This window comes from Polaribacter sp. YIW18, from assembly GCF_057219325.1.
This window is the reverse complement of record NZ_JBXVVE010000003.1, coordinates 230,687-326,601: the sequence shown is the minus strand read 5'-3', so window position 1 is coordinate 326,601 and position 95,915 is coordinate 230,687. Positions and strand designations below refer to the sequence as shown.

The 95,915-nt window shown below is 29.6% G+C and carries 96 protein-coding genes; 52 read left to right on the top strand and 44 right to left on the bottom strand.

Going from position 1 to position 95,915, the window contains the following annotated elements; all coding sequences use genetic code 11:
* Positions 1-225: 225 nt before the first annotated feature.
* The 5 genes from AC2D6T_RS05415 (at position 226) to AC2D6T_RS05395 (ending at position 5,631) form a co-directional block, all read left to right on the top strand.
* Positions 226-1,026: a pentapeptide repeat-containing protein gene (locus AC2D6T_RS05415; RefSeq protein WP_484680733.1), complete on the top strand. Its 801-nt coding sequence runs from the start codon at positions 226-228 to the stop codon at positions 1,024-1,026.
* 292 nt (positions 1,027-1,318) lie between these two features.
* Complete coding sequence (locus tag AC2D6T_RS05410) at positions 1,319-3,094, top strand: AMP-dependent synthetase/ligase (protein ID WP_298946872.1); 1,776 nt, start codon at positions 1,319-1,321, stop codon at positions 3,092-3,094.
* A 203-nt stretch (positions 3,095-3,297) separates the two neighbouring features.
* Positions 3,298-4,125 (top strand): ion transporter, encoded by an 828-nt coding sequence (locus tag AC2D6T_RS05405; protein WP_484680732.1) that lies wholly within the window; start codon positions 3,298-3,300, stop codon positions 4,123-4,125.
* Position 4,126: 1 nt separating this feature from the next.
* Positions 4,127-5,044 carry a tRNA (adenosine(37)-N6)-dimethylallyltransferase MiaA gene (gene miaA / locus AC2D6T_RS05400; protein WP_484680731.1) on the top strand — a complete coding sequence of 306 codons (918 nt, stop codon included), beginning with the start codon at positions 4,127-4,129 and terminating at the stop codon, positions 5,042-5,044.
* A gap of 68 nt (positions 5,045-5,112) precedes the next feature.
* Complete coding sequence (locus AC2D6T_RS05395; protein WP_484680730.1) at positions 5,113-5,631, top strand: OmpH/Skp family outer membrane protein; 519 nt, start codon at positions 5,113-5,115, stop codon at positions 5,629-5,631.
* A 52-nt stretch (positions 5,632-5,683) separates the two neighbouring features.
* Here AC2D6T_RS05395 and AC2D6T_RS05390 read toward each other — a convergent pair whose 3' ends face one another.
* The gene (locus AC2D6T_RS05390; RefSeq protein WP_484680729.1) at positions 5,684-5,908 is read right to left on the bottom strand and encodes a hypothetical protein; all 225 of its coding nucleotides are present in this window, start codon (positions 5,906-5,908) and stop codon (positions 5,684-5,686) included.
* 19 nt (positions 5,909-5,927) lie between these two features.
* Positions 5,928-7,322: an MATE family efflux transporter gene (locus AC2D6T_RS05385; RefSeq protein WP_484680739.1), complete on the bottom strand. Its 1,395-nt coding sequence runs from the start codon at positions 7,320-7,322 to the stop codon at positions 5,928-5,930.
* Positions 7,323-7,451: 129 nt separating this feature from the next.
* On the opposite strand from AC2D6T_RS05385, the gene tpx reads away from it, so the two are divergent.
* Genes tpx through ribB form a run of 6 tightly spaced genes read left to right on the top strand, consistent with a single transcriptional unit; the run spans position 7,452 to position 14,150 of the window.
* On the top strand, positions 7,452-7,949 hold the full coding sequence (tpx, locus tag AC2D6T_RS05380; protein WP_484680728.1) for a thiol peroxidase: 498 nt from the start codon (positions 7,452-7,454) through the stop codon (positions 7,947-7,949).
* Positions 7,950-7,953: 4 nt separating this feature from the next.
* Positions 7,954-8,334, top strand: a complete 381-nt coding sequence (locus AC2D6T_RS05375) for a diacylglycerol kinase family protein (protein ID WP_484680727.1) — start codon at positions 7,954-7,956, stop codon at positions 8,332-8,334.
* 30 nt (positions 8,335-8,364) lie between these two features.
* Positions 8,365-10,833 carry an FtsK/SpoIIIE family DNA translocase gene (locus AC2D6T_RS05370; RefSeq protein ID WP_484680726.1) on the top strand — a complete coding sequence of 823 codons (2,469 nt, stop codon included), beginning with the start codon at positions 8,365-8,367 and terminating at the stop codon, positions 10,831-10,833.
* Between the two features lies 1 nt (position 10,834).
* A complete protein-coding gene (gene lolA1 / locus AC2D6T_RS05365) occupies positions 10,835-11,491 on the top strand; it encodes an outer membrane lipoprotein periplasmic chaperone LolA1 (protein ID WP_484680725.1) in 657 nt (218 codons plus the stop codon).
* Positions 11,492-11,551: 60 nt separating this feature from the next.
* Positions 11,552-13,000 carry an LptF/LptG family permease gene (locus AC2D6T_RS05360; protein WP_484680724.1) on the top strand — a complete coding sequence of 483 codons (1,449 nt, stop codon included), beginning with the start codon at positions 11,552-11,554 and terminating at the stop codon, positions 12,998-13,000.
* A gap of 4 nt (positions 13,001-13,004) precedes the next feature.
* Positions 13,005-14,150: a 3,4-dihydroxy-2-butanone-4-phosphate synthase gene (ribB, locus tag AC2D6T_RS05355; protein WP_484680723.1), complete on the top strand. Its 1,146-nt coding sequence runs from the start codon at positions 13,005-13,007 to the stop codon at positions 14,148-14,150.
* A gap of 94 nt (positions 14,151-14,244) precedes the next feature.
* On the opposite strand, the gene pepE is transcribed toward ribB, so the two are convergent.
* Positions 14,245-14,946, bottom strand: a complete 702-nt coding sequence (pepE, locus tag AC2D6T_RS05350) for a dipeptidase PepE (protein WP_484680722.1) — start codon at positions 14,944-14,946, stop codon at positions 14,245-14,247.
* Positions 14,947-15,016: 70 nt separating this feature from the next.
* Here pepE and AC2D6T_RS05345 point away from each other — a divergent pair, with 70 nt between their 5' ends.
* The 4 genes from AC2D6T_RS05345 to AC2D6T_RS05330 all read left to right on the top strand — a co-directional run bounded on the left by AC2D6T_RS05345 (position 15,017) and on the right by AC2D6T_RS05330 (position 20,886).
* Complete coding sequence (locus AC2D6T_RS05345) at positions 15,017-15,847, top strand: peptidase associated/transthyretin-like domain-containing protein (RefSeq protein WP_484680721.1); 831 nt, start codon at positions 15,017-15,019, stop codon at positions 15,845-15,847.
* A 30-nt stretch (positions 15,848-15,877) separates the two neighbouring features.
* A complete protein-coding gene (locus tag AC2D6T_RS05340) occupies positions 15,878-16,375 on the top strand; it encodes a DUF6702 family protein (RefSeq protein WP_484680720.1) in 498 nt (165 codons plus the stop codon).
* 24 nt (positions 16,376-16,399) lie between these two features.
* Entirely contained in the window at positions 16,400-18,529 is a 2,130-nt protein-coding gene (locus AC2D6T_RS05335) for a M1 family metallopeptidase (RefSeq protein WP_484680719.1), read from the top strand.
* Between the two features lie 152 nt (positions 18,530-18,681).
* Positions 18,682-20,886: a M1 family metallopeptidase gene (locus tag AC2D6T_RS05330; RefSeq protein WP_484680718.1), complete on the top strand. Its 2,205-nt coding sequence runs from the start codon at positions 18,682-18,684 to the stop codon at positions 20,884-20,886.
* Between the two features lie 76 nt (positions 20,887-20,962).
* Here the strand turns inward: AC2D6T_RS05330 and AC2D6T_RS05325 are convergent, their stop codons facing one another.
* Both AC2D6T_RS05325 and idi read right to left on the bottom strand, forming a co-directional pair.
* Complete coding sequence (locus tag AC2D6T_RS05325; RefSeq protein ID WP_298946909.1) at positions 20,963-21,376, bottom strand: 6-pyruvoyl trahydropterin synthase family protein; 414 nt, start codon at positions 21,374-21,376, stop codon at positions 20,963-20,965.
* A complete protein-coding gene (idi, locus tag AC2D6T_RS05320) occupies positions 21,369-21,887 on the bottom strand; it encodes an isopentenyl-diphosphate Delta-isomerase (RefSeq protein WP_484680717.1) in 519 nt (172 codons plus the stop codon). The genes AC2D6T_RS05325 and idi overlap by 8 nt, the downstream gene beginning before the upstream one ends.
* Before the next feature lie 116 nt (positions 21,888-22,003).
* On the opposite strand from idi, the gene AC2D6T_RS05315 reads away from it, so the two are divergent.
* From AC2D6T_RS05315 to AC2D6T_RS05300, 4 genes are read left to right on the top strand one after another with little or no spacing between them, the layout of a single operon-like run.
* Positions 22,004-22,708 carry a peptidylprolyl isomerase gene (locus AC2D6T_RS05315; RefSeq protein ID WP_298946913.1) on the top strand — a complete coding sequence of 235 codons (705 nt, stop codon included), beginning with the start codon at positions 22,004-22,006 and terminating at the stop codon, positions 22,706-22,708.
* Between the two features lie 44 nt (positions 22,709-22,752).
* Positions 22,753-24,345 (top strand): peptide chain release factor 3, encoded by a 1,593-nt coding sequence (locus AC2D6T_RS05310; protein ID WP_484680716.1) that lies wholly within the window; start codon positions 22,753-22,755, stop codon positions 24,343-24,345.
* A gap of 4 nt (positions 24,346-24,349) precedes the next feature.
* Positions 24,350-25,918: a hypothetical protein gene (locus AC2D6T_RS05305; RefSeq protein WP_484680715.1), complete on the top strand. Its 1,569-nt coding sequence runs from the start codon at positions 24,350-24,352 to the stop codon at positions 25,916-25,918.
* A gap of 16 nt (positions 25,919-25,934) precedes the next feature.
* Positions 25,935-26,864 (top strand): peptidylprolyl isomerase, encoded by a 930-nt coding sequence (locus AC2D6T_RS05300; protein ID WP_484680714.1) that lies wholly within the window; start codon positions 25,935-25,937, stop codon positions 26,862-26,864.
* Between the two features lie 76 nt (positions 26,865-26,940).
* Here AC2D6T_RS05300 and capB read toward each other — a convergent pair whose 3' ends face one another.
* The 3 genes from capB to AC2D6T_RS05285 all read right to left on the bottom strand — a co-directional run bounded on the left by capB (position 26,941) and on the right by AC2D6T_RS05285 (position 31,482).
* The gene (gene capB / locus AC2D6T_RS05295; RefSeq protein WP_298946921.1) at positions 26,941-28,188 is read right to left on the bottom strand and encodes a cysteate-C-fatty acyltransferase; all 1,248 of its coding nucleotides are present in this window, start codon (positions 28,186-28,188) and stop codon (positions 26,941-26,943) included.
* A gap of 83 nt (positions 28,189-28,271) precedes the next feature.
* On the bottom strand, positions 28,272-29,270 hold the full coding sequence (gene capA / locus AC2D6T_RS05290) for a cysteate synthase (RefSeq protein ID WP_298946923.1): 999 nt from the start codon (positions 29,268-29,270) through the stop codon (positions 28,272-28,274).
* A gap of 97 nt (positions 29,271-29,367) precedes the next feature.
* Entirely contained in the window at positions 29,368-31,482 is a 2,115-nt protein-coding gene (locus tag AC2D6T_RS05285; protein ID WP_484680713.1) for a S9 family peptidase, read from the bottom strand.
* A gap of 141 nt (positions 31,483-31,623) precedes the next feature.
* Here AC2D6T_RS05285 and AC2D6T_RS05280 point away from each other — a divergent pair, with 141 nt between their 5' ends.
* Positions 31,624-31,947 carry a YbaB/EbfC family nucleoid-associated protein gene (locus tag AC2D6T_RS05280; RefSeq protein ID WP_484680712.1) on the top strand — a complete coding sequence of 108 codons (324 nt, stop codon included), beginning with the start codon at positions 31,624-31,626 and terminating at the stop codon, positions 31,945-31,947.
* 29 nt (positions 31,948-31,976) lie between these two features.
* On the opposite strand, the gene AC2D6T_RS05275 is transcribed toward AC2D6T_RS05280, so the two are convergent.
* The 4 genes from AC2D6T_RS05275 to AC2D6T_RS05260 all read right to left on the bottom strand — a co-directional run bounded on the left by AC2D6T_RS05275 (position 31,977) and on the right by AC2D6T_RS05260 (position 36,088).
* On the bottom strand, positions 31,977-32,423 hold the full coding sequence (locus tag AC2D6T_RS05275; RefSeq protein ID WP_484680711.1) for a DUF5362 family protein: 447 nt from the start codon (positions 32,421-32,423) through the stop codon (positions 31,977-31,979).
* Positions 32,424-32,526: 103 nt separating this feature from the next.
* Entirely contained in the window at positions 32,527-33,807 is a 1,281-nt protein-coding gene (gene rocD / locus AC2D6T_RS05270; protein ID WP_484680710.1) for an ornithine--oxo-acid transaminase, read from the bottom strand.
* A 431-nt stretch (positions 33,808-34,238) separates the two neighbouring features.
* Positions 34,239-34,460, bottom strand: coding sequence for a VF530 family protein (locus AC2D6T_RS05265; RefSeq protein WP_438988481.1), 222 nt, complete (start codon positions 34,458-34,460; stop codon positions 34,239-34,241).
* A complete protein-coding gene (locus AC2D6T_RS05260; protein ID WP_484680709.1) occupies positions 34,460-36,088 on the bottom strand; it encodes an aminopeptidase P N-terminal domain-containing protein in 1,629 nt (542 codons plus the stop codon). The genes AC2D6T_RS05265 and AC2D6T_RS05260 overlap by 1 nt, the downstream gene beginning before the upstream one ends.
* Before the next feature lie 129 nt (positions 36,089-36,217).
* Here AC2D6T_RS05260 and gcvT point away from each other — a divergent pair, with 129 nt between their 5' ends.
* Complete coding sequence (gcvT, locus tag AC2D6T_RS05255; protein WP_484680708.1) at positions 36,218-37,303, top strand: glycine cleavage system aminomethyltransferase GcvT; 1,086 nt, start codon at positions 36,218-36,220, stop codon at positions 37,301-37,303.
* A 99-nt stretch (positions 37,304-37,402) separates the two neighbouring features.
* Entirely contained in the window at positions 37,403-38,521 is a 1,119-nt protein-coding gene (locus tag AC2D6T_RS05250) for an SDR family oxidoreductase (RefSeq protein WP_484680707.1), read from the top strand.
* A gap of 205 nt (positions 38,522-38,726) precedes the next feature.
* On the opposite strand, the gene ychF is transcribed toward AC2D6T_RS05250, so the two are convergent.
* Together ychF and AC2D6T_RS05240 are read right to left on the bottom strand one after the other, a co-directional pair.
* The gene (ychF, locus tag AC2D6T_RS05245; RefSeq protein ID WP_484680706.1) at positions 38,727-39,818 is read right to left on the bottom strand and encodes a redox-regulated ATPase YchF; all 1,092 of its coding nucleotides are present in this window, start codon (positions 39,816-39,818) and stop codon (positions 38,727-38,729) included.
* 145 nt (positions 39,819-39,963) lie between these two features.
* A complete protein-coding gene (locus AC2D6T_RS05240) occupies positions 39,964-40,314 on the bottom strand; it encodes a 4Fe-4S dicluster domain-containing protein (protein ID WP_159947252.1) in 351 nt (116 codons plus the stop codon).
* A 69-nt stretch (positions 40,315-40,383) separates the two neighbouring features.
* On the opposite strand from AC2D6T_RS05240, the gene AC2D6T_RS05235 reads away from it, so the two are divergent.
* From AC2D6T_RS05235 to AC2D6T_RS05215, 5 genes are all read left to right on the top strand, one after another.
* Complete coding sequence (locus AC2D6T_RS05235; RefSeq protein ID WP_298946944.1) at positions 40,384-41,445, top strand: acyl-CoA reductase; 1,062 nt, start codon at positions 40,384-40,386, stop codon at positions 41,443-41,445.
* Between the two features lie 82 nt (positions 41,446-41,527).
* Entirely contained in the window at positions 41,528-42,592 is a 1,065-nt protein-coding gene (serC, locus tag AC2D6T_RS05230) for a 3-phosphoserine/phosphohydroxythreonine transaminase (RefSeq protein ID WP_298946945.1), read from the top strand.
* Between the two features lie 65 nt (positions 42,593-42,657).
* Positions 42,658-43,611 carry a D-2-hydroxyacid dehydrogenase gene (locus AC2D6T_RS05225; RefSeq protein ID WP_298946947.1) on the top strand — a complete coding sequence of 318 codons (954 nt, stop codon included), beginning with the start codon at positions 42,658-42,660 and terminating at the stop codon, positions 43,609-43,611.
* 96 nt (positions 43,612-43,707) lie between these two features.
* The gene (locus AC2D6T_RS05220; RefSeq protein WP_484680705.1) at positions 43,708-44,370 is read left to right on the top strand and encodes a YggS family pyridoxal phosphate-dependent enzyme; all 663 of its coding nucleotides are present in this window, start codon (positions 43,708-43,710) and stop codon (positions 44,368-44,370) included.
* A 29-nt stretch (positions 44,371-44,399) separates the two neighbouring features.
* Complete coding sequence (locus AC2D6T_RS05215) at positions 44,400-45,479, top strand: 3'-5' exonuclease (RefSeq protein WP_484680704.1); 1,080 nt, start codon at positions 44,400-44,402, stop codon at positions 45,477-45,479.
* 88 nt (positions 45,480-45,567) lie between these two features.
* On the opposite strand, the gene AC2D6T_RS05210 is transcribed toward AC2D6T_RS05215, so the two are convergent.
* The 8 genes from AC2D6T_RS05210 to AC2D6T_RS05175 all read right to left on the bottom strand — a co-directional run bounded on the left by AC2D6T_RS05210 (position 45,568) and on the right by AC2D6T_RS05175 (position 54,022).
* Positions 45,568-46,182 (bottom strand): LysE family translocator, encoded by a 615-nt coding sequence (locus AC2D6T_RS05210; RefSeq protein ID WP_484680703.1) that lies wholly within the window; start codon positions 46,180-46,182, stop codon positions 45,568-45,570.
* 47 nt (positions 46,183-46,229) lie between these two features.
* On the bottom strand, positions 46,230-47,264 hold the full coding sequence (locus AC2D6T_RS05205) for a quinone-dependent dihydroorotate dehydrogenase (protein WP_484680702.1): 1,035 nt from the start codon (positions 47,262-47,264) through the stop codon (positions 46,230-46,232).
* An 81-nt stretch (positions 47,265-47,345) separates the two neighbouring features.
* Complete coding sequence (gene pheT, locus AC2D6T_RS05200; protein WP_484680701.1) at positions 47,346-49,772, bottom strand: phenylalanine--tRNA ligase subunit beta; 2,427 nt, start codon at positions 49,770-49,772, stop codon at positions 47,346-47,348.
* Between the two features lie 239 nt (positions 49,773-50,011).
* Positions 50,012-50,575 (bottom strand): phosphatase PAP2 family protein, encoded by a 564-nt coding sequence (locus AC2D6T_RS05195; protein WP_484680700.1) that lies wholly within the window; start codon positions 50,573-50,575, stop codon positions 50,012-50,014.
* Position 50,576: 1 nt separating this feature from the next.
* A complete protein-coding gene (locus AC2D6T_RS05190; protein ID WP_484680699.1) occupies positions 50,577-51,731 on the bottom strand; it encodes a peptidylprolyl isomerase in 1,155 nt (384 codons plus the stop codon).
* Entirely contained in the window at positions 51,731-52,459 is a 729-nt protein-coding gene (locus AC2D6T_RS05185; RefSeq protein WP_484680698.1) for an FKBP-type peptidyl-prolyl cis-trans isomerase, read from the bottom strand. The genes AC2D6T_RS05190 and AC2D6T_RS05185 overlap by 1 nt, the downstream gene beginning before the upstream one ends.
* Positions 52,460-52,461: 2 nt before the next feature.
* Positions 52,462-53,004, bottom strand: a complete 543-nt coding sequence (gene gldI / locus AC2D6T_RS05180) for a gliding motility-associated peptidyl-prolyl isomerase GldI (RefSeq protein ID WP_484680697.1) — start codon at positions 53,002-53,004, stop codon at positions 52,462-52,464.
* Positions 52,994-54,022, bottom strand: coding sequence for a DHH family phosphoesterase (locus AC2D6T_RS05175; protein WP_484680696.1), 1,029 nt, complete (start codon positions 54,020-54,022; stop codon positions 52,994-52,996). The genes gldI and AC2D6T_RS05175 overlap by 11 nt, the downstream gene beginning before the upstream one ends.
* A gap of 101 nt (positions 54,023-54,123) precedes the next feature.
* Here AC2D6T_RS05175 and AC2D6T_RS05170 point away from each other — a divergent pair, with 101 nt between their 5' ends.
* Complete coding sequence (locus AC2D6T_RS05170; protein WP_484680695.1) at positions 54,124-54,543, top strand: nucleoside-diphosphate kinase; 420 nt, start codon at positions 54,124-54,126, stop codon at positions 54,541-54,543.
* Positions 54,544-54,705: 162 nt separating this feature from the next.
* Entirely contained in the window at positions 54,706-55,092 is a 387-nt protein-coding gene (locus tag AC2D6T_RS05165) for a VOC family protein (protein WP_484680694.1), read from the top strand.
* 12 nt (positions 55,093-55,104) lie between these two features.
* On the opposite strand, the gene AC2D6T_RS05160 is transcribed toward AC2D6T_RS05165, so the two are convergent.
* Together AC2D6T_RS05160 and recF are read right to left on the bottom strand one after the other, a co-directional pair.
* The gene (locus AC2D6T_RS05160; protein WP_484680693.1) at positions 55,105-55,401 is read right to left on the bottom strand and encodes a DciA family protein; all 297 of its coding nucleotides are present in this window, start codon (positions 55,399-55,401) and stop codon (positions 55,105-55,107) included.
* 46 nt (positions 55,402-55,447) lie between these two features.
* The gene (gene recF / locus AC2D6T_RS05155) at positions 55,448-56,527 is read right to left on the bottom strand and encodes a DNA replication/repair protein RecF (RefSeq protein ID WP_484680692.1); all 1,080 of its coding nucleotides are present in this window, start codon (positions 56,525-56,527) and stop codon (positions 55,448-55,450) included.
* Positions 56,528-56,641: 114 nt separating this feature from the next.
* Here recF and AC2D6T_RS05150 point away from each other — a divergent pair, with 114 nt between their 5' ends.
* From AC2D6T_RS05150 to AC2D6T_RS05105, 10 genes are all read left to right on the top strand, one after another.
* Positions 56,642-57,412 (top strand): tetratricopeptide repeat protein, encoded by a 771-nt coding sequence (locus AC2D6T_RS05150; RefSeq protein WP_484680691.1) that lies wholly within the window; start codon positions 56,642-56,644, stop codon positions 57,410-57,412.
* Between the two features lie 78 nt (positions 57,413-57,490).
* Positions 57,491-57,997 (top strand): 6,7-dimethyl-8-ribityllumazine synthase, encoded by a 507-nt coding sequence (ribH, locus tag AC2D6T_RS05145; protein ID WP_484680690.1) that lies wholly within the window; start codon positions 57,491-57,493, stop codon positions 57,995-57,997.
* Between the two features lie 178 nt (positions 57,998-58,175).
* On the top strand, positions 58,176-58,448 hold the full coding sequence (locus tag AC2D6T_RS05140; protein WP_298946975.1) for a riboflavin synthase subunit beta: 273 nt from the start codon (positions 58,176-58,178) through the stop codon (positions 58,446-58,448).
* 3 nt (positions 58,449-58,451) lie between these two features.
* Positions 58,452-60,263, top strand: coding sequence for a DNA mismatch repair endonuclease MutL (mutL, locus tag AC2D6T_RS05135; RefSeq protein ID WP_484680689.1), 1,812 nt, complete (start codon positions 58,452-58,454; stop codon positions 60,261-60,263).
* A gap of 4 nt (positions 60,264-60,267) precedes the next feature.
* Positions 60,268-60,999, top strand: coding sequence for a rhomboid family intramembrane serine protease (locus tag AC2D6T_RS05130; RefSeq protein WP_298946978.1), 732 nt, complete (start codon positions 60,268-60,270; stop codon positions 60,997-60,999).
* Positions 60,999-61,850: a rhomboid family intramembrane serine protease gene (locus AC2D6T_RS05125; RefSeq protein ID WP_347186610.1), complete on the top strand. Its 852-nt coding sequence runs from the start codon at positions 60,999-61,001 to the stop codon at positions 61,848-61,850. Before AC2D6T_RS05130 ends, AC2D6T_RS05125 begins: the two co-directional genes overlap by 1 nt.
* A gap of 243 nt (positions 61,851-62,093) precedes the next feature.
* Positions 62,094-62,858 (top strand): endonuclease/exonuclease/phosphatase family protein, encoded by a 765-nt coding sequence (locus AC2D6T_RS05120; protein WP_484680688.1) that lies wholly within the window; start codon positions 62,094-62,096, stop codon positions 62,856-62,858.
* Positions 62,859-63,071: 213 nt separating this feature from the next.
* A complete protein-coding gene (mtaB, locus tag AC2D6T_RS05115; protein ID WP_484680687.1) occupies positions 63,072-64,406 on the top strand; it encodes a tRNA (N(6)-L-threonylcarbamoyladenosine(37)-C(2))-methylthiotransferase MtaB in 1,335 nt (444 codons plus the stop codon).
* 57 nt (positions 64,407-64,463) lie between these two features.
* Entirely contained in the window at positions 64,464-65,123 is a 660-nt protein-coding gene (locus tag AC2D6T_RS05110; RefSeq protein WP_484680686.1) for an alpha/beta hydrolase family protein, read from the top strand.
* Positions 65,124-65,167: 44 nt separating this feature from the next.
* Complete coding sequence (locus AC2D6T_RS05105; RefSeq protein ID WP_484680685.1) at positions 65,168-66,094, top strand: lytic transglycosylase domain-containing protein; 927 nt, start codon at positions 65,168-65,170, stop codon at positions 66,092-66,094.
* A 3-nt stretch (positions 66,095-66,097) separates the two neighbouring features.
* Here AC2D6T_RS05105 and AC2D6T_RS05100 read toward each other — a convergent pair whose 3' ends face one another.
* From AC2D6T_RS05100 to AC2D6T_RS05075, 6 genes are all read right to left on the bottom strand, one after another.
* On the bottom strand, positions 66,098-66,295 hold the full coding sequence (locus AC2D6T_RS05100) for a YwbE family protein (protein ID WP_484680684.1): 198 nt from the start codon (positions 66,293-66,295) through the stop codon (positions 66,098-66,100).
* Positions 66,296-66,376: 81 nt separating this feature from the next.
* Complete coding sequence (locus AC2D6T_RS05095) at positions 66,377-66,568, bottom strand: cold-shock protein (RefSeq protein ID WP_298946988.1); 192 nt, start codon at positions 66,566-66,568, stop codon at positions 66,377-66,379.
* A 115-nt stretch (positions 66,569-66,683) separates the two neighbouring features.
* Positions 66,684-67,625 (bottom strand): NAD(P)H-dependent flavin oxidoreductase, encoded by a 942-nt coding sequence (locus AC2D6T_RS05090; protein WP_484680683.1) that lies wholly within the window; start codon positions 67,623-67,625, stop codon positions 66,684-66,686.
* Complete coding sequence (locus tag AC2D6T_RS05085) at positions 67,625-69,292, bottom strand: S8 family serine peptidase (protein ID WP_484680682.1); 1,668 nt, start codon at positions 69,290-69,292, stop codon at positions 67,625-67,627. Before AC2D6T_RS05085 ends, AC2D6T_RS05090 begins: the two co-directional genes overlap by 1 nt.
* 53 nt (positions 69,293-69,345) lie before the next feature.
* Positions 69,346-70,533 (bottom strand): tRNA 2-thiouridine(34) synthase MnmA, encoded by a 1,188-nt coding sequence (gene mnmA, locus AC2D6T_RS05080; protein ID WP_484680681.1) that lies wholly within the window; start codon positions 70,531-70,533, stop codon positions 69,346-69,348.
* A 148-nt stretch (positions 70,534-70,681) separates the two neighbouring features.
* Positions 70,682-71,398, bottom strand: coding sequence for a toxin-antitoxin system YwqK family antitoxin (locus tag AC2D6T_RS05075; protein ID WP_484680680.1), 717 nt, complete (start codon positions 71,396-71,398; stop codon positions 70,682-70,684).
* A 34-nt stretch (positions 71,399-71,432) separates the two neighbouring features.
* Here AC2D6T_RS05075 and AC2D6T_RS05070 point away from each other — a divergent pair, with 34 nt between their 5' ends.
* The 8 genes from AC2D6T_RS05070 (at position 71,433) to AC2D6T_RS05035 (ending at position 79,005) form a co-directional block, all read left to right on the top strand.
* Positions 71,433-72,026, top strand: a complete 594-nt coding sequence (locus AC2D6T_RS05070; RefSeq protein ID WP_484680679.1) for an adenylosuccinate lyase — start codon at positions 71,433-71,435, stop codon at positions 72,024-72,026.
* 46 nt (positions 72,027-72,072) lie between these two features.
* Positions 72,073-73,416: an adenylosuccinate lyase gene (gene purB, locus AC2D6T_RS05065; protein ID WP_298946999.1), complete on the top strand. Its 1,344-nt coding sequence runs from the start codon at positions 72,073-72,075 to the stop codon at positions 73,414-73,416.
* A gap of 37 nt (positions 73,417-73,453) precedes the next feature.
* Positions 73,454-73,942: a hypothetical protein gene (locus AC2D6T_RS05060; protein ID WP_484680678.1), complete on the top strand. Its 489-nt coding sequence runs from the start codon at positions 73,454-73,456 to the stop codon at positions 73,940-73,942.
* Between the two features lies 1 nt (position 73,943).
* Positions 73,944-74,708, top strand: coding sequence for a TerC family protein (locus tag AC2D6T_RS05055; RefSeq protein WP_438988512.1), 765 nt, complete (start codon positions 73,944-73,946; stop codon positions 74,706-74,708).
* Between the two features lie 43 nt (positions 74,709-74,751).
* Positions 74,752-75,027, top strand: a complete 276-nt coding sequence (locus AC2D6T_RS05050) for a hypothetical protein (RefSeq protein WP_438988513.1) — start codon at positions 74,752-74,754, stop codon at positions 75,025-75,027.
* Positions 75,028-75,064: 37 nt separating this feature from the next.
* A complete protein-coding gene (locus AC2D6T_RS05045; RefSeq protein ID WP_484680677.1) occupies positions 75,065-77,467 on the top strand; it encodes a TonB-dependent receptor in 2,403 nt (800 codons plus the stop codon).
* A 10-nt stretch (positions 77,468-77,477) separates the two neighbouring features.
* Positions 77,478-78,038 (top strand): type 1 periplasmic binding fold superfamily protein, encoded by a 561-nt coding sequence (locus tag AC2D6T_RS05040; RefSeq protein WP_438988515.1) that lies wholly within the window; start codon positions 77,478-77,480, stop codon positions 78,036-78,038.
* Positions 78,039-78,240: 202 nt separating this feature from the next.
* Positions 78,241-79,005 (top strand): CDP-alcohol phosphatidyltransferase family protein, encoded by a 765-nt coding sequence (locus AC2D6T_RS05035; protein WP_484680676.1) that lies wholly within the window; start codon positions 78,241-78,243, stop codon positions 79,003-79,005.
* Here the strand turns inward: AC2D6T_RS05035 and AC2D6T_RS05030 are convergent.
* Positions 79,002-80,378 carry an MFS transporter gene (locus AC2D6T_RS05030; RefSeq protein WP_484680675.1) on the bottom strand — a complete coding sequence of 459 codons (1,377 nt, stop codon included), beginning with the start codon at positions 80,376-80,378 and terminating at the stop codon, positions 79,002-79,004. The two genes, AC2D6T_RS05035 and AC2D6T_RS05030, sit on opposite strands and share 4 nt — an antisense overlap.
* Positions 80,379-80,452: 74 nt before the next feature.
* Positions 80,453-81,268: a M48 family metallopeptidase gene (locus AC2D6T_RS05025; RefSeq protein WP_484680674.1), complete on the bottom strand. Its 816-nt coding sequence runs from the start codon at positions 81,266-81,268 to the stop codon at positions 80,453-80,455.
* Positions 81,269-81,479: 211 nt separating this feature from the next.
* Between AC2D6T_RS05025 and msrB the strand changes: the two genes are divergently transcribed.
* From msrB to AC2D6T_RS05000, 5 genes are all read left to right on the top strand, one after another.
* Complete coding sequence (msrB, locus tag AC2D6T_RS05020; RefSeq protein WP_484680673.1) at positions 81,480-81,962, top strand: peptide-methionine (R)-S-oxide reductase MsrB; 483 nt, start codon at positions 81,480-81,482, stop codon at positions 81,960-81,962.
* A gap of 150 nt (positions 81,963-82,112) precedes the next feature.
* Positions 82,113-83,441 carry a signal recognition particle protein gene (ffh, locus tag AC2D6T_RS05015; protein WP_484680672.1) on the top strand — a complete coding sequence of 443 codons (1,329 nt, stop codon included), beginning with the start codon at positions 82,113-82,115 and terminating at the stop codon, positions 83,439-83,441.
* Positions 83,442-83,478: 37 nt separating this feature from the next.
* A complete protein-coding gene (locus AC2D6T_RS05010; RefSeq protein ID WP_484680671.1) occupies positions 83,479-84,909 on the top strand; it encodes a hypothetical protein in 1,431 nt (476 codons plus the stop codon).
* Positions 84,906-85,802, top strand: coding sequence for a bifunctional methylenetetrahydrofolate dehydrogenase/methenyltetrahydrofolate cyclohydrolase FolD (gene folD, locus AC2D6T_RS05005; RefSeq protein WP_484680670.1), 897 nt, complete (start codon positions 84,906-84,908; stop codon positions 85,800-85,802). Before AC2D6T_RS05010 ends, folD begins: the two co-directional genes overlap by 4 nt.
* Before the next feature lie 313 nt (positions 85,803-86,115).
* A complete protein-coding gene (locus AC2D6T_RS05000; RefSeq protein ID WP_484680669.1) occupies positions 86,116-86,817 on the top strand; it encodes a YwaF family protein in 702 nt (233 codons plus the stop codon).
* Here AC2D6T_RS05000 and AC2D6T_RS04995 read toward each other — a convergent pair.
* The 12 genes from AC2D6T_RS04995 to AC2D6T_RS04940 all read right to left on the bottom strand — a co-directional run bounded on the left by AC2D6T_RS04995 (position 86,814) and on the right by AC2D6T_RS04940 (position 95,341).
* On the bottom strand, positions 86,814-87,164 hold the full coding sequence (locus AC2D6T_RS04995) for a cupin domain-containing protein (RefSeq protein WP_484680738.1): 351 nt from the start codon (positions 87,162-87,164) through the stop codon (positions 86,814-86,816). The genes AC2D6T_RS05000 and AC2D6T_RS04995 overlap by 4 nt on opposite strands.
* A 194-nt stretch (positions 87,165-87,358) precedes the next feature.
* On the bottom strand, positions 87,359-87,925 hold the full coding sequence (locus AC2D6T_RS04990; RefSeq protein WP_298948277.1) for a hypothetical protein: 567 nt from the start codon (positions 87,923-87,925) through the stop codon (positions 87,359-87,361).
* Between the two features lie 156 nt (positions 87,926-88,081).
* Positions 88,082-88,585: a sterol desaturase family protein gene (locus tag AC2D6T_RS04985; protein ID WP_484680668.1), complete on the bottom strand. Its 504-nt coding sequence runs from the start codon at positions 88,583-88,585 to the stop codon at positions 88,082-88,084.
* A complete protein-coding gene (locus tag AC2D6T_RS04980; RefSeq protein ID WP_484680667.1) occupies positions 88,582-89,277 on the bottom strand; it encodes a carotenoid biosynthesis protein in 696 nt (231 codons plus the stop codon). The genes AC2D6T_RS04985 and AC2D6T_RS04980 overlap by 4 nt, the downstream gene beginning before the upstream one ends.
* Entirely contained in the window at positions 89,264-90,721 is a 1,458-nt protein-coding gene (crtD, locus tag AC2D6T_RS04975; protein ID WP_484680666.1) for a 1-hydroxycarotenoid 3,4-desaturase CrtD, read from the bottom strand. The genes AC2D6T_RS04980 and crtD overlap by 14 nt, the downstream gene beginning before the upstream one ends.
* A 151-nt stretch (positions 90,722-90,872) precedes the next feature.
* Positions 90,873-91,535, bottom strand: coding sequence for a spheroidene monooxygenase (locus AC2D6T_RS04970; RefSeq protein ID WP_484680665.1), 663 nt, complete (start codon positions 91,533-91,535; stop codon positions 90,873-90,875).
* A gap of 149 nt (positions 91,536-91,684) precedes the next feature.
* Positions 91,685-92,440 carry a LytR/AlgR family response regulator transcription factor gene (locus AC2D6T_RS04965; protein ID WP_484680664.1) on the bottom strand — a complete coding sequence of 252 codons (756 nt, stop codon included), beginning with the start codon at positions 92,438-92,440 and terminating at the stop codon, positions 91,685-91,687.
* Between the two features lie 117 nt (positions 92,441-92,557).
* Complete coding sequence (locus AC2D6T_RS04960; protein ID WP_298948272.1) at positions 92,558-92,881, bottom strand: 2TM domain-containing protein; 324 nt, start codon at positions 92,879-92,881, stop codon at positions 92,558-92,560.
* Positions 92,882-92,883: 2 nt separating this feature from the next.
* Positions 92,884-93,198 (bottom strand): 2TM domain-containing protein, encoded by a 315-nt coding sequence (locus AC2D6T_RS04955; protein WP_484680663.1) that lies wholly within the window; start codon positions 93,196-93,198, stop codon positions 92,884-92,886.
* Positions 93,176-93,499, bottom strand: a complete 324-nt coding sequence (locus tag AC2D6T_RS04950; protein ID WP_484680662.1) for a 2TM domain-containing protein — start codon at positions 93,497-93,499, stop codon at positions 93,176-93,178. The genes AC2D6T_RS04955 and AC2D6T_RS04950 overlap by 23 nt, the downstream gene beginning before the upstream one ends.
* 12 nt (positions 93,500-93,511) lie before the next feature.
* Positions 93,512-94,867: a 2TM domain-containing protein gene (locus AC2D6T_RS04945; protein ID WP_484680661.1), complete on the bottom strand. Its 1,356-nt coding sequence runs from the start codon at positions 94,865-94,867 to the stop codon at positions 93,512-93,514.
* A 45-nt stretch (positions 94,868-94,912) separates the two neighbouring features.
* Positions 94,913-95,341, bottom strand: a complete 429-nt coding sequence (locus AC2D6T_RS04940) for a DUF2141 domain-containing protein (RefSeq protein ID WP_484680660.1) — start codon at positions 95,339-95,341, stop codon at positions 94,913-94,915.
* Between the last annotated feature and the right edge of the window lie 574 nt (positions 95,342-95,915).

The window sequence follows — 95,915 nt, the reverse complement described above, 5'->3', positions numbered from 1 at the left end:
ACACCAAATCAAATGCATCAACAAAATAAAGTCAAAAGAAAACAATATAAAAGCAAAAAAGGCAGTGATATAAAATCACTACCTTTAGATTATTAATTCTGTAACGCTATTTCAGGACGTCACAACACTTAGCGACAAATTAATTCATTAAAAAAAAATAAATTAAGTGTCACAAATAAAAAATTAAGTGGTCTTTTTATAAAACAATTCAAAATTCAATATAAAATGAAACATAAAATTACACTACTAATATTTAGTTTATTTCTTTCAACAACTTTTTCTTTTGCTCAAAAAACAATAGAGGCTTCAGATATTATGCAAGATGTAAAAAATGGAAAATCTATATCTTATAAAAACACTACCATTGTTGGTGTTTTAGATTTTACTTACATGGATGATGCTTTAGATAAATTACCAGAAAGAAAGAAAAAAAGTGGTTGGTTTAATTGGAGCTCTAACAACTACTCTACTAACCAAGTTAAAAAAATGATCGATGTAAACATATCTTTTGTAAACTGTATATTTAAGGGTGATGTTTTAGCTTACATTCCTCATGAAGACTCTGGCTATACATTTACAGCAAGTTTTAAAAGTGATGTTATTTTTACCAACTGTAATTTCGAAAGAAAAGCCATGTTTAAGTACTCTCGTTTCGAAAATGAAGCAGATTTTTCTAAAAGTATGTTTGATGATGACACCTCTTTTAAATACGCTAAATTTGACGACAAATCTAGTTTTTCAAACACTACTTTCGATGAAATTGCAACATTTAAATATGCAAAATTTAGCAGTAACATAAGTTTTTCCAACGCTTTATTTAAAGATGCAGCTACCTTTAAATATACAAAATTTCACGATGGTGTATCATTCAAAAACACAAAGTTTGAAGAAGACTTAAACATAAAATACATGCAAGTTTCTGGAGATTTTATTATTACTAACATGAATGTAGCCTATGATATAGACTCTAAATACACAAAAATTAACGGAAAAAGCTTTAGTAAGTATTTAATAGACGAAAAATAGGTATTCACACCCATATATTTGTAAACGTTTCTTAATAAATTGGTCGTAATAGACAACGTTGATTTTAGAGTCTTACAAAACCAAATAATGCGAACTTATTTATTAAAAGAAGCTAATGTGCTTTTTAAAAAAATAATTCTCCCAAATTATCATTTATAATGAGAGTGATTAATTTCTTTATTCTATAAGAAAAATCTATATAATTAATTATTTGTTAATAATAAATCTCTTTAAATAAGTATTTGTTAAATAGCTGTAAATTTCCTAATTTGCGTTACTCAAAACAAAACACATGTCCATAGAAATTAAAAGATTATTTGATTTTCCATATTACCAATTAGAAACCTATAATTTAAATAAAGCATTTACCACAAAACACCACAGTGGTTGGCAAAGTATTTCTACACAAGAATATATAGATCAAGCCAATAAAATTAGTAGAGGCTTACTTAGTTTGGGCATAAAAGCAAACGATAAAATTGCTGTAATTTCTAGTACAAACAGAACAGAATGGAATATTTGCGACATTGGAGTATTGCAAATAGGTGCACAAAATGTACCAATTTATCCAACTATCTCTAAAGAAGATTACGAATATGTATTAAATCACTCAGAATCAATTTATTGTTTTGTTTCTGATATAGAGGTATTAGAAAAAGTAAATACAATAAAGAAAAACACTAAATTAAAGGGTGTTTTTACTTTTGATGATATTGCTAGTGAAAAATCGTGGAAAGAACTTTTAAAAGCAGGAGAAGATACATCTTTAGATACAGAATTAGAAGCACGAAAAAAAGCGGTAAAGACAGAAGATTTAGCAACTTTAATTTATACTTCTGGCACAACAGGAAAACCAAAAGGTGTGATGTTATCTCATAAAAACATTGTTACAAATGTTTTAGCTTCTAAAGAAAGAGTACCTTTAGATTATGGTAAAGATATAGGTTTAAGTTTTTTACCAGTTTGCCATATTTTTGAACGTATGATATTGTACTTATATCAATATTGTGGCGTTTCTGTATACTTTGCAGAAAGCATAGAAAAACTCTCTGAAAACGCCCAAGAAATAAAACCAAACGTAATGACAGCCGTACCACGTTTGTACGAAAAAATTTACGATAAAATTATTTTAAAAGGAGAAGCCTTATCTGGTATTAAAAAAGCACTTTTCTTTTGGGCGGTTAATCTAGGCTTAAACTACAAACCCAATGGTGAAAATGGATGGTGGTATGAGAAAAAATTAAAAATTGCTAAAAAATTAATATTTTCTAAATGGCAAGCTGCTTTGGGTGGCCAACTAAAATTAATGGTTTCTGGTAGTGCAGCATTACAACCAAGATTAACCAAAGTTTTTACGGCTGCTGGTATGCCTATTATGGAAGGTTATGGATTAACGGAAACATCTCCTGTTGTATCTGTAAATGATCAAAGAAACAATGGTTTTAGAGTTGGTACTGTTGGTAAAGTAATTAAAGATGTAGACGTAAAGATTGCAGAAAATGGTGAAATTTTAGTAAAAGGACCAAATGTAATGATGGGCTATTATAAAGATGAAGAAAAATCTGCTTCAGTTTTAAAAAATGGATACTTTCATACAGGTGATAAAGGAGAGTTTGATAAAGATGGTTTCTTAAAAATTACAGGTAGAACCAAAGAAATGTTTAAAACTTCGGGTGGTAAATACGTAGTACCACCACTTTTAGAAGGCGATTTAAAACAATCTTTATTTATAGAACAAGTAATGGTTGTTGGCGAAGGAGAAAAAATGCCAGCAGCAATAATACAACCCAATTTCGAGTTTATTGTAGGTTGGATTAAACACAAAGAATTAAATATTGGTACTTCTAACGAAGAAATTGCAAATTCTGAAATTGTAATTAAAAGAATTCAAAAAGAAGTAGATAAGTGTAATAAAAATTTCGGTAAATGGGAACAGATTAAACGTTTTGAACTAACACCTAATGTTTGGTCTATAGATGAGGGCCATTTAACACCTACCATGAAAATGAAACGAGAAATTATAAAAGATATTTATAAACATTTATACGAGAAAATTTATAGAGATTAACAAGAAAGCCTTACAAAATGTAAGGCTTTTTTTATATCGTGATAATATCGTTATTAAATATAAAGAGTAATTTACCAGACTTAATTAACTAAAATCTTAGTATTATATTTTTACAAACCCCTATAAATACTAAGAAAATTAGCTGATAATATTTTTAAATTCATTTAATATTTGTAGTATTGTAGTAGTAAAATATCTATATTTTGAAAAAAACAAACGATAATACATCTTGGAAAGAGAAACTTCATGAAGTTATTTATGAGGCAGACACCAAAGAAGGTAAATTATTTGATGTTATTTTATTGATTGCCATTATTGCCAGCATATTAGTGGTAATATTAGAAAGTATTAAAAGTTTTGATGCAAAGTATCATTATTTTTTAAATATAAGCGAATGGATTATTACCATCTTATTTTCTATAGAGTATATTTTGCGTATTATTTCTATAAAAAAACCATTGAAGTACATTTTTAGTTTTTATGGTGTGATAGATTTTTTATCAACCATCCCAAAATACTTATCGTTTATTCTGGTAGGAACACATAGTTTAGTTGCTCTAAGAGCGTTAAGGCTGTTACGTGTTTTTAGAATTTTAAAATTAGGTCGTTATATAGGTGCTTCTAATAGATTAATAGTAGCTTTAAGAGCTAGTAAAGCTAAAATTGCAGTTTTCTTATTTTTTGTTGTAATTGTATGTATTATTTTAGGTACTGTTATGTATTTGATAGAAGGTGAAGAAAATGGTTTTACCAATATACCAGTTAGTATATATTGGGCAATTGTAACTTTAACCACTGTTGGTTTTGGCGATATTGCTCCACAAACACCACTTGGTCAATTAATTGCAAGTGTTATTATGATTTTAGGCTATTCTATAATTGCCATACCTACAGGAATTGTAAGTTCTGAAATGACAAAATCTGAAAGTGACAATAAAGATCATAATACACAATCTTGTCCTTCTTGTTTAAAAGATTCACATAAAGAAAATGCTACTTTTTGTTACAATTGTGGTAGTGTTTTAAATTAAAATGAAAGAAACTAAAAACACCTTACTTGTTGTTGTTGGTCCTACAGCGATTGGCAAAACCGCTTTAAGTATTCAGTTAGCCAATACCTTTGATACAAGTATCATTTCTTGTGATTCTAGGCAATTTTATAAAGAAATGAGCATTGGAACTGCTGTACCAGAACCAGCAGAACTTGCTGCTGCAAAACATTACTTTATACAAGATAGAAGTATTTTTGATACATATAATGTAGGGGAATTTGAAAGAGATGCTCTAAAAAAATTAGACGAACTTTTTAAAGAAAATCCCATTCAAATAATGGTTGGTGGTAGTGGTTTATATGTTGATGCTGTTTTAAAAGGCTTAGATTATTTCCCTGAAGTACCTTTGAAGATAAGAGAAGAATTGACAGAAAAACTACATAAAGAAGACTTAGAAACATTACAAAAACAACTAAAAGAATTAGATTTAGAAACGTATAATACTATAGAGATAGAAAATCCACATAGGGTTTTAAGAGCATTAGAAGTATGTGTTAGTTCTGGCACACCCTACTCTACTTTTAAAAATAAACCCAAAAAACCAAGAAATTTTAATGTAATTAAAGTGGGTTTAAATGCTGATAGAAGTATTATTTACGATAGAATAAACAAACGGGTGGACCAAATGATAGCAAACGGTTTATTAGAAGAAGCTAAAAAATTATATCCTCAAAAAAACTTAAACGCACTACAAACAGTAGGTTATAGAGAGTTATTTTCTTTTTTTGATGATACTTTTACCAAAGAATTTGCCATATCTGAAATTAAAAAAAATACTCGAAGATTTGCCAAAAGACAATTAACTTGGTTTAAAAGAGACGCATCAACATTATGGTTTGATTATAAAACAGATTTACAAGAAATTGTATTAACCATAAAAAAGAAATTAGATATTTAACTTTTTTATGTGTTTGATATTTTGGTAAACCCTACTCTTTTATATCTTTGCGGATTCAAAATAACATTATGAAACTAAAAATTACCTTATTATTAACTGCATTTTTAAGTGTAAATGCAATTGCACAAACAAAAGTTGGCACCATAGATAGCGATTATATTATAAATTATATGCCTGAGGCTAAAACAGTTGTAGGAATGGTACAGAATTATGGTGCAAAATTAGATTCCTCTTTTGTAATTAAAGTAGAAGACTTTAAAGCAAAATTAGAAGCCTACAAAGCCAAAGAAAAAGAAATGGGAGAACTTGAAAAAAAAGTTACTCAAAAAGAGTTGAATGAATTAGAGGCAAATATTCAACAATACCAAAAAAACGGGAATACGTTAATGGGCTTAAAAAGAGACGAATTAATGAGACCTCTTTATAAAAAACTTAATGATGCTATTTCTTGGGTAGCTAAAGAAAATGGTTACACACAAGTATTAACTACAACTGGTAACCAATTTGCTTATATAGATGAAAAATTTGATATTACAACTTTAGTTATAAAAAAATTAGGAATTGTAATTCCAAAAGAAAAAAAATAAACAAATAAGTTTTAAAAAAAATCCTCATATTTTTTAAGCATGAGGATTTTTTTTATTCGTATTGTTTCATTTCTTCGTCGTAAAAAGTACCAGCTTTATCCATCAAATCTGCTAATTCTGTAGCAATGTCTTCTTCATTTTCTCCGGTTAAATCTTCAAACCATTCTACTTCGTCATCTTTTAGGTTGATAACAAATCTGGGAAACTCTGTATGCAATACAAAAATATCATCAGGAAAATTGCTGTTATCTGCAAGTAAAAATTTTGGTAAATTCATGTTTTTGTAATTATCTTTTTTAAACTATTGTAATTGTTTTTTCTTTATTTGCTATTAATTTTAAAGTTAAGGAATTAAATCTAATAAATAACAAAATAGAAGCTGTTGTTAAGCCTGCTAATAATCCTAGCCAAATACCAAAACTACCATACATATCTTCCTTTCCTAAAAAGTAAGAAACAGGAAAACCTACTACCCAATAAGAAATAAAAGTTAAAATAGTTGGTATTTTTACGTCTTGCAAACCTCTTAAAGCCCCTAAAACAACCACTTGTATACTATCCGAAATTTGAAAAAAAGCAGCTGCTAATAATAAATTAGACGCAATTTTTAACACCTCTGTATTGTCTTTAAAATTGGCAGCATCATTTAAATCTACATAAATATTGGGCAAACTTTTATGAAAAATAAAGAATATAATTGCAAAGATGGTTGCTAATAACACTCCTAATAAAAATATAGAAAATGCTATTCTACGCAACTCTTTATAATTTTGCAATCCTTTTTGATTGCCAACTCTAATCATAGAAGCCACACTTAAACCCATAGCTACCATAAATGTCATAGAAGATAAGTTTAAAGCAATTTGGTTAGCTGCTTGCGGATTTTTACCCAACAAACCACTTAACCAAATGGCTGCAGTAAAAATAGCTACTTCAAAAAACATTTGCATGGCACTTAAAGAGCCTAGTTTTATAATTTTTTTGATCATAAAAAAATCAATAACAAAGAGTTGAATATTTTTTACAATTCTGCCTGAACGTTCTTTAAATCTTAATAATAACCACAAATAAATGACCATAATAATTCTAGAAACTAAAGTACCATAAGCTGCTCCAACTATACCCATTTCTGGAAAGCCAAATTTTCCGAAAATTAAAATATAATTTAAAAAGATGTTTACAATATTAGCCAATAAAGTAGCGTACATAGGGTACCTAGTCATAGACATGCCATCACTAAATTGCTTTATAGCCTGAAAAATAATTAAAGGTATTAAAGAAAAAGCCACCAAATCTAAATAAGGTATTGCCAAAGCAACTACTTCTTCTGGTTGCTGCATTAAATACATTAATGGCTTAGAAAAAAATACTAATAAAAATAATAAAATTCCTAAAGTAGTACATAATATTAGACCGTGTTTGTAAGCTGATCTTGCTTGTGTTAAGTTATCAGAAGAATCTGCTTCTGCTATTAGAGGAGTAATGGCTGTAGAAAAACCAATACCAATAGACATCGCAATAAACATAAAACTATTACCTAAAGAAACAGCAGCCAATTCTGCTGTACCTAACTGCCCAACCATAATGTTATCTATAAAACTCACAAATGTGTGCCCTAACATACCTAACATTACTGGTGCGGCCAGTTTCCAATTGTACTTAAACTCAGATGTGTATTGAGAAATATTCAACAAAAAAAGTTTTTTTCTTTTTGCGAAGATACATATTATCACTAAAAAAAAGGGGTTAGAACTTATTGGTTTTTACTTAATTTTTTGAATAAAAATAATTACTTTTGAAAAACATAAGAAATACAAAAAATGGCAAATATCACGTTAAAAGGAAACGCAATAAACACAATAGGTAATTTACCAGAAGTTGGTAGCAAAGCACCTGAATTTAATTTAAAAACAATAGATTTAAATACAAAAAAACAATCTGATTTTGAAGGTAAAAAAGTTGTATTAAATGTTTTTCCTTCTATTGACACTGGTACTTGCGCTACGTCTGTTAGAGAATTTAACAAAAAAGCAGCAGAACTAAACAATACTATTGTTTTATGTATTTCTAAAGATTTACCCTTTGCACAAGCACGTTTTTGTGGTGCAGAAGGTATAGAAAATGTAGAAATGTTGTCTGATTTTGCTACAGGTAGTTTTGGTAAAGATTATCAATTAGAAATTAAAGATGGGCCATTAGCTCACTTACACTCTAGAGCTGTTATAGTCTTAAATGAAAATGCAAATGTAGTATATACAGAACAAGTATCTGAAATTGCAGATGAGCCTAATTACGAAGCCGCTTTAAAAGCTATTTAATTGTATGAAAAACCCAAATGATAGTTTTATTAAAGGTAGAATACGTAGTTTAAAATTCGCTTTTAAAGGTGCATGGCTTTTAATAACTACAGAAGACAGTATAATGGTACAAATTTTTGTGGCAGTTATAGCGACTGTTTTAGGTTTTTACTTTCAGATTTCTAACATAGAATGGATGATTCAGCTTTTAGCAATAGGCCTGGTTTTAGTGGCAGAATCTTTAAATACAGCTGTAGAAAAAGTGGCTGATTTTGTACATCCAGATTTTCATATAAAAATAGGTTTTATAAAAGATATTGCAGCTGGAGCACCTACTTTTGCTGCTATTATTTCTTTAATTATTGCCGGTATTATATACATTCCAAAAATCAATTTGCTATTTTAGCAAACACTCTATAAAACATTTTAATATTTAATGACAAAAAAGAAACTTAGCAGTAAAAAAACAATAACTTCAACAGATGAAAAAACAAATATGTTAACGTTTTTAAAAACAAAACAAGCAAAAACTATCATTGCTGTATTTTTAATGTCTTTCGCTATTTTTTTGTGTATTGCTTTTATTTCCTTTTTCTTTAACTGGCAAGAAGACCAAAGCACACTAACAAAACTTACAGATAAAGCTGTTAAAAGTAAAAACTTGTTAGGTAAAATTGGGGCTAGTTTAAGTCACTTTTTTATATACAAAAGCTTCGGAATTGCTTCGTTTATAATTGCCTTTCAAATATTCTTAACAGGTTTATACATCCTTTTTCAAAAAAAACTCTCAAAAATTGTTATTTCTTGGAATTGGGCGTTAATTGCAATGCTTTGGCTTTCTGTAACTTTAGGTTTTTTTAACACTAAACTTGCACTTTTAGCTGGTATTGTGGGTTTCGAAATGAACGAATACCTACAAACTTTTATAGGACAAACAGGGTTAGCTATTGTATTAATTTTCTTTTTTATAACGTATTTAGTAATTCGCTATAAAGTTAGTTTTGATGCACTTATAAATAAAATTAAACAAAAAAGAGAGGCTGCAAAAACAGCTAAACTAGCAGAAAGTAATGCTTTTGAAACCACTACAAATAAAGAAAACACAAGTGAAGTTGTAGATACAGAAACTACAAACACCATTTCTTTTAAAAACGATAAAAAAGAAAAATCTGAGTTTGAAAAATCTCTCGAGGATTTAAAACCTACAATTTCTAAATATTCAGATGTTTCATCTAAAAAAGAGCAAGAAATACCTTTAGAAGTAGAAGAAAACTTAGAGCCTGTTCTAAAAACAAAAATTGCCAAAGAGGAAGAAACTGTTGCAATAGACATAGAAAAAGTTGAAGAAGAAGAAGCATCTACAGAAAACTTATCTGATAAATTGGTAAAAGATTTTGGTGAATTTGACCCAACATTAGAGCTCTCTAACTTTAAATTTCCAACATTTAATTTATTAAAACAATACAATGAGAGTATTTCTATTGATCCAGAAGAGTTAGAAGCAAATAAAGATAGAATTGTAGATACTTTAAAAAACTACAAAATTGGAATCGAAGAAATTAAAGCCACAGTTGGCCCAACAATTACCTTGTACGAAATTGTTCCAGAAGCAGGAATTAGAATCTCTAAAATTAAGAATCTAGAAGACGATATTGCACTTTCTCTAGCAGCCTTAGGAATTAGAATTATTGCACCAATTCCTGGTAAAGGCACCATTGGTATAGAAGTGCCTAATAAAAAATCTACCATTGTTTCTATGCATTCTGCCATTTCTTCTAAGAAATTTCAAGAATCAAATATGGAGTTACCTATTGCTTTGGGTAAAACTATTTCTAACGAAACCTTTGTGGTAGATTTGGCTAAAATGCCTCACCTTTTAATGGCTGGTGCTACAGGGCAAGGTAAATCTGTAGGATTAAATGCAGTACTAACATCTTTATTGTATAAAAAACATCCTGCTGAAGTAAAGTTTATTTTAGTAGATCCTAAAAAAGTAGAATTAACACTTTTTAATAAAATAGAACGTCATTATTTAGCAAAATTACCAGATACAGAAGAGGCTATTATTACAGATACAAGTAAAGTAGTAACTACCTTAAATTCTTTGTGTATAGAAATGGATAATCGTTATGATTTACTTAAAGTAGCTATGGTTCGTAACATAAAAGAATACAATGCTAAATTTAAAGCCAGAAAATTAAACCCTAATGACGGGCATCAATTTTTACCTTATATAGTTTTGGTTATCGATGAATTTGCTGATTTAATAATGACTGCTGGTAAAGAAGTAGAAACCCCAATTGCACGTTTGGCACAATTAGCCAGAGCCATAGGGATACATTTAATTGTGGCTACGCAAAGACCATCTGTAAATGTAATTACTGGTATCATTAAAGCGAATTTCCCTGCAAGAATTGCTTTTAGAGTAACCTCTAAAATAGATTCTAGAACCATTTTAGATGCACCTGGAGCAGACCAACTTATTGGACGTGGAGATTTATTGTTTTCTGGTGGAAATGAAATAAAAAGAATACAATGTGCCTTTGTAGATACACCAGAAGTAGAAAAAATAACCGATTTTATTGGTTCTCAAAAAGCCTATTCTGAAGCGTACCAATTACCAGAGTATGTAGATGATGAAAGTGGCACCAGTATTGATATTGATATAGAAGATAGAGATAAATTGTTTAGAGAAGCCGCAGAAATTATTGTTACAGCACAGCAAGGTTCTGCCTCTTTATTACAAAGAAAATTAAAATTAGGATACAACAGAGCAGGAAGATTGATAGATCAGTTAGAATCTGCTGGAATTGTTGGGGGGTTTGAAGGCAGTAAAGCAAGGCAAGTATTAGTTCCAGATTTAGTGGCTCTTGATCAATTATTAGAAAATGAAAAGAATATTTAAAATGAAAAAAATAATAAGTTTATTTTTAAGTTTATTTTTAACAACGATTGTTTTTTCTCAAGATTCAGAAAAAGCAAAATCTTTATTAGATGAAGTTTCTGCAAAAATGGGAGCTTACAAAAACATGTACATTGGTTTTAGCCAAACATTAAGTAACGAAGATGCAGGGATTAAGGAAGGTGATGAACCCCCAATTAGAGGCGAAATCAACTTACAAGGAGAAAAATACAACTTAAATTACTTAGGAAATCAGTTTATTTACGATAGTAAAAAATTGCATGTTATCAATCATGATGAAAAAGAAATATCAATTTCTGAAGGAGATATAGAGGGTGATGATGGTTTTGTATATCCCTCAAAATTATTAACTTTTTACAAAGAGGGTTACACCTTTAAAATGGGAAAACTACAAAACACAAAAGGAAGAAAAATACAATATGTAATTCTAAACCCTAAAGATAGTAACTCAGAAATAATTCAAGTTGAATTGGGGATAGATGCAAAAACCAAGCATATTTATAAATTAATCCAAACAGGTACCAATGGTTCTAAAACCTCTTTTACAATTACAAAGTTTAAAAACAACGAAGATTTACCGAAAAACTTTTTCACTTTTAATAAAGACAAGTTTTTAAGTAATAATTATATAATTGACTAATTTTTTCAATTAACAATAAATTAGTAGCGTATTATTAATTAAGCAATTACTTTTGTTGCAATGAAAATTTTAGATAAATACATCTTAAAAAGCTTCTTAAAACCTTTTATAGCTACTTTTTTAATCGTGCTTTTTGTATTGGTAATGCAAATACTTTGGCAGATTTTTGAAAATGTAGCTGGTAAAGGAGTTAGTTTTATATTTATTTTTAAACTTTTATATTATACAACTTTAGGTATTGTACCTCAAGCATTACCTATAGCCGTTTTACTATCTTCTATCATGACTTTGGGTAGTTTGGGCGAAAACTACGAGTTTGCAGCTGCTAAATCTGCTGGTATTTCATTACAACGCTTGGTAAGACCACTCATCATTTTAACACTAATTTTTAGTGGCATCAACTTCTTATTCTTAAATAATGTTTTTCCGTATGCAACTTTAAAGCAACGTAACCTTTACTATAATATCAAAAAGAAAAAACCTGCGTTAGCATTAGTTTCTGGTAGTTTTAATAGTGATATTCCAAATTATCAAATAAAATTTGAAGAGAAATACGGTGAAGAAGAAAATCTCTTAAAAAAGGTTTTAATTTACGATTTAAGCAACAGAAATGGTAATACAAAAGTAATTACAGCAGAAAGAGGTAAAATTTTATCAGAAGAAGGTAGTAGATATATGACCTTTATTTTATATGATGGATATTATTACCAAGACCACACAAAAGAATATAGATCATCAAAAAAAAGAAAAAGAATGCCTGCTTCTCAAGCAACATTTAAAGAATACGAATTCAATATAGATATTTCTAATATAGTTGGAGATGGTAAATTAGACGAAGAAAGAGTTAAAAACAGCTATAATATGAGAACTCTAAATCAGTTAAATGATACCATACCAATTCTAAAAGCAAGTTATAACGAATTGTTAGCAGCAAGAGCAAAAACAATAACCAGTATTACTACTGCAAAAAAACTATACAAATACAAAGATTCTTTAAAAACAAAATTTATAGATTCAACGAATATTTTAAATAATTTTAACTTAAGGGAACAAATTAACATTTTAAATGCTGCAAAATCAAAAATAAATTCAGCTTTTAGCAATGTAAAAAACAATGTAGATGGCGTTAAATGGAAAAGAAAAATGTTAAACTTTTTTGATTCTGAATATTATGGTAGAATAGCCCTTTCTTTTTCATGCTTAATATTATTTTTTATTGGTGCTCCATTAGGCTCTATAATTAGAAAAGGTGGTTTTGGTTTGCCTATGATTTTAGCAATATGCATCTATGTACTCTACTTTTTTGGAAATACAATGGGTAAAAACTTAGCTGAAGAAAGTTCTATTTCCTCTTTAATGGGAGCTTGGATTTCTACTATGGTTATGGTTCCTCTTGGTATTTTCTTAACCAGAAGAGCCACTAATGACAAAGGTATTTTTAATGTAGATGCCATTACACAACCCATCATTAATTTCTTTAAAAAATTTAAATCTAAAAAAGACATATAAGTATATGACTAATTTACAAAGCAAAAAAAACACCCAATTAAACACTATTGCAGATGCTATACAAGACATTAGAAATGGTAAGGTAATAATTGTGGTTGATGATGAAAACAGAGAAAATGAAGGAGATTTTTTAGCTGCTGCAGAAAAAGTTACACCAGAAATGATCAACTTTATGGCAACTCATGGGCGTGGCTTAATTTGTGCACCACTTACCGAAAAACGTTGTAAAGACTTAGATTTAGGAATGATGGTTTACAACAATACAGATCCGATGGAAACTGCCTTTACAGTTTCTGTAGATTTGCGTGGTAAAGGCGTTACAACAGGTATTTCTGCCTCAGACAGAGCGTTAACCATAAAGGCCTTAATAGAAAAAAATACAAAACCTTTTGATTTGGCAAGACCGGGTCACATTTTTCCATTAGTAGCTAAAGAAGGTGGTGTTTTAAGAAGAACTGGTCATACAGAAGCAGCTATCGATTTTGCACGTTTAGCAGGTTTAGAGCCAGCAGGTGTTATTGTAGAAATTATGAACGAAGATGGAACCATGGCACGTTTACCACAACTTTTAGAAGTGGCAAAAAAGTTCGATATCAAAATAGTTTCTATAGAAGACTTAGTAGCTTACAGAATGGAGCATGACTCTTTGATTGAGAAAAAAGAAGATTTTAACATCAACACACGTTTTGGCGAATTTAGGTTAAGAGCTTACGAACAAACTACAAACAATCAAGTGCATATCGCTTTAACAAAAGGTTCTTGGTCTAAAAATGAGAGTATTTTAACTCGCGTAAATTCAACATTAGTTAATAATGACATATTAGGTACATTAACCAATAATGCAGATAAAAAATTAGACCAAATGTTTAAAGTGATTAACGATGATGGTAAAGGAGCTATCATTTTTGTAAATCAACAGAATCAATCGCAAAACTTAATTAGTAGACTTAAAATATTAAAAGAAAGCCAAGAAAAAGGGATTATGAAAGCCCCAGATATTAAACTAGACAATAAAGATTTTGGTATTGGTGCACAAATTTTACACGATTTAAATATTAGCAAACTAAAACTAATTACCAATTCGCAACAAACAAAAAGAGTGGGTATTATTGGTTATGGTTTAGAAATTGTAGATTATATTGAATATTAGTGCGTATGACTTAGTTTTTAAAATGAATAAAAAAACTTTGTATATTAATGAGATTGAAAATAATTTAAAATTTTCAATCTCATAAACTTCAAAATCAAACAACCACTTCTCTCCCACTTTCTAATTCAAAAGGCACTTTATTTTGTTGAAATAATCTTGCAGTATATTTTCCTTGTAAAGTAATGCTGTTGTCATTTACTTCTAACCAACTACCTTCTCTTAAACCCAAAACTGGTGTCTTATTAAACACATGAAACTCTTTAATTCTAGTTGCTCTAGTTTCTCCCATATGCGTAGAACCTTTTACAGGATCTAAATAATGCGCATTAATATTAAAAGGAATACAACCTAAAGTTGTAAAACTTGGTGGATATACAATAGGCATATCATTGGTATTCATCATAGAAACCCCACAAATATTACTACCTGCACTTGTACCTAAATACGGTACACCTTTTTCTATAACAATTTTTAGTGATGCTAAGACCTCTTGTTTATAAAGTTGATTTACCAATTCAAAAGTATTTCCTCCTCCTGTAAAAATACCTTCAGCCTCTAGAATTGCTGCTTTGTAATTATCAAATTCATGTAAACCTTTTACATTTATATGGATGCCTGCAAAAGCTTTTTTAGCTAAAGCTGTATATTTTTCGTAAGAAATTCCACCTGGTCTTGCAAAAGGTATAAACACAATTCTTTTAACATTTGCAAAGTGCTTTTCTAAAGTGGGTAATAAATACTCCAAATAACCACTCCCAAAAATGGTAGATGTACTTGCAACAATCATTTTTTTCATATCTCAAAAATAAAAAAAATGTTTTTAACAGAAGTTTATCAGATAATTTTATAAATTTAAAAAGATTAATATGAAATTTGTTAAAATCATTGTTAATATGCAAAAAAAATTACTCCTATTATTTTTATTAGCATTTGTTGTAAGCTCTTCTTTTTCTCAATTAAGAAGAACAATTATAAATGGTAAAGTAACAGATTCTTTAAGTACGGTTAGAAATGCCAATATCATCAACTTAAAAACCAACCAAGGTACTTTTACTTCTGATAATGGTGAATTTCGAATTTTTGTAAAAGAAGGAGATTCTTTACGTTTTTCTTCTGTACAACACATTACAAAATTTGTAGTTGTAAAAAAGAATAATGTACTAGAAAAACTACTTAAAATAAAATTAAAATATAGAACAATTGTATTAGATAGCATTGTGCTAAAAAAACACAATTTAAGTGGTAGATTAGGTATAGACACCAAAGATGTACCTTTTAATAAAAAAGATTCACTTTTAAGAGAAGTCATGAATTTATCTGATGTAGATATGAATGTTGTTGGTCCAATAGACGAAATAGACAAAGCAAAACCACCTTTAAATAATACAGACCCAACTGTAAACTTTGCAGGTGCAGGTGCTAGTGTTACAATGGCTTTTAAACATTCAGAACGTTTGTGGGCATTAAGAAAAGAACTAGCTAGAAAAAAAGATTTTCCTTATAAAATCATGTCAGAATTAGGAGAAAAATTCTTTTTCGAGCAATTAAAAATACCTGTAGAAAATTACTTTCATTTTTTAGAGTATTGCAATCCTTTAGGTATCGAGAAATTACATAAAGAAGATAAGGTTTTAGATATTATTAAAATTTTTAGAAGAGAAAGTAAAACCTACTTAGAAGTTATAAAAAAAGAGTAAATTGGCGCAATAATTGTTTTAATAACAAGTATGAAAATAAATAAACTACTACTATTTTTTTTAATAGCAACAATATTCTCTTTTACAAGCCATAAATATTATTTAAGTTTAACTCAAATTAAATTTAAAGAAAATGCAAAAGCCGTTCAAATAATTACTAGCGTTTTTATGGATGATATTGAGCTGGCACTAAACAAAGATTACAACATAGATTTACAACTTACCACCAAAAAAGAATTAGAAAATAACGATATCTATTTCGAAAAATACCTAAAAAGCAAGCTAAGTTTTAAAGTTAATGATATTGCTGCCAATTTTAATTACATTGGTAAAGAATATGAAGGCGATTTGGTTTACTTTTATCTAGAAATAGAAAATATAAATCAAGTAAAATCTATAGATATAGACAATAAAATATTAATTAAACATTTTCCAGAACAACAAAACCTTATAAAATCTAAAGTAGGTTCAAAAAACAAAAGTATTCTGTTAACTAAAGAAAATCATCAAAATAAATTCAAATACTAATTCAATAAACAAAAACCAACAATTATGAAAAAACTGGGTTTTCTAATCCTTTCTATGTTTTTTATATCAAGTGCATTTTTGGCACAAGAATCTAAAACCAAACAAGGGCATACCAATCAGAACAAGTTTAAACAGTTAAAAGAACTTTTACCAACGCCTAATCTACAAAGAACTGCATCTGGTGCTCCAGGTATAAAGTACACGCAGCAAAAAGTAGATTATACTATGGATATTCTTTTAGATGATGCAAAGACCAGAATTTATGGTAATGAAACTATTACCTATCACAACAATTCAGATGATACTTTGCCATATTTATGGGTACAATTAGACCAAAATATGAGAGCTGCAGATTCTAAAACCCCAGATATTCAAACAAGCAGAATACCAAGTAAAACCTCAAAAACAAGATTTAACAAAGCTTACATAGAAACTCCTTTTGATGGTGGGTTTAAAATAGAAAGTGTAAAAAATATAGATGGCAGCAATTTATCACACACCATTAACCAAACAATGATGCGTATAAATTTAGCCCAACCCTTAGCATCTGGAGAAAAATTTCAATTTAAAATAAAATGGTGGTATAACATCAATAATCACAGAACACAAGGTGGTAGATCTGGGTACGAACATTTTACAGAAAACAGAAACAACAACTACGTAATTGCACAGTTTTATCCAAGAATGTGTGTGTATGATAATGTAGAAGGTTGGCAAAACGACCAATTTTGGGGAAGAAGTGAATTTGCTTTAGAATTTGGAGATTTTACCGTTAATATTACCACTCCAGAAGACCACATGTTAGGTGCTACTGGTATATTACAAAATCCTGAAGAAGTTTTTACTAGAAAGGAATTAAAAAGATTAGAAAAAGCGAAAAAAACTTTTGACAAACCAGTAATTATTAGAACTCAAAAAGAAGCTGAAAAAATAGAAAAAACAAAATCTAAAAAAACAAAAACATGGAAATTTGTTGCTAAAAATGTAAGAGATTATGCGTTTGCAAGTTCAAGAAAATTTATTTTTGATGCTATGGCTGTAGATATTAATGGTAAAACTGTAATGGCACAATCATTATATTCTAAAGAAGCAAACCCTTTGTATGGAGACCATTCTACAAGAGCAGTTGCACAAACCTTAAAAACATATTCTAGATATACGTTTGATTATCCATACCACAAAGCAATCTCTGTAGATGGGCAAATGGGAATGGAATATCCTCAAATTTGTTTCAATCCAGGAAGACCTAATCCAGATGGAACCTATTCTGACAGAACAAAATACAGAATGATAAAAGTAACCATTCACGAAGTTGGACATAACTTTTTTCCAATGATTGTAAATTCAGATGAAAGACAATGGACTTGGATGGATGAAGGTTTAAACTCTTATATGGAAATGTTGGCAGAATTAGATTACGACCCTAACTTCCCTATCACAAGAGGATATCCAAAAAATATTGTAAGATATATGGCTGGAGATCAATCTAGAATTGCACCAATAATGTCTAAAGGAGACCATGTATATAGTTTTGGTAGCAATGCCTATGGAAAACCAGCTACAGCTTTATGGATTTTAAGAGAAACCATTATGGGTAAAGAGTTGTTTGATCATGCATTTAAAACTTATGCACAAAGATGGAAATTTAAACACCCAACACCAGCAGACTTCTTTAGAACTATGGAAGATGCTTCTGGCGTAGACTTAGACTGGTTTTGGAGAGGTTGGTTTTACACTACTGATGTTACAGATATTGGTATCGAAGGTGTCCGTAAATTTTATGCAAAAGACGCAACTAATGAAACAATAGAATTTATAGAAGATACAAGCGAAGGTTTATCTATAAACAAACCAAAAAAGGCAAAGTCTAAATATTTTTACGAAATTACTTATAACAAACCTGGTGGTTTAGTAATGCCTATTATTGTAGAATTTACTTATGATGATGGCACTAAACAAAAGAAAATGTATCCTGCAGAAATTTGGAGATATAATGACAAACAAGTTACCAAAGCAGTGCATTCAGATAAACAAATTACTAAAATTGTAGTAGACCCAGAGTTAGAAACTGCAGATGTAGACACCTCTAACAATAGTTTTCCAAGAAACAAAGAAGATGGGTTTAGTAAATTTAAAAATAAAATGAAAAACTAAATATTAATTACAAAAAATTTAAAACTGCTTCAAGAAACATTCTTTAAGCAGTTTTTTTTATAATAAAGATTTGTTAAAACATTAACAATATTTAACAAAATTGCATAGATATGCTTAATTTAGGCGACAGAATTTAAACAAAACAATCAAATATGAAAAAACTATCATTATTAGCTTTTTCTTTATTCTTCATTTCTTTTGTATCAATAGCACAAGAAAAAAAAGTAAAGGAAAGCAAAACACAAAAAGGACACACAGACCAAAACAAATTCAGACAAATGAAAGATGTTTTGGCTACTCCAAATGACCAGCATAATGCGGCTGGTGCGCCAGGACATCAGTATACACAACAAAAAGTAGACTATGTTATGGACATTCGTTTAGATGAGCCTAACAATAAAATTTATGGTGATGAAGAAATCACATATCACAACAATTCTAAAGATTATCTAGAATATTTATGGGTGCAATTAGACCAAAATATGAGAGCAGATGACTCAAAAACTCCATTAGCAAAATCTAACAGTGCATCTGCATTTATAACACCAAACAACTTTAAAGGTTCTTTCATGAACGAAAAAAAAGGATTTGGGTACAATATTACAAAGGTAGAAAGTAATGGTAAACCATTATCACATACCATTAATAGAACCATGATGCGTATCAATTTATCTAAACCATTAGCTCCAGGTAAAACGTTTGAATTCAGAATTCAGTGGAATTATAAAATAAACGACATCAACAAAGATGGTGGTCGTTCTGGTTTAGAAGCTTTTAAAGACGGAAATAACAATTATACAATTGCACAGTTTTTTCCAAGATTAGCCGTTTACAATAATGTAGAAGGTTGGCAAAATATGCAATTTTGGGGTCGTTCTGAATTTGCTTTAGAATTTGGTGATTATGAAGTAAACTTAACGGTTCCTTCAGACCACATTGTAGAAGCAACAGGTACTTTACAAAACGAGAAAGATGTGTTAACAAAAACACAACGTAAACGTATGGAGAAAGCTAGAAAATCTTTTGACAAACCTGTTATTATTGTAACACAAAAAGAAGCTGAAAAAACTGAAAAAGGACGTGTAACTAGTACAAAAACATGGAAATTTAAGGCTCAAAAAGTTAGAGATTTTGCTTTTGCTACTTCTAGAAAATACATTTGGGATGCAATGGCTGTAAACATTAATGGTAAAACAGTAATGGCCACCTCTTTATATCCTAAAGAAGGAAACCCTTTATGGGAAGAACACTCTACAAGAGCTGTAGCAACAACCTTGATAGAATATTCTAAATTAACATTCGATTATCCTTATCCAAAAGCAGTTTCTGTACATTCAGAAAGACAAGGTATGGAGTATCCAATGATTTGTTTCAACTTTGGTCGTCCAAATCCAGATGGAACTTATTCTGACAGAACTAAAAAAGGAATGTTAGGAGTAATTATACATGAAGTTGGGCATAACTTTTTCCCAATGATTGTAAATTCTGACGAAAGGCAATGGACATGGATGGACGAAGGTTTAAACTCTTTCGTAGAAATTTTAGCAGAAGATGTTTATGACGCAGAATTATTTGCCTCAAACCCTGCAAAGGAAATTACAAGATATATGGGCGGTGATCAAAGTAACATCTCTCCTATTATGTCTCAAGGAGATTACGTAAAACAATTTGGTCCAAATGCATATTCTAAACCCGCAGCAGGTTTATATATTTTGCGAAAAACAATTATGGGACCAGAATTGTTTGACCATGCATTTAGAACATATTCTCAAAGATGGATGTTTAAACACCCAACTCCAGAAGATTTCTTTAGATCTATGGAAGATGCATCTGGTATGGATTTAGACTGGTTTTTTAGAGGGTGGTTTTACACAACAGATGTTACAGATATAGGTATTAAATCTGTAAAACCATTATACTTAACTGACAAAGCAAGCGAAAGAGTAACTAAATTAAAAGAGCAATACAAACAGTATTTTGATAATTTAGGAGACTTAGTTTACATAACAGACAAAAAGGAAGATGCTAACCCAAATGCTATGAATAAATATGCAGATGGTAAAGAAGTACCTTCTTATATCTACTCTGTAGAGTTCGAAAAACCAGGAGGTTTAATTATGCCAATAATTGTAGAATTAACCTACGCAGATGGTTCAACTAAAAGAGAAACTTTCCCTGCACAAATTTGGATGAAAAGTGATACTTCTGCAAAAAGGGTATTTGCTTCTACTAAAGAAATTACCAAAATTGTAATAGATCCAGATTTTGAAACTGCTGATGTAGATACTGCTAACAATAGCTGGCCTAAAAAAGAAGGTGATAAATTTGATGAATTTAAAAACAAAAGTAAAAACTAAATACTTTTAATTATTTAAATAAAAAGCCTCGTTTACAAATTGTAAACGAGGCTTTTTAAATTATAACTAATATTGATTATTCACCTGAATAACTCACAAAGTTTCTTGGAGTTTCGTAAAGTGTTACTTTTAAATCTAAATGACTGGGTAATAATTTTCTAAGTTTTTGATAGGTAACCACACAAATATTTTCTGCTGTAGGGTTTACATCTTTAAACTCAGGTACTTCTACATTTAAATTTTTATGATCAAAACAATCTTCAATTTCAGATTTTATATAGTTTTTTAAAATCCCTAAATCAAAAACATAACCCGTTTCTTTGTCTATTTCTCCAGTTAAAGAAACAATTAACTCGTAATTATGACCGTGGAAATTAGGGTTGCTACACTTGCTAAAAACAGCAACGTTTTTTTCATCACTCCAATCTTTTCTATACAATCTATGAGCTGCATTAAAATGCGCTTTTCTATGAACGGTTACTTTAGGCATGGCTTAGTTTTTCGTAAGATTTTTTAAATATAATTTTAAACCACGCAGTATATAAATGCGGATTTTCTTCAATGTCTTTTTTTACATCCTCTAATGGCATCCATTTGTAGGCTTCTGCTTCTTCTTTATTTAATTTCGGTGCATCGTCATAATAACCAATCATCACATGATCTAGTTCATGCTCTGTTAAACCATTATCAAAAGGTGCTTTATAGATAAAAGAAAAAACCTCTTTTAAATCTGTGCTAAACCCCATTTCTTCTTGCAAACGTCTTTTGCCAGCTTCTATATTGGTTTCTCCTTCTCTTTGATGTGAGCAACAAGTATTTGTCCATAATAAAGGCGAATGATATTTAGAACCTGCTCTTTGTTGCAGCATCAATTCTCCTTTTTTATTAAAAATAAAAACAGAAAAAGCTCTGTGTAATAAGGCTTTTTCATGCGCTTCTATTTTTTCCATTAAACCAACTGGGGTATCATTTTCATCTACTAAAATAACTTGTTCTTCCATTTTTACAAAAATAGGGAAAGAGTTGTCAAAAAATCTTAAAAAAACAATAAAAATTAACAAATTTTTCTAATGTTTTATATTGATGATTTATCTTTGAAAGTTTAAAAATTTATGCAATGAGAATTTTAAAATTCTACTTCTTTATTGGTTGTTTATTCTTTTTATTTCAATGTAAAAATAAAACAACAACTTCCAAACAAGAAATAGATAGTACAGCTATTGTAAAAAAAAATCTGAGGAAAAAGATCGAAAAAAAAGTAGTAAAACGTTGGGATAGTTTAAACAGTAAAAACGTAGAGGCCTTTTTTACAGCATATGGTAAGCAAAATAAAGAAAACAAAGTTATCATAAAAACAAAGTTTGGTAATATAAAATTGCGCTTATATAATGATGTTCCAATTCACAGAGCCAATTTTATTTTTTTAACTAAAATAAATTATTTTAATACAACAGAGTTTTACAGAATTGCTAGAAACTTTGTAATTCAAGGTGGTAATTCAGACGAAACCTATACCAAAAAACAAAGAAGACTGTATGGTAATTACAGGCTAAAACCTGAATTTAAAAGCCATAGAAGACACAAGTATGGTGCATTAGCAGCTGCTAGAGATTGGGAAGACAACCCCAATAAATTATCAAATCCTTTTGAATTTTACATAGTCCATAATAGAAATGGTGCACATCACTTAAACAAAGAACACACCGTTTTTGGCGAAGTAATTTCAGGTTTTGATACTATGGATAAAATGTCTAAAGTTAAAGTGGGTGTAGATGAATGGCCGCTAAAAGACATTAGAATGACTGTAGAAATTTTAGATTGATATTTCTCTTTGTAAAACCTATCTTTGCACCTCAAATTTTGTAGATGAGCTTTTTAGAAGAAATAAAACGAAGAAGAACTTTTGGTATCATATCTCACCCAGATGCAGGTAAAACAACCTTAACAGAAAAATTATTACTATTTGGTGGTGCCATACAAGAAGCAGGTGCAGTAAAAAACAACAAAATTAAAAAAGGAGCTACTTCCGATTTTATGGAAATTGAGCGACAGCGTGGAATTTCTGTAGCAACTTCTGTTTTGGCTTTTATCTATAAAAACAAAAAAATTAATATTTTAGATACACCTGGGCATAAAGATTTTGCAGAAGATACTTTTAGAACCCTAACAGCTGTAGACAGTGTAATTGTGGTTATCGATGTTGCCAAAGGTGTAGAGCCACAAACCGAAAAACTGGTAGAAGTTTGTAGAATGCGTAGCATACCTATGCTCGTTTTTATCAACAAATTAGATAGAGAAGGTAAAGATGCTTTTGATTTGTTAGATGAAGTAGAGCAAAAACTAGGTTTGCGTGTTACACCAATGAGTTTCCCTATTGGAATGGGATATGATTTTAAAGGAATTTATAACATTTGGGCAAAAAAATTAAATCTTTTTTCTGGCGATAAAAAACAAACCGTTTCAGATGGTGTAGAGTTTGATGATTTAACAAACCCAGAATTAGATAAAGTTATAGGTGATACAGCAGCAAATACTTTACGTGAAGAATTAGAGTTAATTGAAGAAGTTTATCCTCCATTTAATCAAGAAGCATATTTAAAAGGAGAATTACAGCCTGTGTTTTTTGGCTCTGCATTAAATAACTTTGGTGTAAAAGAATTATTAGATGCATTTATAGAAATTGCGCCACCACCACAACCCAAAAAAGCAGAAGAACGTTTAGTAGATTCAAAAGAAGAAAAACTAACAGGTTTTGTATTTAAAATACATGCCAATATGGATCCTAAACACAGAGATAGGTTAGCATTTATAAAAATTGTATCTGGTAAATTCAAACGAAACGCACCGTATTTACATGTTAGAAATGGTAAAAAAGTAAAGTTTTCTAGTCCAAATGCATTTTTTGCAGAGAAAAAAGAAATTGTAGAAGAATCTTTTCCTGGTGATATTGTAGGTTTACACGATACTGGAAATTTTAAAATTGGAGATACATTAACAGAAGGAGAGCAATTAAACTTTAAAGGAATACCAAGTTTTTCTCCAGAACATTTTAGATATGTAAATAATGGAGATCCCATGAAATCTAAACAATTATACAAAGGTTTAGACCAATTAATGGATGAAGGTGTTGCACAATTATTTACTTTAGATATGAATGGTAGAAGAGTTGTAGGAACTGTAGGTGCTTTACAATATGAAGTAATTCAATACAGATTAGAACACGAATATGGTGCAAAATGTACCTATGAAAATTTACAAGTTCATAAAGCATGTTGGGTAGAACCAGAAAACCCAAAAAACGAAGAGTTTAAAGAATTTAAAAGAGTTAAACAGCGTTATTTAGCAAAAGACAAACAAGATCAATTGGTATTTTTAGCAGATTCTGCCTTTACAATTCAAATGACACAAAGTAAATACCCCACGGTAAAACTGCACTTTACAAGTGAATTTAAAAAATAAAACGATGAAAAATTATGTTTTAGTTTTAGTACTATTTCTTTCGTTTAAATCATATTCTCAAAAGTATGATTTATCTGATATGGTAACTAAAGAGATGCATAATAATATTCGATTAAATTATACTTTAGTCCATCAACCAGATGAAAAAGTAGGTTATAATTTACAACCAACTATGGGGTTTGTAGGTTTAAATTACAACATCCCTTTAACAAATTGGTTATATACAGGTGCTGGATTTCATACAGCAATTACAGGTGATCAAGGAGGATTGTTTACTTTAGGAGTAAATTTAGGCGTTAACTTACCTATTTATAAAAACCTATACTTTGATGCTAATGCACATTTTGGAGGTGGTGGTGGTTATAGATCATTAGTAAATGGAGGTGGAATTATTTATCCTAATGCAGGTTTACAATATAAAAAAAATGGATATTCATTTGGAGTTCAATATGGATATGTAAACTTTTTTACAGGTATCCAAAAAAATGATAATATTTCCTTTTTTGTTGAAATCCCAACAACTTTACGAATTGCTTCTTATAAACAAGCTCAGAAAGAATTTGTTGTTGCAAATTCAACGACAGATAATTTTTGGAAAAAACCTGCAGTAAAAAGCGTTCAACAAGTAACATTCGATTATTTTTTTCCTTTTGGAAATTCCAGAACAGATGCTAGTACAAACCCAAGTTATCAAAAAATTGATAAAGTATTATCGATCATAGGATTTGAATATCAAAAATATTTAAATGAAAACACATTTATTTATGCACATGTAGATGCTATGTATGCTGGTTTAACAGCTGGTTTTATGGATTTATTTTTTGGTGTAGGAAAGAACTTTATTGAAACTAAACACGTTAACTTTTTTGCAAAAATGGGTATTGGAGCTGCAGGTGGGAGAATTTATCCTGAAGGTGGTTTAACAATGTATCCGAGTGTAGGCGCAGATATTCGATTTTCAGATAAATTTGGTTTAAGCCTTCATGGAGGCTATCACAGATCTGTTGGTGGTATTGCGAGTTTTCAGGCATATACTGCTGGATTTAGTTTAAAATATTATGGTGTAAGTGGAGGGATCAAAGATTTTTTTACCGAGAAAAAAGCGAAATCTCTTAAAACACAAGGGGTACAAATAGGAGTTCAAAATCAGACCTATTTTAATGTTGCTAAATTTGGCATCCCTCCAAGTAATTTACAATTAATTGCTTTAAAAATAAATTACGATTTAAATAAAAGATTTTATATAGCTGGAGAAGCTTCTTTTGCTTACAAAGGAAAATCTGGTGGATATGCTCACGGTATTTTTGGTTTAGGAATTAAATCAAATAAATTTTTGAACGATAAAATTTCTTTATTTGCAGAAGTTGCAGCTGGTGTGGCTGGAGGAGGAAGAGTGGATTCTGGTGAAGGTATTTTAATTAGACCAACAGCAGGTATCAACTTTCATGTAAATGACGATTTTAACTTTAACATCTCTGGGGGTCAAATGATATCTCCTTATGGCAATGTAAATTCAACAAACTTAAACGTAGGTTTTACCTATAGTTTATCATTATTAAATTTAAAAAAATAAAATAAATTAAAACAATATGAATAACGGATTATATGCAAAATTCACCACACCAAAAGGTGAAATTTTAGTACAATTAGAACATGAGAAAGCTCCTGGAACAGTTGGTAATTTTGTTGCTTTAGCAGAAGGTAATTTAGAAAACTCAGCAAAAGCTCAAGGAACTCCTTATTACGATGGTTTAAAATTCCATAGAGTAATTCCAGATTTTATGATTCAAGGTGGTTGTCCATTAGGTACAGGTACAGGAAACCCTGGTTATAAATTTGATGATGAATTTCATCCTGATTTAAAACACGATGCACCAGGTAAATTAGCAATGGCAAACTCTGGCCCCGCAACTAACGGAAGTCAGTTTTACATTACCCACGTTCCTACTCCATGGTTAGATGACAAACATACTGTTTTTGGTACTGTTGTAGAAGGGCAAGATATTGTAGATACTGTTACACAAGGTGATGATATGAAAGTAGAAATTTTAAGAGTTGGTGGTGAAGCTGAAAGCTTTAATGCCATAGAAGCTTTTAGAACTTTTGAAGGAGCAAGAGAAAAAAGAGAAGCAGAAGCAAAAGCAAAACAAAAAGAAATGTTAGACGAAATTGCTGCTGGTTATGATGAAACTGATAGTGGGTTACGTTATAAAATCATTCAAAAAGGTACTGGAAAAAAAGCTACAAAAGGCGCAGGAGTTTCTGTACATTACAAAGGCCAATTATTAGATGGTACAGTATTTGACTCTTCTTACAAAAGAAAACAACCTATCGATTTTAATGTGGGTGTAGGACAAGTAATTTCTGGTTGGGATGAAGGTATACAATTATTAAATGTGGGAGATAAAGCGCGTTTTGTAATTCCTTCTAATTTAGCATATGGTGCTGCAGGTGCAGGTGGTGTAATTCCACCAGATGCTACTCTTATTTTTGATGTAGAATTAATGGATGTAAAATAAAAGTCTATTTTTATTAAAATAAAAAACCTCAAAACAAAATACTGTTTTGAGGTTTTATTGTTTGTTAAATACTCATTTACACTAAAGCTGCTGCTATTTTTTTGTAAGTACCATCTTCTAGCTTTGCTCTAATTGCAGAAAAAGCAGTAATGGTTTCATCAATATCATCTTGTGTATGGGTTGCTGTTGGTATCAGCCTTAAAATTATTAATCCTTTTGGGATTACAGGATATACAACAATAGAACAAAAGATTCCATGATTTTCTCTTAAATCATTTACCATAGCCATAGCTTCAGGTATATCACCTTTTAAAAATACAGGTGTAATACAAGTTTGGGTCGTTCCTAAATCGAAACCTGCATTTCTTAAACCAGATTGTAGTGCATTAGTGTTTTCCCACAACTTTTCTTTTAGTTCTGGCATGGTTCTAATCATGTCTAAACGTTTTAATGCACCTTTAACCATTGCCATTGGTAAAGATTTTGCAAACATTTGAGAACGTAAATTATATTGTAAAAACTGAATTACATCTTTATCTCCTGCTAAAAAAGCACCAATACCTGCCATAGATTTGGCAAAAGTTGCAAAATACACATCAATATCATCTTGTACACCTTGTTCAAAACCTGTGCCTCTTCCTCCTTCTCCTAAAGTTCCAAAACCGTGTGCATCATCAACTAATAATCTAAAATTATATTGTTTTTTAAAAGCTACAATTTCTTTTAAACGCCCTTGCTCTCCACGCATTCCAAAAACACCTTCAGAAATTACTAAAATTCCTCCACCTGTTTTTTCTGCCATTTTTGCAGCACGTTTGATGTTTTTTTCAAAACTTTCCATATCGTTATGACGATATACAAAACGTTTTCCTGAATGCAAACGAACCCCATCTATAATACAAGCGTGCGTGTCCATATCGTATACAATAATATCATTTTTAGAAACCAAAGCGTCTATTGCAGACATAATGCCTTGATAACCAAAATTTAAAAGATATGCTTTTTCTTTATTTACAAATGCTGCACATTCACGCTCTAATTGTTCGTGATAGGGAGTGTGACCAGACATCATTCTTGCCCCCATAGGATAAGCCATACCATGCTCTAAAGCAGCTTCTCCATCAACTTTTAAAACTTCAGGATGGTTTGCCAACCCTAGGTAATCGTTAATACTCCATGTAACTACTTTTTTACCATTAAAAGACATTCTGTTAGAAATAGGACCTTCTAATTTTGGAAACACATAGTACCCTTCTGCTTGTTCTGCCCATTTTCCTAAGGGCCCTTTGTCTTTTATGATTCTATCAAATAAATCTACCGCCATTGTTTCTGCTATTTTGATGTTGACAAAGGTAAAAAAAATTGACAGTTTATCCAATTTATAAATAAAATGAGAAAAGCTTTATTTTAATCAATAAAACCTTGATTTTTCATCCAAGAATCGTTGTAGATTTTATTCATATAACGCGATCCATGATCTGGAAAAATAAGTACAACAAAACTATCATCATTAAAATAATTTTGTGCTGCATATTGTTTTGTAGCTTGTAAAACAGCACCTGATGTATAACCTGGAAAAATGCCTTCTTTTTTTACGATTTCTCTTGCAGAAAATGCAGCATCTTTATCAGATACTTTCTCGTAAATATCTATAACATCAAAATCTGTAGCTGAAGGTATAAGTGTTTTGCCTAAACCTTCAATTTTATAAGGTTGTATTTCGTTTTTATCAAATTTTCCTGTTTCGTGGTATTTTTTTAATACAGAACCAAAAGCATCTACCCCTAGAATTTTTATGTTTGGATTTTGTTCTTTTAAATACTTACCAGTGCCAGAAATAGTACCACCTGTTCCACTTGCTGCTACCAAATGTGTTATTTTACCTTGGGTTTGTTGCCAAATTTCTGGTCCTGTAGACCTGTAGTGTGCTTCTATATTAAGCTCGTTAAAATATTGGTTTATATAAACCGAATTTTTTGTTTTTTTGTGAATGGTTTTGGCCACTTCATAGTAAGATCTTGGATCGTCTGCAGGAACATTTGCAGGACAAATATGTACCTCTGCTCCCATTGTTTTTAATAAATCTATTTTGTCTTGAGAAGATTTATCGCTTACAGCTAAAATACATTTATAACCTTTTACAATACTAATCATTGCTAAACTAAAACCTGTGTTACCGGATGTAGTTTCTACAATGGTGGCTCCTTTTTTTAAAATGCCTTTTTTTTCTGCAACATTAATAATGTGCAATGCAATTCTGTCTTTTGAAGAGTGACCTGGATTAAAAGCCTCAACTTTAGCAAAGTAAGAGCCCTGTAATTTTTTTGTAGTTTTTCTTAGTTTTACTAGTGGGGTTTCTCCAACTAATTCTAAAATGTTATTATGAATTCCAGTATTCTTTATCATGATGTTTTTTCATGAAAAACCTCACAAGTTGTACCTGTGAGGTTTCACTTTTACAGTGTGCAAAAGTACGTTTTTAAGATTGAAATAAAAACAGATTTTAAAGCTTTATGGCTTCTGTACCTAATTTATTTTCTAAAGCTAAGAAAAATGTATAATCTTTAGCTGTTTCTTTTAAAGCGTCAAAACGCCCAGAAGCGCCTCCATGTCCGGCTTCCATATTGGTATGCAACAATAAAATATTGTTATCTGTTTTTAAGTCTCTTAGTTTTGCTACCCATTTTGCAGGTTCCCAATATTGTACTTGACTATCATGAAAACCAGTAGTTACCAACATATTTGGGTAGGCTTTAGATGTTACTTGGTCGTAAGGCGAATAAGATTTAATATAATCATAATATTCTTTGTTATTTGGGTTTCCCCATTCGTCATATTCTCCTGTGGTTAATGGTATGGAATCATCTATCATTGTAGAAACTACATCTACAAAAGGTACAGCTGCTATAATGCCATTGTATAATTCTGGATTCATGTTTACCACAGCACCCATTAACAAACCACCTGCAGAACCGCCCATAGCATATAAGTGTTTTGGAGATGTATAATTATTATCAATTAAAAATTTAGAACAGTCTACAAAGTCTGTAAAGGTGTTTTTCTTGTGTAACATTTTACCATCTTCATACCAATCTCTTCCTAAATATTGGCTACCTCTAATATGTGCTAAAGCATATACAAAACCTCTATCTAACAAACTTAAACGTGTGGTAGAAAATCCATCAGGAATTGTATAACCATAAGAGCCATAAGCGTATTGCAATAAAGGTGTTTGTGAAGTTAGTTGGGTGTCTTTATGGTAAACCAAAGAAATTGCTACTTTTTTTCCATCTCTAGCTGTTGCCCAAACTCTTTCACTTTTGTAATTATTTTTATCAAATTTACCTCCTAAAACTTCTTGTTCTTTTTTTACTTCTTTTGATTTATCTGCCATATTAAAATCTATAACAGATGCTGGTGTTGTAAAAGAATTGTAAGAATAACGTAAGGTATTTGTATCAAAATCTGGATTGGAATACACACCTACAGAATATGTTTCTTCATTAAAAGGTAAATAGTAATCCTCTTTAGCATCCCAACGTTTGATGCGAACTTTGCTTAAACCGTCGGTTCTTTCTTCTAAGACTAAATACTCTTTAAATATTGAAAAATCTTCTAATAAAGTATCTTCTCTATGAGGAATTACATCTACCCAATTATTTTTTGTGGGTGCAGAAACAGGCGTTTTCATCAATTTAAAATTGGTTGCTTCGTCTTTATTGGTTAAGATGTAAAAATGGTCTCCAAAATGAGAAACACTATACTCTAAATCTCTTTCTCTAGGTTGTATCATTTGCAAACTTCCTGTTGGATTATCTGCATCTAAAAATTGTGCTTCTGTAGAAACTGTACTATAAGAACCAATAATGATATATTTTTTAGACTTAGATTTGGTTACATAAACGCCAAAAGTTTCATCTTTTTCATGATACACCTCTACATCTTCTGATGTTGGTGTGCCTAAAACATGTCTAAATATTTTTTCGCTTCTAAGTGTAATTGGGTCTTTTTTGGTATAAAAAATCGTTTTATTATCATTTGCCCAAACAGAACCACCTGTTGTATTGTCTATAATATCTGTATAAATATTACCTGTTTCTAAGTTTTTAATTCTTAAAAAATATTGTCTTCTACTTACAGTATCTGTTGCAAAAACAGCCAATTTATTATCTGGAGAAACATTTAAACCTCCTAATTGATAATAATCGTACTCTTTAGCCATGTCATTTACATTAAATAAAATCTGCTCTTCTGCTTCTAAAGTTTCTCTTTTACGGCTATAAATTGGGTATTGCATCCCTTTTTCGTAACGTGTTATGTAGTAATAACCGTTATTTTTATAAGGCACAGAAGCATCATCTTCTTTGATTCTGCCCTTCATTTCTTCAAATAATTTTTCTTCGAAGTTTTTTGAGTAAGCTGTAACATCATCATAATAAGCATTTTCTGCATCTAAATAATCAATTACTTCTTTTGTTTGCTCGTCTTTAACCTCTGCCAATTTTTGTGCATCTGATAAACGCATCCAAAAATAGTTGTCTATTCTTACATCTCCATGCATTTCTAATTTGGTAGGTTGTTTTTTAGCTACTGGAGCTTTTGAGTCTGTACTGTTCATATCTTTATTTTTACAAGCGATTGCAAAAATAAGACTAAATATGCACGTGTATAAATATATTTTTCTCATTTTTAGATGGATTTAATTCCTAGTAAATTTAGTAAATTTGCACCTAAATTAATACGAATAAAACAATAAAATATGTTTGGAGACATTTCTGGAATGATGAATAAGCTTAAAGAAGCTCAAAAAAAAGTAGCAGCAACTAAAAAAAGGTTAGATACGGTTTTAGTTGATGAAAATTCTACAGACAACAAACTAAAAGTTACCTTAACTGCTAATAGACAGATAAAAGCAATTTCTATAGATCCTTCTCTTTTAAATGATGCAGAAGAATTAGAAGATTATTTAATATTAACTTTAAATAAAGCCATCGAAAAAGCAACAAATATAAACGAAACAGAAATGACTGTTGCTGCTAAAGATGGTATGCCAAATATACCAGGAATGGATATGTTTAAATAGCCTTTGTTCTTATTTTTAATAAATAAAATTTAGTAAGCAAACATTCCTCCTATAATGGCTAATAGAAAAAATAACACGTAGATAGAAATAATAATAATTGTAAAAACACCTACAAATTTATAATGAGATTTTAAGTTTTCTAAAGCAGCTGCTAAATCTTCATCAATTTTAGATTGTAAAGCTATTTTCATTTTGGTAGAAAATTTAAATAAATACAAAATTGGGAAAAAGTAAATTAATGCCATTACTAGATAAATAATGGTCATAAATGGCCCAAAATTAAAAGGCATTGCCTCTGAATTTGGTAAGTTACTAAATAATGCACCAGCAAAAAAACTAACTAAAACCATTAATCCTACAAAAATAAAACCAACAATAGACAAAAAATAAGTCCATTTTGCTGTTTCTTTTAAAAAGCTTCTAGAGGCATTGTTTAATGTAAGTTGTTCTAATTGGGTAATTGGATTTTCCATCATAGTTTTTAAAGTTTTAGTTATGTACCAAATGTAATAAAAAAAATGTTTTTAAAGATGCACCTAAAAAAAGCTACAATAAACATTGTAGCTTTTAGTTAGATAATTACTTTATAAAATCCGAAATTGTATTTTTTATAATCTCAATACAATCTCTTAACTCTTCCTCTGTCATTACCAAAGGTGGGGCAAACCTAATGATATTTCCATGAGTTGGTTTTGCTAATAAACCATTGTCTCTTAGTTTTATACAAATATTCCAAGCAGTTGCGCTATCTTCTGTATCGTTTATTAAAATTGCATTTAGCAACCCCTTACCTCTTACAGATTTTACCAAATCGTTTTCTTTACAAAATTCAGCTAATTCTGCTCTAAAAATATTTCCTAACCTATCTGCATTTATGGCTAATTTTTCATCTGCAACTACCTCTAAAGCAGCCATTGCAACAGCGGCTGCAATAGGGTTACCACCAAATGTAGAACCATGATTTCCTGGTTTAATTACATTCATAACAGCATTATTTGCCAATACTGCAGAAACAGGATATGCACCTCCAGAAAGTGCTTTACCCAAAATTAAAATATCTGGTTTAACTTCTGGTGTGCCAGAACAGTTTTTATCTTCACAAGAGCAATTACCACAGGTAGCCAATAAACGACCAGTTCTTGCAATACCTGTTTGCACTTCGTCTGCAATAAACAAAACATTATGGTCTTCGCACATTTTTTTAGCTGCTGCTAAATAACCTTCAGAGGGTACATATACACCCGCTTCACCTTGTATAGGTTCTACCAAAAATGCAGCAATAGTATTACTACTTTCTAAAGCTTGTTGTAATTCTTGTAAATTATCGTATTCAATTTTTAAAAAACCTTTGGTATAAGGCCCAAAGTTTTTACGTGCAACAGGATCGTTTGAAAAAGAAATAATGGTAGTAGTTCTACCATGAAAATTATTTTCGCAAACAATAATTTCTGCTTTATTTTCGTCTATTCCTTTTACTTCATAAGCCCATTTTCTAGCAATTTTTAAAGCAGTTTCTACAGCTTCTGCACCAGTATTCATGGGTAATAATTTATCAAAGCCAAAATATTCTGAAGCAAATTTTTCGTATCTACCCAACATGTTATTATAAAATGCACGCGAAGTTAAACTAAGTGTTTTTGCCTGTTGTGTCATTGCATCCACAATTTTTGGGTGGCAATGCCCTTGATTTACTGCAGAATATGCAGATAGAAAATCGTAGTATTTTTTACCTTCTACGTCCCAAACATGTACACCTTCGCCTCTACTTAACACCACTGGTAATGGATGATAATTGTGTGCACCATATTTGTTTTCTAATTCGATTGCTTCTTGCGAAGTTAATTGGTCTAAAACAGCCATTTTAATTTTATTAAATGTTTATACTAAAAACATTCCTGTTCTACCTTTATCTTTCTAGAGAGTTCTAGAAATTCAGCGTGGGAAAGAAATCATCCTCGAAGTTTTACAAAAATAACAAATTAAATTCTTTATATGAATAATTATTTGGGCGTTTCCTAAAGGTCGCGCTTTACGTTGTATCTTTTTATGGGTTTTCGTTACCATTGCGCTAAAAAAGCGTAATTTCTTAAACTGACATTAAAAGGATGCCACTGCAATTGCTAACGCAGTTTGTTAGTATAAAATAGCATTGTTAACATAGAAAATATAAAGGTGTTACAATTAGTTAGCAAACAGGTTTAGCCCTGATTGAGCGGTTTGTTTGAGCTCTTTTTTATTCTATTTTGAATAAAAAAAGCGAGTAGCGAAAGCAGGAAATGGCTACAAAAAAATTAGTCAATCATATTTTTTAGGTAAAATTTTTCTACTTTTTCTCTTGCCCAAGGTGTAGTTCTTAAAAATTTTAAAGAAGATTTGTAAGTTGGGTTATTTAAAAAGGCTTTTATACCTAAAGAATAGCCTAGTTCTTCCCAACCATATTCTAAATACAATTGCTCTAAAATTGTGGCTAATTTGATGCCATGTAAAGGGTTATTGGGTTGTTCTTTGCTCATTAATCGTCTAAATTTGGTAGTACAAAATCGTTTAAAACCGATTTTTTAGCCATCATTTTTTCTATTTCTTTTACGGTTCTTGGTGCTTCAGCAGATAAGTTTACAGGGCCATTTTTGGTAACCAAAATATCGTCTTCTATTCGAATCCCAATTCCCCACCATTTTTTATCGCAATTGCTACCATCTGGAATGTAAATTCCTGGTTCCATAGTTACTACCATATTTTCTTCAAAATTACCATAATTACCAGGATCATGCACATCTAAACCAATATGATGCGACGTTCCATGAGGAAAATAAGGATGTTTTTCATCTACAGATTTTATAATCCCTAATTTATACAAACCTTCGTTAGTAATTTGCCTTGCTATTTGGTTGGGTTTACCCATACTTTCGCCAATTTTATAGGCAGCAATACCAGCTTCTTGTGCTTTATAAACAATCTCATAAATTGCTTTTTGTGCATCGGTAAACTTTCCGTTTGCAGGTATAGTTCTGGTAACATCGGCTGTGTAGCCTCTATACTCTGCACCTAAATCCATTAAAACCAAATCGTTACCAACTTTTGTTTTGTTGTTTTCTATGTAATGTAAAATACAACCATTATTACCTGCACCTACTATACTTGGGTAGCCTTCATACTCTGCTCCATATTTTTTATACACAAATTCATGAATTCCTTGTAATTCTGTTTCAGACATGTGTGGTTTCATAGCTTTCATAACTTCTACTTGACCAATGGCAGAAATACGAACAGCTTTGGTTAATAATTTTAATTCTTCTGCTGTTTTTACTTCTCTTAACGTAGCTAAGTTTAATGATAAAAAAGAGACATCAATATTTGTTTTTGCATCTAATTTTAAAGAAATTTTTTGCTGTAAATCTTTTTTTACTTTATCAGACGTTGCTTCTTTATATTGCATTAAGTCTGTATCTTTTTTTAAAGAAGGATCATAAGCTACAGCTCTACCTATTATTTGTGCCACATTTGCACTATTTTCTATAGGGGTTGCTTTTACCATCTCATATATTTGTTTTTTTAAAGGCGATAAAAAGTTTTTTGGATTGTAAGCTGCCTTTTCTTTAAAAGATCGCACCAAATCGTAAATTTCTGCTTTTTCTCTGGTAGAGTTTCTATAATCGTCGTTAAATTTTTCTATAAATATTCTATCAAACTTTTTAAAATCAATGGTAGTGTTTATAAACGCTTCTGCATTAAAAGCAACTTTAAAACCCAACTCGTTTTTTGCACCTTCTACCCCCAAGCGTTTTCCATTCCATTGTTCTGCTCTGGCATCTCTTTTTTGTACATATAAAATTTCATTATATGTTGTACCATCTGCATCGGTTTGGTTTTCAGAAAACATTACCAAAACTCCATTAGGTTCTCTATACCCCGTTAAATAATAAAAGTTTGGGTCTTGATGAAACACATAATCTACATCATTTGCTCTATTTCTTAATGGATTTGCAAAAACAACAGCCACAGAATTGGCTGGCATTTTAGCTCTTAAAGCTTCCCTTCTACTTTTATGAAACTCTTTACCCAAATAATCTGTAGGGGTTTGAGAAAAAACACTAAAAGTACTTGCTAAAAAAAGGGCTATTAAAAACTTATAGGTATTCATTATTTACTGTTTTTGGATGATGACCAAATGTAAAATAAAAAATTTGGAAAAGAAAAAATTAACGAAAAATTAGTTGTTGATTATTGTCCATTTTTCAATAATTTAGCTGAAATTTTAAGAAATCTATAAATGAAAAATATAGCTTTAAACAATTTACACATTTCTTTAGGCGCTAAAATGGTGCCTTTTGCAGGCTATAATATGCCTGTACAATACGAAGGTGTAACAGCAGAACATATAACAGTTAGAGAAGCTGTAGGTGTTTTTGACGTAAGTCATATGGGAGAGTTTCTAGTATCTGGCAAAAATGCTTTACCATTACTACAAAAAGTAACTTCTAACGATGTGTCTAAATTAGCCATTGGAGATGCACAATACAGTTGTTTTCCTAATACAGAAAATGGTATTGTAGACGATTTAATTTGTTATAAAATTAAAGAAGAGCAATATTTATTAGTGGTAAATGCCTCTAACATAGAAAAAGATTGGAACTGGATTTCTAAGTATAATAAAGAGTTTGGAGCCGATTTAAGAGATTTATCAGATGATTATTCACTCTTAGCAATTCAAGGCCCAAAAGCTGTGGAAGCAATGCAATCTTTGACTTCTTTAGACTTGGCAGCTATTCCGTTTTACAAATTTAAAGTAGGTGATTTTGCAGGAATTGAAAACGTAATCATTTCGGCAACTGGTTATACAGGTTCTGGTGGTTTTGAAATTTACTGTAAAAACAGCGAAGTTGAACAAATTTGGAATACAGTTTTTGAAGCGGGTGCTAATTTTGGTATCAAACCTATTGGCTTGGCAGCAAGAGATACTTTGCGTTTAGAAATGGGATATTGTTTGTATGGTAATGATATAGACGACACAACCTCTCCCATAGAAGCTGGTTTGGGTTGGATTACAAAATTTACCAAAGACTTTGTAAATGCAGAGGCTTTGGCAAAACAAAAAGAAGAAAAACCACAAAAAAAATTGGTCGCTTTTCAGTTAGATGAACGAGGCATACCAAGACACGGGTATGATATTGTAGATGTAAATGGAAATTGTATTGGAAACGTAACTTCTGGAACCATGAGCCCTTGTTTGCAAAAAGGAATAGGCATGGGATATGTACCTACTGCATTTGCAAAATCTGGCACACAAATTTACATACAAGTACGTAAAAAAGCAATTCCCTCCACTGTAGTAAAATTGCCCTTTTATAAAGGATAAAAATTCATTTTTTAATTAAATACATAAAACCTTGCAAATTGCAAGGTTTTATAATTTTAAAAAACTATTTTCGTCTCACATTTTTTTTAAAATTTTACTATGAATTGTTTATTAACAGGCGGAACAGGTATTGTTGGAAGTCATATTATTTTTGAGTGGCTACACAAAGCAATTATTCATAAAACAGTGCAACACCTTTTTGTAATTATTAGAAATAGTGAAAAATCTGCACAAGAACGTCTAATGTCTATTTTGCAAGACGAATCTCGACCTGAATTTTTAAACAATTTTACACTCGAAGAATGTTTAGAAAAAATAACTGTAATACCGCAAGATTTAGCAACCATTACAAAAAAAACATTAAGCAAATATTCTTTTGATACGGTTATACATTGCGCAGGTTCTACAAATTTATTAAACACCAATGATTCTAAAGAAAAAGTTCATACTCAAAACTACTTAGTTACAAAGCAGCTTTTAAAAGAAATCCCAGAACAAGTTACTCGTTTTTTATACATCAGTACTGCATATTCTTTCGGAATTCAAGATAGGAAAGTTAATGATCGTATTGAAAATTATAAGGTTACCGATTTTAGAAACCCGTATGAAAAATCAAAATATGAGAGCGAGCGTTTTGTAAAAGAAACCTGTAACGCTAAAAATATTAATGCTCAGATATTAAGACCTAGTATTATTTGCGGTCGTTTAATTGATAAGCCTTTTTACGAAACCCCCAAGTTTGATGTCTTTTATTCTTGGGCAATATTTTTAGATAAATATGCAAAAAAAGCGAAAGAAAATTTTAGAATTTGGGTAGATAGAAAAAGTGGATTAAATATTGTTCCTGTAGATTTTGTCTCAAAAGCAATTCTGCATGCGTATTTAAATCCGAGTATTAAAGAGTTAAACATTGTGAATCCAAAACAGATTTTACATAAAAATTATGTGGGCAATGTTTTAGAGTCTTTCGATATCAACACTTATGAATATGTAGATGAAAAGCCAGAAAACTTGAATGCTTTTGAACAGTTGTACTACAAAAGTATTGGCGGTCTTTTTGAAAAATATGTTGCCATTCCTGATTTGCAATTCAAACCTGAAGAAATACTAAAGTTGATAGAGAAATTACAACTAGACATTACTTTAGGAGTGCATGAAAACTTTATGAATTTGATTGATTTTTCTGTAGAAAAGAAATTTAGAAAAAGTTATTTATAACAGACACCTTATTGGTAGTGGTTACAACCAGTTGTATGTGGGTCTTTAAAGTTAACAAACCTACATAAAGTGCTTTATAATTAAAATGAAAAACGCATCAACGTAACTATTGCTATGATGCGCAATATACGGGTAAGAGGTATCATAGAAAAATCCCAATAATTACTTATTGGGATTTTTTTATATTTTTAATTAAAAAGTAGGTTTACACGTTAAATCTAAAGTGCATTACATCTCCATCTTTTACAATATACTCCTTACCTTCTACTCTCATTTTACCAGCTTCTTTTACTTTGGCTTCAGAACCATAAGTAACATAATCTTCATAAGAAATGGTTTCTGCTCTAATAAATCCTTTTTCAAAATCGGTATGTATTACACCAGCCGCTTGTGGTGCTGTTGAGCCAATAGGAATTGTCCATGCTCTTACCTCTTTTACACCTGCAGTAAAATAGGTTTGTAAGTTTAATAATTTATAGGCAGAACGTACCAATCTAGAAACACCAGCTTCTTCTAAGCCAATATCTTCTAAAAATAGTTGACGCTCTTCGTAATCTTCTAATTCTGTAATATCTGCTTCTGTACCTACTGCCAACACAATAACTTCTGCGTTTTCATGCGCAACTGCTGCTTTTACTTTGTCTACATAATCGTTACCAGAAACAGCGGAATTTTCATCAACATTACACACATACAATACTGGTTTTGCAGTAATAAATTGTAAAGGTTTTACAAATTCTTGTTCTTTTTCAGAAAAATCTAAAGCTCTTACAGATTTACCTTCTAATAAAGTTGCTTCTACTTTTAGCAAAACTTCTAATTCTACTTGCGCTTCTTTATTTCCTGTTTTTGCAGTTCTTTTTACACGCTCTAAACGTTTTTGAACCGTTTCTAGGTCTTTTAATTGCAACTCTATATCTATGGTTTCTTTATCTCTAACAGGGTCTATAGAATTGTCTACGTGAATAATATTATCATTATCAAAACAACGCAAAACATGTAAAATTGCGTCTGTTTCTCTAATATTTGCTAAAAATTGATTTCCTAAACCTTCTCCTTTACTTGCGCCTTTAACCAAACCAGCAATGTCTACAATTTCTACAGTTGCAGGTAAAACACGCTCTGGGTTTACCAATTCTTCTAATTTTTCTAAACGTGTATCTGGCACGTTTACAACCCCTAAATTAGGTTCTATGGTACAAAAAGGAAAGTTGGCACTTTGCGCTTTTGCGTTAGATAAACAGTTAAATAAAGTTGATTTTCCTACGTTTGGTAATCCTACAATTCCAGCTTTCATTTTTCTTTATGTATTTGGATAAAAGATGCAAGAATCAAGAGTTGATTTTTGCGATGCAAATATATATGATTTAAAAATAAAAAATTCCGAAATTACTTCGGAATTTTTTATTTATTTCTTGATAGTGTATTCTTGTATTTATCAATTAATCATTATGCATAAACTTTTGTTTTGCTAACAATTCTTCTTCCGTTTCTACGATATCTTCATCTGGCACACAACAATCTACAGGACAAACGGCAGCACATTGTGGCTCTTCATGAAAGCCCATACATTCTGTACATTTATCTGGTGCTATGTAATACACTTCATCAGATATTGGCTCCTGATCTTCATCTGCATTTACAGATTTCCCATTTGGTAAAACTACATTTCCAGTTAAATCTGTACCATCTGCATATTTCCAATCGTCTGCACCTTCATAAATTGCAGTGTTTGGACATTCAGGTTCACAAGCCCCACAATTTATACATTCATCTGTTATTATAATTGCCATAATTTTCTTTTCTAATTTGTACCTTTGCGATTGCAAAAATAAAGCCAAAAAAAGTTACATCCAAAATAAATGACACCTATTCAAGATAGAATTGCTGCTTTTAACAAATTAGGCATCTTTTTAAGTCAATTTTCTACCAAAAAAATTGAAAAAAAAGCCCCTATTGAACATAATGATTTGTTTTTTGATGGTTTTAAACATCAACTAAAACTAGCACAAGAAAATAACTCTTGGTTTACCAAAGAAAATATTTTATTTGCTTTAGAAAGCTGGTCTAAAGCTTTAACAAACAGCAATTTAGAAAAATGGATTTCTAAGAACGCTGTTCACACAAAAACATCAAAAAAAGTGGCTATTGTAATGGCTGGTAATATTCCTTTAGTGGGTTTTCATGACTTTTTATCGGTTTTAATTTCTGGGCATACTGTACTGGTAAAACAATCTTCTAATGACAAACACTTATTGCCTTTTTTAGCCAAGTATTTAGAATATGTAGAAGGTAGTTTTAAAGGAAAAATCACTTTTACAGAACAAAAATTAGAAAATTTTGATGCTGTAATTGCTACCGGAAGCGATAATACAGCACGTTATTTCGAATATTATTTTAAGAATAAACCCAATATTATTAGAAAAAGCAGAAACTCTGTAGCTGTTTTAAAAGGGAATGAATCTGAAGAAGAATTACAAAAATTATCTGATGATGTGTTTACCTATTTTGGTTTGGGTTGCAGATCTGTATCTAAATTATATGTTCCTAAAGATTACGATTTCAATCACTTCTTTAACGGAATGTATGTAAAAAAAGATATGATTAACAACGCTAAATATGCCAATAATTACGATTATAACAAGGCTGTGTATTTAATGAGTGAGTTTGATTTGCTAGAAAACGGTTTTTTAATGATTAAGGAAGATGAAAGTTACTCCTCTCCTATTGCCACCGTTTTTTATGAATATTATGATAATGAAATTGATTTAAAAATAAAATTACACGAAGAAAGAGAAAAAATTCAGTGTATTGTTGCCAAAGACTTTATAGAAAATGAAGTTACATTTGGCGAAACACAAAACCCACAATTGTGGGATTATGCAGATGGTATTAATACCCTAGAATTTTTATCAAAAATATAAATTAGTTGTTGGTTCATGGCTTCTAGTTTTTATTTGTAAAAAACTTTGAAACTTTGAAACCTTGTAACTCAAAAAGAAAAAAATGAAAAAACATAATTTTAGTGCAGGGCCTTGTATTTTACCACAAGAAGTTTTGCAAAAAGCATCAGAAGCTGTTGTTAATTTTAATAATGATGATTTATCGTTGATAGAAATATCTCACAGAAGCAAAGCTTTTGTTGATGTGATGGAAAAAGCTAGAAGTTTGGCTTTAGAATTGTTAGGCCTAGAAAACAAAGGATACAAAGCGTTGTTTTTACAAGGTGGTGCTAGTTTAGAATTTTTAATGGTAGCTTATAATTTACTAAACAAAAAAGCAGCTTATTTAAACACAGGTACTTGGTCTGACAAAGCGATTAAAGAAGCCAAAGCATTTGGAGAATTGATAGAAGTTGCCTCGTCTAAAGACAAAGGTTTTTCTTACATTCCTAAAGATTTTACAATACCACAAGATGCCGATTATTTTCACTGTACAAGTAATAATACTGTTGCTGGTACTCAAATAAAAGAATTTCCAGAAACCAATGTTCCGTTGGTTTGCGATATGAGTTCAGATATTTTTTCGCGTCAATTAGATTTCGAAAAGTTCGATTTAATTTATGCAGGCGCACAAAAAAATATGGGCCCTGCAGGTACTACTTTGGTCATTATAAAAGAAGAAATTTTAGGCAAGGTAGAAAGGCACATTCCTTCTATGCTAAACTATCAAATTCATATAGATAAAGACAGTATGTTTAACACACCGTCTGTTTTTGCGGTTTATGTTTCTATGTTAACTCTACAATGGTTAAAAGATTTGGGTGGCATTCCGTTTATAGAAAAGGTAAACAATAAAAAAGCGGCACTTTTGTATGCAGAAATTGATAGAAATCCTCTTTTTAAAGGAATTGTAGCCAAAGAAGATCGAAGTATTATGAACGCTACTTTTAATCTAGTAGATGATGCTCATAAAGAAACCTTCGACAAAATGTGGCAAAAAGCAGGTATAAATGGTTTACATGGCCATAGAAGTGTTGGTGGTTACAGAGCAAGTATGTACAATGCATTACCTTTATATAGTGTGCAGGTTTTAGTTGATGTAATGCAAGCATTAGAAAACAAGGTGTAAGGTTTTGTATTTAATATTAAATAAACTTTGAACGCTTAATTTTAAATTTTGAACATTTTTAAAAAATGAAAATATTAGCAAACGATGGAATTTCTAAAAGTGGTATTGACACATTAGAAAAAGGAGGATTTGAAGTAATTACTAAAAAAGTTGCTCAAAATCAACTAGAAAATTATATAAACGAACACAATATAGACGCAATTCTAGTTAGAAGTGCTACACAAGTTAGACAAGAATTAATAGATGCTTGCCCTAGTTTAAAATTAATTGGACGTGGTGGAATTGGTATGGATAATATTGATGTAGATTACGCCATAGACCAAGGTTTGCATGTAATTAATACCCCAGATGCTTCTGCAAGTTCTGTGGCAGAATTGGTTTTTGCTCATTTATTTGGAATGGCAAGATTTTTACATTCAGCTAACAGAGAAATGCCTTTAGAAGGCGATACACGTTTTAAAGAATTGAAAAAAGCATATTCGCAAGGTATCGAGTTAAGAGGAAAAACGTTAGGAATTATTGGTTTTGGAAGAATAGGACAAGAAGTTGCAAAAATTGCGTTAGCATTGGGAATGCAAGTTTTAGCCGCTGATAATGAAGTATTAACTGTGCCTATAACGTTAGATTTTTTTAACGGACAAAAATTAACTTTTACTATAGATACGATAGAAAAAGAGGAAGTATTAAAAGAAGCCGATTTTATTTCTTTACACGTGCCTGCACAAGAAAATTACATTATTACCAAAGAAGAATTTGCGAAAATGAAAAATGGTGTTGGTATTGTAAATACAGCAAGAGGTGGTATATTACATGAAGTAGATTTGGTAAATGCTATCGAAGAAGGCAAAGTACAATTTGCAGGGTTAGATGTATTTGAAACAGAACCAACCCCTGCTGTTCAGTTGTTAATGAATCCAGAAATGTCTTTAACCCCACATATTGGTGCTGCTACCATAGAAGCTCAAGATAGAATTGGTACAGAGTTGGCAAATCAAATTATTGCTTTGTTAAAAAATTAGTATTTAGTAATAATGAAAATACTTCGACAAGCTTAACTTTACGCTGGTTAAAAATATCAACTTAGAAACGCTGAATTTTAAACTTTAAGAAATAACATGATAAAAGAAAATTTACAAAAAATAAAAAATACAATTCCAGATAAGGTTACACTCGTTGCCGTTTCTAAAACCAAACCTGTTGCAGATTTACAAGAAGCTTATGATGCTGGTCAGCGTATTTTTGGTGAAAATAGGATTCAGGAAATGGTAGAAAAATATGAAACTTTACCCAAAGACATTAAATGGCACATGATTGGTCATTTACAAAGTAATAAGGTAAAATACATGGCGCATTTTGTAGATTTAATTCATGGTGTAGATACGTTTAAAAAGCTAAAAGAAATCAACAAACAAGCAAAAAAACACAATAGAGTTATCAACTGTTTGTTACAAGCTAAAATTGCAAAAGAAGACAGCAAATTTGGTTTGCCTTTTAATGATATTGAAGAAATTTTACAATCACCAAAATTAAAAGAACTAGAAAATATTAAAATTGTTGGATTGATGGGAATGGCTACCTTTACAGATAACCAAGAACAATTACAAGAAGAGTTTTCATCTTTAAACGTGTTTTTTAAACAACAAAAAAATACTATTGAAACTAAAAATTGCCGTTTAGAAATTTTATCAATGGGTATGAGTGGCGATTATTTATTAGCAATTTCTAACGGAAGCACAATGATTCGCGTAGGAAGCTCTATATTTGGTAGCAGAAATTAAAATTAACAATTACTCCGATAATAAATAATTTGTACGCAATATTAGACATTGAAACTACTGGAGGTAAATTTAACCAAGAAGGCATTACCGAAATTGCTATCTATAAATTTGATGGACACGCTGTTATAGATCAATTTATTAGCTTAGTAAATCCTGAAAAGGAAATCCAAAAATTTGTAGTAAAACTTACAGGTATTAACAATGCTATGTTACGCAACGCCCCCAAGTTTTACGAAGTTGCTAAAAGAATTATAGAAATTACTACAGATTGTACTTTAGTTGCCCATAATACTGCTTTTGACTATAGAATTTTAAGTACAGAATTTGAAAGGTTAGGATACGACTTTAACAGAAACACACTTTGTACTGTAGAACTAAGTCAAAAACTAATTTTAGAGCAACCCTCTTACAGTTTAGGGAAACTTACAAAAGCATTAGGTATACCAATGACAAACAGACATAGAGCTTCTGGAGATGCTTTGGCAACTGTTCAATTATTTAAGTTACTGTTAGAAAAAGACACACAAAAGTCTATCATACAACAATCTGTAAAATATTACGATAGACGAAAAGAAAAACAAAGATTACAAAAGCTAATAGATGCTGTACCAGAAGAATTGGGGCTATTTTACATTCATGATGCAAATGGTAAAGTACTCTATATTGGACGTGGTAAAAATGCAAAAGCAGAAGTAAATAGATTGTTTTTAAAACAGACCAAAAGAGCTATAAAAATTCAACATAAAGCAAACTCTATCACTTTTGAAAAAACTGGTAACGATTTATTTACGCGTTTAAAATATTATATAGAATTGGAAACTTTATCGCCAAAATATAATTTAAAAAAGAGGAGAAAACCCAACTTACACCCCTTTAATAACGACAACTTTTTAATAATTGATAAAGGAAGGGAAATTGAAGAACATGCCATTATTTTAATAGAAAACAATGAGGTTTTTGGGTATGGTTTTACAAATTTGGCATATCAAGAAAACAAAGTAGACATTTTAAAAACAATGCTTACACCTATCGAATATAAAGGGTTGGCCAAAACCATTATCAAGAACTATTTAAACAAACATAACGTCAAAAAAATTGTTAGGCTTTGAGCGATGCAAAATTAGACTTATTAAGAGCCATAACAGCTGCATCCTAAAATATTTTAATTATACAAACCAAGCATTTTTGCTTGGTTTTTTATAATAAAATAAAAATGGCAATCCCTATAAAAACAACAATTTGCATGTATTTTAAATAGTAACTAATATTTATATTTCCTTTTATAGTTGACGATATTTTACCAGCAAGTATGGCTATTAAAGCAAATACAATAAAAGAAACCAACATAAATACAAAACCTAAAACATAAAACTGAATTACAGTAGATAAAGTAGTAGTAAATAAAAATCCAGGAAAGAAAGCTAAAAAGAAAATAGATACTTTTGGGTTTAAAACATTCATAATAAACCCCTGTTTAAATAATTGCTTTGTGGTTTTTGATGGTGTGCTTTCTGAAGGCAAAACTATTTTTCCTTCAGATCTAAAAACTTTGTAAGCTAAATATAATAAGTAGATAGCACCAAATATTTTTATCGCATAAAAGATACTTTCAGACTCTTTTATAATTGCAGAAACACCAAAGGCTAATAATGTAGTATGTATCAAACAGCCAGAAATTAATCCAAAAACAGTAGCTAAACCATATTTTTCACCATTTACAATACTCTGTGTAAGTACAAAAATATTATCTGGTCCAGGAGAAATTGCCAATAAAAAAGTTGCAAAAGCAAAAGACAGTAGCGTTTCTATCATTAATAATTATATGATTGATCTAAAATATAAAAAACTGAGAGATTATTTTATAATTTATGTAAAACGGCTTTATTAATTTTCTTAATCAAACTAGGGCCTTCATAAATAAAACCTGTGTAAACTTGTACTAAATCTGCGCCAGCCTCAATTTTTTCTATAGCATCCTCTGCAGTATGTATACCTCCTACTCCAATAATTGGGAATGCTTTGTTAGAGTTTTTAGACAAGTATTGTATTACTTTAGTACTTTGATTTTTTATGGGCTGCCCACTAACACCACCATTGCCAATTTGTTGTAAACGTTCTGTAGATGTTTTTAAATTATCTCTAGTTGTAGAAGTGTTTGATGCTATAACACCATCAATTTTTGTTTCTGCAACCAAATCAATAATTTCATCTAACTGTGTGTTGTTTAAATCTGGAGCAATCTTTAAAAGTATTGGCTTTTTAATTTTAAAACGATTATTCTGATTCTGACAAGCTGTAATCAACTCAACTAAATAATCTTTGTCATTTAATTTTGCATGACTACCAACATTTGGGCAACTTACATTTAGTACAAAATAATCAACAAAAGGGTGTAACTCTTTAAAAACTTGTAAATAATCTTCTGTGTAATCTTCTGGTTTGGTAGCTGTATTTTTACCAATATTTCCTCCAATAATAACTTTATGCTTGTTTTTTTTAAGGTTTTTAATGGCAGCTTCCATTCCATCATTATTAAACCCCATTCTGTTAATAATCCCTTTATCTTCTTTTAATCTAAAAAGTCTTTTTTTAGGATTACCAACTTGACCTTTTGGGGTAACCGTACCAATTTCTATAAACCCAAAACCAAAATTTGCTAATTCGTTATATAAAACTGCATTTTTATCGAAACCAGCAGCTAAACCTACAGGATTTTTAAAAGACAAACCAAATAAATTTTTCTCTAAACGAGGATCATTCATTTGATATATACTTCTAAAAATAGAAGCTACAAAAGGAATTTTACACAAGATTCTTATTAAAGAAAATGTAAAATAGTGTACTTTTTCTGGATCAAATAAAAATAAAACAGGTCTTATCAGTTGTTTGTACATAAATGTAATTTATCTGTTATAAAGGTCGAAAATTAATTTCTATCATTAAAAAAAAGCCCCAAATATATTGGAGCTTTTCTGTTATCTTAAAACAGCATTTAAATTATTCTCAAAAGTGTGCTGTAATTTTTGCATAATTTTATCTATTTGCTTGTCTGCCAAGGTTTTTGTTTCGTCTTGTAATAAAAAACTTACTGCATAAGATTTTTTTCCTTCTGGAAGTCTATCACCTTCGTATACATCAAATAAATCTACTTCTTTTAATAATTTTTTTTCTGATTGAAAAGCCAAATTATAGATTTCTTTAAACTCAGTTTTAGTATCTAACAATAAGGCTAAATCTCTTTTTACAGTTGGAAATTTTGGTAAACTAACCACTTTAACAGTATTGTTTCCTGTTATTTTTAAAATAGTATCCCAATTAAAATCAGCAAATAAAACTTCTTGTTTGATACCAAATTCTTTCAATAAAGTGTTTTTTACAACACCAAATTCTACCAACTTCATTTTTCCTAAACTTAAGGTAATTCCTTCAGAAAAAACATCTTGTTTGCTAGGTGTTGTTTTAAGGTTTTGAATCCCCAAGCGTTCTAAAACTGAGGTAATAACACCTTTAGCATAGAAAAAATCTGAATTACTACCTGCTGTTTTCCAACTATCTACAGTTCTTTTTCCTGTTACAAATAAGCTTAAATGTTTGTTTTCTTGGTATTTTTCGTTGTATTTATGGTAGGTTTTACCAAACTCATAAAACTTTAATGAGTTGTTTTTTCTGTTGATATTATAAGCAACAGATTCTAAACCACTAAAAAGTAAAGACTGCCTTAACACCTTTAAATCGTTACTTAAAGGATTTAACATAGCTACATTAGCCTCTTCATTTAATTGTTCAGACAAATCTATATAGCTTGATTTTGTTAACGAATTTGCCATGGTTTCATTAAAACCCAAAGCAGTTAATTGATTCGCAACAAGGTTTTCAATTTTTGTTTCTTTTGTAGAATCGAAAGAAATAGAAGTATTTAATTTATGAGAAAATTCGATGTTATTATACCCGTATACTCTTAAAATTTCTTCTATAATATCTGCTTCACGTTGAACATCTGTTCTGTAAGACGGTATGGTTAACCCTAAACCTCCTTCAGTTTCGCTATTAATTTTAATTTCTAAGGAAGCTAAAATTTTCTTGATCGTATCTTTAGGAATTTCTTGACCTATTAATCTATAAGCGTTCTCATAAGACAGAAAAACCTGAAAATCTTCTACTTTTTCTGGATAAAAATCAGAAATATCTGAAGATAATTTACCACCTGCATATTCTTCTATTAACAATGCAGCACGTTTTAATGCATACTTTGTCAAATTAATATCTATACCTCTTTCAAAACGGAAAGATGCATCTGTATTTAAAGCGTGTCTTTTTGCTGTTTTTCTTACTAAAACCGGATTAAAATAAGCGCTTTCTAAAAATATTGAGTTGGTATGTTCTGTGACACCAGATTGTAAACCTCCAAAAACACCGGCAATACAAAGAGGGTTCGATTCAGTATCACAAATCATTATATCTTCTGATGATAATTCTCTTTCTACTTCATCTAAGGTTGTAAATTTTGTGCCTTCTTTTAAGTTTTTAACTAAAATTTTATTGCCTTTTATTTTTTGTGCATCAAAAGCATGTAAGGGTTGCCCAAGTTCGTGCAAAACATAATTTGTAATATCTACAATATTATTTTTAGGAATAATGCCAATGGCTTTTAGTCTATTTTGTATCCATTCAGGAGAATCTTTAACTTCTATATCTGTAATGGTAATACCACAGTATCTTGGAGTTTGTTCTTTATTCTCTACTTCTACATCAAAACGCAAAGTTCTTTCGTCTACATGAAAATTGCTAACAGAAGGAGAAATAAGTTCTAAATTAATATCATTTTGCATAAAACCCGCACGCAAGTCTCTGGCTACACCAAAGTGACTCATAGCGTCTGATCTGTTGGGGGTTAAACCAATTTCGAAAACCTGGTCTGTTTCTATGTTAAAAACTTCTGCCGCTGATGTGCCTGCCTGTAAAGCTTTATCAAGAACCATAATTCCATCATGGCTAGAACCTAAACCTAATTCGTCTTCTGCACAAATCATTCCATGGCTTTCTTCTCCTCTTATTTTTCCTTTTTTGATTTTAAAAGGAGCATCTTTTTCATCATATAAAATAGTACCAATTGTTGCAACTGGTACTTTTTGACCAGCAGCTACATTAGACGCACCACAAACTATTTGAACAGGATCTCCTTGTCCTAAATCTACAGTGGTAACTTTTAATCTATCTGCATTTGGATGTTGTACACAAGTTAAAACCTCACCTATTACAATGCCTTTTAGGCTTCCTTTGATAGATTCTATGGTTTCTATACCTTCTACTTCTAAACCTAAATCAGTTAATAATTCTCCTGTTTTTACAGCATCCCAATCTGTTTGTAAAAACTGCTTTAACCAATTGTATGATATTTTCATCTTTTTCTTTTGATGTTTTCGATGGCAAATTTACTGATTTTTATCTTTTTTAAAGACCATTTTACAACATAAAAGATGTTAGTTTATTCACAATATTATTTAGTGTTAAATATTTATATGAAAACAATAGATAAGATGTTTTTAAGGCTTTTTATTAGCTTGAGATGCTAATTATCAGTAAAATTTTTAAAATAAAAACAACCTTTAAAATGCCGTTATCGTAATAAAAAATTTGGAAACTATTTAGAAAAAAAAACTTTGTCTATCTTTTTGTAAAGCATAAAATACAAGTTGCCAAAAATAGTCCCAGTAATAATTCCTACAAGAATATCTAAAGGAAAATGTACGCCTAAATATATTCTGCTATAAGCAAATAAAGCAGGAAAAAAGAGTATTAAATATGCGTATTTATATTTTTCTTTTAAAAGTAAGGCAGTATAGACTGCAAAAAAAGTAGATGTTGTTGCATGCCCAGAGATAAAGCTATAACTTCCTGGAGATATTAAGGTTCTTAATAAACTTTTAATTTCTGGATCATTGTTAGGTCTTAATCTTTGTGTGGCATCTTTAATAAATACTGTAAATTGATCTGAAAATGCTACTAACACGACTAAAGAAAGAATTAACAACCCACCTCGTTTCCAACCAAAAGCACTGATAATTAGGTAGAATACAAGAATAAATAAAGGCGCCCAATAAAATTGATTCGTTACAGCCAACCAAAAAGGATCCCAATGTTCGTTACCCAAATTATTTAGAAATACGAGTAATTGTTTGTCTTTTTGTATGAGTGTATCTATCAAATTACTTACCTACTTTTAAGATTTCTACTTCGAAAACCAAATCTGCTTTTGCAGGAAAAGGACCGTATTTATCCTTACCAAAACCTAAGTAATAAGGTATAAATAATCTTGCTTTTTCACCTTCTCTTAAGGTTAAAACACCTTCTTTAAAACCGGTAATCATTGGTTTTTTTTCATCATCTAATTGAAAAACCAAAGGTTGCCCACTATTTTCTGTAGATTGTATTTTTTTACCATCTGCTATGTAAATGGTGTAATTTGCAGTAATTGGTTTGTTGGCTACTACTTTTTTACCATCAGAAGATTTTAATTTTAAAATACGAAGACCAGAATCTGTTTTAGTTGCTTCGGCTTCCTCCATTTCGGCTAAAAATACTTTCTTTTGCTCTAAATATTTAGAATATCTTTTTTCTTCTAGCTTTTTTTCTTCTTTTATTTTTGCTTCTTGAGATTTGTTAAAATTGGCTACTTCTCTTTCAAAAACCTCAGGAGCATCAAAATCTTTGGCAATGCTACCAACTCTAACAATGTTAATGGTATTTATAGTATCTTTTTGTACAATTTTATGAACCACTAACATACTTACAGAATCTATAGCTTTTTGTAGTTTTAAAGAATCTGTATATTTTGCTTGCAACTCTCTTAATTGCAGAGAGTTAACAGTTGTTTTACCAAAAACACTGTGTTTACCATCTAAATGAGGTATGGCTCTGTGTGTTATAAAAAATTGGCTGTTATTTGTTTTTGGCCCACCATTAGCCATAGAAAGTACCCCTTTATCATCATGCTTAAAAATAAAGTTACCATTTTTATCTTTTGGAAACTCATCACCAAATAAATACCCAGTACTTTTTCTACCATTTGGTGTAAAACCACCTGCTTGTATTACAAAATTGGGCACTACTCTGTGAAATATAATTCCTTCGTAAAAATTACTTCCTTGTAAAGAATCTGGTAATCTTGTGTGTGAACCTTCAACTAAAGCTACAAAATTTGCTACTGTTTTTGGAACTTGTTCTGCATGTAATTTTAATAGAATATCTCCTTTGTTTGTTTGTATTTCTGCATACAAGCCATCTTTTAAACCCTTGTACCTTTTTGGAGTACAAGAGCTTAAAAGAAGAATTGCTATTAAAAGATAAAAAGGTTTTGTCATTATTTATCTAAAATGTCTAAAACTTCAATTTCAAAAATTAAAGTAGAAAAAGGTTTGATGTCTGCACCTCTTTGTTGAGCACCATATGCTAACTCTTGTGGAATAAAGACTTTATATTTAGAACCTTTTTTCATTAATGCTAAAGCTTCATTAAAACCTGGTACAAATACGTTTGCATTAGATTCGTAAGGTTGCTTTCTATCAACAGAACTATCAAAAACTTTCCCATCTATTGTAGAACCATGATAGTGAATTTTAACTTTGTCTGTTGGTTTTACTAAATCTCCACGACCTTTTTTCATTACAATATATTGCAAACCACTGTCTGTTGTTTTTACACCTTTTTTTGATTTATTTACTGCTAAAAATTCTTCACCAGCTTTTTTGTTTTCACCAAATTTAGCTTCTGCTTCTTTTGCAGCTTTTTCTTGAAGCTCTTTTTGCTGAGCCATTTGTTTCTTTTGAAAATATGTGCTAAGAATTTTTTGAATGTCTTTGGTTTCTATTAATAAATTGGTAGAATCTAACCCATTTCTAATTCCTTGTGCTAAAACATCTTTATTTACTTCGCTAAAACTAGATTTTAACTGCATAGACATACTCATACCTACTGCATAACTTACAGAGTCTATTTCTGTTTCTAACGATTTTACTTCTTTTACTTGATTACCACAAGAAAATAAAGTTGCTGAAATGGCAACTATTGCTAAATTTTTAATACGCTTCATTTTTAATTTAATTTATTTATTTTTATTAAGGTTACTGTACTTTTAATGGTTTGTTTAAAGCCAATTTTATTTCCATCTCCAGAAATTCCAAAGGCATTGTAAAACGGAATTACAAATGTAATGGTTTCTCCTTCTTTCATCAACTTTATTCCTTTTTGTATACCAGAAATAAAATCTTCTTTATCTATTTTGTAATTTTTTAATCCTAAATCTTCTTTACTGTAAATAATATCATCATTTAAAGTTGTTATATCATAACTTAATACTACATCATCACCCTCCTTTGGTGTAAAGGTATCTGTTTCAACTTTATCTACATAAGTATACCAAAAACCATTGTTAGAATTTATGTATGTTTTTGTATAATCTTGTGCAAAGTAATCTACTATCTTTTTGTTTTCTTCTTGAATTATTTTTTTTGATGCTTCTATATTCGCTTTAAAAATTGTGGCAGAAGGTTTTGGGTTTATAGGCCTTCTAGGTGGTGTTTTTGTACAACCTATTATAAAAAAAAATATAAAAACAATGTAAAAACTATGCTTCATAAGACGAATTTAGTTCTTCTATATATTTAGATAACAAACTTTTAAAATTCTCGGTTACTTCTTCCATGCTTCCATCAAACCTACCTCCAGCAGCATTATCATGCCCACCACCATTAAAATAAGTTCTAGCAAATTTATTTACAGAAAATTTACCTTTAGATCTAAACGAAATTTTAATAATTTGTTGTTCTGTATCCTCTATAAATATGGCTGCAAAAATAATATCTTTTAAAGAAAGTGCATAATTTACAACACCTTCTGTATCTCCTTTTTGAAAATCGAACTTTTTCTTTTCTGCTTCCGTTAAAGTGATAAATGCTGTTTTATATTCTGGTAAAATTTGCAAATTACTAAGCGCTTGCCCTAACAAAAGCAATCTACCATACGAATTTGCATCGTATACATTATTATGTATTTTATCGTTTTGAGCACCCTTATCAATTAAATCCGCAATAATTCTATGTGTTTTACTTGTGGTAGATCTAAATCTAAAAGAGCCCGTATCTGTCATAATACCTGTATACAAACATGTAGCAATTGCAGTGTCAATCAAATCTAAATCGTTGTTCATTTCTATAAATTGATACACCATTTGACAAGTAGAACAAATTTCTGTATCAGAATACATATATTTTACATCATCGGGTTGTTGATGATGATCTATCATTGCAAAATCGTTCTCATATTTTTCTAAGGAATTTTGCATATCAGTGCCAACTCTATGCAAAGCATTAAAGTCCAGTAGAAAAATAATATCAGAATTTTTAATAGCTTTTTGGGCTTGCGAATTTTGCCAATCGAAACGATAAGTAGCATCTGAACCCGGTAACCAGTGTAAAAAATCTGGATATTCGTTAGGTACAACAACAGTTGGTTGATGGCCTTTTTTTGAAAAATAATGAGATAAAGCTAAGGTAGACCCCATGGCATCTCCGTCTGGATTTCTATGGCCTACAATAACAATATTTCTTGGTTTACTAAGAAATTCTTTTAAGTCTTCAAATCCTTTTAAAATCATAGTTGGCGAAGATACAATTTAATTAAAAAAATTGTGTAATTTCGCGCCGAATTTGTAAGGTAAAATTTTACAAATAAAATAGAAACAAAAAAATCTATACAATGGCAACAAATAGAACATTTACAATGTTAAAACCAGATGCAGTAGAAAACGGACATACTGGTGCAATTTTAGAGAAAATAAACGCTGCAGGATTTAGAATTGTAGCAATGAAAAAAACACAAATGACAAAAGCTGATGCTGAAACTTTTTATGCTGTGCATAATGAGCGTCCGTTTTTTGGTGAATTAGTAGCATTTATGACACGTGGACCCATTGTTGCAGCAATTTTAGAAAAAGATAATGCTGTAGAAGATTTTAGAACTTTAATTGGTGCTACAAACCCAGCTGACGCTGCAGAAGGTACTATTAGAAAGTTGTATGCAACTTCTATGGGAGAAAATGCAGTACATGGTTCTGACTCTGATGAAAATGCTGAAATAGAAGGAAATTTTCACTTTTCTGGAAGAGAGCAATTCTAATTTAGAATTCTTAATTAACAATACTGAAATTATTCCAGTTAGATATATTTAGTTAAAAACTCACAACAAATGCTGTGAGTTTTTTTTATGAGTTTTTTGAAGATTTTAGAGAAATACAATTTGTAAAATCTAATAATTATTTAATTTTATAAAAAATGATTCATGTTTAAATTTACCGTAAACCATATTGCCATTTCCGTAAAAGACGTTGTAAAATCAATAGAATTTTATCAAGAAGTATTTCAATTAAAAGAAATTAAAAATACTGCTTCAAATTCTAAAACCAGATGGTTGGTTTTTAATGATAATAGGCAGTTGCACTTAATACCAAGACCTAATGAGGTTGTAAAAATCAATAAAGCTGTCCATTTTGCTATCTCTACTATAAATATACAGGAGTTTATTAGTCATTTAATAGCTCTAGAAATAGGATATTCTGACTGGTTGGGTACAGTTAAAAAAGATTATGTTAGAAATGATGGAATTATACAAGTGTACTTTCAAGATCCCAATGGTTATTGGATTGAAGTAAATAACGATGTAAGGTAAATTTATAAAAAACTAAACCAATATTAATTTAGAGATTACTTTACCTCCCATTTCTTCATTTATCATTTTTATGATTTTTTCCTTACCATAACTCAATTCTTCTCTTAAAACAGAAGAAGATAGTTGTATGATTAAAGTTTTGTTTTGCAATTTTACAGAGTTTGTATGGCTTGCAATACCTGGTCCCATCATTTTGTTCCAAGTTTCTTCTATCTTAATTTTTTGCATGCCCTTGCTTAGATTGTTCTCTTTAATAAAAGACTGCATTAAATCTTGTATTGATAAAGAATTGTTTTCTCTTTTTGCCATTTATAAGATCATTCTAATTTTCAATTTTTTACTTTATACTTTTAAACTATAATTTAAAAATCTGATACGGTTTGTTACTCTGTTTTACAATATTTTCGGTTCTTTCTGAATGTGTATCTGTAATAAAAATTTGCCCAAACTCGTCGTTATTTACCAAATTTACAATTTGTAACACTCTATTTTCATCTAGTTTATCAAAAATATCGTCTAAAAGTAAAATTGGGGTTACTTTAGATTGTTGTTTTATAAATTGAAATTGGGCTAACTTTAAAGCTATTAAGTATGATTTTTGTTGCCCTTGTGAACCAAACTTTTTAATAGGGTACTCTCCTATTTCAAAATTTAAATCGTCTTTATGAATACCCACTGTTGTGTATTGCAAAATCTTATCCTTTTCTAATGATTTTTCCATGAGAGCGTCCATAGAAAAATCGTGTAACTGACTTTTATAATTTAAATTTACTTGTTCATTATCGTCAGAAATTTCTTTGTACTTTTGGTTAAAAATAGGAATAAAAGTGGCTAAAAACTCTTTTCTAACTTCGTAAATTCTACTACCGTATTCTGCAAGTTGGTCATTATAAACACCAATATTTACAGCATCAAAAGTTCTATTAGCTGCAAAATATTTTAACAAAGCATTTCTTTGACTTAATACTTTATTATAAGCCAACAAATCTTTTAAATAATCTTTGTTTTGTTGAGAAATAACACCATCTATAAATTTTCTTCTGGTATCACTACCTTCTGTAACTAAATCTCTATCTGCTGGAGAAACAATCACCAAAGGAAATTGACCTATATGTTCAGAAAACTTATCGTAATTTTTTCCGTTTCTTTTTAAAATTTTCTTTTGTCCTTTTTTTAAACTACAAACAATTTTTTCATTTCTATCGTTTAAAATATAGTCTCCTTCTACCATAAAAAAGCCTTCTCCATGCTTAATATTCTGTATGGCTACAGAATTAAAATAACTTTTTGCGAAAGATAGGTAGTAAATAGCATCTAAAATATTGGTTTTACCCACACCATTATTGCCTACAAAACAATTAATTTTCTCCTGAAAATCAAAAGATTGCGAGGTAATATTTTTAAAATTAACTAAAGAAAGCTTCTGTAAATACATCAATTAAATAAATTATTAAAAAGGTTTTGCAAATTATTGAAAATTTTGCGAATTATCTCCTTTTAAAATCCAATTAAAAAAACTATTTTTGTCGCCACTAATTTTTAAGCAAAGATGGCAACATACAAGAAAAGAGGATATAAACCTAAAGATAAGAAAGATCAACAAAGAGTTGAAGAAATAGACAGCACAACTGCTGAAGTGTTTAATACTTTAGACGAAACTGCTTCAAAATCTGAACAATGGATAGAAAAAAACAGCAAACCGTTATTTTTAGCATTGATAAGTGTTGTTGTATTGTTTTTAGCTTATTTAGGCTACAGTAAATACATTGTAGAGCCTAACGAAATAGAAGCTTCTAATGAGTTGGCTTTTCCAAGAAAATATTTTGATGAGGCCGCAACTGCAGGTTCTGGAATAGACTCTTTACTAAATTTAGGTTTAGAAGGCGCAGATGGTAAATATGGTTTTTTAGATATTGCAGAATCTTACAGTGGTACAGATGCTGGTAATTTAGCAAACTATTATGCTGGTGTTTCTTATTTAAAAATGAAAGAATACGAAAAAGCAATTGCTTATTTAGAGAAATTTAATTCAGATGATACTTTATTAGGCCCTGTTTCTTTGGGTGCTATTGGTGATGCTTTTGCTGACATCGATCAGCCAGAACAAGCCTTAGAATATTACGAAAAAGCAGCGAACAAGCAAAATAACGAGTTTACAACGCCTCTTTATTTATACAAAGCAGGGCAAACTGCAATGCAATTAAAAAAATACGATAAAGCAGTTTCTTTATTTACTAAAATTAAAGAAAACCACCCTACATCTGACCAAGGTAGAGATGTAGAAAAATTTATAAATGCTGCTAAATATGCTCAAAATTAGTAGACAGTAAGCAAACTGCAATTAGTTTTTATCTAAACTAACTAAATACAGTAAACTGATTACTAAAAAATAAAAAAAATGGCAACAACAAATTTATCTTATTACGATAAAGCTACAATCCCAAATGCGAAACCTTTTCGATTTGGGATTGTTGTTTCTGAATGGAATCCTGAAATTACCAAAAACTTAAAAAAAGGAGCCATAGAAACTTTACTAGATTGCGGTGCAACCAAACAAAACATCATTTCTTGGGATGTGCCTGGTAGTTTTGAGCTTGTTTATGGTTGTAAAAAAATGATTCAGTCTAAAAATGTAGACGCAATTGTTGCTATTGGTAATGTTATTAAAGGAGAAACAAAACATTTCGATTTTGTTTGCGAAGGGGTTACACAAGGTATTATAGACTTAAATGTAAAGTATGATGTACCCGTAATTTTTTGTGTTTTAACAGACAATACCAAACAACAATCTTTAGATAGATCTGGCGGAAAACTAGGTAATAAAGGAATTGAATGTGCCGTGGCCGCGGTAAAAATGGCCGCTATAAAAAACACAGGTTTACAAAAAGAAAGTATTGGTTTTTAAAACTAGTTTATTTTTGTTTGCAAGATTAAATTCTTTCTTCTTTTTTGTAATAAATTAAGAATACTTTTTACATCTATCTTAGGCATTTTCCTTTAATTTATTTAAATTTGATTTGCTTTTAAAATTGGTATAAAAATTAATTTAGACTTATTTCTATGTACCAGTTATTTTTAAAATTATGGGATTTTTAAAAAAAACAAATAAAAAATTTAATTACCAGCCAAGATATTATAAAGGAGAAGGAAATCCTTTTAAAATTGAGCATAAATTAGATCATTTTAGAAAAACTGCTGGAAAAAATAAAGGGCTTAAAGGCAAATTTAATGATGCTTTAGAAGATTTAAAAACACCAGATAAAGGTGTAAACAAAACACTAATAATTATTATTAGTATTTTAGTTTTTATCTTTTTATATATCATAGATTTTGATTTATCTATATTCATAAAATAATTAATGTCAGATATCATTCAACTTTTACCAGATCATGTTGCAAACCAAATTGCTGCAGGAGAAGTAGTACAAAGACCTGCTTCTGTTGTAAAAGAGTTATTAGAAAATGCAATTGATGCTGGTGCAACCAATATAAAATTACTTATTAAAGATGCTGGTAAAACCTTAATACAGGTTATAGATGATGGCAAAGGGATGAGTGCCACAGATGCAAGAATGAGTTTTGAGCGTCATGCAACTTCTAAAATACAAAAAGCAGAAGATTTATTTAACCTATGTACCAAAGGCTTTAGAGGTGAAGCTTTGGCGTCTATTGCTGCAATTGCACATGTAGAGCTAAAAACAAAAACACCAGAGGAAGAATTAGGTACTTGCATTAAAATTGAAGGTAGTAAAATAGTTTCTCAAGATTTTATTGCTACAGCAAAAGGGACTAGTTTGGCAGTAAAAAATCTGTTTTACAATATTCCTGCTAGAAGAAATTTTTTAAAATCAGATACTGTAGAAACACGCCATATTATTGATGAGTTTCAAAGAGTAGCATTGGCACATCCAGAGATTTCATTCTTATTACATCACAATAATAACGAAGTATATCATCTAAAAGGTGGTAATTTTAGACAGCGTATTGTAGCTGTTTTTGGCAGTAAAATGAATGAAAAATTAGTGCCTATAAACGAGACTACAGATATTTTAACTATAGAAGGTTTTGTTGCTAAACCTGAGTTTTCTAAAAGAAAAAGAGGCGAACAATTCTTTTTTGTAAATAACCGATTTATCAAAAGTTCGTATTTAAATCACGCAGTTGTAAATGCTTTTGATGGTTTGTTAGAACAAGGGGCACATCCCTCCTATTTTTTATATTTAACTGTACCCGCAAATACTATAGACATTAATATTCACCCAACAAAAACAGAAATAAAGTTTGATAACGAGAAAGCATTATATGCCATGTTAAGAGCTACTGTAAAACATAGTTTGGGACAATATAATGTAGCGCCAGTATTGGATTTTAATAGAGATGCTAATTTAGACACTCCTTATCATTTTAAATCGACATCTAAAACTGCATCCGTACCCAAAATTTCTGTGGATCCAGATTTTAATCCTTTTAAAGAAAGCAACCCAAAAGATACTAGCAATACATTTAAAAGAGAAAAACAAACAGAAAGCTGGGAGGCTTTATACACTTCTGTAGATACTTCTCAAACCACTACAGAAAGTTTATTTGAACATCAAGAGGCAGAAAAAACGCAGAAAACATTTCAAATACAACGTAAGTATGTAATGAGTTTGATAAAATCTGGTGTGGTTTTAATCAATCAATCTTTAGCACATCAAAGAATTTTATACGAGCAATTTTTAGAAAGTATTACTGTAAAAGAAGCCAACAGCCAACAATTACTATTTCCTGTAAAAATATCTTTTTCTTCGTCAGAAATAGAAATGATATACACCATAAAAACAGAGTTAGAAAATGCTGGTTTTTCTTTTGACGAATTTACCAAAGACAGTATTACCATAAAAGGAATACCCGTTTCTGTTACCGAAAGTAAAATTACCATTATTTTAGAAGAATTGTTAAACGAGATCAATTTAGAAGTACCAGACAGTAGTTTTAGTCATTTTGATATTATGGCAAAATCGTTTGCAAAAACATTATCTATAAAAACAGGAACTTTATTATCTGAAAAAGAGCAAGAAAGTTTGGTAAACGATTTGTTTTCTTGCAAAGAACCAGGTGTTTCTCCTTTTGGAAAAGCAACCTTTAAAACATTAACCCTACACCAAATAGACAACCTATTTAATAGTTAATTGTATGATGAAACTAACAGATGCCATAAAACACTTAATTATAATAAATGTAATTTTATTTGTAGCTCCTCAGTTTTTACAATTAGATTTTACAAATATTTTGGCTTTGCATTTTCCTGAAAATGAACATTTTGGAATTTGGCAATATGTATCCCATATGTTTATGCATGGTAGTTTTGCGCATATTTTATTTAACATGTATGGTTTATGGGCTTTTGGTACACCTTTAGAACAAATGTGGGGTAAAAATAAATTTATTTTCTTCTATTTTTCTGCGGGTATTGGTGCAGGTTTAATTTATACATTAGTTAATTATTATCAGTTTAATGGAATTTACGAACTCTTTATAAATGCTGGTTTAAATCCATCAGAAATACTCACTATACTAGAAAAAGGAAGCACAAGTGATGCGAGAGTGGTAAATGCTATTTCGCAAGAGCAATTTAATAAGATTACAATGCTTTACAATACTCCAGCAGTTGGTGCTTCTGGTGCAGTTTACGGTGTTTTAGTTGCTTTTGGCTTGTATTTTAAAGATGCGAAACTAGCATTAATCTTTTTTCCAGTGCCAATTGCCGCAAAATATTTTATTCCTTTAATGATTTTAGGTGATTTATTTTTTGGAATGACCAGTTACTCTGTTGGTAATATTGCACATTTTGCACATATTGGTGGTGCTTTAATTGGATTTATAATTGCTTATTATTGGAAGAAAAATCAATTTAAAAATTATTAATGAGTTTAATAAACAAGATAAAATACAAGTTTAAAACAGGCAGTATTATAGAGAAATTAATCTATATTAATATAGCTGTTTTTGCTTTTACACTGCTAATTACAATTATACAAGGTTTGTACAAAGGACAAACAGGTTTTGTTATACAATGGTTTTCTTTAGATGATAATTTTAGTAATTTACTTACAAAACCTTGGACAATTGTTTCCTACGGATTTTTACATTCTGGCTTTATACATTTATTATTTAACATGATTGGTTTGTATTTTATCGGCAATTTATTTATCCAGTATTTTACACAAAAACAAGCGTTAAACTTTTACATTTTAGGTACTGTTTTTGGTGGTATCTTTTATCTATTTAGCCAAAACTATTTTCCTTTATTTGAAGGCAATTCATCTCGTTTAGTAGGTGCTTCTGCAGGTGTTTCTGCCATATTTATTGGGCTAGCTACCTATATGCCTAATTATCAAATAAACATTCGGTTTATAGGTTTTGTAAAAGTCTGGCATTTAGCAGCAATTTGGTTGGCTTTCGATTTAATTGGTTTAATTGGCCCTAATGCTGGTGGAAGTTTTTCTCATTTAGGAGGCGCTTTGTTTGGCTTTTTATATGTTAATCAGGCCAGTAACAAAAAAATAGATCTTTTGGGTAGCCTTTTCTCTTTATTCAAAAGAAAAGAAAAACCCTTACAAGCTGTTTATAAATCGAAAAACAAAAAAGAAAGCTCCAAAACAAAGGCTCCTAACCAAAAACAAATAGATGCTATTTTAGATAAAATTAGCAAATCTGGTTATGACACATTAACAAAAGCTGAGAAGGAATTTTTATTTAAGCAAGGCAAAAAGTAAATGAAAAAGTTAACCTTTTTAGATAAAATTCTCTATTTGATAAACAGCCTACTAGCTCTGTTATTGCTCTTATCTTTTTTATTACCACACATTTCACCGAAAAAATTTCCAGATTTTGCAGTGTTAAGTCTTTTTGTACCTGTACTTTTAATTGTAAATATATTTTTTGTTATTTATTGGCTACTCAAATTAAAAAAGCAATTTCTTTTATCTTTTCTGATCTTAATTTTAGGGTGGATAATAATGACACCCTTTTACAAACTATCTGGAAAAAACTCCTCTTTAAACTCAGATTTAAAGTTGATGAGTTACAATGTAAAAACCTTTGACTTATTTTCTAAAAAAGAAGATAGTACTGTAAATGGTTTTGCCTTTATCAAAGAGAAAAATCCAGATATATTAGCAGTACAAGAATATTACCAAACCTCTAAAATAGATATCAATTATCCTTACCAATACATCAAAAAAAACACAAAAAGTAAAAAATATGGTTTGGCAATTTATTCTAAATACAAAATTATAAATTCGGGGTCTTTAGATTTAAAAAGCGAAGGAAACAACATTATTTTTATAGATATTTTAAAGCAAAAAGATACTATCAGAATTTATAACGTACATTTTGAATCTTTAAGAATAAAGCCTAATGAAGAAAATTTTGGCGAATCAAATTCAGAAAAATTATTAGAAAGAGTTGCTAATGCTTTTAAAAAACAAGCCCTACAAACAGAGCAATTTCTAAGACACGAACAAACCTGGAAAGGCAAAAAAATAATCTGTGGAGATTTTAATAATACAAGCTATTCTTGGTTATATCATAAAATTTCTAAAGATAAAAAAGATGCTTTTATAGAGGCTGGTAAAGGTTTTGGCAAAACATTTAACTATTGGTTTCCAATGCGAATTGATTTTATTTTAACGGATAAAAATAGTATAACAAATAGTTTTAAGACTTTTGATATCAAACACTCTGACCATTTTCCTATTGTCGCTAAAATTAATTGGAAATAGTTGTTTTTTTATTGTTGATTAATTTAGTTCGTTCAATTTTATTTTTTCTGCAAATGTTTAAACAGAACCTGTTGCATATTTTAAAATTTCTGCATTACCCTCTAATGTATGAAAGGCGTTTAAATATGATACATCTAAAGCCCTAATAAGTAATCTTTCTGTTTCAAAAATCATGAATATTATCGTACTTTTGCAAATGCTAAATGTAACAAAATGAATGCGAATAAAAAAGTTGCTTTTTACACGTTAGGTTGCAAATTAAATTTTTCTGAAACGTCTACCATTGCTCGTAATTTTGAAAATGAAGGTTTTAATAGAGTAGATTTTAATGAAAAAGCAGATATTTATGTGATAAATACTTGCTCTGTAACAGACAATGCAGACAAGCGTTTTAAAAGTATTGTAAAAAATGCTTTGAAAAAAAATGAGGATGCTTTTTTAATTGCTGTGGGTTGTTATGCGCAATTAAAACCAGAAGAATTGGCAAATGTAGATGGTGTAGATTTGGTTTTAGGTGCTACAGAAAAGTTTAACGTTACTAGTTACATCAACGATTTATCTAAAAATAATGTTGGCGAAGTACATTCTTGTGAAATTTCTGATGCAGATTTTTATGTAGGTTCGTATTCTATTGGCGATAGAACTAGGGCGTTTTTAAAAGTACAAGATGGTTGCGACTATAAATGTACGTATTGTACAATTCCTTTAGCTAGAGGTATTTCTAGAAGTGATACTTTGCAGAATGTTTTAAATAATGCCAAAGAAATTTCTTCTAAAGGCATTAAAGAAATTGTTTTAACGGGTGTTAATATTGGGGATTATGGAAAAGGTGAGTTTGGCAACAAAAAGCACGAACACACTTTCTTAGAATTGGTAAAAGAATTAGATCAAGTTAATGGCATTCATCGTTTAAGGATCTCTTCTATAGAACCAAATTTATTAAAAGATGAAACTATTAATTTCGTAGCAAAATCTAACTCTTTTGTACCTCATTTTCATATTCCTTTACAATCTGGTTCAGACAAGTTATTAAAAAAAATGAAGCGTAGGTATTTATCTGACACCTATACAAATAGAGTTGCTAGAATTAAACAAGTAATGCCAAATGCATGTATTGGTGTAGATGTTATTGTTGGTTTTCCTGGAGAAACAGATGAATTATTTTTAGAAACCTACAATTATTTAAACGAATTAGATGTTTCTTATTTACACGTTTTTACATATTCAGAAAGGCCTAATACAGAGGCTGTAAATATGGCAGGTGTTGTTCCTAAAAAAACACGTGCAAAACGAAGTAAAATGTTGCGTGGTTTGTCTGCTAAAAAAAGACGTGCATTTTACGAATCTCAATTAGGAAATACTTTAACTGTACTTTTTGAAAGTGAAAACAAAGAAGGGTACATCCATGGTTTTACAGAAAATTATGTAAAAGTAAAAACACCATGGAATCCTGAATTAGTAAACACTTTACAATCAATAAAATTAACAAACATAGACGATGATGGAATTGTTCGTTTTAATTTTATAGAAGATTTTGTAAATATTTAAGTTTATAAAAATATATAACACCTATTTTGATGTATATATTTAGATAAAACAATAAATATGAAAAAAACTCCTATTTATTTTGTTCCAGGTTTGGCAGCTGGTCCAGAAATTTTTGAAAACCTAGATTTAGATCCAGATAAATATACTTTACATTTTTTAGAATGGATAAAACCACTTGCTTTAGAAGAAGATATTGGCAATTATGCTTATAGATTAAGCAATAAAGTAACCGAAAAAGAGGCTGTTTTAATTGGTGTTTCTTTTGGCGGAATTATGGTGCAAGAAATGGCAAAATTTGTCAATCCTAAAAAAGTAATTATCATTTCTAGTATTAAAAATGAAGATGAACTTCCTAAAAAATTTAAATTAGCTAAATTCACAAAAGTTTATAAGTTCTTTCCAACGAAACTTGTAGAAAATTTTGAGGATTATGCACAATACTTTTTAGGAAAGTCGCTAAAGAAAAAAGCAACGTTATATAAAAAATATTTATCTGTTAGAGATAAGATGTATTTAGAGTGGGCTATCTATAATGTTTTAAAGTGGAAACAAGTAAATACTCTTAAAAATATAGTACATATTCATGGTACCAAGGATACTGTTTTTCCAATAAAAAGAATCAAAAATCCAATTAAAATTAAAGAAGGTAATCATGTAATGATTTTAACAAAAGCAAAAAAAATATCTAAAATTATTGCAGACATATTAACTTGCTAAACCAAAGGTGTTTTCTTACTTTTATGGTAAATTATTGTAAAAACATGAAAACAGCTAAACGTATCTTTTCTTTTTTAAGTGTTGTTATTGTAACCGTCCTTTTCTATAACGCTATCAGCAAAAAACATTTAGAAAAAGATAGTGATACTTCTAAAGAACCTGAAACACAAACGCATAAAACCTATAAAATAAAATCTCTAAAACTACCAGAAAATTTAAATTTAGCTGGTGAGCGTGTTCCTTTAGAAATACCAGATGTTAGAGAAAGAATGGAAAGAGAATTATTGGTAAATACTTACTGGCAATCTAATGGACTCTTATTAATTAAAAGAGCTAACAAGTATTTTCCAATTTTAGAACCTCTTTTAAAAAAATATAATTTACCAGACGATTTTAAATTTTTGGCTTTGGCAGAAAGTGGTTTTATAGATGAAACATCTTCTGCTGGTGCTGCAGGTATGTGGCACTTTATGAAAACTACAGGCAAAGAATATGGTTTAGAAATAAACAGTAATGTTGATGAGAGATATGATATTGACAAATCTACTAAAGTTGCTGCAGAATATTTAAAAAAATCTAAAGAACGCTTAGGAACATGGACTTTAGCTGCTGCTGCTTATAATGCTGGAAATTACGGAATTTCTAAAAGATTAAAAACACAACAAGTAGGTTCTTATTACGACGCGCTTTTACCCAATGAAACAGAAAGATATGTTTTTAGAATATTAGCGTTAAAAGAAATTATAACAAACCCTAAAAAATATGGTTTTGTTTTTGAAGAAAAAGATTTATATCAGTTAGAAGAAAGTAGAACCGTTAAAGTAGATACTGCTATTAGTAATTTAGCTGTATTTGCAAAAGGTTTTAGCATGAATTATAAAGAGTTAAAAATACGCAACCCTTGGTTAAGAGAAAATAAGCTGAATAATAAAAGTAGAAAATTATACCATATTAAAGTACCTTTAGAATAGTAATTAATCTACTATATTTTTCACTCTACCAACAATACCAGACTCTATTTTTATTTTTATTCCGTAAGGATGACTTGGTGATTTGGTGAGTATTTTAGCAACCTTACCACTGGTTAATTGCCCAAAAAGTTGATGCGGTTTTTGTATAACTTCTACAAATAATCCAATTTTAATATTTTTTCTTTGCCTTCCGTCAATCATAAGATTTCAAAAATACGTAAATAAAAAAGCCTATCAAATCTTGATAGGCTTTTGGATAAAAAATTAACTAGTAATATATTGTTATATAACTTTTACGTTTACTGCGTTTAATCCTTTTCTTCCATCTTGTAAGTCGAATTCAACTTCATCGTTTTCACGAATTTCGTCAACTAATCCTGACACGTGTACAAAATGTTCTTTGTTTGTTCCTTCTTCAGTGATGAATCCGAATCCTTTAGATTCATTGAAAAATTTTACGGTACCTTTATTCATTATAAAAAATTATTGTGTTGTCAGTTTATTTACTAACAACGTTTATTATAATGCAAATATACTACCAATTATGTTAATGAAATGTAAAATATTGATTTTCTTTTCATTAAATCTCTTAAAGCTTATGTATAAAGGCTTTGACTTCGTTAAATTCTTCAATAATTTCGTTAAAAACCTCTTTTACAGGTTTTATTTGGTGAATTAAACCTGCAATTTGGCCTATTTCTAACTCTCCATTATCTAAATCTCCTTCAAACATTCCTTTTTTTGCACGTGCTCTACCTAATAATGCTTTTAAAGCTTCTAAAGTTGGTTTTTGTTGATACAATTCTTGTACTTCATTATAAAATTTGTTTTTAACCAAACGTACAGGCGCCAATTCTTTTAAAGTTAGCTGTGTATCACCATCTTTTACATCAACAATGGTTTGTTTAAAGTTTTTATGTGCAGAAGATTCTTCTGTGGCTGCAAACCTACTTCCTATTTGTACCCCATCTGCGCCTAAAACCATAGCTGCTAACATGCCTCTACCAGAACCCACACCACCCGCAGCAATAACAGGTATTTTAAGGTGTTCTTTTACCATAGGTATTAAAGTGAAAGTAGTAGTTTCTTCTCTTCCATTATGCCCTCCAGCTTCAAAACCTTCACAAACAACAGCATCTACACCTGCACTTTGTGCTTTTAAAGCAAATTTTACAGAACTAACTACATGCACTACAGTAATCCCTTTTTTCTTTAAATAAGATGTCCAAGTTTTTGGATTGCCAGCAGAAGTAAAAACAATTTTTACTTCTTCTTCTACAATGATATCCATAATTTTTTCAATTTCTGGATAAAGCATAGGTACATTCACCCCAAAAGGTTTTTTAGTTGCTTTTTTACATTTTTGAATGTGTTTTCTTAAAACCTCTGGGTACATAGAACCTGCACCAATTAAACCCAAACCACCAGCATTAGAAACTGCAGCTGCTAATTTGTAACCAGAAACCCATACCATTCCACCTTGTATAATTGGGTATTGTATATTAAATAAGTTACTAACTTTATTTTGCATTACTTTTTTATAATTTTAAAGGTTTTCTGCAAATTATTCCTAGAAATTCTTAACAAATACAAGCCTTTTTTTAAGGTTGATATATCTAAAGTAGGTTTTGTTAATTTTTGTTGCTGATAAACTACTTTGCCTAAAACATTAAATATTTGAATATCAAAATCTTGTAAACTCTCTTTAAACCCTTCAATTTTAAAAATATTTATTACTGGGTTTGGAACAATTTTTAAATTCTCAAAAAAACGATCTTCTACAGAACCAGTAGAGCCAATATATTTATATAAAGCTGTTTCAAAATTAGGAATACCATAACCATGTTGTGCTGTGGGATTATTAAATCTATCTGCAGATTCGTACAGAGCTTCTTTTAAATAAGCATTAAAGTTTTTATTTTGTTGTTTAGCTGATTTTAAAAGAAACCCCTCATTATCATTCAAACAAGCTATTAAACCAGCCATAATTGGCGATGAAAAAGAAGTACCATTGTAGTTTACAATACTACCATTTTGATGATTTATAACTGCTGATGCTGTTCCTTGTGCTAAAATTTCTGGTTTTATGCGACCATCAAAACTAGGTCCAAAAGAACTAAAAGAAGATATATTTCCATTTATATCCACAGCACCCACAGTAATTACTGAAGCTGCATCTGCAGGAGCCGAAATATATTTCCAAGTACTAGTACCTTCATTACCAGCAGAATTTACTACTAAAATACCTTTATGGGCAGCAATTTCTGCTCCTCTAGAAATAAAAGTAGTTTTGCCATCCATATCAGCATAACTGTAATTGTGTTTTGGGTTGTCAAAAGTAGAATACCCTAAAGAGGTATTAATAACATCAACCCCTAAACTATCTGCCATTTCAGCGGCTTCTACCCACAAGGTTTCTTCTAAAACTGTTTCTGTTTCTGAAATTTCTGATATGAATAAATAAAATTTTGCATCGGGTGCAGTACCTACAAATTGGTTTTCTAAATAACCTCCAATAGTAGATAAAACATTCGTACCATGATTGTGTCTTGTATAAAAATTTGCATTTCTGTCTGCAAAATTATAACCTCCTAAAATTTGATTATTATCTCTTAATCGTTTAAAAGCAGCTAAGGTATTTACATTCGGGAAACCCGCATCTATCACTGCAATAATTTGGTTTTTACCTGTCAAACCTTCTGTATGTAAAAAATCTCCTTTTAACATTTTAATTTGACTCTCTGCTGCACCATAATTAAAAGTTTCTTCGGTATTTTTAAATTTATTTAGGTGGTGTGCTTCGGTTTTTTGAAAAGTTCTTTTATTAGATGTATTTAAAGTTTTATCTGCAAAGTAAATACTTTCAACAAAAGTAAAATCTATTTTTAGGTCATTTATAGCTGTTTGTGTGCCTTGAATGTGTAATGCATTTAACCATTTAGATTTTCCTAAAACAGTAATTCCTAAAGAATTTTTAATATTATTAATATAACTTTGATGAATTGGAACATCTGTTTCATCTATTGTAATATTTTGCTTTCCTCTTCTATCAATTGCTTTTTGAGTAAGCATTGTTAAAGGGTTTGCTATATAAGCCGCAGCGTTGGGTTTGTCTTTAAAAAATAACCAAGCGTCTTCTTGCTGTGCAAAAAAAGTTGTACTGCAAATAAAAACAAAAAATAGTAGATTTTTTTTCATAGTTCTTTAAATGAAATATAAAAATACTACTTTAATTAAGGTAAAAAAAGTTTTTAAGAAATTACACCAGAACCTAGTAATTCTTCGTGTTTGTACCAAGCCACAAATTGCCCTTCTTGTATGGCGGATTGTTTATTTTCAAACTCTACATACATACCTGTTGCAACTTTATATAAAGTTGCTTTTTCTAAAGCTTGTCTGTAACGAATTCTGGCTTCAACTTGCAAGGTTTCTCCTTCTTCTAAAATAAGATCTTCACGAATCCAATGGATTTCTTCATTAGAAACAAACAAAACATTTTTATACAAACCAGCGTGGTTTTTACCTTCTCCAGTAAAAATAATATTGGTATCCACATTTGTATCAATTACATACAAAGCTTCTTTTGTACCACCAACATTTAAACCTTTACGTTGGCCTTTTGTAAAATAATGCGCACCATTGTGTTTGCCTACAACTTTACCATCTTCTTTTTGATAGCTATATTTTGTAGCAAGATAATTTAATTCGGATTCTTTATTTTCAAAATTTGGCAACGATTTTGTGTACTGATAAAAATCAGCAGGAATAGTTACAATTTCGCCATCTTTAGGCTGTAATTTTTGTTGTAAAAACTCTGGTAACCTAACTTTTCCTATAAAACATAAACCCTGAGAATCTTTCTTTTCTGCAGTTATTAAATCGGCTTTTTTAGCAATTTCTCTAACCTCTGGTTTTGTTAATTCACCAATTGGAAATAAAGCTTTTGCCAATTGTTCTTGTGATAATTGACATAAAAAATAAGATTGATCTTTGTTACGGTCTTTGCCAGCTAATAATTTAAAAACTGGTTTTCCGTTGATAATTTCTTCTCCTTTTCTACAATAATGACCAGTTGCCACATAATCTGCACCTAATTTTAAGGCAATGTCCATAAAAACATCAAACTTAATTTCTCTATTGCATAAAATATCTGGATTTGGTGTTCTTCCTTTTTCGTATTCTGCAAACATATAATCTACAATACGCGCTTTATACTGTTCACTTAAATCTACAACCTGAAAAGGAATACCTAATTTTTCGGCAACAATCATAGCATCATTACTATCTTCTAACCAAGGACATTCGTTAGAAATGGTTACAGAATCATCATGCCAATTTTTCATAAAAAGGCCAATAACTTCAAAACCTTGTTCTTTTAATAAATGTGCTGTAACACTAGAATCTACACCACCAGAAAGACCTACAACTACTCGTTTCATTTTCTATTTTTGAAGGTGCAAAGATACGAATTAGAAATGGTTTTTAAAGATTGAAAGAATTGATAATAGGATTGGTTTCTGTGATGTAATAGTTTCTAATATGAAAGTTTTAAACAACTTTTTCTAACTTCTAACTTCCAACTAAATCCTAATGCTCTTTTTTTCTCTTATAAGTATTTTTCTTCTTTTTATCTTTTTCTGTGGCTATTTCCCCATCTAAATAATACTGCCACTTGCCTACTCTTTTACCATTTTTATAAATACCTGTTTCTTTTAAGTTGCTATTCAATTCAAAATATTTTGCCAATCCATTTGGTTTGCCATTCTTATAAGTAATTTCTTCTATTAAAACACCTTTACTTGAGTATTTACTAGATACACCCTCTAATAAACCATTTTTATATTCTGCATATTCAGTTACTTGTCCATCTGGATAATACACCAATTGCTCTCCATGTAATTGACCTTTTTTGTTATAATTTTCTTTAGACATTAAAGTACCATCTGGATAAAAATATTTCCAGTTTCCTACTCTTTGTCTTCCATTCATAACTCCCTCTGTTTTTATTTGTCCTTTTAAAGTATAAAACTGCACAAATAAAGAATCAGAATCTTCGAAAAAGGTTTTTATAATTACTGGGTTTTTAGAGGTGGTAATGTCATAAAATTTAAAAACACCAACTTCTTTGCCGTCTTTAAACTGACCTGTATAACGTATTCTTTTGTTTGGATAATACTTTTTCCAAACACCTGTTCTCTTTTTGTTTTTATCAAATTGATTTATTTTTTGAGCATTACAATCAATACTTGAAAAATAAAAAGTAAAAAAAGTAAAAATAAAAAGGAGTCTTTTTATATTTATCATTTCAAAATAATTTTCATACAAATATACATTAATAGTGTCCAAAACAAATCAATTGTATCTTTTAGAGCAGTTAAATAACTTAGAAACTGCTAAAAGAGAAAACAAACAAAGAATTGCAAATATTGTATTAGAGCAACCTTTTTTGTTTGAAGAATTGGTAACTATTACATTTTGGATAGATAAAAAAATTTCTATAAAAGCTGCTTGGGTATTAGAATGGATTTGCACACACCACAATCTAGATTTTATTTTACCTTATTTAAATGAATTTACCAGTAAAATAAGCAGCTTAAAATTTCACAGCGCCATTAGACCTTGTGCAAAAATTTGCGAACATTTGGCAACTGTATATTATGCTAAATCAGTAAATAAAACAAAAGAAACCCTTACCTTAGTAAATATAGATGCCATTGTAGAAACTGGTTTTGATTGGTTAATTACACCACAAAAAATTGCAGTTAGGGCCTACACAATGAATACCTTATACTTATTTGGTTTAGAAAAAGAATGGATTCATCCAGAGTTAAAACACCTTATTGAAACCAAAATAATACACGAAAGTAAAGGCACAAAAGCTCGTGGAAAACATGTTATAAAATTGATTGAAAAACATACAAAAAGCCATTAATAAATGTGTTTTAATGCTTATTTTTGTTGCTTACAATACAACAAAAATGAATTTAACAAAACTAAATGCCATTTCTCCTATTGATGGACGTTACAGAGGTAAAATTGAATCACTTGCTAACTATTTTTCTGAGAAAGCTTTAATAAAATATCGTGTTCGTGTAGAAATAGAATACTTTATTGCCTTGTGCGAAATACCTTTACCACAATTAGAAGATTTTAATACTTCTCTTTTTGAAGATTTGCGTAAAATATATACAGATTTTTCTACTGAAGACGCTCAAAAAATTAAAGATATTGAGAAAATCACCAATCATGATGTAAAAGCTGTTGAGTATTTTATCAAAGAGAAATTTGATACCTTAAAATTACAAAAATATAAAGAGTTTATCCATTTTGGATTGACCTCTCAAGATATTAACAACACCGCAATTCCGCTTTCTATAAAAGAAGCTGTAAAGGATGTGTATATACCACAATATTTTGAGGTTTTAGAAAAGCTACAAGAATTGGTAATTGAGTGGAAAGACATTTCTATGTTAGCAAGAACGCATGGTCAGCCAGCATCTCCAACAAGATTAGGTAAAGAGGTTGAAGTTTTTGTTGTGCGTTTAAAAGAACAATTTAATTTATTAAATAACATACCAAATGCTGCAAAATTTGGTGGTGCTACTGGTAATTACAACGCACATAAAGTTGCCTATCCAGCTATTAATTGGAAAGAATTTGGAAGTAAATTTGTACAAGAACAATTAGGTTTGCAACACTCTTTTCCAACAACTCAAATAGAACACTATGATCATATGGCTGCTTTATTTGACTGTTTAAAACGTATAAATACCATTATTGTAGATTTAGATAGAGACTTCTGGACCTATGTTTCTATGGATTATTTTAAACAAAAAATTAAAAAAGGTGAAGTAGGTTCTTCTGCAATGCCACACAAAGTAAACCCAATAGATTTTGAAAATTCTGAAGGGAATTTAGGAATTGCCAATGCTATTTTTGAACATCTTTCTGCTAAATTACCAATATCTAGGTTGCAAAGAGATTTAACAGACAGTACTGTTTTAAGAAATGTTGGTGTACCTTTTGGACATACTATTATTGGTTTTACATCAACCTTAAAAGGATTGAATAAGTTATTGTTAAACAAAGAAAAGTTTGAACAAGATTTAGAAAATAATTGGGCTGTTGTAGCAGAGGCTATTCAAACTATTTTAAGAAGAGAGGCATATCCAAACCCTTATGAAGCCTTGAAGGGTTTAACAAGAACGAATGAAAAAATAAATCAAAAATCGATTGCAAATTTTATTGATACTTTAGAAGTTTCATCAGAAATTAAAGAAGAATTAAAAGCAATTACTCCTGCTAATTACACAGGAATATAGTTTTAACTAGAAGTTGGAAGTGATTAAAAAATAAAGAATGATAAGTATCAAAAATATTTTTAAGAAATGGAATTGGGAGTTTAAAATTGGAATATTTTTAACTACTCTTCAAACTTTATGCTTCTTCCTTTTAACCTCATTTTTTTTATTTAGTGCCTGTTCATCAGAAAAAATAGATGCGAATAGATTTAAGGAAGGTGTTTTTGAAATACCTGCAGGAAATGGTTACAGCAAGACAGTTATTACCAGAGTTGATAGTTTGCAAATAGAAGAATATGAAAAAATTATTAGTATTTCTAATGATAGTGTAATTACAGAAAAAAGAGTTAAAAGAATAGATACTTTATACATAAAATGGAAAAGTAACTTCTTTTATTCTTTAAAAATGAAATCTCCAAAAAAACAGTTAGATAAAGATGTTATTTATGTTCAAATAACGAAAGTTACAGATAGTTCTTATGATTTTTCTGCTAAAATTGGCTTCAGCAAATTTGCTACAGATGGTACAATTTATAAAGTAAAATAACATGGAAATTTTTACACATGCAGATACATGGGTTGCTTTATTAACCCTTACTTTTCTAGAAATAATATTAGGTATAGATAATATTATTTTTATCTCTATTGCTGCAAATAAATTACCAGAAAATCAAGTTAAAAAAGCCACTCTATTAGGATTGGCTTTGGCTATGATTACAAGAATATTGTTACTTTTTGGAGTGTCTTATTTAATTGCATTAAAAGAACCTTTTTTAAAAATAAACACAGATTGGCTTAATACAGGTTTAACAGGGCAAAGCATCATTTTGTTTTTAGGAGGGGTGTTTTTAATTTACAAAAGTACCAAAGAAATTAGACAGAAAGTAGAAAACACCAATGAAGATGAAGTTTTAAAATCGCCAAAAGTAGTTTCGTTTACAAATATTATCATTCAAATTATTTTAATAGATATCGTTTTTTCTTTTGATAGTATTTTAACTGCTGTTGGGATGACAAATGGCATTGATGGTGCTTTAATTATCATGATAATAGCTGTAATAGTATCTATTTTAATTATGATGCTTTTTGCGAACCCAATTAGTAGTTTTGTAAATAAAAATCCTACCATACAAATGTTGGCATTATCGTTTTTAATTTTAATAGGTTTTATGCTAATTACAGAAGGTGCTCATTTATCGCATACAGAAATTTTTAACAAAACTGTAGGAGCAATTCCTAAAGGATATTTGTATTTTGCGATCGCGTTTTCTTTAGGTGTAGAAATGCTGAATCTAAAAATTAGAAAAAAGTAATAACATTAAAAAGCTACAAAAACATATAGGTCTTTTACTTTTAGTGCTGTTTATAACTCCACTAATTGTACTCTCGTTGCATGCATTTAGCAATCATGAGCATGGTGTTTGTTTTTCTAAGGTAGAAACACATTTACATCAAAAAGATGCAGATTGTAGTTTAGATTTAATAAAGCAAAACGACACTTTTTTTTCTCAATATACTTTTGAAGAAAGTAAAACATTTACTTTTAATGTTGCACCTGCTTCAAAATATCAATTTTTAAAAAATCACTACAAATTATCGTTTTCTTTAAGAGGCCCCCCTCAAATTATTTAAATTAAGTATTTCTAATTTAAATTTCTGAAAACAAAAAATGATAAAACAATTTTTTTGTTTTGTTTTTATGTGTTGTTTTTTTACAATCGTAAATGCACAAAACTGTACATATACTTTTAAAGGTAAAGTAACCGATTTTCATAACAGTACACCAATTGTTGGTGCATCTTTACATATACTAAATTCAAATATTTACACAACATCTGATTTTGATGGTAACTTTGAATTTAAAAATTTATGTGAGGGTAAAGTTGTTGTGGAAATTAAACACATTGCTTGTGATACTAAGAGAGTTACCATAAATGTAAATAAAAACATATATAAAGAAATTTTATTAGAACATCATACAAATGAGTTGAACGAAATAATCGTAAAAACTAATTCTAATACTGAAAAAACAAGTGTAGAGCAACTTGTAAAAAAAGATGTAATCAATAATTTTACAGATAAATCTTTAGGAGATGCTTTAAATACTATAAGTGGTGTATCTTCTTTAAATACTGGTAATACAATTGTTAAACCTATGATACATGGTTTGCATAGTAGTAGGCTTTTAATTATTAATAATAATGTTAGAATGTTTGACCAAGAATGGGGAGATGAACATGCACCTAATATTGACATTAATTCTAGTGGAAGAATTGCTGTAATTAAAGGTGCCAATACATTAAAATATGGAAGCGATGCTATTGGTGGTTTAATTTTAATTAAACCCGAAAAGTATGCAATAAAAGACAGTATTTTTGGAAGTACAATAACCTCTTTTAATACAAATGGTTTGGGAGGAAATATAAATTCTGAAATTGTAAAAACGTATAAATCTGGTTATTATGCTAAAATACAAGCCAACTATAAACAATTTGGAGATTTTAGTGCACCTAATTATAACTTAACAAATAGTGGCTTAAGAAATATAAACACTTCTTTTAGAACTGGATACAACAGTTACGAAAAAGGTTTTAGTGCCTACTATAGTTATGTAAATAATGAAATTGCCATTTTACAATCTTCACATATAGGTAATGTTAATGATTTGGTAAAAGCCATCAACAACAAAACACCTAGAGTTGTAGAAGACTTCTCTTACGATATTAATTTTCCGAAACAAAAAATTGTACATCATTTAGCCAAACTAGAAGCTTATAAACGATTTAAAGATTTAGGTAAATTGTCAGTACAATATGATTTTCAAATTAATAGACGTAGAGAATTCGATTTAAGAAGAGGAGATTTAAAAAATACACCAGTTATAGATTTAAGATTATTTACAAACTCTATACAAACAGATTTAGAAATTAATTATTTAAAAGCTTTTAAAATTAATACAGGTCTTTTATTCAGGTATCAGCAAAATGATGCAGTTGCAGGCACTGGAACCAACCCTTTGATACCAGATTATGATAAATATGATGCAGGTATTTATACAGTTGCAAATTACACTTTAAATGAAACAAGTGAAATTAGCGCTGGTATTAGGTATGATTTTTCTAAAATTGATGCAAGAAAGCGATATAATCTATCAGATTGGAATGAAAAGTATAACTATGATGAATTATTTCCAGAATTTGAAGTTTCTGTAAATAATACAAGAATTTTAACAAACCCAAAGTTTACATTTCATAACATTTCTGCCAGTTTAGGTTTTTCTAAATCTTTTGCAGATGATATTACTTTATTAGCCAACTATGGTTTGGCTTCTAGAGTACCAAATCCATCAGAATTATTTAGTGATGGTTTACATCATTCTGCAGCAAGAATAGAAACTGGTTTGCTAACTATCAATAAAGAAATTGCAAATAAATTTGTAGCTTCTCTAGAAAAATCTAATGCAATTTTTGGGTTTACAATTAGTCCATACTACAAACATATAAAAGGCTTTGTACAGTTAATTCCAACAGGAATTACCACTACAATAAGAGGTGCATTTCCAGTTTGGGAGTATAATCAAATAAATGCACAAATATTTGGTTTGGATTTAGATGTAAATAAAAAAATTAGCAAATATTTTAATTATACAGGAAATTTAAGTTTGTTAAAAGGCACAAATTTATCAGAAGATATACCTTTGATACATATGCCTTCTACCAATTTTGCAAATACTATTTCTTATAAAAATGAAGATTTTAATCAATTAACAATTGGTTTAAAACAAAGAACTGTTTTGCAACAAAATCAATTTCCAGACTATAATTTTTCCACTTTTAATGCAATATCTCAAGAAAATGTTTTTGTAGATATTAGTTCAACACCACCTACTTATACAGTATTTAATTTTAATTCTTCTATGATTTTTAAAGCTTTTAGAAAAGGGAGTTTAAAATTAGAATTTAATATTGATAATCTTTTTAATGTTTCTTACAGAGAAAACTTAAACAGATTAAGATATTTTGCTGATGAATTAGGTAGAAACTTTAACATAAAACTAAAAATTAATTATTAAACAAAACAAAATGAAAAATTTAAACACAATAAAATTATTAGCAGTACTTTTTATATCAACTATAACATTATCAAGCTGTTCAGACAGTCATGATGATCACGATCACGAGCATGGAGAAGAACTAATTACAACAGTAACTTACACTTTAACAAGTGGTAATGATGTAGTTACATTAACTTTTAAAGATTTAGATGGTGAAGGTGGTTTAGATGGTACAACTACTATTTCTGGTCCATTAAAAGCAAACACGACTTATACAGGTGCTGTTAGCTTTTTAAATGAAACAGAATCTCCAACAGAAAATATTACTGAAGAAGTTATAGCAGAAGGAGATGAACATGAAGTTTTTTATACAACTACAGTATCTGGTTTAACAATTTCTAAAACCGATGATGATAAAAATGGAGATCCTTTAGGTATTGAAACTAGTTTAACAACAAGTAACGCTGCTACAGGAACAATTACTATTGTATTGATACACGAACCTTTAAAACCCAATAATGGCACTTCTACTTCTGCAGGTGGTAGTACAGATGCAGAAGTAACATTTGCAGTTCAAATTACACAGTAATTAATAATTGTATCTTAAAAAAAGTGCTGAAGTTTTCAGCACTTTTTTTATTTTAAATATCTAATAAAACATACAATCATTAAAAACAAAAACCAAAAAAGTTTTTATAATAACTGCCTTTGTTTTACTTTTGGCAATTATTACGTTTGCTGTTTTAGATCTTTTTTAAAGTGATAAAAATGCTCGAATAAAAAGCATTTTTATGTCTAAATTACCCAAGAAATATCAATTTATAGATTTGTCAGATTATGGCAGACCCATTGCAAGGGTTATTGCAAATTCATTAAAAACAACTTCTTTTACACCTGTACATGTCACTATTGCATTTGTAATCTCTGGTTTAACTGGTGTTTTTTGTATTACACAAGGGCATTATTGGACAGCTGCTTTCTTTTTAATTTTTAAATCTATTTTAGATGCTGCAGATGGTGAGTTGGCAAGAATAAAAAAAACACCTTCTTATACTGGTAGATTTCTAGATTCTGTTTCAGATATTATTTTAAATTTTATTATTTTTATTACTATTTGGCAATTAACAACAATAAATTTTTACTGGATGTTACTGGCTTTTTTCGGAATTCAATTACAAGGTACTTTATACAACTACTACTATGTAATTCTTAGAAATCGATTTTCTGGAGACACTACAAGTAGAATTTTTGAAGATACTACACCCATCGCTTTACCAGGAGAAAAGCAAAAAAACGTAAACATCCTTTTTTTTCTATACACCTTATTTTATGGTATTTTTGATAAAATAATTTATGCTTTAGATAAAAATGCATCCATAGGAAAACCATTTCCTAATTGGTTAATGACCTTAATTTCTACTTTTGGCTTAGGCTTTCAACTTTTGATTATTAGCCTTCTTTTAGTTTTCAATTTAAAAGAATTTATCATTCCGTTTTTTATTGGATATTCCGTTTTTATTTTTGTTTTTATCTTTATTAGAAAAGTGTTTTATTAACGTACATGTTTTGTACTCTTTAAAGTACTTAAAACAATAAATGAAGCAAGAAAAAATAAAGCTAAAGAAAGTACACTCCACTGCATAGAATCTGTTAAATAAATTAAGAAACCAAATACAAAAGTTCCTAAAACAATGGCAATTTTCTCGGTTACATCATAAAAACTAAAATACGTTGCATGGTCTTTTGTTTCTGGTAATAGTTTAGAATATGTAGATCGAGTTAGAGATTGTATAGCACCTAAAACCATACCCAACAAACCACCTAAAGCATAAAAATACAAATCAACATTAGGTAGTTCTTTTTCTAACATAAACGCACTAAAACATACTAAAACCCAAATAAATAAAGTAATTTTTATGGCTTTAAAATTTCCATACTTTTTTGATACATTAGAAAATACATAAGCCCCTAAAATAGCTACAAATTGTATTAACAACACTGTAACTATTAAATTAATGGTACCTAAACCTAACTCTGAAGACCCAAAAATAGTGGCTAATAAAATAATGGTTTGTACGCCTACACTTAGTAAAAAAAATGCAATTAAAAAGTTTCTCAATGTTGGATAATTTTTAAGTTCTATCGAAACTTTTTTTAATTCTTTAAAACCTTTCCAAATAAAATCTTTTTCGGGCTTTCGGTTAAACACATTATTGGGTAATTTTTTAAAAGTTATTTGCGCAAAACCAATCCACCATAAACCAACCATTACAAAAGAAATTCTCATGGCTTTTAATGAAGCTGCATTTTTTACAGTCTCTAAAGCTGCTGCTATTTCTTCATCTGAACCATTAGCTGTAATATTTTCTGGTATACTTAAATCAAAACCAAAAAAAGAAGGTTGCAAAATCATACCTAAACTAATTAATAAAAGTATAATAGAACCAATATAACCATATATAAAACCTTTTGCACTTGCAGCATCTTGTTGCTCTGGGCTTGCTACTTCTGGTAAATAAGAGTTATAAAAAACAATACTAGACCAAAAACCAATACTTGCTAAAATTGTACAAAGTATTCCTATCCAAGTTGTGCTAACATCTTCAAAAAAATACATACTAATTACAGAAAAACCACCCAACCAACAAAAAAACTTCATAAACTTTAATTTATTACCTGTATAATCTGCAATGGCAGATAATATGGGAGAAATAAAAGTTACTATTAAAAATGAAAATGATAAAGAATAACTATATAAAGTGTCAGGATAATCCCAATCCATCCAAAGAAAACGAACGGTTTTTCCTTTTGTAATAGCATCATAAAATAATGGAAAAACTGCAGTACTAATTACTAAAGAATATACTGAATTTGCCCAATCGTAAAATGCCCAAGCATTTATTAGTTTATTACTCCCTTTTTGTAACATAAAATTATTTTAAATAAAAATACCGTTCATTTTATTTTGAACGGCACACAAGATAGTAAAAGTTTTACTACTTTTTATTTTAAGGTTGTAACGCCATTATATTTTGCAGCATACTTTTTTGCTGTTGGTAAATAAGTTCTTAAATCATTAATTCTAGATTCGTTTGATGGGTGCGTTCTTAAAATTGCAGGTTGAGAATTTTTATCTGAACTTTGACTCATTCTAACCCAAACCTCTGCTGCTTCGGTGCCATCATAACCTGCCATAATCATAAAGACCAAACCTAATCTGTCTGCCTCTTGCTCATGTACTCTACTAAATTTTAAGACTCCTAAACCAGAACCAACCCCAAAAGCAGCATTCCATATTTTTTGCGTTTTACTATCTTTTTCAGAGGTACCTAGAGCAACGGCCAAACCACCAATTTGCTGTAATTGCCCATGAGACATTCTTTCTTGTCCGTGTTTTGCAAAAGCATGCGCAACTTCATGCCCCATTACTGCTGCAACTCCATCTTCATTTGCACAAATTGGCATAATACCTGTATAAAAAACCACTTTTCCTCCTGGCATACACCAAGTATTTAAGGTTTTGTCCTCTACTAAGTTAAATTCCCATTTGTATGCATTTGCTTCAGATGTCATGTTGTTTGCTCTCATAAATCTATCTACCGCTGCAGAAATATTTTTACCAACATTTTTAATTTGGTTGGTCATTTCTTTATTAGTAGACAATTTATTTTCTTTTAAAAATCCTTTATATTGTGCAAAACTAACAGGTAAAACTTTTGAATCACTTACAAAATTTACTCTACTTCTACCTGTAATTGGCACTTTACTGCATTCTGTAAATAAGACGATTGAAAGTAAAAAAATAGCATATTTTTTCATTTGTAATAACTTTATATTTCTTATTTATTCGATTAGCAATTTATAAATTTTATCTATTATATTAGTACTCATTACATTTTAAAATAACTTAATAGCATATTTTTAAAAATTTATTAAGTTTTCTTTAAGAATTTCGGTTTGTATATTTGTGTATGAAATTGATATAAATTTCGACTAAAATTAAAGTACGAAACATAAATAATAAAATAATATGAATAAAATAATTCCATTTTTATCGATCATTTTTTTAATGAGTTGCAATAGTAAAGCGCAAAATAAAAATGAAGAAAATAAAATATATACTATTGTTAAATCTGAAGAACAGTGGAAAAAAATATTGACAGACAAAGAATATTATGTATTAAGAGAAGCTGGTACAGAAAAAGCATTTACAAGTCCATTAAATAACAATAAAAAAGAAGGCACTTATCTGTGTGCTGCGTGTAAAACACCTTTATACCAATCTAAACACAAATATGATTCAGGCTCTGGTTGGCCTTCTTTTGATAGAGCTATAAAAGGAAATGTAGAATTGGATGTAGATTATAAAATTGGTTATGCTAGGACAGAATTAAAATGCAATACTTGTGGCAGTCATTTAGGTCATTCATTTGATGATGGCCCACAAGAAACTACTGGAAAACGCCATTGTATTAATGGTATTGCTTTAAATTTTACACCCAAAGAGAAGTAATTTAAAAATAATTAACCTGTATTTAAGTTCACATAATCATTTTTTTTAGCACTTTATTTCCGAAGAAAATATAGTCTAAAAAAGCTACTATAAGCCTTTTAAAATAGTGGTTATTTCTTATATTTGTGTTTCCTAAAAAAGACACAAATTATGTTTAATAATTTAAGCGATAAATTAGATAAAGCCTTACACACCCTAAAAGGGCATGGTAAAATTACAGAAGTTAATGTTGCAGAAACTTTAAAAGAAGTTAGAAGAGCACTATTAGATGCTGATGTTAACTTTAAAATTGCCAAAGAATTTACCAAGAGAGTACAAACCAAAGCCATAGGACAAAATGTATTAACAACCATAAATCCAGGGCAATTAATGGTAAAGTTAGTTAAAGACGAACTTACTCAATTAATGGGTGGTGAAACTGTGGGTGTAAATTTAGGAGGTAGCCCTACTATAATTTTAATGTCTGGTTTACAAGGTTCTGGTAAAACAACTTTTTCTGGAAAATTAGCAAACTACCTTAAAGACAAAAAAAACAAGCAAGTTTTATTGGTAGGTTGTGATGTATATAGACCAGCAGCTATCAATCAATTACAAGTTGTAGGAGAACAAATTGATGTAGAAGTTTATGCAGAAGTTGGCAATAACAATCCTGTAGAAATTTCTAAAAATGCAATTGCCCACGCTAAAGCAAACGGAAAAAATGTGGTGATTATAGATACTGCTGGTCGTTTGGCAGTAGATGAAGAAATGATGTCAGAAATTTCTAACATCCACAAAGCAATAGAACCACAAGAAACTTTGTTTGTGGTAGATTCTATGACAGGGCAAGATGCCGTAAATACAGCAAAAGCATTTAACGATATTTTAAATTTTGATGGTGTTGTACTAACAAAATTAGATGGTGATACACGAGGTGGGGCCGCACTTTCTATAAAATCTGTAGTTGATAAGCCAATTAAGTTTATTGGTACAGGAGAAAAAATGGATGCAATTGATGTATTTCATCCTGATAGAATGGCAGATCGTATTTTAGGTATGGGTGATGTGGTTTCTTTAGTAGAAAGAGCCCAAGACCAATATGATGAAGAAGAAGCTAGAAAACTGCAGAAAAAAATTGCAAAAAATCAATTTGGTTTCGATGATTTCTTAAATCAAATTCAGCAAATAAAAAAAATGGGAAGCATGAAAGACCTTATGGGTATGATTCCTGGTGCTGGCAAAGCTTTAAAAGACGTAGATATTGATGATGATGCTTTTAAAGGAATTGAAGCTATTATTCATTCTATGACACCTTCTGAAAGAAGTACACCTTCTTCCATAAACGCTAGCAGAAAGAAAAGAATTGCTAAAGGTTCTGGAACTTCTATCCAAGAAGTAAACCAATTAATGAAGCAATTTAACCAAATGAGTAAAATGATGAAAATGATGCAAGGTGGTGGTGGCAAAAAGATGATGCAGATGATGAAAGGAATGAAATAATATTTATACTACTTTTAAGTAGTTTATTTACAATGTAATGCAAAAGCAAATAATAGACATTTTTAATTTTAAAAAAATAAAAGAAGTTATTTTTATTTTTTCAGGAATTTGTATTTTTTTTATTTCGAAAAATAACGGAATGTTTTGGGATAATTTGTTATTTGCTTCTAAAATGGGAAACCATTTATATTATAATTCTATTTTTAATTGGACAATACCAAATCAATTTGACCCTGGTCACCCCCCCTTTTTAGGGTTTCTTTTAAGTATTTTCTGGAAAATATTTGAACATAAATTATGGGTAGCACATTTAGCAATACTTCCCTTTATCATTGGGGTTTTTTATCAGTTATTTGAATTTGTCTCTTATTTTATTAATGATAAAAAAAAACAAGTTTTAGCATTCGTATTGCTTATTATAGATCCTACACTATCCACTCAATTTTTTATTGTAAATCCAGAGGTTATTATTGTCTTTTTCTTTTTTTTAACCCTCAATGGATATCTATTAAAAAAAAATATTTTAAAATTTATTGGTTTACTTTTTTTAAGTATCATTTCATTTAGAAGTATGATGCTTTTTGGAGGTTTTTTATTGTTTGATATTTATAACAAATTGTATATCGAAAAAAAGAAAATAAGCGCCATCTTTAATTTTAAATTTTTGTTGTTTTATTTTTTGTCTAGTCTACCTGGGCTTATATATGTAGTTTGGAGATTATTAACCAAAGGTTGGTTACAAACACATCCTAACTCACCATGGGCGAGTTTATGGAAAGTAGCCACACCTAAAATTTTCTTTAAAAACATAATTACATTAATACACCGATATTTAGATTTTGGTAGAATTTTCATCTTCTTATTCTTAGTTTTAAGTTTGTTTATATTGGGCAAAAAAATAGTTAAATCAGCAAAAAACAAACAACTTTTAGTTTTATCTATTACATCAGTAATTTTTATAATTTTAGCTGTACTATTTTCTACAAATGCATTTGGACATCGATACTTCATTGTTTCTTTTTGTTGTTTAAATCTACTAGCTTTTTCTATTTTAAATTCTTATTACTTTAAGAAAAAAATAATTTATGTACTTTTATTTTTAGGTTTAATTTCAGGTAATATCTGGATTTATCCAAGAACAATATCACAAGGCTGGGATGCTACTTTAGCACATATACCATATCATTCTCTAAGAATTGAAGCCATTAACTACTTAAAAAACAATAAAATTAAGATTTCTGAGGTTGCAACTTTTTTTCCTAATCTAACCAAATTAGATGATATCGATTTTAGTGGAAATCAAGAATCTTTTTCTAATTTTACAGGTAAAAACAAATATGTTTTTTACGCAAATGTTTTTAATTTAACAGATGAAGAATATCAAATTTTAGATAAAAATTATAGTAAACAAAAAGAATTCAGTAAATTTAATATATCAATTATTATATATACCTTAAAAGAAAAATGATTTTATTAGACGGAAAAAAAACAGCAGCAGATATTAAAGAAGAAATTTCTTTAGAAGTAGATTATTTAAAAAATAATCATAAAAAAGCACCACATTTAGCAGCCATTATTGTAGGGAATAATGGCGCAAGTATTACGTATGTAAATGCAAAAGTAAAAGCTTGTGAACGTGTTGGTTTCGAATCTACATTGATTCGTTTACCAGAAGATATTACCGAAGAAGCGTTACTAAATGAAATTGCTGTTTTAAATATAGATAATGATATTGATGGTTTTATCGTTCAGCTTCCACTGCCAAAACATATAGATGAACAAAAAGTAATAATGGCTGTTGCCCCTGATAAGGATGTAGATGGATTTCATCCAACAAATGTTGGTAAAATGGCCTTAAACTTACCAACTTTTATTTCTGCAACACCTTTTGGCATTTTAGAATTGTTAGATAGATATGAAGTAGAAACTTCTGGCAAACATGTTGTTGTTTTGGGTAGAAGCCATATTGTGGGTAGCCCAATGAGTATTTTATTATCTCAAAAAAGAAAAGTAGGTAATGCTACTGTTACAATGTGCCATAGTAGAACAAAAAACTTAAAAGAAATTACTTTACAAGCAGATATAATTGTAGCTGCCATAGGAATACCAGAGTTTTTAAAAGCAGATATGGTTAAAGATAATGTAACTGTAATTGATGTTGGAATTACCAGAGTTGCAGATCCTTCTAAGAAAAATGGTTTTAGATTGGTAGGTGATGTTGCTTTTAAAGAAGTTGCAGAAAAATCTCAATATATTACTCCAGTACCTGGTGGCGTAGGCCCAATGACCATTGCAATGCTCTTAAAAAATACTTTATTAGCGTGCAAGAGAAAAAACGCACATGACTCAAAAGATTGTTAAAAATTATTTTTTAAAATATTTTTATTTATTAAAAATCATCCATTTTATAAATAAAACATAAATGGTAACAGCCCCAAAACATCAAATAAATAGAGCAATATTTCTCTAAAAAAAAGAATTTTAATTAATAAAAAAAAACTTATCTTATTATTTTGGGTGCTATTTTAATTATTCATTCATAATATTTTAAAGCAACCTATAAAATTCGAGCTAAAAAGTATCATTGTCAAAATTTTAATTTAAATGAATATAGCTTTTAAACCTTTAATATGATTGTTAAATTTTATAAATTGCAAAAATTATTTTTATTAAAATGAATTTTTTCTTAGAAGAAAACAACCATTTTGTACCTTTCACAGGTCAACATTTGTGGGTAATCACTATTATTTTTTGTTTGAGTTTTTTATTGATTTACTTTACTAAAAAACAACCCAAAAAATTACAAAATAGAATTGGTAATGTATTTGCGTTTTCAATTTTTACAACTACTCTATTGGGTGTTATTTTAACTATGTATAGTGGTAATTTTAATTATAAAACAGATTTACCTCTACATTTGTGTAGTTTTTTAACTTTGGTAATCCCACTTTTATCTCTAACTAGAAAAAAATTTTATTACGAAATATTCTTTTTCTTAGTGATTGCTGGTACCCTACAATCTTTAATTACACCCGATGAATATAATTACTTAAATTTTAAATTTTTTAGGTATTGGTATATACATGCTGGCTTGGTAACTTTTATGTTTTTTGCAACTTTTATATACAAATTAAGACCTACTTTAAAAAGTGTAGGAAAAGCATTTTTAGCAATGCAAATTTATATGCTATTAATGTTTGTTGTAAATTACTTTTTAGGCTCTAATTATTTTTACACCAACAGAAAACCTAATGCCGCCACTTTATTAGATTTTTTTGGTGATTGGCCACAATACATTTTTGTGGTAGAATTAATTGTAATACCGTATTTTTTGTTGATTTATCTACCTTTTTATTTGACTAGAAAAAAAACTTAAGACTCTTCCCTATTTACTAAATCTATAGAAAAAGCAGGTAAACAAATGGCTAGATACTCACATTCCTCTTTAAAGGGATTCGAATATTGCACTCTTGTGTTTTTATTGATTTTGATAGATTCTCCAGCTTTTAAAACAACAGTTTCATCCTCTATGATAAATTGTTTTTTCCCTTTTATGATATAGGTATATTCATCAAAAAGAGGTGTTTGAAAAGGCTCGCTCCAACCAGAAGGCACAACCATATGAGCAATACTTATTTGGGAATTACCATCTGTGGCATTACCAAAATGTTCTTCAATTAATTTGCCATCTGTTGTGGGTACTACAAATGGTGATTTTTGTATGGTGTATTTTTTTTTTCATAACGGGTTGCATTTTGCGTAAGTGATTGAAGTGGCATCCTTTTTTTATAAAATATAAAAGGTGTTATTTGTCTAAGAATTCATTATTTTTATAACAGAAAGCGAAACAAGTACTGCATTAAAAAAAAAAAAGATATAACGGAAAGCACGACCACACCTTTTTGTGTGGGTACGCCCTAATTAAACCAAACCACCAAAGATTTCATTTTTGCTAAATCTGGAATTTGCTCTAAACTTACTTTTTGAGTGCTAAAATCTCTTAAACCCAGCTCTTCTTTGTCTATAGCAACTGTTATGTTAAAATCGTTAATAAATAGTGTTGCAGTAGAAAACGTAGATTCTATTCTGTTGATATTATTATTGGTATTTATTTCTGCAAAGGTAGAATTGATATTGACACCTGTTTCTGTTGCATATCTAGCATCGAAAACTTCGATACTTTTGATGGTAGAAAGAGAGTCTAATTGCTGTTTTGGTATAATGGTTAAGAGGTGCTTTCCTCCTTTTTCGAAAATTAAATATTCATCATCATCTTGAAAATAATTGTCTCCTAAAGCGCCTTCGCTTAAGTTTTTTACAATAGAGTCATTTTCGAATATTTTATTTAAGTCAGATATTTTAGTTTTGGTTGATAAATGTCCTACTTTTCCTTTTTCGATTTTATATTTACCTCCATCTCCACAGCTTGTTAATAAAACTGAAAACATTAATAATACAGCTACTACACAATTTTTTTTAATCATTTTGTTGAATTTACACATTTAATAACGTTATTTTTAGATTGATATTTTAATTCTTTTTTTAAAAGACCAAATGCTACTCTAATATATGTAGCACTGGTTACTACTTTTATAATTTGACTTTTGGTTGAGCCTATCTTAGAAATGCTGCTAATTTCCTTAGCTTATTCGTTCTCTTTCTCTCTCTTTTTGTTTTCTAAACGCCTGTTCTTTAATTACCTTTTCCCAATATTTTTTAGCAACAAACAATAAGCCAAAACTTTCGCTTTTTTCTTTACCTAGTTGTTTGTGATGCATTTTATGCGCCCATTTAATAGCTTTAATATAAGTATTATTACTTCTGGAAAACCATTTAAAACGCTGATGAATAATAACATCATGCACCATGAAATAAGCAAAGCCATAAAGTGCAATACCAAAACCAATACCTGCAAGCCAAAACACTTTATCTTGCAAGCCAAACATAATACACAACCAACTTGGTATGGCAAAAATTAAAAAGAAAGCATCATTTTTTTCAAAAAAGTGAGAATTGGGTTTATGGTGATCTTCATGTAAATACCACAAAAAACCGTGCATTACGTATTTGTGCATTGCCCAAGTAATGCCCTCCATTATGATAAAAGTTGTTAGGGTAATTGATAGGATAAAAAGAAAAATCATTTATAAAATAAACTAATGGTTATAAAAAATATAAGCTGAATCACATATAAATAAAAAGAGAATATATTCTTTTTATTAAAATTCAAATTTACAAATAAATACTGTAAAATTAAACTCCCAAAAAACCAACATACATAATTATAAATTGGAATTTCCCCAAGTGGATACCATTGCCAGAAATTTAATTTAATAGCAACAGGCTCTAAAAACAGGTCTAGAAACACTGCCGTAAAAGCTCCAATTATTGCCAATAAATGAAGTTCTATTTGACTAGAAACTTTAAAATTAAAGTTTGTTTTAAGCCAATTATAAGATTGAAATGTTAAACTTCCAACGCAATACATCGTTATAAACCATAAATTGCCTAATAATATAGGGACACCAGATATTTTATACCCCATAACAATAGAATATTCATAATCACCAAAAAGAAAACCTGTATTTACCCCAATAATTTCATAAATAAATCCTGCCAAAAAACAAACACTAAAAAAGAGCCAAAATGATTTATTAATCTTTTGTTGTGTGTAAAATAACAATAACATTGATATGATTAAATTCAAAGGAGTATTGTTAATAAAGAAATCATTATATTCAGTAAAAAGTAAGCCAATAATGGCACTTATATGAAATAATAAACTTATTCCTAATGCTAGTTTATACTTGTATTTGATTAAATTACTGAATATCATCTGCTACCAATTTTGCACTTTTAAAACATAAAGGAATTCCTCCTCCTGGATGAACACTCCCTCCACAGAAATATAAATTTTTATAATATTTACTTCTATTTTGTTGTCTAAAAAAAGCAGCCATTTTACTATTACTACTTGTACCGTATAAAGACCCCATAAAACTCGATGTTTTTTGTTGAATATTTAATGGAGAAAGTGTTTCCTCTACCACAATATGATCTTCAATATTTGTGTTTAACTGTTTATTTATTTGTTTAATAATAAACTTTTTTACTTTTTCTTTTTGTTCTTCCCAATTATGCTCGTTATGGGCAGGAGCATTTACCATTACAAACCAATTTTCACTTTTATTTGGAGCATGATTTTTGTTGTATTTAGAAGTTATATTTACATAAATGGTTGGCTCGTCAGGTAAAACTGATTCCTCAAATATTTGTTGAAACTCTTTTTCATAATCCTCACTAAAAAAGATATTATGCAAACCTAATTCTGAAAAAGTGGTATTAATACCCCAATAAAATATAAAAGCACTACTGCTACGTTCTTGCTTTAGTACTTTATTAGCAAAATTTTTATCCGTAAGTAAGTTTTTATAGGTATAATAAATGTCCATATTACTTACAACGATGTCTGCATGATATTTTTTTTCGTTTACTAAAACACCTGTTACTTTACCTTTTAGAGTTTCAATTTTTTCTACTTTACTATTTGTGTAAAACTTAACACCAACATCTTTTGCTAGCTGCACCAGAGCTTTGATAATACTTATCATTCCCCCATCTGGATAAAAAGTTCCTTGGTTTTGCTCTAAACTTGATATCATGCTTAACATTGCTGGTGCTTTGTAAGGGTTACTACCATTATAGGTTGCATATCGATTGAAAAGCTGAATCATTTCTGGTGTTTTAAAACTTGATTCGTTGAAACTATTTAAGGACTTTGAGATGTAAGGTAACTTTACACTAAACAAAGCTTTGTAAGTTTCACTTTTAGTAATTAAACTTAAATCTAAAGGAAAATCTATGAAAAGTTCTCCTATATTTTGATAAGCTATTTTACTATTCTGAAGGTACTTTTTAGTATTTTCTGCGGGTTCTCCGAAAACTTTTTCAGCTTCATCTGCAAATGCTTCCAAACTTTTTTTTGCAATAATTTTTTTTCCATTCGAAAAAAAATAACGACAACTTTCATCTAAACCTTTGTATGCAAAGTAGCTAGATATATCTTTTTTGGCTAAACTAAAAAGTGCTTCTATATTTTCTGGTGCTGTAAAAAGAGAAGGTCCAGTATCAAAAGTAAAACCCTCTTTTTTTATTGAAGATAATTTTCCACCAAGGTAAGAATTTGCTTCAAAAACAGAAACGTTATAATCCTTTAAAGCTAATCGAATAGATGTGGCTAAACCAGCAATTCCACTACCAATAACAGCTACTTCCTTCATTTATTTATTTTTTCTGTAAAAATAAAAAACAAAAAAGTATTAAACATTATATTTATGAATTATATGTAAATATTTAATCAAATATGAAAAGTAATTAATTTTTAAATAAAACAAAAAAAATATAATGGAAGTATAACGTAAGGTAAGTGTATTATTTTTCAATTTTTTGTTGAATGGTAAAACGTGTAAACATATCTTCACTATACCATTTTTGTTTTCTTGTTTTTTTGATAACCGCTTTATGTTGTGGCATTTTATAGGCAAAATTTTTCATCATCTCTTTTGATTTCCAAACACTAAAAGTTGCTTGTTTTACCCAAGGAACCTCACCAACTCCATAAGAATTTATAAACCCGTCTGCTGTAGACATTTGAGAGGCAATTGGAGCTACGTTTTTCCAAAAATAACGTAATTTATTTAAGCGAATTGTTGCTCTAGTTAGCACAGCTATTTCTCCTTCATAGTTAGAAGTTGCTGGCAAATTACCAAAGACCTTTTTTTGATCCCATAAACCATGACCTTCAATTGGTTTTAATATATAGATAGTTTGTTTTTTACAAAACAAATCAAACCATTTTAAAATAAAGCTCCCAAATTGAGTGTTTAAATTTAAATCACCTTCATAAGTTACTAAAATAGCCCATTGAGATAAATCTGGAATTTTATCAAATGTTCCATTTTTACCTGTACCCATTAATTTATAAAATTGTAGCTTTTTATTAAAAAATAATGGTATCCTAAAAATAGCCATTGATAAAAAACCAAAAATGGCAAAGACGGGGTAATATTTAACAATGATTAAACTAGTTTTCAAAATAATATTTTTTTTTATAAGAATAAGATCAAATATAACCAAAGTAATCAAGTTGAATCATTTATGAATGTACTGTTTTTAATCTTATTTCAAATTATTAAATCCCCCAAATAAATAGCATCTAGAATTTTAAAACTAAAATTGAAAGTTTAGTCAATCCAATTTTTAAAATCTTTTACACGCTCTCTACTTACTATAATTTCTTGGTTATTATAAGTGTGTAAAATCAATTTTAACCGAGAATTTGAATACGCAATAATATCTTTTATTGCATTAATATGTACAATATACGTTCTGTTGACTCTAAAAAAATTCTCAGAATCTAACTGCTCTTGCCAATGCTCTAAAGAGTTGTCTAATAGATAGTTTCTATTTTCTGAAGTATGTATATAAGTTGCTTTATTTTCGCTGTAAAAGCATTCAATTTCATCAATATTTATAATTTTGATATGCTGCCCAATCTTTATAGAAATTCGTTTTTTAAACTTTCTATCTACAGGATTTATTAGTAATTTTTTAATATCATCTAAATTTACTTGTATTCCTGTATGTTGGGGTTGATTGGTTTTAAATTTATTTACGGCCATTTTTAATTCATCTTCATCTAAGGGTTTTAGCAGATAATCTATACTATTTAATTTAAAAGCTTTTAAGGCATATTCATCATAAGCAGTTGTAAAAATAATAGCAGATTTTACATCTATTTCTTCAAAAATTTCGAAAGACAAACCATCTGACAACTGGATATCTAAAAATATTAAATTTGGATGTGCATTATTTTGCAACCAGTTTAAAGATTCTTCTACAGAATGTAACATTTGTTGTACTTCTATATCTAGAGTTGCCAACATTCTATTTAGCCTTCTAGCTGCTGGTTTTTCGTCTTCTATAATTAATACATTCATTTATTTAAATATTAGTTATTAATCAAATCAAAAAAACACAAAATATTAAAAGAAAATTCTCTTATCTTCAAACTTCATACTTGTCCCTTAATTCTTGATAATTTCTTAGCTTACTCTTTATTGCTCATCATCTTTTTCCATCAATTCTTTAATTTTTCTTTCTTCCCAGTCTTTTCCGAACCCTAAAGATTTAAAGCCAAAAACGCCTAACCAGTGAAAAAACATTCCTATTCCCCAAAAAAATGCTGTTGAATATGTTCCGAAATTGGTAAGTGCTTCGCCAAAAGTATCGCCACTTTGTGTTAATCCAAAAATTATTATTCCGCTTATAAATAGGTTTACAAGTACATATACAATTAAGTGAATATAAAAGCCTTTAATATCTTTTACACGTTTTTTTGCACGTATGTAATTTTGTTCGTTTATAAAATTCTGTTCCATAATTATTTGTTATTCTCATTCATAAATTCCTTAATTTTTTTCTGTTCCCAATTTTTACCAAAACCAATTAAATGAAAACCGAAAACAGCTAGCCAATGAAAAAAAATACCCAAACCCCAACCAAAAACAGAAAACCAAAACCAATGAAATTGGGGAACAAATGTTAGGTTTACAAAAATAATCAGAGGAGTTACCAAACAGTAAACAGCAAAGTGTGTGTAAAACCCTTTAATCTCTTTCACTCTTTTTTGGGCTCTTATATAACGTTTTTGTTGTGTGTAATCTTGTTGCATTTTATTTGATGTTATTTTGTTCATTCATGTATTTTTTAATTTTTTGTTGTTCCCATTTTTTATTAAAAATAAAGTTGATTCCAAAAGTATTTAGTACTTGTAAAAAGATTCCTATTCCCCAAAACATCCAAATTTTATAATTATGATAATCGGTAAAAGCTTCTATAAAAGTGTCTCCATCATTTACATCACCTGCAATAAAAATGGCACTTAAAAAGGTGTTTATAATTACGTATACTAATAAATGTTTATAAAACTTGCTAATTTTTTCTACTCTTTTACGAGCCAAAATATATTTTTGCTCTTGTGTAAATTCTTTTTCCATTATCATATTTTTTTATTGATTATTCTTATTTTCTTGCTCCATCATTTCTTTAATTTTTCTGTCCTCCCAATTTCTTCCTAAGAAAATATTATAATTATTTACTTCTAAAAAATGAAAGGTTAAACCAATTCCCCATCCAAAAATTGGAAACCAAAACCAGTGAAAACTTGGAAAAAACTTTAAATTGATAAAGATTAAAAAGGGAATTACTAAGCAAAAAGAGACTAAATTCTGATAAAATTCTTTTAGTTTTTCTACTCTTTCTACTGCTTTTACATACTTACTATTTTCTAAATTGTCTGAATACATAATATTGTTCATTTTGATTAAGAGAGGTAAACTCACCTTAAATTTTTTGTTGTTATTTTCTATTTTTACTCCTCTTTGAGTAATTAACCCATACCTATCTGCAATATTTTGTAATCCAATTTTGGTACTTTTACCTAAAGCTTCTTTTGGGTTGATATTATTTTCTATAATTAAATAATTATCTTCTTCATAAATGTTAATGGTAAGTGGTTTAGAGGTAGAAACCACATTGTGTTTTACCGCATTTTCTAATAAAAGTTGTAAAGACAAAGGCACAATTTTAAGCTCATTAGTACTAATGATATCTGGAATGTTAAATTTTACAGCATCTTCAAAACGCATTCCTAACAATTCCATATACGTTTTTGCAAACTTTAATTCCTCTTCAATAGGTACTAGATCTTTGTTTCTTTGCTCTAAAACATATCTATAAACTTTAGAAAGTTTTGTGGTAAACCTTTCCGCCTGATTTGGGTTTTCGCCAATTAAACTCGTTAATACATTTAAACTATTAAATAAAAAATGTGGGTCTAACTGGTTTTTTAAAGATTCAAATTTAGCTGTTTCTGTTTTTGCTACAATTTCTTGTTTGGTGTTTTCTTTGGTCATAGCAACTTTCCAGTTTTGCATAAAACCTTTGGCATGTAAAAAAGTAGAAACTGCTAAAGAAAGAACAATATAAAACAAATGCGCCCAAAAGAAATTACCTTTAAAAAAGGTGTCTGAATTGTTATTGTTAATAACAACAAAAACAACATAATTAATCATTAAAACAATAGGCACTGTATATAGAACTGAGGCAATAATACCTGCCCAAACTCTTTGATTAGTGTGTTTGATCCAATCCCATTTAGTAGACAAATAAACGTTTATAAAACCATTACCAAAACCAATTCCAAAAGAATACATTCCAGAAATTATAAACGACCAAGCAATACCTTCTATTGTTGTTTGCCAAAAAATCACACTAAATAATAGACCAAAAATAATAGTTAGTTTTAAACATAAAATAGCTGCATTTTTTACACTTTTTATGGTATATACCTCTTGGCTAGTCATAGATTTGTTTATTATTTATTGTTGATAAATGGATAGCGAAATTTACTAAAAATTAATATCTAAATGTAGATTTTTATTTTTTAATAAAAATTTTGCGTTTTCAAAAGTTGGTGGTGCAAAAGCCATTACATTGTTAGAAGTTCCGTAATCTTCTAACGGCATTCTATTTGAAGAAAAGTCCATTTTATTATTATTATTTTTATCATGATAGCAAATTATGGCATATTCGCCAGCAGGAATATTTTCAAAAATAACCGTACTTTTTCCATCTTTAATTTTACCTTCTTTACTTAGTAATGGTTTTCTCATAAAATTGTCTTTTGTGTATAAAGCAAATCCTATTTTACCAGCATCTGAAGTTGCATTTAAAACAGTTACTGTAATTTCTTTTGTGTCTGTACTTTTGTTTTGCGCTGTCATACTGTTTGTTATAGCTAATATGACTAAGATTAAAAATGATGCTAAAAACTTCATAATATATATTTTTAAATGTTATTTAATGGTTCAAAGATGCAATTCAAATAGTTTTTTTTTAATAAAACATTACCCAACTGTATTTTTTTCATACCGAATTGTAAAAAATTCTAAATTAAAGTATCTATTATAGACTTTTAACAAATAAAAACTTAACATCTTTTTCAAACTGACCACAATTTTAAAAGCGTTTGATAAATATTAATCAATTAAGAGGTTGTTTTTTTATCAATTTGATAAAAATTTTTAAAAAACATTATTTTTTATCTTTTAAATTAAAAAATAATTTACTTTTACATCATGATTACTTCAAAAAATAAAACAAATACGATAGTACCCAGATTGCGCTTTCGCAGTCTACTGCGCTAATACTAAAAACAGAGCACAAAAGGGAATCTATATTTTTTATTTTTTTATCATGTATAATACAACAAACTTTACGAGCAAACAAAATTTAAATATTACAACTAGTAATAACAAACGCTTTGTACGCCGTTTTTTTATAATTCGCCCTTTGGGTGTTCAATAAATTATGGAATTAGGTGCGTCCAATTCCTCTTCTCAAAAAAACAGT

What these genes read in the sequence shown, in the direction of transcription:
- AC2D6T_RS05235 (WP_298946944.1), top strand. Translation starts at nt 40,384, where the DNA reads ATGACACCTATTCAAGATAGAATTGCTGCTTTTAACAAATTAGGCATC.
- AC2D6T_RS05240 (WP_159947252.1), bottom strand. Translation starts at nt 40,314, where the DNA reads ATGGCAATTATAATAACAGATGAATGTATAAATTGTGGGGCTTGTGAA.
- ffh (WP_484680672.1), top strand. Translation starts at nt 82,113, where the DNA reads ATGTTTAATAATTTAAGCGATAAATTAGATAAAGCCTTACACACCCTA.
- AC2D6T_RS05410 (WP_298946872.1), top strand. Translation starts at nt 1,319, where the DNA reads ATGTCCATAGAAATTAAAAGATTATTTGATTTTCCATATTACCAATTA.
- AC2D6T_RS05035 (WP_484680676.1), top strand. Translation starts at nt 78,241, where the DNA reads ATGTCTAAATTACCCAAGAAATATCAATTTATAGATTTGTCAGATTAT.
- folD (WP_484680670.1), top strand. Translation starts at nt 84,906, where the DNA reads ATGATTTTATTAGACGGAAAAAAAACAGCAGCAGATATTAAAGAAGAA.
- AC2D6T_RS05130 (WP_298946978.1), top strand. Translation starts at nt 60,268, where the DNA reads ATGATGAAACTAACAGATGCCATAAAACACTTAATTATAATAAATGTA.
- AC2D6T_RS05345 (WP_484680721.1), top strand. Translation starts at nt 15,017, where the DNA reads ATGAAATTTGTTAAAATCATTGTTAATATGCAAAAAAAATTACTCCTA.
- msrB (WP_484680673.1), top strand. Translation starts at nt 81,480, where the DNA reads ATGAATAAAATAATTCCATTTTTATCGATCATTTTTTTAATGAGTTGC.
- crtD (WP_484680666.1), bottom strand. Translation starts at nt 90,721, where the DNA reads ATGAAGGAAGTAGCTGTTATTGGTAGTGGAATTGCTGGTTTAGCCACA.
- AC2D6T_RS04965 (WP_484680664.1), bottom strand. Translation starts at nt 92,440, where the DNA reads ATGAATGTATTAATTATAGAAGACGAAAAACCAGCAGCTAGAAGGCTA.
- AC2D6T_RS05125 (WP_347186610.1), top strand. Translation starts at nt 60,999, where the DNA reads ATGAGTTTAATAAACAAGATAAAATACAAGTTTAAAACAGGCAGTATT.
- AC2D6T_RS05150 (WP_484680691.1), top strand. Translation starts at nt 56,642, where the DNA reads ATGGCAACATACAAGAAAAGAGGATATAAACCTAAAGATAAGAAAGAT.
- AC2D6T_RS05120 (WP_484680688.1), top strand. Translation starts at nt 62,094, where the DNA reads ATGACACCCTTTTACAAACTATCTGGAAAAAACTCCTCTTTAAACTCA.
- AC2D6T_RS05030 (WP_484680675.1), bottom strand. Translation starts at nt 80,378, where the DNA reads ATGTTACAAAAAGGGAGTAATAAACTAATAAATGCTTGGGCATTTTAC.
- AC2D6T_RS04985 (WP_484680668.1), bottom strand. Translation starts at nt 88,585, where the DNA reads ATGATTTTTCTTTTTATCCTATCAATTACCCTAACAACTTTTATCATA.
- AC2D6T_RS05105 (WP_484680685.1), top strand. Translation starts at nt 65,168, where the DNA reads ATGAAAACAGCTAAACGTATCTTTTCTTTTTTAAGTGTTGTTATTGTA.
- AC2D6T_RS05300 (WP_484680714.1), top strand. Translation starts at nt 25,935, where the DNA reads ATGAATAACGGATTATATGCAAAATTCACCACACCAAAAGGTGAAATT.
- AC2D6T_RS04990 (WP_298948277.1), bottom strand. Translation starts at nt 87,925, where the DNA reads ATGATTAAAAAAAATTGTGTAGTAGCTGTATTATTAATGTTTTCAGTT.
- AC2D6T_RS04980 (WP_484680667.1), bottom strand. Translation starts at nt 89,277, where the DNA reads ATGATATTCAGTAATTTAATCAAATACAAGTATAAACTAGCATTAGGA.
- ychF (WP_484680706.1), bottom strand. Translation starts at nt 39,818, where the DNA reads ATGAAAGCTGGAATTGTAGGATTACCAAACGTAGGAAAATCAACTTTA.
- AC2D6T_RS04945 (WP_484680661.1), bottom strand. Translation starts at nt 94,867, where the DNA reads ATGACTAGCCAAGAGGTATATACCATAAAAAGTGTAAAAAATGCAGCT.
- purB (WP_298946999.1), top strand. Translation starts at nt 72,073, where the DNA reads ATGAATTTAACAAAACTAAATGCCATTTCTCCTATTGATGGACGTTAC.
- AC2D6T_RS04955 (WP_484680663.1), bottom strand. Translation starts at nt 93,198, where the DNA reads ATGAACAAAATAACATCAAATAAAATGCAACAAGATTACACACAACAA.
- AC2D6T_RS05095 (WP_298946988.1), bottom strand. Translation starts at nt 66,568, where the DNA reads ATGAATAAAGGTACCGTAAAATTTTTCAATGAATCTAAAGGATTCGGA.
- mutL (WP_484680689.1), top strand. Translation starts at nt 58,452, where the DNA reads ATGTCAGATATCATTCAACTTTTACCAGATCATGTTGCAAACCAAATT.
- AC2D6T_RS05045 (WP_484680677.1), top strand. Translation starts at nt 75,065, where the DNA reads ATGATAAAACAATTTTTTTGTTTTGTTTTTATGTGTTGTTTTTTTACA.
- AC2D6T_RS05175 (WP_484680696.1), bottom strand. Translation starts at nt 54,022, where the DNA reads ATGATTTTAAAAGGATTTGAAGACTTAAAAGAATTTCTTAGTAAACCA.
- AC2D6T_RS05205 (WP_484680702.1), bottom strand. Translation starts at nt 47,264, where the DNA reads ATGTACAAACAACTGATAAGACCTGTTTTATTTTTATTTGATCCAGAA.
- miaA (WP_484680731.1), top strand. Translation starts at nt 4,127, where the DNA reads ATGAAAGAAACTAAAAACACCTTACTTGTTGTTGTTGGTCCTACAGCG.
- AC2D6T_RS05055 (WP_438988512.1), top strand. Translation starts at nt 73,944, where the DNA reads ATGGAAATTTTTACACATGCAGATACATGGGTTGCTTTATTAACCCTT.
- AC2D6T_RS05375 (WP_484680727.1), top strand. Translation starts at nt 7,954, where the DNA reads ATGAAAAACCCAAATGATAGTTTTATTAAAGGTAGAATACGTAGTTTA.
- idi (WP_484680717.1), bottom strand. Translation starts at nt 21,887, where the DNA reads ATGGAAGAACAAGTTATTTTAGTAGATGAAAATGATACCCCAGTTGGT.
- mtaB (WP_484680687.1), top strand. Translation starts at nt 63,072, where the DNA reads ATGAATGCGAATAAAAAAGTTGCTTTTTACACGTTAGGTTGCAAATTA.
- ribB (WP_484680723.1), top strand. Translation starts at nt 13,005, where the DNA reads ATGACTAATTTACAAAGCAAAAAAAACACCCAATTAAACACTATTGCA.
- AC2D6T_RS05110 (WP_484680686.1), top strand. Translation starts at nt 64,464, where the DNA reads ATGAAAAAAACTCCTATTTATTTTGTTCCAGGTTTGGCAGCTGGTCCA.
- AC2D6T_RS04960 (WP_298948272.1), bottom strand. Translation starts at nt 92,881, where the DNA reads ATGGAACAGAATTTTATAAACGAACAAAATTACATACGTGCAAAAAAA.
- AC2D6T_RS05315 (WP_298946913.1), top strand. Translation starts at nt 22,004, where the DNA reads ATGAGAATTTTAAAATTCTACTTCTTTATTGGTTGTTTATTCTTTTTA.
- AC2D6T_RS05250 (WP_484680707.1), top strand. Translation starts at nt 37,403, where the DNA reads ATGAATTGTTTATTAACAGGCGGAACAGGTATTGTTGGAAGTCATATT.
- AC2D6T_RS05190 (WP_484680699.1), bottom strand. Translation starts at nt 51,731, where the DNA reads ATGACAAAACCTTTTTATCTTTTAATAGCAATTCTTCTTTTAAGCTCT.
- AC2D6T_RS05285 (WP_484680713.1), bottom strand. Translation starts at nt 31,482, where the DNA reads ATGAACAGTACAGACTCAAAAGCTCCAGTAGCTAAAAAACAACCTACC.
- AC2D6T_RS05060 (WP_484680678.1), top strand. Translation starts at nt 73,454, where the DNA reads ATGATAAGTATCAAAAATATTTTTAAGAAATGGAATTGGGAGTTTAAA.
- AC2D6T_RS05325 (WP_298946909.1), bottom strand. Translation starts at nt 21,376, where the DNA reads ATGCCTAAAGTAACCGTTCATAGAAAAGCGCATTTTAATGCAGCTCAT.
- AC2D6T_RS04940 (WP_484680660.1), bottom strand. Translation starts at nt 95,341, where the DNA reads ATGAAGTTTTTAGCATCATTTTTAATCTTAGTCATATTAGCTATAACA.
- AC2D6T_RS05160 (WP_484680693.1), bottom strand. Translation starts at nt 55,401, where the DNA reads ATGGCAAAAAGAGAAAACAATTCTTTATCAATACAAGATTTAATGCAG.
- AC2D6T_RS05010 (WP_484680671.1), top strand. Translation starts at nt 83,479, where the DNA reads ATGCAAAAGCAAATAATAGACATTTTTAATTTTAAAAAAATAAAAGAA.
- AC2D6T_RS05025 (WP_484680674.1), bottom strand. Translation starts at nt 81,268, where the DNA reads ATGAAAAAATATGCTATTTTTTTACTTTCAATCGTCTTATTTACAGAA.
- lolA1 (WP_484680725.1), top strand. Translation starts at nt 10,835, where the DNA reads ATGAAAAAAATAATAAGTTTATTTTTAAGTTTATTTTTAACAACGATT.
- gcvT (WP_484680708.1), top strand. Translation starts at nt 36,218, where the DNA reads ATGAAAAATATAGCTTTAAACAATTTACACATTTCTTTAGGCGCTAAA.
- AC2D6T_RS05370 (WP_484680726.1), top strand. Translation starts at nt 8,365, where the DNA reads ATGACAAAAAAGAAACTTAGCAGTAAAAAAACAATAACTTCAACAGAT.
- AC2D6T_RS05280 (WP_484680712.1), top strand. Translation starts at nt 31,624, where the DNA reads ATGTTTGGAGACATTTCTGGAATGATGAATAAGCTTAAAGAAGCTCAA.
- AC2D6T_RS05085 (WP_484680682.1), bottom strand. Translation starts at nt 69,292, where the DNA reads ATGAAAAAAAATCTACTATTTTTTGTTTTTATTTGCAGTACAACTTTT.
- AC2D6T_RS05275 (WP_484680711.1), bottom strand. Translation starts at nt 32,423, where the DNA reads ATGATGGAAAATCCAATTACCCAATTAGAACAACTTACATTAAACAAT.
- serC (WP_298946945.1), top strand. Translation starts at nt 41,528, where the DNA reads ATGAAAAAACATAATTTTAGTGCAGGGCCTTGTATTTTACCACAAGAA.
- AC2D6T_RS05260 (WP_484680709.1), bottom strand. Translation starts at nt 36,088, where the DNA reads ATGAATACCTATAAGTTTTTAATAGCCCTTTTTTTAGCAAGTACTTTT.
- AC2D6T_RS05395 (WP_484680730.1), top strand. Translation starts at nt 5,113, where the DNA reads ATGAAACTAAAAATTACCTTATTATTAACTGCATTTTTAAGTGTAAAT.
- tpx (WP_484680728.1), top strand. Translation starts at nt 7,452, where the DNA reads ATGGCAAATATCACGTTAAAAGGAAACGCAATAAACACAATAGGTAAT.
- AC2D6T_RS05265 (WP_438988481.1), bottom strand. Translation starts at nt 34,460, where the DNA reads ATGAGCAAAGAACAACCCAATAACCCTTTACATGGCATCAAATTAGCC.
- capA (WP_298946923.1), bottom strand. Translation starts at nt 29,270, where the DNA reads ATGATAAAGAATACTGGAATTCATAATAACATTTTAGAATTAGTTGGA.
- AC2D6T_RS05075 (WP_484680680.1), bottom strand. Translation starts at nt 71,398, where the DNA reads ATGATAAATATAAAAAGACTCCTTTTTATTTTTACTTTTTTTACTTTT.
- AC2D6T_RS05330 (WP_484680718.1), top strand. Translation starts at nt 18,682, where the DNA reads ATGAAAAAACTATCATTATTAGCTTTTTCTTTATTCTTCATTTCTTTT.
- AC2D6T_RS05335 (WP_484680719.1), top strand. Translation starts at nt 16,400, where the DNA reads ATGAAAAAACTGGGTTTTCTAATCCTTTCTATGTTTTTTATATCAAGT.
- AC2D6T_RS05305 (WP_484680715.1), top strand. Translation starts at nt 24,350, where the DNA reads ATGAAAAATTATGTTTTAGTTTTAGTACTATTTCTTTCGTTTAAATCA.
- gldI (WP_484680697.1), bottom strand. Translation starts at nt 53,004, where the DNA reads ATGAAGCATAGTTTTTACATTGTTTTTATATTTTTTTTTATAATAGGT.
- rocD (WP_484680710.1), bottom strand. Translation starts at nt 33,807, where the DNA reads ATGGCTGTTTTAGACCAATTAACTTCGCAAGAAGCAATCGAATTAGAA.
- capB (WP_298946921.1), bottom strand. Translation starts at nt 28,188, where the DNA reads ATGGCGGTAGATTTATTTGATAGAATCATAAAAGACAAAGGGCCCTTA.
- AC2D6T_RS05220 (WP_484680705.1), top strand. Translation starts at nt 43,708, where the DNA reads ATGATAAAAGAAAATTTACAAAAAATAAAAAATACAATTCCAGATAAG.
- AC2D6T_RS05225 (WP_298946947.1), top strand. Translation starts at nt 42,658, where the DNA reads ATGAAAATATTAGCAAACGATGGAATTTCTAAAAGTGGTATTGACACA.
- AC2D6T_RS05040 (WP_438988515.1), top strand. Translation starts at nt 77,478, where the DNA reads ATGAAAAATTTAAACACAATAAAATTATTAGCAGTACTTTTTATATCA.
- AC2D6T_RS05140 (WP_298946975.1), top strand. Translation starts at nt 58,176, where the DNA reads ATGGGATTTTTAAAAAAAACAAATAAAAAATTTAATTACCAGCCAAGA.
- AC2D6T_RS05310 (WP_484680716.1), top strand. Translation starts at nt 22,753, where the DNA reads ATGAGCTTTTTAGAAGAAATAAAACGAAGAAGAACTTTTGGTATCATA.
- AC2D6T_RS05100 (WP_484680684.1), bottom strand. Translation starts at nt 66,295, where the DNA reads ATGATTGACGGAAGGCAAAGAAAAAATATTAAAATTGGATTATTTGTA.
- AC2D6T_RS05390 (WP_484680729.1), bottom strand. Translation starts at nt 5,908, where the DNA reads ATGAATTTACCAAAATTTTTACTTGCAGATAACAGCAATTTTCCTGAT.
- recF (WP_484680692.1), bottom strand. Translation starts at nt 56,527, where the DNA reads ATGTATTTACAGAAGCTTTCTTTAGTTAATTTTAAAAATATTACCTCG.
- AC2D6T_RS05090 (WP_484680683.1), bottom strand. Translation starts at nt 67,625, where the DNA reads ATGCAAAATAAAGTTAGTAACTTATTTAATATACAATACCCAATTATA.
- AC2D6T_RS04950 (WP_484680662.1), bottom strand. Translation starts at nt 93,499, where the DNA reads ATGGAAAAAGAATTTACACAAGAGCAAAAATATATTTTGGCTCGTAAA.
- pheT (WP_484680701.1), bottom strand. Translation starts at nt 49,772, where the DNA reads ATGAAAATATCATACAATTGGTTAAAGCAGTTTTTACAAACAGATTGG.
- ribH (WP_484680690.1), top strand. Translation starts at nt 57,491, where the DNA reads ATGGCAACAACAAATTTATCTTATTACGATAAAGCTACAATCCCAAAT.
- AC2D6T_RS05185 (WP_484680698.1), bottom strand. Translation starts at nt 52,459, where the DNA reads ATGAAGCGTATTAAAAATTTAGCAATAGTTGCCATTTCAGCAACTTTA.
- AC2D6T_RS05360 (WP_484680724.1), top strand. Translation starts at nt 11,552, where the DNA reads ATGAAAATTTTAGATAAATACATCTTAAAAAGCTTCTTAAAACCTTTT.
- AC2D6T_RS05000 (WP_484680669.1), top strand. Translation starts at nt 86,116, where the DNA reads ATGAATTTTTTCTTAGAAGAAAACAACCATTTTGTACCTTTCACAGGT.
- AC2D6T_RS05415 (WP_484680733.1), top strand. Translation starts at nt 226, where the DNA reads ATGAAACATAAAATTACACTACTAATATTTAGTTTATTTCTTTCAACA.
- AC2D6T_RS05170 (WP_484680695.1), top strand. Translation starts at nt 54,124, where the DNA reads ATGGCAACAAATAGAACATTTACAATGTTAAAACCAGATGCAGTAGAA.
- AC2D6T_RS05340 (WP_484680720.1), top strand. Translation starts at nt 15,878, where the DNA reads ATGAAAATAAATAAACTACTACTATTTTTTTTAATAGCAACAATATTC.
- AC2D6T_RS05165 (WP_484680694.1), top strand. Translation starts at nt 54,706, where the DNA reads ATGTTTAAATTTACCGTAAACCATATTGCCATTTCCGTAAAAGACGTT.
- mnmA (WP_484680681.1), bottom strand. Translation starts at nt 70,533, where the DNA reads ATGAAACGAGTAGTTGTAGGTCTTTCTGGTGGTGTAGATTCTAGTGTT.
- pepE (WP_484680722.1), bottom strand. Translation starts at nt 14,946, where the DNA reads ATGAAAAAAATGATTGTTGCAAGTACATCTACCATTTTTGGGAGTGGT.
- AC2D6T_RS05210 (WP_484680703.1), bottom strand. Translation starts at nt 46,182, where the DNA reads ATGATAGAAACGCTACTGTCTTTTGCTTTTGCAACTTTTTTATTGGCA.